Below are 110,613 nucleotides of genomic sequence, written 5' to 3'. Positions count from 1 at the left end.
CGACCACGCCGAGCACCTTGCCGCGCCCGATCGACAGCCGCAGGCCGCGCAGCGCCGCGACGGGCTGCGCGCCGAAAGTGGCCGTCAGCGTCACGCCGTCGAGCGCGAGGACGGGCTCGGCGGCTTCGGCGTCCGGCGCGGCGTCCGTTGCCGCCTCATCGTGATGAGGTGCGAGCATGGTCATTCCCCCCTGCCGCGCATGCGCGGATCGAGCGCGACGCGCAAGCCGTCGCCGAGCAGATTGCAGCCGAGCACCGTGACGACGATCGCCAGCATCGGAAACAGCAGCCCCGTCGGCGATTCGTGCATCGACACGCGCGCGTCGGCGATCATCACGCCCCACGCGGTCACGTTGGCGGGCACGCTCAGACCAATAAAACTCAGCAGCGCCTCGACAGTGATCGCGACGCCCATCTCAAGCGAGAACAACGTGATCATGAGCGGCAATGCCGCCGGCACGATTTCGCGCAGCATGATGCGCAGGTGCGAGAGATTGAGCAACTGCGCGGCCAGGACGTAATCACGCTGGCGCACGACCATCACCTCGGCGCGCACGACGCGGCAAAAGCGGGTCCAGTCGACGAGCACGATCGACAGGATCACGTTATCGATGCCCACGCCGAGGCTCACCATCAGCACGAGCGAGAGCACGACGGGCGGAAACGACATCCACAGGTCCACGAGATAGCTGACCGTGCGGTCGACCCAGCCGCCGAAGTAGCCGGCAAGGATCGCAAGCGCGCTGCCGACGAGCCCCGCGCCGAACGCCGCGATCACTGCGACCGTCAGCGCGACGCGGCTGCCGTACAGCAGACGGGACAGCACGTCGCGGCCCAGGCTGTCGGTGCCGAGCGGAAACGCGGCGTCGCCGCCTTCCATCCAGGCGGGTGGCGTCAGCATGTGCAGCAGGTCCTGGCCGAGCGGATCGTGCGGCGAGAGCCACGGCGCAAACACGGCGCAACACGCCACGCCGAGCACGATCGCGGCGCCGAGCCACAGGTTCAGCGAGCGCAGGCGGCGCCAGGCGTGCGCGGGACGCTTGCGCACGGCGGCCGACGGAGCGGCGGGCACGGCGGACGGACGGGTGCCCGCGGACGGCTCGGCGGACAGGGAATCGCGCGGCATGTCGGTCTCGATGTCGGGCTTGGACGAAAAGGACGATGTGGAGGTCGTATGGGTCGTGGACATGGGAACGGACTCGGGGCGCTCAGGCAACCTTGCGCAGGCGCGGATTCATGATCACGTACAGCGTGTCGACGATCGCATTGATGACGAGCATCAGCGCGCAGAACACGACCGCGATGCCCTGGATCAGCACGAGATCGTTGTTGCGCACGGCCTGCACCATCAGGTTGCCGACACCGGGAAACGAAAAAATCATCTCGACGAGCAGCGCGCCGCCGAGCAGGAAGCCGAACTGCACGCCGATCATCGTCAGCGCCGGCAACGCGGCGTTCTTCAGCATGTGGCGCCACAGGATGCGCCGTTCGGACAGCCCGCGCAGCCGCGCGACGCCGACATACGGCTCGTTGCGCTGATCGAGCAGGCTCGAGCGCAGCACGCGAATCACGAGCGGCGCAAAGCCGAACGCGAGCGCGAACGACGGCAGCACGAGATGGCTGGCCGTGCTCAGCCAATCGCGCCAGTCGCCCTTGAGCAGGAAATCGACGAGCAGGAAGCCGCTCAGATGCGGCATCGGGATGCCATCGCCGACGCGGCCCGAGAACGGCAGCACCGGCAGCCAGACGCCGAACAGCGCGATCAGCAGCAGCGCCCAGAGGAACGACGGCACCGACTGCATCAGCACCACGCCAAGGCCGACCGGGAATTCCGCGCGCCGCTCGACCACAGAGTACGCCAGCACGCCGCCCGGCACGCTGATGGCGAGCGAGAGCAGAAGCGCGGTCAGACACAGCTCGAGCGTGGCCGGCAGCGTCGAGCCGATCAGGGTTGCAACCGGCTGCTGGAACGAGATCGACGCGCCGAGATTGCCGTGCAGCGCGTTTGCGAGCCAGATCGCGAACTGCGCCGCGATCGGCTTGTCGAGGCCGAGCTGGTGGCGCAGCGCGGCGGCGTCGGCCGGCGTCGCGTTGGGAGGCAGCATCATCGCGAGCGGGTCGGCGGGGATCAGCCGCAGCACGACGAAGACGATCAGCGACAGCATCAGCAGCGTCGGAATCGCCGCCGCCAGCCGGCGCAACAGTACGGTGGACACGAGCCGCAACATCACCACGCTCCCGGAAGATTGGCGGACGAGGACCGGGCGACGGATTCGAGCACTTTGCCCGGATTCAGCAGCCCGGCGGGATCGAGCGCGCGCTTGATGGCACGCATTGTCTGAAGCGCGCCGGCGTCGCGCGTGTGGCCCAGCCACGGGCGCTTCTTGCTGCCGATGCCATGTTCGGCCGACACTGCGCCGCGCCAGGCGCGCGTGAGTTCGTAGACGGCAGCGTCGACCTCGTCGGAGAGATCGGGCGGCGCGTCGGCGAGATGGGCGATCACGTGGAGGTTGCCGTCGCCGAGATGGCCGTAGACGAGTGTCGTCATGTCAGGCCAGCGCGCGCGCAGCAGCGCCTCGCACGCGTCGGCCACCGCGCCGATGTCGGCGGTCGAAAAGCCGATGTCAAAGCCGATCAGCCCCGGCATGAGGACGGGAAACTCGGCCGGCGCGTCGCGCACCGCCCAGAAGCGGGCAGCATCGGCGTGCGAACTCGCGATGACGGCGTTTTCGACGACGCCTTCGGCAAGCATTTCGGCCAGTGTGTCTTCGAACCCTGCGGCGTCGCGAGGCGCGTCCGAGGCCGGGCTTTCGAGCAACACGTAATACGCGTGGCGCGTGTCGAGTGGCTTGCGCAGGCCGGCGACGCGTTCGAGCACGTAGTCGTAATAGCTCGGCCACATCACCTCAAACGCCGACACGCCGCCCGACAGATTTGCGCGCGCGTAGTGCAGCAGCCGCGTGACGGCCGCATAGTCGGGCAGCCCGCACCAGGCGGTCAGCAGACTGGCCGGGCGCGGCGCGAGCTTGAGCGTCGCGCGCGTGATAACGGCGAGCGTGCCCTCGCTGCCGACCAGCAACTGCTTGAGGTCATAGCCGCTGTTGTTCTTGATCATCTTGTGCATGTCGCCGATCACGGTGCCGTCCGCGAGCACGGCCTCGACGCCGAGCACCTGCTCGCGCGCCATGCCGTAGCGGATCACGCGGTTGCCACCCGCGTTCGTCGCGAGGTTGCCCCCGATCGTGCAGCTGCCGCGCGCGCCGAGATCGAGCGGGAACATCATGCCGGCGGCATCGGCGGCTTCCTGCACGCGCTGCAGGATCGCGCCCGCCTCCACGGTGATCGTGCCGGAGACGACGTCGACCTCCTCGATCGCATTCATCCTTTCGAGACTGAGCGCGACTTCGCCGCCCTGCAGGTTCGCGCCGCCGGCGAGCCCGGTGAGTCCGCCCTGAATGACGACGGGCTGGCCGAGCCGGTGGCACAACGCGAGCGCGCGCGAGACGTCGGCCGTCGAGCGCGGGCGGATCAGCGCGAGCGGCACGGCGCCCGGCGTACCGCTCCAGTCGCAGTAGCGGCGAGTGCCGAGCCCGGCGCCGAGCGTAACGAGATCGGAGCCGAGTGCGTCGAGCAGTTTCCCGACGCTCACGTGCGAATCGACGGACGGAGCTTCGGCCGGGATGGCCGGGCGAAATGCTTCGCTCATCGCTGGCTCCTATGCCCGCAGCGCGGCGACGGCGCGCTCGAAGCCGCCGCGCACCACGTCGATGTCGTTGGCCACGACCGCGAAGTCGAAGCCGTTGGCCAGCTGCGCGCAAGCATCGGCTTCGTCGCCGGTGAAGATACCGCACGGCAAGCCGTGTGCATGCGCGGCGGCCAGGATGCGAGAACAGTCGCGCTCGATGGCGCCGGGCGCGCCGTTGCGCGACAGCGCGAGATCGCCGGTGCCGACAAACAGATAGCCGAGCCCTTGCACCGCGGCGATCGCCTCCACCTGTTCGACGCCGGCCACCGTTTCGATCATCACGCCGATCGAGATGCGTTCGCCGTCGGCCTTCATTGCCGCGAGCCCGGCGAGCAGCGGCCGCACGCCGCCGCCCGAGCGCGCGCCGAACGGCGGATAGCGCCCATGCGCGACGGCACGGCGCGCCTCGTCGGCGCTTTCGACGAGCGGCACGAGCACCGACGCGGCACCGGCGTCGAGTGCCTCGGCGATGGCATGCGCCGAGTTCTCGGCAACGCGCACGACCACGGGCAACTGATACCGCACAAGCCCGATGGCGGCCTCCATCGCCCCACGGTCCCAGAGACCGTGCTGACGGTCGATCACCGCGAGGTCCGGGCGCGCGGCGGCGCCGATCTCGAACAGCGTCGCGCTGCCGACCGAAAACCAGGCACACGAAAGACGCCGCCCGGTGGCAAACAGTTCATGCAAGGTCTTGGGTTTTGGCGGATCGAAAACTTCGGGACGGTTTGGCATCGGATGGTGGCTGGGCGATGATCGACGTTTCTGGAAGCACGGCTGCAATTCGATTGTTACCGCGAAAAATTCTGAATTCAGAATATGGGGTTTCAAATTTAGCGTCAAGCGATTTTGCGAGCGCCGTCGGCGCCGCCGCGCGACAGCGGCCGCTCATGCGCGACGCCGCGCGCGTCAGGATGGCGTACGATCCTCGTCGCCCTCGCCTCCGTCCCGGCCCGATTCGAGCAGCGCGCGAATCAGGAACATTTCGGTCTCGTGCGTCGAGCAGATCTGCGCCCACGCGTCATCGCTCTGGTCCGCGAGCCGCCACGTGAACAGCGTGACGAGGGCCGTGCCGGGCGGATGTCCCAGCGCCGACCCATCGAGCACGCGCGCGGCATTGCGAAAACGCAGTCCCGACTCGGTCGCGGCCACGTCGTAATCGACGGCAAGACGCGCCGGGTCCACATGTAGACGCACCCAGGTCGGCAAACCGCTGAACACCGATTCGCCGACGAACGTGGTGTCGGCGACCTGCCGGCGGCGCCAGCTGCCGAGTGCCCAGCGGCCCTGCCGCTCGCCGTCCGCCATGAGCCGGAACGCGCGGGCGGCGTCGGTCCGTACGAGGATGCTGCTGCTATGACAATGCGCATCGATCACGAGGTTATCCTTTTCTGTCAGCGAGAAAAAAAAGCGGCTGCGCGACGACAGTTCGTGCAGCACACCGACCTTTTTTTCAACATTCTGAATTCAGATTATGATGGTCCAACTGTGGCGTCAAGCACGAAGATCGACGTCGCCCTCTCCCTGAAACGGAATGCGCCTCATGGACGTCTGCCTCTTTCTGATCGCCCCGCCCTGCACTTCGCCGGCCAGGGCCGCGACGACCGCCGACACCGCCGCCATCGCCGAGCACGCCGCGACGATGAGCGGGCTCAAACGCCTTGTCGTGCATACGCCACTGCCCGGCGGCGCACACGATCCGTATCTGCACGACGGCGCGCCGCCACGCTGCGCGCTGCAGCTTTATTTCGACGATCTCGGCAGGCTCGAAGACGCGTTGCGCGATGGCGGCGCCGCGCACCCGTTCGCCGACGCTGCGCGCTTTCCGGTGCTCGCCGATGCGCGGCTCACGCACCAGGCGATGGCGGTACGCCGCTTTCCGGTGCCGGAGCCGTCGGCGTCCGTCGACGGCGAACACTGCACCTATCTGGTGAGCTACGAGGGCCCGGCTGACGATTTCAACGCCTGGCTCGCGCACTATCTCGATCACCATCCGCCGATCATGGGGCGGTTCCCCGGCATTCGCGAAATCGAGATCTATACGCGCGTCGACTATCGCGGCACGCTGTCCGGCGTGCGCGCGCAGGCGATGCAACGCAACAAGGTGGTGTTCGATTCGCCGCAGGCGTTACAGGCCGCGCTGGCCTCACCCGTGCGCCACACGATGCGCGAGGATTTCGGGCGCTTTCCGCCGTTCGGCGGAACGACACTGCACTTCCCGATGTGCAGCGTCGCGCATGTGTTTTGACGCTCGGGCGACACCGCGCCCGGGGCGTGCTCAGGGCGCGGTGTCAGGCCGCGCGGCGCGCGACAGGCGATGGAAGCCCCGATCGAAGTAGATCAGGCCGTCGCCCTCGCCGCGCAGCGCGATCTGCTCGACCTCGACGAACACCACCGAATGCGAGCCGACTGCCTTCATCTCGACGATGCGTCCTTCGATGCTCGCGAGCGCATCGACGAGCACAGGCACGCCGAGCCGGCCCTCGTGCCACGATTGCGCGTCGAAGCGCGCGCTCATGGGCAGGCCCGTAAGCCCCGCGAAATGCCGCGCCAGCTCCTGCCGGTCGGCCGGCAGCACGTTGATGCAGATGGCGCCGTTGCCCGCCAGGATGTCGTGAAGCGGGCTCGAGCGGTTGATGCACGCGAGCATCGTCGGCGGCGAATCGGTCACCGAACAGACCGCGCTCGCGGTGATGCCGCATCGTCCGTGCGGGCCGCCCGTCGTGACGATGTTGACGGCCGCCGACAGATGCGCCATCGCGTCGCGAAACGCCGCGCGCCCGGGTGGAAGCATGACTGTCTCCATCGCTCACGGATAGGGCGTAATGGCGGGCGCAATGCCGGCGAAGATGGCGCCCGCGCCGTCGTAGGTCGCCTCGCCGAGAAAGCCGTGCTGCGTAACGACCATCGCATCGCGCACGAACTGTTGCAGGCGATTGCCGCGATAAATCGCGGCGATACCCCCGAGCCGGTAGGCAAGCTGCACCACATCCGCCGATACGTGCGCCGCGTGCGTCGCGCTGAGCCGCAGCAGGTTCGCCGCGGCGGGCGCAAGCGGATCGCCTGCGACGACCGTGTCCCACGCGCTTTCCGCTGCCTCGTAGAAGAACGCGCGCGCGCTGCGCCATTGCGCCTCGGCCTTGCCGAGCTCGATGCGGAAATACGCACGATCAGCCAGACGCGGCGCGCCCGTCGTCGTCTTCGTGCCGCCGGACATCTCGGCAAGCAGATCGAGCGCGGCGCGCGCGAGCCCCACGTTCACGGCCGCGTGCACCTCTGCCTGGTACGAGACGGCCGGATAGCGATAGAGCGGCTCGTCGACGAGCGCCCCGCCGCCGCGCACGAAAGTCCAGGCGTCCGCAACATACTGGCCGCGCAGACGCAGGTCGTGGCTGCCCGTGCCCTGCATGCCGACGACGTTCCAGTTATCGACGATCTCGACCTCGCTCGCCGGAAACACGGCCGTCAATGGCTTGCCCGCGTTCGGGCCGGGGCCGCCCGGTGGCGTGCCCCCGATGCCGACGCCGATCCAGTCCGCGCCTTTGCAACCGCTCGCGAAATGCCACTGGCCGCTCACGCGCCAGCCGCCCGGCTCGGGCGTTGCCGGCTGCAGCGGGTAGAGGCCGCCCGCGAACACCTGGTCCGGACCGTCAGCGTAGATGCGGCGCTGCGTTTCAAGCGGCAGCGCGGCCAGATAGACGTTCGCCGAGCCGAACGCCGCGACCCACGCAGCCGAACCGTCGGCGATTGCGATGCGCTCGAGCACGCGCAGGAACTCGTGCGGCGGCAGCGCGTCGCCGCCGAAGCGCTTCGGCGTGCTCGCGCGGAAAATGCGGGCGCGCTTCATCTTTGCGATCATGTCGCGTGGTACGTGCGACAGCGCGTCGAATTCGTCGCGACGCGCGGCAATCTCAGCAATCACGGTATCGAGGTCAAGCGCATCGCCCGTTGTTTCGGACATCGACGCATTCGTCTGGAATGCAGACGGTTCGGTGTCAATAAGATTCATCGATGAAGCTCCGTCGAGGGCCTGCCGGCCGGGGGCGGCCACGCATCGCAATGCGCGGCCGTGCATGGGCCTACGATAGGATTCGCCCTACGTCGCGTCAAATTCGCACCAATAATGCACACCATGAAGCACACGAATGGCGGTCTGCCCGATCTGAACCTGCTGCGCGTCTTTCTCGCGATCTGGGACCTGCGCAGCCTCACCGCCGCGGGCGAGCGGCTCGGCCTCACGCAGCCCGCCGTGAGCCACGCACTGCGCCGGCTGCGCGAGCAATTCGACGATCCCCTGTTCGTGCGCACGCCGCAGACCATGGTGCCGACGGAAGCGGCCGTGCGTCTGCACGGGCCGCTCGACGAGGCGTTCGGCATAATCACGCAGGCCGTGCAGGCGCACGGGCGCTTCGACGCGGCGAGCGCATCGCGCGTGTTTCGCGTGTCGATGTCGGACATGTCGGAGTTCTTTTTTTTGCCGCCGCTGCTGGCGGCGCTCGATCGCAGCGCGCCCGGCATCCGCTTCGAGATCGTGCCGCTACCGGCGGAATCGGTGGGCGCGGCGATGCGCGCGGGCGAGCTCGATCTCGCGCTCGGCTACGTGCCGGGGCTCGGTGACGGCTGCGTGAGCGACCACCTGTTCGACGACGAGCACGTGTGCCTGCTGCGCACGGGTCATCCGCTCGCGGCGCGCAAGGTGATGAAGGAGGATCTCGCGGGGCTTCGCTATGTATACGCGAGCACCGACGCGACCGGCCACCGCCTGATCGAGCAATGGCTCGCCGGCGCCGGGCTCGTGCGCGATATCGTGCTGCGTCTGCCGCATTTCACGGTGGCGCCCGAAATCGTCCGGCAGACGGATCTCGCGGTGATCTTTCCGCGCAGCATCGCTGAGCGTTTCAACCGGGCGCGCGCATTCCGGCTGCTGAAGCTGCCGTTCGACCTGCCGCCCATCGACGTGCGCGTCCACACGCACGCGCGCTTCGCAAGCGACGCAGGCATCCGCTGGTTGCGCACTACGTTGATCGAGATGTTCGCCGAGCGCGCGTGATGCTTCGCACACTCACGGCGCGAAGCATCGGCGAAGTAATACTTGTGTGAAGTCGCCGGGCTACTGGCGATAGCTCGTGTCGCTGCGGTCGAGCCGGCGAATCAGCGCGTCGAGCACCTGCTCCCCGGCGCCGAAACGCGGATCGAACTGAAGTGCGTCGCGCGTCGAACGCTCGCTGATGCGCGGATCGACACGCAGCGTGTGGCCGCGCATCGACTGCGTCGCTAGCTGGATCTCGCACGCGCGGTTAAGCGTCCAGATCAGAACGAACGCATGGCCGAGCGTCGTGCCGTGCGACAGAAGGCCGTGATTGCGCAGGATCATCAGCCGCTTGTCGCCGAGCGACGCGATCATCCGCGCCTTCTCGTCATCGTGGACCGTCGTGCCCTCAAAGGTGTGGTAGGTCACGCTGTCGTAGAGCTGCGACGAATAGATGTTGTTGTCCTCGAGGCCGTCCTCCATGCACGCAACGGCGACGCTCGCGGTTGTGTGGATGTGCATGACGCAATGCGCGTCAGGCACGTTCGCATGCACGGCGCTGTGGATCGTGAGGCCGGCTGGATTGACGGGCCACGGGCTGCCGTCGAGGATCCTCCCGGAAAAATCGATCTTCACGAGATTCGACGCCGTCACCTCGTCGTAAGCGAGTCCGAACGGGTTGATCAGCAACTGGTCGGCGGCGTCGGGTACGCGCAGCGTGATGTGGTTGAAGATCAGCTCGTGCCAGCCGAGCATGTAGAACACGCGGTATGTCGCCGCGAGCTTCACGCGCGCGTCCCATTCCGCCGTGCTGCAATCGCGCGCGCGGTCCTGCAATACATTCATGTGGACCTCCAGTCTAGTGCGGCAATGTGAGATTCTGTATTCACTTTACCATCAATTTAAATCGGGACATACGGGAAATTTGCGGATTTTTTCCTCGTTGACAATCCGTGCCACGACCAGTATCGTAATTCTGAATTCTATTTATTCGACGAATCGAATCATATGTGGCCGACATCGCGCATGTACCAAACGAGTCGGCGCATCGAGCGCGCCGTCACCATCGAAGACTTGCGGCGCTCGGCGCATCGGCGTCTGCCCGCGTTCGTCGCCGAGTACCTGGAAGGCGGCGCGGAAAACGAGGTCACGCTCGCGCGTAATCGCACCGCGTTCTCGCGGCGCACGCTGGCACCGTGCGCGCTCGTCGACGTGAGCGCCGTCGATCTGTCGACGACGCTGTTCGGCAAGCGCCTGCCGCTGCCCTTCGTCGTCGCGCCGACGGGCCTGAACGGCCTGCTCGCCGATCAAGGGGACCTGCAACTCGCGGCGGCCGCGGCGCGCGCCGGCATTCCGTTCGCGCAAAGCATGGTTTCGATGGCAACAATCGAAGCGGTCGCCCGGTGCCTCGATACGCCGCACTGGATGCAGCTCTACGTGCTACGCGAGCGTGCTTTCGCCGAACACCTGATCGAGCGCGCCCTCGCCGCGCAATGTGCGGCACTGGTGCTGACGGTGGACGGCCCCGTCTACGGCAACCGCGAATGGGACCGCCGCCATTACGCGCGTCCGGCCGTGCTCGACTGGCCGAGCCGGCTGGAGACGCTCGCGCATCCGCGCTGGATCGCGGACATCTGGCGACGCGGACGCGGGCCGCGCTTCGTCAACGTCGAGACGTACACGGGCACGCGCATGTCCGCGCCGCAGACCGCGCACTGGTTACGCGAACGCATGGACGCGTCGCTGCACTGGAGCGATCTCGCCTGGCTGCGCGCACGCTGGCCGCGCCCGTTGATCGTGAAAGGCCTGCTCGCTGCCGACGACGTGCGCCGCGCGATCGATGCGGGCGTGGACGGCGTCGTGCTGTCCAATCACGGTGGCCGTCAGCTCGATCTCGTCGGTTCGCCGCTCGATCTGCTGCCCCAGGTCGCGCGTTTCGCGAAGGGCCGCATCGCCTTGCTGATGGACAGCGGCATTCGCCGCGGCAGCGACGTCGCGCAGGCGCTGGCGCTCGGCGCCGACGCCGTGCTCGTCGGGCGCGCGGTACTATACGGGCTCGCAGCGGGCAGCGAGGCCGGCGCGGCGCGCGCGCTCGCGATTCTGGCGGACGAGCTCACGCGCACGCTCGCGCTGCTCGGCCGCCCCACGGTCGATGCGCTCGATGCTTCGATCTTCGCCGAGGGCATGCACACCGGCCCCGTCCCGGCGATGCGGCCATCCGCGCGCCCTGCGTGACGCGTACTTCACTTCTTCTTTCAGCGCTTTCGCACCGTCTGCGACGGCAGTTCGCCGAAGCGCTCGCGATAGCTCTGTGCAAAGCGGCCGAAATGCGTGAAGCCGCAATCGAGCGCGATATCCGCAATGCGCACGTGCGCGGCGGTGGCGCGGATCGTCTGCCGCGCGTGGTCGAGCCGCAATTGCCGCAGGTACTGGATCGGGCTCGTCTGCCGAAACCGCAGGAATCCTGCACATAGCGTGCGCACCGGCACGCCGACGGCGGCCGCGAGTTCCGCGAGCGACAGCGGCGTCGCGAGACGCGCAATCATCTCGTCTTCCGCGCGGCGGATGAACGCCGGCATCACAGCCTGGCGTACACGCGGCGCGGGCACGTCGAACGGACCTGCCGTCAGCAGGTTGATCAGCAGCGACTCCACATGCGCGCCGACCTTGGCATTCGCGCACGCGCTCGCGAGCAATTCCGGCGAACTGGCGACGAGCTTCAACTGCTGCTGCCAGGCGCGCATCGCGCCGCTCGTGAACTGGACGAGCCCAGCGTCCGACGCACCCACCAGGGCGTCGTCGCCGCCCAGCGCCTCTGGCTCGATGCGCAGCACCATCTGCTCGCAGCCCGGCGACAGGCGCGCGCTGAACGGCTCGCCCGGCGCGCGAATCACGCCCTGCCGCGCGTCGACGCGTACCGTGCGGCCGGCCGCGCAGACCTCGGCCTCGCCCGCCACGCAAAACATCATGAGGTAATAGCCGTCGACCGCGTCGACGTCGACGCGCATTCCGCTGCCGAAGCCGATCGTGCCGAGACCGATCCGGCCGATCTTCACGAAGTCCATGTGCGAGCGCCCGCCGCCGTCGCCGAACGGCGCAAGCGAATGAGGCTGCATGACGCGCGAGATCAGCTCGCGTGTCTCGTCGACATCTCTCGACTCGAACAGCCGGTGGCGGCGCAACGCCTTGGGACGGAATTCGGATTGGTTCATACGCGCGGAAAGCTGCCTGAAACGGATAACCGCCCGGTGTGTTCGCCGGAAACGGATAGCTCCGCTATTTTGCTTCTCCAAAAATAAGCATGTATTCCGTTGCCGGACGCCGACGCGCTCCAGCAACGGTCCCCTCAATACGGAGCAACAGGCACAAGCGGAGCAACAGCATGGACATCGCCGAAACCCCCATTCGATTCGCGTCCCCGGTCGATTCCGGCGAGGTCGTGTTTCCGCACGACGACGGCTCACGGGTCCCGTACAAGGTGTTCAGCTCGCAGGCGGTTTACGAGCGCGAGCAGGAGCGCATCTTCCGCGGCCCCACGTGGAATTTCGTCGCACTGGAAGCGGAGATTCCGAATCCGGGCGACTACAAGAGCACCTTTGTCGGCGACACGCCCGTGGTCGTCACGCGCACCGACGACGGCGCGCTCGCCGCGTGGGTCAACCGCTGCGCGCATCGCGGCGCCTCGGTGTGCCGCAAGGCGCGCGGTAATGCGAGTTCGCACACGTGCGTCTATCACCAATGGAGCTTCGACAGCAGCGGCAACCTGCTGGGTGTACCGTTCCGGCGAGGCCAGAAAGGCATGACGGGCATGCCCGGCGATTTCGATCCGAAGAATCACGGCCTGCGCAAGCTGCGCGTGGACAGCTATCGCGGCCTCGTGTTCGCGACCTTCAGCGATAGCGTTGCGCCGCTGCCCGACTATCTTGGCGAGCAGATGAAGCCGTGGATCGATCGCATCTTCTACAAGCCGGTCGAGTATCTCGGCTGCACGCGCCAATACTCGAAGTCGAACTGGAAACTCTACTTCGAGAACGTCAAGGACCCGTATCACGCGAGCATGCTTCATCTGTTCCATACGACATTCAACATCTTCCGCGTCGGTATGAAGGCGCGCTCGATTCCGGACGCAACGCACGGGCTGCACAGCATCATCACCGTGACGAAGACAGGCGAAGATAATTCGGATGCCTACAAACAGCAGAACATCCGCTCGTTCGACGAGGGCTTCAGGCTCGAGGACGACTCGATTCTCGGCCTAATTTCCGAGTATGACGAGGACACGACCAACCACATCCAGCCGATCTTCCCGCAGCTCGTAATACAGCAGATTCATAACACGCTCGTCGCGCGTCAGCTGTTGCCGAAAGGCCCGAACAACTTCGAACTGGTCTTCCACTTCTTCGGCTACGCAGACGACACGCCCGAGCTGCGCGCGCTGCGCATCAAGCAGGCCAACCTCGTCGGACCAGCTGGCTACATCTCGATGGAGGACACTGAGGCGACCGAGCTCGTGCAGCGCGGCACCGTGCGCGACGGCGACGCGACCTCGGTGATCGAAATGTCGCGCGGCAATCCGGACCAGCAGGACACAGTCATCACCGAAAGTCTGATCCGCCGCTTCTGGGTCGGCTACCAGCAACTGATGGGCTATTGAGCGGGAGAGAACCACATGGACGCGACGACGCTCTGGCTGGAACTGCACATGCTGCAAAACCAGTACATCTACAACCTGGACAACAACCGCCTCGAAGCGTGGCCGACGCTGTTCACCGAAGACTGCGTATACGAGATCGTGCCGAAGGAAAACGCCGATCTGGGTTTGCCCGTCGGGCTCATCCACTGCACGAACCAGCGGATGCTACGCGATCGCGTGGTGTCGCTGCGCAACGCCAACATCTACGACGAGCATACCTACCGCCACATGACTTCCGGGCTGACGGTGACCGGCGAGCACGACGGCGCTATCGAGACGGAAAGCAGCTATGTCGTCGTGCAGACGCGCTCGAACGGCGAATCGCACGTGTACCAGGCCGGCAAGTACTACGACCGCGTCGTGCGCACGCCGGACGGGCTGCGTTATGCGGCCAAGCGAGTCGTCTACGACACGTCGCGCGTGCAGACGCTGCTCGCGACGCCGATCTGAAGGAGGACACATGGAGCAGGCGACGGGAAACTGGCAAGCAATCGGCGCCCTCGACGATTTCACCGAAGGCGAGCCCGCCGCGGTGATCGCAGGCGACCGGCAGATCGCAATTTTTCGCATCGGCGACGAAGTGTTTGCGCTGAGCGATCTCTGCTCGCACGGGCACGCGCGGCTTTCGGACGGTTACGTCGAGGATGGCTGCGTCGAGTGCCCGCTGCACCAGGGGCTCTTCGACATCCGCACAGGCGCACCGCGCTGCGCGCCGGTGACCGAGGCGGTTCGCGCATTTCCGATCCGGATCGTCGACTCGCGGGTGGAGATCCATGTCGACTGAGCAGCATGTGATCGTCGGCGCCGGGCACGCGGCGAGGCGCGCGGCCGAAACGCTGCGCGCGCGCGACGCCGACGCGCGTATCGTGGTGATCGGCGCGGAACCGCATGCGCCGTACGACCGGCCCGTGTTGTCGAAAGACGCGCTGCTCGCCGACGACGGCGCGTGCAAGGCGTTCGTGCGCGAGCCAGGCTGGTACGCGGCGCAGCGCATCGAACTGCGGCTCGCGACCACCGTGACGGGTGTCGATCGCGCGCGCCGCAACGTGCGGTTGCACGACGGCTCGGAGATCCGCTACGACCGGCTGCTGCTCGCGACAGGCTCGCGCGTGCGAAAGTTCGACGCGCCCGTGCCGCTGCACTATCTGCGCACGCTCGACGACGCGCGCACGCTGCGCGCAGCACTCGCGCCGGGCAAGGTCGTTGCCGTGCTCGGCGGCGGCTTCATCGGACTCGAAGCCGCGGCGGCCGCGACCCAGGCCAACTGCCGCGTGACGGTGATCGAGCCGGCGCCGGCGCTGCTGCAACGGTCGCTACCGTCTGCGGCCGCGCGGTTCGTCGCGGCGCTACACCAGCGCCACGGCGTCGAGTTGCGGCTCGGCACGCGGCCCGTCGGCATCCGTCACGACGACGGTGGCCGCGCGATGATAGAAACCGACGACGGCGAAACGCTCACGGCGGACGTCGTCATTGCCGGCATCGGCGTGATCCCGAACGTCGAGCTTGCTCGCGATGCGGGCCTCGATGTGGACAATGGCATCGTCGTGGACGCCCAATGCCGCACCGCCGATCCGGCGATTTTCGCTGCGGGCGAAGTGACCGCGCATTTCAATCCGCTGCTGGCGCGGCGCGTGCGGATCGAGTCGTGGCAGGTAGCGGAGAACCAGCCGGTCATCGCCGCCGAAAACATGCTTGGCGGCAGCCGCGAGTACGCCGAAATGCCGTGGCTGTGGTCCGATCAATACGACTGCAATATCCAGACGCTCGGCGTCGTCGATGCGGCGCACCGGATCGTGACACGCGGCGACGCAGAGAGCGCGCCTTTCTGCATGATGGCGCTAGACGACGGCGGCCGTCTGCGCGGCGTCGTCGCAATCGACGCGGGAAGGGAAATCGGCGCGTGCAAGCGGCTGATCGCGGCGAGACACACGCTCGACCCGGCCGTCCTCGCGGATCCTACGATGCCGTTGCGATCGATGCTGTAGCGTGAAGGGCGCCGGCTGACGACACATGCAGCGACTCGCTATCTGCGCAGCAACGCTCCCAGCGACGTATCCGCTAGCCGGCTATCTTCAGGTTCTTCGGATACCGGCCGCCAGCCCGGATACCCACTCTCGCAGTAGCACGTCCCTATTGCCCGTCGTCCAATGGCGGCGAGCTGTTCCCGCGGTGCTGGTCTCCCGTCCCCAGCGCCCGCGCGAGCGCAGCACGCGCGGCCGCAAGTTCCAGTGCGAAGCGTTGCGCCGGCCGACGCGGTATGCGCAGGCGCCGGCATACGACCTCCTGGCTCGCGTGCCAGAGATACACCATGCGGAGCATGTCGCGATACCGGGGATGCAGGGTTTCCCACGCTTTCGTGATCCGTGCCGCATCGACCGGATCGTAGGCACCCCGCGCGGCGTTGCCCCAGTTCGCCAGACGCGGACCGAGCGGTCCTGAAGCAAGGTCCCGGCTCATGGCGCGCCTCCCGCTCCCCCTTCGCGAAAGCGTGCCGGCACACGATAGCGGGCGGGGTTCGCGAGAAACGCCTCGATATCGGTCAGCCGCCATCCGACCAGGCGACCGCCAAGCGCGATCGCCGGCGGAAACGTTCCGGCCTGCATACGACGGTAAATGGTCGAGCGCGACAACCCCGTGCGCGCCTCGACCTGTCGACGGCGCAGGATCCTGTCCGCGCTACTGTCCTCGATTGACATGACTTGCCCCCCAGGGGTCGTTCTGGCCTGCAGTGGCCAGAACATGAGGGAATTCAAGCAGCGGGTGACGCCAATACCCAAACCCGTCTTGTCGACGGGAAGCCCCGTCGGACAAAGCGAACGATCTACAGGCGAGCCAGAACATGGCTGCTTCGCACGGCTATGCCCATCTGCACCGGAACACTGGGCGCATGTCGAACTCCAGCTATCTGGCCGGTCTTCAACTATGTGCATACAGGGCAAACCTGACACAGACGTATTCACCAACAGCTCCAGGGCCCGGGTACAGACCGGATTGGACAGCGGCCACGCGCCAAGAACTGACTTACGTGCCGGAGTGAAACGGTCCGCGGACGTGATCGTGTCAGAGATATGCAACTGAGTTTACATAGTTGACAAAGGAGACATAGGAGATTGCAGTAGTCCCTGTCTCAGTCATCGACTGCGCGAGATGACCATGTCCACGACCCTTGAATTCATTGCCGACCACCTGCCGCGCGTCACGGCGGATGATGTTGTCCGTCGTTTCTCTGCAACCACCGAAATCCGCGATGCCCAGGCGTTTGCCGCCGAGCTGCAGGCGTTCGTCCATGAGCGCGTGCAGGTAGTGAAACTGCCCGCGACGCTGGAAGTACAAACGGTGGAGCAACGCCTGGCCGGCAAGGCAGCTGCGCTGCGCGTCGATACACGCTGGGTGCCGGGTGCAACCGACATCCAGCGCGGTCGCTCGGCCCGGCTGGAAGCCTTCAATCAGCCGCATAACCTGCCATTGCCCGAATTTGCACGGCTGGCGAACAAGGTGCGTCAGCAGATCTACAAGGACATTGATGCCCGCCGGTTGCTCGCACTGAACGTGGGGTGTCGTGGCCAGAGGCTGCCCGACTGGCAGCTCGACCCGGTGAAGCAGCAATTGACTCAGGTTGTACTGCAGAAGGTCGAGGGCATCGACAACTGGACGCTGTATCGCGCCCTGTCCGAGCCGCTCGAGGGTCTCGGTGGACGCACACCGCTCGAAGCCGTCACCGACCGGCCGATCGACGACGTGGTCAAAGCCGTGCTCAACGTCCTGGGCGTGCATGAGGCGGAGCGGGAATGAGTATCGGGTTGCCGTCGCTTGCCATCGACGCAGGTGAACTGCTCCAGCACGTGAGCCGCGTCGTCTACCGGGATAAACCGCTGTACTACGGCCGCGACGGCACCAACTGCTATGACGCCCCAAAACGGGACTGTGGCGTGCTTTACCTCGGACGCAACCTTCCTATGGCATTAATGGAATCCGTGTTTCACAAACACCGGCGGGACAGGGACACCAGGCGCTCGATCGCGCATGCAGAAGTCCGCAGCCGGCTGGTGCGTGCGGTTGGTGTGCTGGAGGAGCTGTCCCTGGCGGACCTGACGGCCGAAGGTGTAATGGCAGGCTACTTCGGCCTGAATCTTGAGCAACTGGCCAGCCGCGACTACACCTGCACGCAGCAGGTGTCCGACCAGGTGCATGCGCTGCGCGGAAGCGATGGACTCCCGCTGTTCGGTGGCGTGCTCTACCCATCGCGTAACAACTATCCCGCCGCCAGCATTGCCCTGTTCGAGCGCGCGAAGACTAGGATCAAGGTTATCGAGGACATCGACCTGGTTGACCATGTAGAGTGGCCCGATTTCGTCGCGAACTATCGAATCGGTATCGAGCCCGATCCCGGTCCAGCAGGTCCTGATGACGACGTGACCAGAACCAGAACGTGAGATGCCACGCATGGAACCACCAGGAAGCAGGCTGAAGCTTTCCGCAGTCGTACAAGGCCGCAGGTAGCGATCGCCAGAGGCAATGCCGCGACCCGGGACGTCCGTCACGGTCTCGCGAAAGCTCCTCCGTCGGAGATTTCTGGCGTCGCAGGCCACGTGACCTCGAGTGCCACGCTGTGCGCATTGAACGTATATGCGAATGCAGCCATTCCCTTGATTTCGCCTTCGGCCACGGATCCCCTCCTCACGCGGCGGGTTTCGCCGTGGCGCTCCCTGTCATCGGCGACGACAGCGTGGCCGGCAATTGCTTCGCCCAGCACATGGCGAAGAAACGCTACCGGTGCGTTGCCCTCATCAACGACAGTTCGCCCCACGGCCAGCCATTACCGGATTGCAGATGCAACACCATCGCCAGTCCGGAACCCAGCAATGGCCTCGACGTCTGGCCCGATCGGCCCCTACCGTATTGGTTCGACGTCGCGTTGATATTCACGCTCAATGCTGCAACCCGAAGGAAGGCAATCGCGACAGCTGTAAACATCGGGGTACAGTTACCGCCGCGCGGGCTCGCGGGCATCCAGGGCGAATCCGGTGCCTGCCAACGTACTGACCCGCTGGATCCTGCCGGCTAGAACTTCATCCGGATACCGGCGCCCAGGCTATTGCCAGACGAGACGCTGGTCATGGTGTCGTAGCGCCACGCGGCGTAGACGTCCGTGCGTTTCGAGAGCGGATAGTCATATCCGAGCACCACGGTCGACCAGCGGACATCCGTGCCCTGTGCAGGCTGCCTGAGCGTTCCCGCCCAGGACACCAGTATGCTGCCCGTGCCGATCTGCGCACTCGCTCCCACCTGAACGGTATCGTCGGTGAGCTCGTTGTTGTTGGTCACGCGCTCGTACTGGAGATAGAGCTTTACCGCCTGCAGGCGATACGCGGCGCCGACCAGCCACGCCGTCTGTTCCGTGGCGCCGTTCAGGAAAAGCGACGCCGTATGAAGGCTCTGGACTGCGGCCGTCGCAGAAAACGGCCCCGCAAAGTAGAGCACGTTCGCACTGTAGTTCGCCTGCCCGGCGTGACCTGCGACGCCCGCATTGCTGTACTGCAGGCTTCCCGTGAGCCCGCCAATCTCCGGCGTCTGGTAGACGATCGAGTCATCGATTGCCGTATCGCTCTGCACGGAAGCCGCACCCATCGCGGACCCCAGGAAAGTGTGGACCACGATGGGGGAAAAGACGAACGAGTTGCCGAACGGGTTGAACAGCAGCGTGGAGACGAAGAGCAGCGAATCATTACGCCCCAGTGTCAGCTGTCCAAACGGGCCGCTCAAACCGACGAACGCGCGGCGCCCGAAGAAGGATTGCCCGTAGTACGCTCCCGACTGTCCACTGTTGATCCGGTAAAAGCTCTCGAGCGTGAAGATCGCCTTCATGCCACCACCGAGGTCCTCGGCGCCCGACATGCCCCAGTATGATGTCGAAAGCCCACCCGAGCCTACCTGCCAGGTGTTGCCTGACGCGCCCGGTGTACGCACCACACCGGCAAATGCATCTGCCAGTCCGTAGAGCGACACCGACGACTGCGCGTGCGCTGCACCCGCCGTGATGCACAGCGACAGTGCTGCCACTCTCCTGCTCCATCTTCCCCGACTATCCCTGCACATGTTTATCTCCTTTGAACGCCTGTGAGTGTTCGTCTGTCCGTTTGCCGTGTGCCAGCCGGAAACCATGGCAGGGCACGGAACGGCGCGGTGTGATGCAATGCTTCAGCCGGGCTTCACGCGCGCGAGCGGCCTGCCGCGCTCGGCCAGGGCAATCGCGAGCAGCAGTTCGTCCGGTGCCGGTGAATCCGCCAGGCAGAGCGAGACCGTGTCGAAATGGTCGAAGCTCCACATGTCTGTGACGCTGTGCAGGGGAATATCGACGCAGGCACCCGCCAGCCCTCGCTTCGTGACGGACGGCATGATCGAGGACGCGCCCGGCAGACAGCTGCGAACCGCCTTGCCGAGTCGCGGGTGCAGCAGCGCCGCGCCCCACTCGAGCGGCACGCCAGTGCCCACGAGCGCCGCCTTCCCGTAACCCTGGATCTGCTCTCCCGGGCAACCGAGCGCATGCAGCGCGCGACCCGTGAGGATCAGGCCCAGATCAGCGCCCGTCGCATAGAGCGCCTCGAGGTCACCCGCGCCATCCGGGTCGATCGACTTCAGCACTGCAGCAGCGACCACCTGGCGATGCGCTGGTGTGACCGGTTCGCCAAGTTCCGCGCACCGTTCAACGAGATGGATCACCACCCTGGCAATCTGGACGTTCATGGCGCGATCTCCGTGTCACCGGGAAGCGGCAGATCCCCTTGCGGTGCAGGAAAATCCCCGCGCGCCAGTTCGTATGCGCGCGCTGCCCGCAGCACCAGGGCATCGCTGCCCCGACGCCCGATAATCTGCAGGCCGGTCGGCACATCCCCTGCGAATCCGCACGGCACCGATATGGCGGGCACGCCGGCCTGGTTGCACCACGCGGTCAGCAGCGGGGCATTGCGCAGATGGCCGGGCAAGCCGGGAACCGGCGGTGGCCCGCAATGAAACGTCGGCGTAACCAGCAGGTCGTAATGCTCAAAGAACGTTTCCATCGAGACGCCGAGCGCGTGACGCGCAAGCAGGGCATCGACGAACGTCGCGGTGTCGATCCGTGCCCCCACATCCGCAAGTGCCGTCAGGTCAGGATCCAGCAGCGTCCTGTCGGCGGCCTCCATATGCCGCACACGCTGGGCGAAGAACACCGACCACTGGACCGAATGGATACGTCCATCGCCGTAGTAATCCACCATCGGTGCGACGTCGGTCTGGATGACCGTCGCGCCGAGCATCCCGAATGTGTCCACTGCCCGGCCGACACGCTCTGCAATATCCGGGGCCACCGACACGCCGTCCGGGGCGGCGCGCCACGCGATCCGCAGGCCCGCGACGCCGTCGTCCAGCCCGGACGAATAGCCGGACGGCCTCCCTGTTCCCGGGAGCCAGTCGCTGTTCGCGCAGGTCATCGCATCGAGCATCAACGCGGCGTCGCGCACCGTTCGCGTGATCGGGCCAAGCGTGGACAGTGCTGTCCACGACGCCGCACTGCCCGCCGGCACCAGCGCGAACGTCGGCTTGAACCCGACCACGCCACTCCAGCAGGCCGGAATCCGGATCGACCCGCCCCCATCGGTCGCAAGCGACAGCGGTCCCATTCCCAGCGCAACCGCGACTGCGGACCCGCCGCTGCTGCCCCCGGGCGACAGACGCGTATCCCATGGATTGCGCGTTGCGCCCGTCAACGGACAGTCGGTGACGATCTTGTTGCCGAACTCGGACGTGGTTGTCTTGCCAAACGGTATGGCGCCGGCGCGCCGCAGCCGCGCCACGGCTGGCGCATCGGCACTTTCGCGGTCCGGCGAGGCCGTCCTTGACCCCTGCCGTGTCGGAAGACCGGCGACGGCGACGAGATCCTTGACCGATACCGGTACACCATCAAGCGGACCGCACGGCTCGTCGCGCATCCACCGCCGCTCGGCCTCACCGGCGGCCGACATCGCCCCTTCCTCGTCAAGGGCGCAGAATGCGTTGACCACCGGATCGAGCTTCGTGATCCGGTCCAGTACGGCACACATGACCTCCACCGGCGAGAGCGTGCGCTGCCGGAACCCGGCAACCAGCTGAGCCGCGCTCAACATGACAATTTCATTCATTATGTAGTCCTTATCTACTGACACGAACGTTTCCGCACGATGAATGGAGCGTGCCTATCCCTGACACACCGGGATGACGGGGCCAGTGGACTCGAGCATCGCAAAGCTGTTGTCGGCAAGTGCCTGGCCGATGCGTGTCTGGCAGAGCACATGACCGCCGTCGCGACTCACGCGGCTCTTTCCGCGGGGGAGTGCCACGGAGACGGCGGGTAGCGCGGCCCTGATGCGATCAGCGTCGACACTTCCTGCCGCCTTCACGGCCTCGGCGAAAAGACAAATGCCTGCGTACGTGTTCTCGCCATGCGGCAGCACCACCGCATAGCGGCCCAGCCGCGGATCGTGCGCACCGGCGTAACGGGCCGTATAACGCGTGAGGAACGCCTGGTTTTCCGGGTTGTCGATGCTCATGAAATACGACGACACGCCGATCGTGCCGGTCGAGGCCCCCGTGGTGGCAATCGAGAGGGATTCGTGTGCGATGTCCGTCACCAGCTGCGGCTTCATCGCAAATGACCGGTACTGCTTAACGAATGTCACCGGGTCGTCGCCGATGCTGTGCCATACGATCTGCGGCCCGGCGCTGGCGACCTGTTGCAGGACGGCGCCATAGTCACGTGTACCGAAGGGCAGCCAGTAGACACCGAGGAACTTCCCGCCATGGCGGGCCACCGCCGCCTGCAGTTGCGGAATCAACACCTTCCGGTTGCTGCCGATGTCGGAGACGACCGCACAGACGGACCGTCCACCGTCGCGCATGAGCCACGCAATGAGCGGCTCGATCCGCTGGCTTGCAGCGAGCCCCGTCGTGAACAGTTGCGGGTCGCACCGTCCTTCGTCGAAGTTCGGATAGACGATGAGCTTTCGCGACGGGCGCGCTGCCTGAAGGGCCGCCTCGCGCTCGGACGGAAGCACCATGCCCGTGATCATCGCCACGTCGTCACGCATGAAGAGCTGGCGCGCCTTCTCAAGCGTCACGGCCGTAGACATCTGCGTGTCCTCGACGCTCAGTTGCAGCGGCCGGCCAAGCAGACCACCGGCAGCATTGATTTCGTCCACTGCGAGCGCGGCACAGTTGCGGTTGGTCTGTCCCACACGCGTGAGCGGACCGCTAAGCGGCGCGAGCAGGCCAATCTTCAACGGCTCAGCCGCGCGCGCAAACCGGGGGACAGTTGATGCCGCAAGGGAAGCGGCCGCACCCATCAGCATGGTTCGGGAAAAGTCACGACGGTTCATGCGTATTCTCACTGAAGGTCACTGGATGTTTTCATGAGGGAAATCCGCGGCAAGCTCCGCGGCGGGAGAGAGATAGCGCGCGAGCGGGTGTTCATCCCTGACACCCGGTTGCGGTTCGACGGAACCGGCATGCACCAGGCGCCCATTACTGAGCACGATGCAGCGTTGCGCGCTCTGGAGGACGAGATCGAGGTTCTGTTCGACGAGGAGCACCGCCAGCTTCGCGCGGCGGCACAGGTCGGGAATCACCTCGCCGATACGTTCGACCAGGTTGGGCTGCACGCCGTCGGAGGGTTCGTCCAGCAGGAGCAGTTTCGGGCGCCCGCACAGGGCGCGTGAAATGGCAAGGACCTGCTGCTCGCCACCTGAAAGCGTGCCGCCCTGCTGCGACAGGCGCGACTTCAGCACCGGGAAGTAATCGAATACCTCGTCGAGGATGTCGGCGCCCCCCACAGTCTGCGTACCCATCAGCAGGTTCTCGCGCACGGTCAGCTTCGGAAAGATCCAGCGCCCCTGCGGCACCAGACCGATCCCCCGGCGCGCAATCTCATGTGTGCGCAGCCCCGTCAACGACTGCCCGAGGAAACCAACCTGCCCGCTCATGCGCGGCAGCAACCCCATGATGGCCTTCACCAGCGTGGTCTTGCCCGCACCGTTACAGCCGAGCACACCGACAACCTCGTTCGGCAGCACGTCGAGCGTGAGGTTGTGAACCACATCCACGTCACCGTATCCAGCGCACAGGTTTTCAATGTGCAGCATGTGTCGCTCCCCGTCCCAGATAGATGCGGCGGATCTGCTCGTCGGCTGCGATCTCCGCAAACGACCCGCGCCGAACCACCTCTCCCCGGTGCATCACCCACGTCTCGCACGCGAGAGACTGCACGAAGCCCAGATCGTGCTCGATGGCGAGTACCGCGCACCGCTCCCGCAGCCGGTGGATGAGGCGCACCAGCCGCTGCGCGTCCTTTGCAGAGAGGCCCGCCGCGGGTTCGTCGAGCAGCAGCAGTGCAGGCTGACACATGATCGCCATGCCGATTTCGAGCCACTGCCGCTCCCCATGCGGCAGATGCGACGCGAGTTCGTGCGCCTGCCCAGACAAACCCACTTCTTCCAGGACGGCGTCGGGATCAGGCATGCGGGTGGCCCGGTAAGCCGCGACGCCCAGGCCGGCCACCATCAGGTTGTCGCGCACGCTCATCGTGAGGAAGGTGTTGGTCCCCTGGAATTTGCGCACCACACCGCGCCGGCAGAACGCGTGCATCGGGCGGCCTGTCATCCGCTCACCATCGAGATACAGTTCACCGGAACCGGGGGTAATCGCCCCCGACAGCAGGCCGACGAGCGAACTCTTGCCGGCCCCGTTCGGACCAATCACGCACAGCAGGTCGCGTGGCGCGATACTGATGTCGACGCCGGCCACCGCCCTGATCCCGCCAAACGTGCGCGAAAGGCCGGTGCCCAGAAGGTACTGGCTCTCCATTACCGCTTCTCCTGTGCGTGACCCACGCGATGAATCGGTTGAACCGGTGGCCGGCCCCTTATCGCCCGACCTGCCCGGCGCGCAACCACCGCACATCCGCCCAGGCGCAGTCCGTTCGGCATGAACAGCACGCAGGCGAGAAACAGACCGCCGAGAATCAGGGGCCAGCCGTCCGTGCTGTAACTGGAGACGGCCTGCCTGAGCAGCGTCAGGGCGACCGCCGCGACGACGGGGCCACCAATTCTTCCCCGGCCACCGATGGCCACCCAGAGGATGACTTCGGTCGCAAGGAGCGGCGAGAACACGTCCGGGGCCACCACCCCTGAGCACGCCGCCATCAGCACACCCGCAACTGCGGCAAGCACCGCCGACGCGACGAAGACGAGCAGCAGGTGCAACGGCGTGTGATAGCCGCAAGCCTTTGCGCGCCATTCGTTGGTTGCGATCGCATTGAGCACCTTGCCGTAGTGGCTGCGACACACGAGCCAGATCAGGCCCGTCGCGGCGAGCAGTACGGCCGCCACGATGTACCAGGACGCCCGGGGACCGCTCAGGTCAAGAGCATGGCCGTCCACGCTAAACGACAGCCCCGGGATACCCAGGATGCCCGTGTCGCCCCCGGTAACCGACTGCCAGCTGACGGCGAGCTGCTGTGCGACGATCAGCACGGCAAGGCTGATGATGGCGAAGAAGTGGAGCCTCACCCCCGCGAAAAGCAGGAAATAGCCGATCAGGAGAGCGACAGCCGCAGCGCAGAGCACACCGACCGCCACGCCCGTCAAGGGTGCCTGTCCGAACTGGACGGTCACGACGGCAAATCCATAGGCGCCGAGGCCCAGGAACGTCGTGTGCCCGAGCGTCAGTACCCCGGCACGTCCCCAGAGGAGGTCATAGCTCAACGCGAGGATCCCCATCACCAGTGCATCGCGCACCGTCGCCAGCAACCAGGGACCGGCAACCAATGGCACGAGGGCCACCGCAGCCACGGCTGCGCTCCACATCAACAGGGGGGAAACATCCGTGGGGCCGAGGGCGGGCTGTGAGAACCAGAGCCGCAAGCATCCTGCTTGTTTTCGAGACATACGCTTTATCCTTTACCGAGAAGCTGATGGGCCGCGCTGAATCCCGGAATCAGCCCTTGCGGTCTGAACCGGATCACCACAATGGACAGAGCCAAAACCACCGCGGATGCGAGAGAGGGGTCGATGCGATAGCTCAGTAACGTCTCGGCGGTACCGATGACTGCGGCGCCCACGATGCTGCCGGCGATCGAGCCGATGCCGCCCAGTACGATCACGAAGAACGCCTTGGCGAGATAAGAAACGCCCAGATGCGATTCGACTGACACCATCGGCGCGACAAGTACACCCGCGAGCGAGGCTAGTGCCGCTCCACCACAGAAGGCGAAGCGGTTCAGACGCTGGGTGTCGATGCCCGCGGCCTCCGCCATCGCCGGGTGCTGGATCACCGCGCGCAACTGGGTACCAAAGCGCGTTCGCGCAAACAGCAGCCAGCATCCTGCCGTCACGGTCAGTGCAACGCCGATCACGAAGATCCGGTAGGCCGGATAGCTTCCGCCGGGAACTGGCACTGCCCCGCTGAACGGGGCATAGACGAGCATCGGTTGGGTGCCGAAGATGAGTTCCAGCACCTTCTGCAGGATGAGGCTGATCGCATAGGTCGCGAGGAGCGTGTCCAGCGGCCGGTCATAGAGCAGCCGGATGATGAAACGTTCGAGGCACCAGCCGAGGACAGCCCCGACAGCGGGCGCCACGACCAAAGCAAGCCAGAAAGCCTGCTTCCCGCCAACCGCCTGCGCAACGGCTAACCCGTACGCGCCGATCGTGACCCACTCCGCATGTGCGAGGTTCACGATGTCCATCATGCCGAAGACGATGGCGAGCCCAAGCGCCACCAGCATCAGAATGCTCACGTAACCCAGAATGTTAAGAATCGTCGTCATATAAGTAAGTCCCGCTGTCCACGTCTCCGAAGCGTTTGCTCTTTGCGTGCAATCAGCAAACGACCCGATTTCCAACACTGCCACTCCTTACGACCAAGAGTTCCTTAGCAAGGACACTAAGAAACTCTTAGTAAAAAAATCAAGCAATTCCCAGAGACTCCAAGGATGCCGGGTAAACACACGACATCCTCCATTTTTGCCAAGCGCCTGAAAGAGGCACGGGTCCGGTCGGGCCTGACCCAAGAACAGCTCGGCATTCACGCGGGAATCGACGAATTCTCCGCCAGTGCCCGCATCAACCAGTACGAAAGAGGCAAGCACCTGCCCCATCTCTTAATGGGGCAACGTCTGGCGAGAGCACTCCATGTCCCGACCTCTTTCCTCTACGAGGAGGATGATCTGCTTGCAGCTCTTCTCGTAACTGCGGCCCGGCTCACGCGGGGCAAGAAGAAGATCCTCCTCGCGAATGCCGAGATGCTGACCTTATCAGCATCGCCCAAGGTCAAGAACCCAAGCAATGTTTAGTCTTTAGACTAAGAATTACTTAGTAAAATCCTTGAGCGAATCCGGGACACTCCCCGGATGTCACGCGATACATCCACCCTTGATGCCGTTTTCCCTCGACGCCTGAAACAGGCGCGACTGCGCTCGGGCCTCACCCAGGAGCAGCTCGGCATCCAGGCGGGAATCGATGAATTCTCAGCCAGCACCCGCGTCAACCAGTACGAAAAGGGCAAACATACCCCTGCCATACAAACCAGTCAGCGTCTGGCGCGAGCACTACTCGTCCCCACGGGCTTCCTCTATGAGGACGACGATCACCTGGCGAGCCTGCTGGCAATCGCCGGCAGGCTCAGCAAGGAAAAGAAGAGAGCCCTCCTCGCCAGCGCAGAGAAACTGGCCCAAGAATAAACTAAGATTTCCTGAGTCTCTGGACCAACCGCAGACGACGCCATAACTAGAGCCCTGGTCCGATCGCCGCATTAACCTCAATTGACCAACAATCCATGCAAGGTGGTTCGTGCCACTCGACGTCCGTCAAACTTGCGTCACGTCTTGAGCCGACATTCCCGCTTCATTGACAGCTGACTCGGTTGGCGATTTGTGATCATAAAATTACACTCCCAGAATTTGGATGTCAATGCCGAAATTTCTCTCGTTCACCCCAATTTTTTCCACTCCCAGATCACACTTGACTTGGAGACGCGTCACATCTATGGTTATTTATGATGATTAATTTGGAGGTGGTATGAACGATGACATCTGCGATCTGACGGCACAGGAGCTTCATGAGCTTTATAAGACGGCCGAGATCTCCCCCGTCGAGGTGATGAAGGCAGTGCTTCTACGCACAGAGCAACTCGACCCTGCCGTGAATGCCTTCTGTCAGATATCTCCGGACGCGCTCGACGTGGCCCGCGCATCAGAGCGACGATGGCAAAGCAGGCGCTCTCTTGGCCCTCTTGATGGGGTGCCGGTCAGCGTCAAGGACAACGTCGCTGTCGCTGGCCTCACTACGCGATATGGTTCACGTGTCACGGACGAGACGCCATCACACGACGACAGCCCGTGTGTAGCGAGGCTTCGCGAGTCTGGCGCCATCTGCTTCGCCAAGACCACCCTGCCCGATTTCGCTCACAAGATCGTCACCGACAGTCCACTTACCGGCGTCACACGCAACCCGTGGGATACGGGCCGCACCCCAGGCGGCAGCAGCGGCGGAGCCGCCGCCGCAGTCTCGCTTGGCATGGCACCCGTCGCGATCGGCACCGACGGCGGCGGATCAATCCGGATTCCAGCCGCGTTCACGGGTACGTTTGGTTTCAAGCCGAGCTTCGGCCGCGTTCCACATGCACCACGCGGACCGTTTGGACTGCTAAGCCACGTCGGCCCCATAACCCGCTGCGTGGCAGATGCCGCCCGTGTCCTTACCGTCATCAGCCGCCCTGACAGCCGCGACTGGTACGCGTTGCCGTTCGACGGCAGCGACTATGAACTGGGGCTGAAGTGCAAGCCGACGCCGGGCGGTGTACGAATCGCATACAGTCCGTCTTTGGGACTCGCCGTTACGCCCGAAACCGCCGTCCACGACGCGGTCATGCGTGCGGCCGACACCTTCCGTGAACTCGGTGCCAAGGTGTGCCCGGAAGATCCCCCAGGTGTCGCTCGCTGTAACTCGATTCACGCCACCCTCTGGCCGGCCTGCTGCAGGCAACTCACCGAAGACATGGCTGACGGCGGAGCGGGGCTCGATCCGTCATTGCAGGCCTACTCTGACGCGGGCGCGGCAATATCGCGCCATGCACTGCTTGGCGCACTCATCGAGCGCGGAGAACTCGGCGCTGCGGTCAACGCGTTCTTCGAGCGGTACGACCTTGTCATCTGCCCGGTGTATCCGCGCGTGGCCATGCCGCTTGCGGAACTCCGCGCCAGCGACGAACTGTTTCCCCATTTCACGGCCTGGTGCAACCAGCTTGGCCTTCCTGCAGCAAGCGTCTACGCAGGCACGACTGCAAATGGTCTACCGGTCGGGATACAGATCGTTGGCGGCCGTTACGCCGATGCGCTTGTGCTCTGGGCAAGCCACATCCTCGAACTCTCCTTCGGACGAGCACCGCTGACCGACGTGGCACGCTCGCTTTCCACGTCCGTCCCCGGCCGCGCAACGCACTGAGGCCAGTTATTCGGCGGACATTGAACTACACGTCAACAGTTCGGGTGTCCGTCACTCACCACCCTTTCTGCCGGCGTACAGGCCCAAATCGGAATCCAGCACCAGCTTCTGCCGCAAGGCGGCATGCACCTTGCGCAATTGCACCTCGGCTTCCTCCATATGCGCCGCCATGAGCTGCTCCACTGCGCCGGCGTCGCGCCTTTTCGCGGCATCCAGGATTGCGCGGTGGGCAACGACGGTCTGCCGACCGAACGCCTGATAGTCCCGCTGGGTCACGTTACCCGCCACGATCACGAGACTATGCAGCATCTGGTTGATGATCTGGCATACGCAGCGAAGGAAGGCGTTCGGATTGGCCGCAGCCAACACGTCGTGAAAGTGGATATCCTCGTGGCGCTGGTCGAGCGTATGCTCATGGCTTGCCACAAACGGCTCACAGACCTCCACGCTGCGCTCCAACGCTTCGAGGTCGGCCTCCGTCAGATGCTCGACGGCCCCTGCAGCAAGCAGCGGTTCAAGCGCGCGCCGTACGGCATAAATATCCTCAAGGCTGATGCTCTCAAAAAACAGGTAGTTTTGCAGTGACTGGAATGCTCGGGCGAGCGGCACGCGCGTAATCGTTGCGCCCCCATCCGGCCCAGTACTCAGGCGCACAAGCCCCTGTACCTCCAGCGCCTTGAGAGCTTCCCGCATGGAACCTCGACTGACATTGAACATTTCCTGGAGCTCCGCCTCCTTGTTCAATCGCATGCCGGGGCGCACCTTTCCGTCGGTAATCCAGCTCTTGATGAGCTCAGCCACCTGATCTCCCCGCTTGGTCGTGCGAGGTCCCTTGTTGCCTGGTTGAAGCAACGGTTTTTTCTCTGTCGTCTGTTTGCGCGCTGCCATACGTCACACCCGTAGTTGCCCATCATCGTCTGTTCTGAACATCATTATCGGCCATCCGCCGCCGCGTGACCGCCATGATGGCGCCGCGAACGCCCACGATACAACATCCTCCTAATGTTCGGAGGTGACGACCCGCGCCCTGAAGCCTACGCTCATGGCCATACGACATGCAAACCTCTCCCACGGGTTCGCGTGAATATCGGTCGGGGGCGCAGGCGCGCTCATTGGGGAGACGCCTCATGGTGCGGCATGAACAGACGTTGCAGCGGGTTCACGGTATCGACGACATCGGTACTGCGCTCGCCGAGCGTGGACTCGATCTCGCACTGCTTCTCAGGCGGATGCGCGCTGTCGGCCCCGAATCGGACGCAACCGGTGAGATTGCCGACCCTCCTCCCTGGCGTCCAGATGATGTACCAGCCCTGAACATGAACCTCGTGCCCACCCGGTACGGCGGCTCTCCGGCCCTGCAGTCTCTCGTGGCGCAGGTGAGGTTGATGACCTGCCTCGGGGAAGCCGATGCAAGCCTCGCGCTGGCGTTGCCGGGCCCGGGGCTCGCCATGCCGCCGGTCGTTGCGCTCGCTTCCTCCGAACAACAGGCCCGGTTCTTCCAGCGGTTCCAGTCCGGCACGCCACGCTGGGGTGCCTTCGCGATCACAGAACCTGACTGTGGTTCCGATGCGACTGCCATGCGTACAACCGCGCGGAAAACTGCTCGCGGCTGGGTACTCAACGGCACCAAGTGCTTTATCACGAACGGTGCCCGCGCCGACTGTGTGATCACATTTGCAACGATCAACCGGCAGATGGGCCGCTACGGTATCCGTGCATTCCTGGTGGACTGCAATACACCAGGATTCACGGTGTCACGCATCGAGCGGATGGCCGGTCTGCGCGCGACGCAGCTTGCAGTCCTCTCCTACGCGGACTGCGAGGTACCCGACAATGCGCTTCTTGCCCGTGGCGACGAAAAACCACTTGATGACGCCTTCTCGGGTGCGCAGCGATCCTGGGATTACTTCCGGCCACTGCTTTCTGCCGTCATGGTTGGCACCTGCCGGCGGGTGCGCGCGGACCTCTCGGCCTGGCTCGACGTGGGCGGTGCGCCTGCCAACAGTCGCCAACACGTGGCAGGAGTGGAAGCAACCCTGCTCGACATCGACCGCCAGATTGCTGCAGCCTGGCTGCTCTGTCACCGCACGGCCTGGAAGACGGATCGCGGCATAGCTACGTCAATGGATTCATCCATGACCAAGGCGTTTGCCTCACGCGTGGCCGCACGGGTGACGCGCGCTGCCATGGACATCGCCGGTATCGACGGCATCGCCACCTATCCTTCCCTCGAGCAGGCATACCGGGACGCCAGGGCGTTCGACATCATGGAGGGCACCGGCGACCTGCAGCGACTCATGATCGCTCGAGCCGCGCAGCGATCGGCGTTACGTCCGTGGGACATCACCGAGCTGACTTCCTGCGACGCCAGCCCGCCTGACCCTTCACCTGACATCGCCAGCGCTCGCCAATCCGGGCAGGAGACACCCCATGACGCATGAGACGCACAGCCCCAGACGCGAAGAAATCGCAGCCACCATCCGGTCATGCCTGGTGTCGGCCATCGGCAGCACCGTGGCTGCAGACCTGATCGCAGACGACACCAACCTGTTCGACGTCGGTGTCGACTCCATGAACATGACAGACCTGCTGCTTCAGCTCGAGGAACGTTTCGGCTTCACGCTCGCGCCGGAGGACCTTTCTGCCGATCTGTTCATGCGTTTCAGCAACCTCGTCGACTTCGTGGAATCCCATGTCCAGCTCGACTGACCCCGTTCGCCAGCGGCCATACATTGTGGCTACGGCGCGGTACATCCCGCCGATGTGCGTGCGGTCCGACGCGGAATTACGGCCCCCGGCGACCGCACCGTCATCCGCGCGGGAAGCCGTCATGCGATCAGTCTATGCCGATACGCTGCGCTGGAGCCGCGAGCCAGGTCCTGGTCCCGGTCCCAACAACCATTCTCCGCAGCGTGTGCCTGCCGCGACGGCGGCACACGTCGCCTGCGAACCGGCCCTCCTGCTCTCGGAGATGGCATCGACGGTCGCCAGGGAAGCGATCCGGCGGGGTCCCGGCAAGGGCAACTCCACACTGGATCAGGTGATCGTCTGTGCGACCAGTTTTGAGCACGACCTCGCGCTCTCGTGTGCCGGTCGCCTGCACAGCGAACTGGGCGCGGCAGGTATGCCGTTCGCGATTGGACAGCTGCAGGGCGTGTCCTTCTTTCTTGCGCTGCAGATCGTGTCCGACATGATGGCCAGTGACGAGTGCATGCGCACTGCACTGATCGTCGGCGCTGAACGGTGGCGGCCGCCGTTCTCCCGACTGGCCGGATCGCCAGCAGCACTGGGCGACGGCGCCGCCGCCGTTGTGGTCAGGCAGCACGCGGGACCGGGGTGGCACGTGCTCAACGTCAACGTACACACGCCTTGTCTCCTCATCGCGCCACCCGATATGTACGTCGACGAAATGGTCGTAGTCGAAGTCATCGGACAGACGTGCGCGCGGGCCGGATTCAAGCCTGGGGCGATCGACTGGATCGTGCCTCCGCGCATCGACGCGGCGCTGGCAAGCAGGATCAGCGCGCAGGCCCGACTGTCAGGGCGTATGTGGTACCCGGAGCACGATGACACCGGATATCTGTGTGCCGCCGACGCGCCAGCACAGTTCGACGCCCTGCTGCAGGAAATTGTTCCGTCTGAGGGCCAGTGCATCCTGTTGTGGTCCGTCGGCCTTCAGGGCCAGGCCGCCTGTGCCATCCTCGAATACCGGGGAGACTAGCGATGCCGGTGCCAGCAACCCCCACTGCGCTGTCGCTCTCGGGTATCGCATTCAGCGTCCCGGCCCAGACGGTCGATGCAAACACCTGGGCCCGGCACTGCGGATTTACCGAGGCTCGCGCCAGCGCGCTGCTGCGCAACGGTGTGCAGCAATTCCACGACGCCGCAGCAACCTCACCGGTCGCACTCGCGTGCGAAGCGGTCTCCACCCTGCTCGAGCGTACCGGTGCATCACGGGCAAGCGTCGATGCCCTCATCTACACCCACACGATCCAGAGCAGCGTCATGGCACCGCCTGCCGGCACGGCAGCGTTCATCCAGTCCCGCATGGGACTGGACCGCGCACTCGCATTCTCGGTGATGCAACAGAACTGCGTCTCGCCGATGGCCGCCATCCGCGTGCTGCGCGTGCTCACCATCGCAGGTCGCCCGGTCCAGCGCGCGATCGTCGTCTGCGCGGACGTGATGGGTTCGGGCTGCGACCATCTGCGCGCCATTCAGGACCTCGCGCTACACAGCGACGGCGCATGCGCGCTCCTGCTGGAGCGCGACACCGACTGCAACTGCATCGTCGGGCTGCACTTTTATACGGACGGTCGCTACTTCCGCGGCACCGACGACGACCTGCAACCCGTGCCGGACGACCGTTACTACTGGTCGGCATTCACGACGATGCGCGCAGCACTGCGACAGGCCGGCGTCACCGGCAATGAACTCGTCCATGTCCTGCCGCACCACGTGAACCTGCCTGGCTGGTCGCGCCTCATGACCATGCTTTCCGTACCACAGGAGCGTCTCTTCACCGCGAATTTCGGACGTTTCGGCCATGTGTTCGGCGCCGATCCGTTCATCAATTTCCACACCGCGCCACGCGGGCAACCGGGCTCCTGTTCCATGCTGTTCTCCAGCGGACTTGCCGGCTGCTTTGGCGCAATGGTGATCCGCCACTGATCCTGAACCTGCTCGTCATCCGGCCATGAGAAATCTCCTTGATCTTGTCCAGTCGTCAACGCGCCGCACGCCCAATGCGCAATCGCTCGTCTGCGGCGATGTCCGACTCACCTACCGCCAGCTACTGCAGCACAGCCGCGCGTTCGGACAGGCCTTGTCTTCACTCGGCGTCGGGCCGGGCGAACGCGTCGCTATCTTTCTCGACAAGCGCGTGGAGACCGTCGTGTCGATGCTCGGCGCCTGTGCCGCAGGATGTGTTTTCGTTCCGGTGAATCCACTCCTGAAACCAGGCCAGGTGGCCCACGTGCTTCGCGACAGCGGCGCCAGATGTCTCGTGACCTCCGCTTTGCGCGCCCGTTCCCTGAGCACTGAGGGCGTTGCGCCGGTGGTCGACGTAATCCTCGTGGATGAACCAGACCCGACGCATTCTGATGTGACGGGCACAGTCAGGATCCACCGATGGCGAGACCTTTGCATCACCCGGCTCGATGACGACGCCATCCTGACTGCGACTGCCGCGTGCGTCGACACCGACCTTGCGGCCCTTCTCTATACCTCCGGCTCAACGGGATTACCAAAGGGCGTGATGCTCAGCCACCGGAACCTGCTCGAAGGCGCCTGGAGCGTCGCCGAGTATCTGCGGCACGATCCGTCGGACCGCATACTCGCCGTGCTACCGCTAAGCTTCGATGCAGGCATGAGCCAGCTGACCTCGGCGTGGTCGGCAGGCGCGACAGCGGTGCTGCTCAACTACCTTACGGCACACGATGCCGTCCTCGCGTGTGAGCGGGAACACATCACTGCGATCACGGGGGTCCCGCCATTGTGGATGCAGCTCACGAACGCAACCTGGCCAGACGCGGCCCGCAATAGACTGCGCTACTTCGCGAACACCGGGGGGCGCCTTCCACTGCCTGTACTGCAAAAGCTGAGGGCACTCTTTCCGCAGGCCACCCCCTTCCTGATGTACGGACTGACGGAGGCGTTCCGCTCGACGTTCCTCGACCCTGCCGAGGTTAGCCGTCGGCCCGACTCGATCGGCAAGGCAGTGCCCAACGCGCGCGTCCTGGTAGTCCATGAGGACGGTACGCCGTGCGCCCCCGGCGAACCTGGCGAGCTGGTACACGTGGGCGCGTGCGTCACACTCGGCTACTGGAACGATGCTGCGCGTACTGCACAACGCTACCGCCCTTCGCCCGAGGCAAAATCCGGTGGCGCGCCGCGTGACATGGCGGTATGGTCGGGTGATCTCGTGCGCTGCGACAGCGAAGGGTTTCTCTATTTCATCACCCGCAACGACGCCCAGATCAAGAGTTCCGGCTACCGGATCAGTCCGGAGGAAATCGAAGAGATGGTCCATGCTAGCGGCCTTGTCGTGGAAGCCGTTGCGCTGGGCGTCCCGGACGACCAGCTTGGCGAAGCAGTGGCGCTGCTCGTCGTCCTGGCCGGTAATTCAGACGTCGATGACCTTCGCGACTGGTGCATACAGCGCCTGCCGCGTTACATGGTTCCCCGCAATATCATTAGTTATCCATATATTCCACGCAACCCCAATGGTAAATTCGACAGGGCAGCGCTGCGTATGGAGATTGAGTCATCCGGCGTTGCGTCGTCCGGGCTCGCCCCGAACGCGCACGGTTCAGGGGAGAAGACATCATGAGCCTCACCTTCATCCGGCGCCCGCCAGGACTGCAGTTCAATGGTGTTGACGTGCGTCAGCTGGCCGACCGCGCCGGGCGTACACCCTTCTTCGCGTACGACCGCTCGGCGATTGACGCGCGTGTGCAGGAGTTGCGCAGCCTGCTGCCCGCCGGCATGCATCTTCACTACTCGATCAAGGCAAATCCGATGCCCGCCGTGATCCACTACCTGGCTGGACGCGTCGACGGGTTCGATGTCGCTTCCGCGCAGGAGATGGCGCTGGCGCTCGATGCCGGTGCCTCCCCAGCGGCGATCGGCTTTGCCGGGCCAGGCAAATCCCACGACGACTTGCGCCGCGCGGTCGCCAGCGGCGTCAGTGTTCACGTCGAGTCGGACACCCAGTTGCGCCTTGTGACAGCGCTCGGATGGGAGCTGGGTGTGCAGCCCAACGTGGCGATCCGCGTCAATCCCGATTTTCAGGTCGGACACAGCGGCATGCGCATGGGCGGCGCTGCGGCACCGTTCGGCGTGGACGTCGACCAGGTTCCGGCATTGCTGCGCGAACTCGAAACGCGGGAAATCGCGCTCGCCGGCTTCCACGTCTTCTGGGGCTCGCAGTGCCTGCATGCCGCAACCATCATCGAGGCCCAGCGCCAGAGTGCGGATCTCATCCTGCGCCTTGCAAGCGGTCTGCCCCGACCGCTGCGGTTCGTGAACCTTGGTGGCGGCTTTGGCGTCCCCTACTTTCCGGGCGAAACACCGCTCGACACGAAAGCTGTCTGCGACGCAATGCACGACTGGCTGCCACGGCTCTGCGACGGTCTGCCCGGAACGACGCCGATCCTTGAACTCGGGCGTTACCTCGTCGGGGAGGCCGGCATTTACGTGTGCCGCGTCATCGACCGGAAAATGTCGCGCGGCAGGACATTCATCATCACGGACGGCGGACTGCATCACCACCTGGCAGCTTCCGGCAACTTCGGCCAGATCCTGCGCCGGAATTTTCCGGTCGTAATCGGCAACCGTCCCGACGCCGTGGCACGTGCGCGATGTCACGTGGTCGGGTGCCTCTGCACACCGCTCGACCGTCTCGCGGACGACGTTGAACTTCCCGAAGCGCACATCGGGGATTTCGTGGTGGTGAAGCAGTCGGGTGCCTATGGTCGTTCGGCGAGTCCGGTGCATTTCCTCAGTCACCCCGAACCCGTCGAAATGCTCGTCTGACTCCATAACACCCGGAGAAACGTCATGCGATTCCATGAACCTGTGACCGCAGATCTCGCGCCAGTATCCTGGTCACTCCACGACGACCAGCGAAGAATGGTTGCGACCGCCAGCCAGTTTGCGCACGAGTGCCTCGAACCACTGCTGGGTGGCCCGCCAGACGCCGCACGGTGGGACGAAACAGTACGGCTCGCCGCTACGCTTGACCTCGCAACCATGATCCTGCCGGAACAGGCTGGCGGTATGGGTATGAGCCGGCACGACCTTGCACTGGTCATTGAACAGTTCTCAGCGGGCCCACTCGAGCGCGCTGCAGAACTGACACTCAGTAGCGCGGCACTGATGACGCTGCGCGAATACGGCGCACTCGACCTGCTACCCGATCGGGATATCCGGCACTTCCTTGACGGAACGACATCGATCGCACCCGGCATCCCTGACGTCGACGCGTCAGGTCTCTGGATATTGCGCCAGCACGTATCCTCACAGGCAATGATGGTCCGGATGGACGGCGACCGTCCACAACTCGTACTCGTCACGCTGCCTGCCAGGCAGAACCGCCCGCAGTCCACCCCGGTTGCCCTCGCGGGCTCGCTCTCGATCGAGCGATACGCCACCGGACTGACAGGCAATACACCGCTTCTGGTCGTGCCCGATGACGCGAGTCCCGACGGCAATCCGGTACGACAGTGGCTTGTCGACGTAGCCACCTACCTCGCTGCGCTGCTTTCGGGCGCCGTCCAGCAGGGCGTGAATTTCGCCCTGTCCTACAGCGCTTCGCGGCAGACGTTCCGCAGGCCGATCGCCGCCCATCAGCTCGTCGCTGCGCGGCTCGCCGACATGCTCATATCAGCCCACACCATCCACCTCTTTCTCCGGTCCATCGCAGCACAGGAAACGCAGGCGCAGATCGGGCCCGTACGGCTGATGGCCTGCCACGCTGCCACGGAGGCTCTCGACGTTGCGCGGGAGCTCGTGCAGCTTTGCGGCGGTCATGGCTACGTGCAGGGACTACCTCCGGCGGCACGCTTCCAGACGGTGCACTGGTTTGCGTTGCTGCTCATGAAGGTCGAGGCCGCGCTGCGCGCGTTCACCACGACTGCGTGACGCGTTCACCGGCAGAAGGTACGACATGAGCGACGACTGGAAGACACAGCCACCCACGCACCCGATGGAAGGATTCCGTCAAACGGACGTGGGGTCAAGCTCATGCTGGCTTCGTGAACCGGACAGCAATGATGTCAATGACATCGCGATATGGCTCGCCGATCCGGACATCAGCCGCTGGTTCGACTTCGGGCAGGGGCGCCAGACACTTCCCGTGCTCGCCGTGCAGCTCATGATGCAAACCGGCCGACATCGTCTCCGCGTCTTCGGTGCCACGGGCCACAAGCTCGCTGGCGGACTGGTTGCCGTCAGCGATCTGACACATTCGTTCGGCACGGGCTCGTTCTGGGTGCTGCGTGACAACCGGCGGCCCGCGTGTCAGAACATGACGTTTGTCGCCTCTACCATGCTCCTCCGCGAAGCGTTCGAAACCGACCGGTTGCATTGCATCACGGCATGGGCCGTGGACTGCAACATGCGCTCGCGGCACCTGCTCGAACGGATCGGATTTCGCACGATCGGCCTGCAGCGCGATTGCCACGTCATGCAGGGATCGCGTTTCGGGCGCGTCCTCTACGATCTGCTGCCAGGCGATCTCCCCAACGGCTCCGGTTCAGCCCGGGATGGCGCATGATCCCACCCGTCATCACCGCAGTCACAGCCTGGGTGCCAGACGCCATACCGCTGCCCCGATGGACGGCGATGGAGTCAGTACTTCGCGCGACCGGGCATTCCGGCTGGGATGCGTGGGTGAGGTCGTGGCATCCGGACTACGGGCACTGGCTCGAAGCGTGGCCAGGCGCGAAAACCAGTGGGTTTCTGCCTGTGCATCCCGATCTTCCATCGCGCGACCTTGCCCGCGCGGTGCCGGTCGAAACCGGAGCAGATCTGTCAGGACTTGCCGCCAAAGTGGCACACAGGATCTGTTCGGTACGTCGGCATGGCGCGCGTCCCGTCGACATCGTGATGTTCTGCCACAGCACTCCGGATGAGCACGTGTCGGCCACGGTTGCCGGGCGGCTGTGTGCCGAAGTCGGACCACCCTGCTTTGCATTTTCGGTTTCCCAGCAGCATGGCGCGTCGCCCTTCACCGCGTTGCGGCTTGCTAGCGACCTGCTCGTCGCTGAACCGGACGCCCACACGATACTGATCGTCGCAGCGGAAAAGTGGTATCCACCGTTTTCCAGAGTCTTCGGACCGTGCATCGTGCACGGTGACGCCGCAGGTGCCCTGCTCATTGAAAGAGCCGGCCAGGGAACAAACGGCCTGCAACTTCTCGATGTGGCGGTCCGCCACGTTCCCGTCAATATCGGGCGATGTACCGCAGGCATCCCGGATGCCTGGACGTTCACGTTGTTATCGATGATCGACTTTTTCCTCGCGCGACACGGCCTTCGTCACGGGGAAATTGACCAGATTGTCGGGCATCCGGGCGTACCGTCGCTCGCGGATGCTGTAGATGCGCACTTTGGCCGGCAAGACGCCAAAGTGCTGCATCAAGTCGCCATTCATCTCGGTGCGGCTGAATCCATTGTGCGACTGGCACAGACGCTCAGCCGCGTCGCCTTTCTTAGGACGCATCGCATGCTGCTCTGGGGCTATGGAATCAGTGGTTTTATCGGCACCGCGTTGCTGGAGGCGCGTCGCGCGCCCTTCCTCCATCACTTAGACGATGGGCGGTCCGTCTCATGATCCCCAATCTCGGCATACCGCACCTCGCCTTCCATCTTCCCCCACACATCGATAACGTCCAGCGCTGGGCCAAACGAACCCGGCAAAATATCACCACCGTGCAGAACCTCGAGCGGGCCGGGATGCGTTGCTACCGCAGTGCGAACGGGCAGACTGCAATTGCACTTGCCGCCAGCGCGATCCAGCGCCTTCTCATTGCCTCCGGTATCGCGCCTCGTGAAGTCGACTGCCTCATCTACGTACACACGCTTCAGGGCAGCATTGCGCCGCCGCCGCAGTCGCTACCCGGCCTGCTCTGTGACCGCTTCGGTTTCACCAACGCCGAAGCCTTCTCGTTCGCGCAGCAGCATTGCGCATCCGCCCTCGCCGCACTGCGCGTGATTCGTGCGATGTTCGTCAACCGCCCTCAAATGAAACGGGTCCTGCTTGTCGGCGCCGACGTCATGCCGCTGACATCCGAAAGATTAATGCAGGGCGAGGGCATTCTGGGTGACGGTGCGTTTGCCGCATTCGTCGAGCGCGGTGCCGCCGTCAACCGCCTGCTCTCGATCGCCACGCACGCCACGGGCACAGGCTGGAGGGGTGTGCTGGTCCATGACGAACCGGGGCAGGCTGCACAGCACTTCTTCACGGCGCGCAGTCTCATCCGGCAGATGATCCAGCAGGCGCATTTCACACCGAACGACATCCAGCGTGTCCTGCCACACCATCTGGATCTGCCTGCATGGCGCCGCCTGCTTGGTTCACTTCAGATCCCGCAGGACAGGTTGTTTGCCGCAAATTTTGCCCGAATCGGCCACGTCACCGTCAGCGACGCGTTCATCAATCTCGCCCAGTGTCGAGACCTGGTGCCGGGCAAGCCGCTTCTGCTCTTTGCACGGGGCGCCGGAGGATTTTTGGCAGCAGCGCTGCTGGTCCGCTGAACTCGCCGATATTGCTGCGCCGCGAATCTCTGGCTGACATGGATCTGACGCGCGCATTCTCGTTGGCAAACGCGACGACTGCCACGTCGCGAATTCGCCTGACAAAACGCGCAACGAACTGACAGAAGCGACGTGTACTGCACGGCATCCGCCCATACCGTCCAGCACGGGCGAGGCGCGCTTCGCGAACGCCACGGCCGTAAGCAGTGCACCGGCCCTCGTTGGCTCGAAAAGAAGGATACGAAGCGCTCGCTTCAACGCCTGGAGAGAACGTGTCCGCGTGCCGTTACCGCCCCCCCCAAGGCCAAGGTCGAGGCCGCGCGACGCGGACTACGATGCTCCGCAACCGCGATTACTCATCGCAGATGTTGATGCCGTATTGGGCTACCATTGCAGCCAACTATCTCCAGGCACAATATATTTTCCTATGGCGCAGGAAGACGCAGAACGAAAATGAAAGCCACTGCCGATGCACATGCACCCAGCAAAAAAACAGGCGGATATCCAACGTGGCCAGCAACCATACCGGCGAGCGGTCCGGCCAATCCCAATCCTATGTCCACGAAAGCAACGTATGCGCCCATTGCTGCGCCTCTGTTCTGAGGCGGCACATGACGGACGGCCTCTACGCCCAACGCAGGAAACGTCAGTGAGTAACCAGCGCCAAGAACGGAGCATCCAGCGAGCGCGATCGCGGGAAGAGGGGCAAGCCACAAAATGACCAACCCTGCCACCTGTAAGGGAATCGTGACGCGGGCAACACGTCGGCCGCCCAGTTGATCGGGCAATCCACCGAAGATCAGCCGCGCCGCAACGTAGGACGCACCAAACGACATCAGCCCGAGAGGTGCGCCCGTCCAATGATGCGCGGCATAGTCGAGACCGAGGAAGGCGAACATCGAGCCAAATCCGATCGTGCTCAAGGCAAGGCTCGCGCCATAAGGCCAGATCAGGCCAACAACCTTAAAGAAACCGAGGCGCCTCCCATGGTGCGGCGGAATCGGCTCAATCCCTTTCATCAATAAACAGGCGAGCAACGGTAAGACGGCGGCAGCCAGAGCCATCGCCCCGAATCCATCCCGTTTCAACAATTCCGAACCCAGCGGCGCACCGCCACCTATTGCACCGAACATTGCGATTCCGACCCAAACCATCGCCCGCCCCGTATAACGCGCCCCAACCGTACCAATGCACCAGGACAGAGCCCCGGTAATTAGCAGACTTTCACCGAGACCTAGAACAGCCCGTCCGACAAACAAAAGGAGCAATGCAATCTCGGGCGGGCATCCGGCCCACACCGAGGCCCCGTAAATCAGAGCCGCGAGGGAACATAGCAGCATCCCGATCAACACTGCGGGCCGAGAACCGCGTGTATCGGTCACAACACCACCGAAGTGGCGTGTCAACAAGGTTGCTATGGACTGAGACGCCATGACCCATCCGACGATCGCCGGCCCGAAGCCAAGACGGTCATGAACATGGACCGGCAGGACGGCGAGCGGCAGGCCAACTGTCAGATAACCAAGGAAAACCATCACAGCAAAAGGCAGCAAGCGACGCGTGGCTTCGCCACCGGAAACGGGTGCCATGTTTGCTGAAGTCTGTCTGCTCATCTGTTATTTGCTCCGCACACGCAAAGGGCAGCCACAATATTTCACGTGCTGTGGCTAGAAATGCGTCATCAATATTGAAAAATCTCGCGGTGATCGGCTGAAATCACGTCCTCGCCTCACTACGGCACTTCTGATCCTGTCTTTTGTTTGTGAAAATTCCAGAATGTCGTAGTCAAATTTGGATCGACGATCTGTGCTCTTTTCGAAGCGAGTTCGTCATGGGATGCTGTTCGTGGGAACTCGTATCGCAGATGCTGTCTGGAGCAGTCCGAGATAGGCCACCTCATTGATGACCGCCTCAAGTTCTACATCCGGAGCGAAAAGAGCGAAAAAAGCGGCGGTGCGAAATGAATGTGCACGTCCAACAACGTGGACATCAGGACGTCACGTAGAACTTTCGTGTGGATTGGCCATTCCTCACGGCTACGCTCCTCTCCCGCCAATTCTCTACCGTTGAACTTAAACACAGCGAAATTTCCTGCCCCGATGACGCCTCCCAGACCGATCCGAGATCGCGTCACCCACACCACGTCCTACGGCATTGCGCTAGCCCAGGGGCCGAGAGTCTTCCGCATGCCCTTCATCAGGAAGAACACGGCATCCAGCATCCGGTTCTCCCCAAACATCGCGAACATTACCGTTCACCAGTCGTACCGGATCACATAGTCGTCGCTTGCCGCCAACTATACGAAAGCCATGATATGCTGTGAATCGCACCAATAAGAACTTATAGTTGCGCCCGACGCCATGTATTACAGGGCTTTGACATGATCCCCACTTATGATCTCAATCTCCTGGCATCACTCGATATGCTGCTGACAGAAGTCAGCGTTAGCCGGGCGGCTGAACGTCTGGGCCTGAGCAACTCCGCGATGAGCCGTACCCTGAGCCGCATTCGTGAAATATTTGGCGATCCCATCCTGGTCCGCGCGGGTCGATCGCTGGTTCCCACACCTCGGGCGATTGAATTACGCGAAACTGTCCGCCATGTTCTCGAAAGTGCTGAAGCGCTCCGCATGGTCCCGCAGAAACCGGACCTTAAACAAATTGACCGTGTTTTCAGTATCCGCGCGAACGAAGGGTTTGTATTCCAATACGGAGGCAAGATGGTCGAAGCAGTCTCACGCGAAGCTCCAGGCGTGCGCGTAAGTTTCGTCATCAAAGCGGAGAAAAAACCCAATGCTCTTCGCGATGGACAGATCGATCTGGACATCGGCGTTTTAGGAGAGTCCGGCCCTGAAATCCGGACGCAAACGATCCAGCGTGACCGTTTCGTCGGTGTCATGCGAGTGGGTCACCCGCTGAACAGCCAGGAAACAATCTCTGCCAAAGATTATGCCGAAGCACACCACGTCAGTGTTTCCCGACGCGGCCTGTTCAGCGGCCCAATCGATAGAGCGCTGGAAACCGTTGGGTTAAAGCGTCACGTGAGTGTCGTTGTGACCAGTTTTCCATCCGCACTTTCAGTCGCCCGCACCACCGATCTGATTGCAAGCGTTCTCGAACGGCAGACCGTTGAAGCAAGGCGCGGCATGTACACCTTCCCTCTTCCCGTCAAGACGGAGGAAGTGAGGGTTTCGATGATGTGGCATCCACGTTCAGAGCATGACCCCGTGCATCGCTGGCTACGGGAGCATGTCCGGAAACTCTGTTCGGCCTGAAGGATCATCACCGATTCACATCCGTCCCGGCTCCCTTGCGACGCCCCACTCCGTGCAAGGATGCTACGCCCGAATTCGCGCATGGCTGATTCCTATATGATTCCAGCCCTGTTGTGTGTCTGGAGCGGGCTCGCCGGCGCGCGCCGCACCTTCTTCTTTCGCCTCACTACCAGTGAGGTGAAAGAGGCGCGAGTACTCAGGCTGCTCACGGATGCGGACTGTTTCGCGGATCTCGGGAACGAGATGCTGCCCGCTCTCCCGAATACCTCTTATCCACGACGGTTTTCATGTTTGAGGCTGCTCCGGAATCGGCGCCGCCTTGAACTAAAAATTTCCGGCTTCGTCTTTATGGTCGCTCAGCTTCGAATAGTGCAATAACGGCAGAGAAATCCAGAACACGGACAATGCCATTTACCCAAGATTTACAGAAGAAGCGGATCAGCTTTGCATGGACCTCAATAGTCACGCGCGGTCCACCGCATACAATGAATCATGAATGCGTTCGGGTGGGCGCATAGCATGCATCGCGGCCATAACCGCTGTCATCATCGGCGGGCAACCGCAGGTGGCCTTTGATAGCCCCGTCAATCCTGGAAGCGCGCACCGCATGGAACGCTCAGTCGTTGCGCGCGGGCCTGTGCCCATGCGGAGCCCGCTTTCCAGACCCCGTGGGGCACCGCCGGGATAGCGAACATGAAACACGTCTCTCGACGCCGTTCAAACGAGCGCCAGCACCTGTCGTCCGCCACGCCAGATGCCCTTCTGGCTGCCGGGCTGGTGCCGGCCATGTGCTTTGCATCAGCAACCGACATTCCTTCACTCGTCAAGTCTTTCGCGCATTCAGCGGGGAAACTAGGTTTTCCACACTACGTGATCAGTCGTGTCAGCCGAAGCCGTTCAACCTGTACCTGGAAAACGGCGCTCGAAGTGATCGGCTCACACTATCCGCAGGAGTGGGTACGCCACTACCAATATCGGGATTACGCATCCACAGACCCCGTTCATCGCGCTGCGTTCCTTCAATCGGCCCCCTACAGGTGGCACGACATCATCGGCATGAGCAAGGCTGAGCGTCATCTGCTCGAAGAAGCAGGAGAAGCCGGCCTATCGGCGGGACTCAGTGTCCCTGTCCATCAACCCGACGGAAGTATCCTGCTGTTCAACCTCTCGGGCCCCGTGCATTCCGTGAACAACGCGGCAAATTCCCGCATGGCATACCTGATCAGTGCGCAGTTTAACTTCGAACTTCATCGTCTCGCGCTGATCCGCTCAACCAGAGCAGCACACCTGCTTACACCGCGTCAGATCGAATGCCTGACGTGGGTTGCTCGCGGAAAAACCTCGGCCGAAATTGGCGAGATCCTCAGGTGCTCGCACTATACCGTTGACTTCCATATCAAGGAAGCGATGCAGGCTCTCAACATCTCCGGCAGGACAGCCGCCGCGGTGCATGCGACCGTGCAGGGCATTATCAAACCCTGAACCTTTTTTCGAATTCAACGCTACGACCTGCCCATCGCCGTCCAGGCGACGCGCGCCGGCGCGCGCCAGCATACACCCTCCCAAAGCTCTGAGTATCCGGGCCGCGGCCCCGCTGATAGCGTCGTGGCAACGGCTAACACCTGGGGAAGCCCATGTCATTCATCGTTGCCGGCAGACTTGATGCCCTACCATCGCCTGTTCGTGACCATCTTGGTAACTTTCGTCACAAGGTCTTCGTCCAGCGTCTACAGTGGAAGATACCCGGCGTGGCACATGACGCCACGAGCGAGTGGGATAAATTCGACGGCGGCAACACCGTTCATCTGGTAGCCATGTCCGACGACCACAGGGTCTGTGGGTGTGCGCGACTGATGTGCACCACTGGCCCCTATCTTCTACGAGACGCTTTTCCCCAGCTTGTTGAACCGGGCGGTTTGCCACCTTCATCACCGTCGATTTGGGAGATGTCGCGATTCGCAGGGTCAGGACTGCGTGACCGAACCGGCTCAAGCTCGGGCATGGGCCTTTTCCCCTACGTCATCGCGCTCGCCCAGTCGTTCGGCGCGACACGCGTGATCGGCGTCGTCACGCCGGCGGTTGCACGCCTGTACCGGCGTTTCGGACTCGATTTGCACAATATGGGCAATGTCGCCGCGTCAAAGCGCGCACATATCGTTGCGTGCTCAATCGATGTGGACGCCGCCCTGTTCAAAAGACTCCAGCGCGACCCTCAGGCACTTCTGTACGAAATCACCTGCTACGGACAACTGGGGCAACCCCTTGCCTGACATGTCAGATCATTTCCACCCATTCGAAGTGAGCGCCGCTTCTCGGCTGGACTCGCGCGATATGCACGTCAACCTCTCCGACAGCGCCCCCCGAGAACGACAGCGTGGGCGACTCACGCCTCGCATCAGCGCACCACTGAAGGCCGGTAACGGTGGCGGTTGTCGGCCTCTTTCACCCAGTCCGGCCTGATCGCCGAAGCGTAGGCCTGGCCGCTGCGAGAAGCTTCTCCATTCTGTTGCGCACTCAAGCCCAGGCGCTCGTCTATGGCGCGCGCGACGGTCGCCGACTTCGGAAGACGGTCGAGATCGCAATCCGTCCAGAACGTGCACATCGCGTCGAACAACACAGAAAGGATCGATGTCATGTAGGGCAGCTTCACTACGACCCACTCTGTCCGCTCGCCTGCAGGCCTGTCTGAACGCTCACCGAACCCGTTCACCGGCATCATGACCCGCAACGCATCGAGTTCGCGCTGCAGCCGGCTCTCAAACGAATAATGCACGGTCGCAGAATGTGCAAGCGCCTTACGTAGCTCGCAGAGTTGCCGGTCCTTCATTTCAACGCACCGTGTCAGCCGGCACACTTCGGCTTCGGCCAACTGCAAACGTTGATCGGGAGCGGCACTATCCGATCGCATGAGCGACGCACTCTCCGTAGTCGTGACTGTCCATGGATTGAGTTCCTTCATGATGCTCCCTGCCTCAAGTGCTCATGCCCGCATCTTGACGACTATGCCCTCTACATTGTCCGGTCCATGCGAAATGGGCTTTAAAGACTTCTTTACCGGTTCGTGGCAGCCTTCAATTGCGGCAGAGGGATCACGCTTCAGCCATATCTCTTTTTCGGTTTTCTCAGACGAAAGATCAACTGCGAGAAAGGGCAGGTTCGTTCCGTCGCCCGCAGGTGGCGACTGACGCGCACCGATTTCGCGAGGAGCACCAATCACTCGTTCGAAACACCCCTGCTCAAGCAGGCCCTCGTCTGCCGTGAGACCGGGAACGCACAGGTTGATGCCGTAAGGAGGAAAAGCTTCGCGCTTGCGTGATCGTGACCCTGAACACACAGACCCGGCCTAAACTCCGCCGGTCGCAATGATGCGCCCTATTTGGATCGTCACGGGTTCTGGTGGGTGGCAGGCGATCCCTAACAGGGACTATCGGCTCGGATATTCCAAGGTCGTCCGTAATGCGGATGCCTCGTGTCGTGAGTTAGACGTTCGTTGAATCAATTTTCTCTCTTCTTCGGAATGACGAAATGCTGATTGAAGAGCCGCTCGGACCCGCGCAATCCTTCTTCGGTAAAGATCACGGACTTCGTCTTGTTGACCGGGTCTTCGATGAAGCCTCGTTCGTAGAGCCGGTTCAGCACATCCCGGTCGAATCCCTTCCACGCGCGGTATCGGTCGTGCAGGGTCAGGTAGAGAAGTGCCAGGGCGACCTCATCGATTGCATCGGTATTGATATTCATGGTGCGTCTCCCGTGGCGTTTCGGACCCGCGCACAAAACCGTTTGAGGCTCGCCAGAATGTCATCGGCCGACTTGCTCCAGACAAACGGTTGCGGATGAGCGTTATGGACGTCCAGGTAATGACGGATCGCATCTTCGAGTTGACGTGTCGAGCGGTGCGTACCGCGTCGAAGGTATTTTTCAGCGCGGCGAACCAGCGTTCCACCTGGTTACGCCACGACGCGGAGGTGGGCGTGAAGTGAACATGGAAGCGAGGATGACGAGCGACCAGGCTTTGATCGCGGGCGTTTTGTGCGTACCGTAGTTGTCCATAACCAGATGGACATCCAGGTAAGACGGCACGGTGGCCTCGATGGTGCGGAGAAAGCGCAGGAATTCGCTGCTGCGATGGCGTCAATGTATCTCGCCGATCACTTCACCGGTAGCAATGTCCAGCGCCGCGAACAAGGTTGTCGTGCCGTGGCGCATGTAATCGTGGGTGCGTCGTTCAGGGTTGCCGGGTGCCAACGGCAACATGGGTTGCGTGCGGTCCAGCGCCTAAATCTGGCTCTTCTCGTCCACACACAGCACCATTGCCTTGAGCGGCGGGTCCAGGTAAAGCCCGACGATATCTCGCACCTTATCGACGAACATCGGATCGCTGGAGAGCTTGAACGTTTCCTGCCGTTGCGGCTGCAGGCCGAAAGCACGCCAGATCCGCGTGACTGCCGTCTGCGACAGCTTCATCTCACGAGCCATCGTGCGCGTGCTCCAGTGCGTCGCTCCGACAGGCACGGACTCAAGCGTTTTTGCGATGACTGCATCGACGCGCGCGTCATTGATCGTTCTCGGCGCCCCAGGCCGAGGTGCATCGAGCAGTCCGTCCAGACGGTGGATCACGAACCGCGCCCGCCACTTCGAAACCGTTTGCTGGGTGACCTGCTTTTGCTTGGGCCTACTCCGATGCGGCCACATCGCCGAAAACGAGTGCGCGCGCGCCGTCGTTCTCGACATGCGCGAGCATGTCATAGAGCGCCGCGCTATGACGCTCGTCTTCGAGGTTAGCGATATCGCCTGAATTCCTGTGTGGATGCCACGATGTCGTCTCAGCATAAGTTTCAAGGGTGGTTGTAGAGCGCCTGACCTGGGACGTGTTGGGCTCCGACATTTTCCAAAGCGGCAACGGTCGCGGCGTTGCCTTGCTGGACTGCGATTTGCAACGCGGTCCGGCCGAGTGTGTCGACATGCTCTAGATGCGCCCCGCGGGCAACAAGTTGCGGCACCAGGTCGACGCGTCCGAACAAGGCAGCGAAGGAAAGTGCCGTTTCGCCAGCTTTGTTGGCCTCGTCGATCGGGCAGCGCGTTTTGATCAGACGTTCGGCCAGCACCGTATCGCCCTTGAAGATGACGCCCATCAGTGCGGTGTTGCCGTGCTGGTCGCCAATGCACGCATTGGCACCCGCGCGCAGCAGATACTCCAGCGCATCCGGCTGATGCCGGTATGCCGCGAGTATCACTGCAGTATAGCCATCGCGCGTGGTCGCGTCGATCGGATAGCCTGCAGCGACGAGCGCCTGCAGAATATCGACGCGTCCTACGCGCGCCGCATCGAACCATTCATCGTCGTAGCGGCGCAGGTCCGGATGCGCGCCCGAAGTCTCAGCCACGGGCAGCACGGGCATCGGCGTCGATGCGCAACCCGCCGCGGCAGCAGCTGCGAAGGCTAGTGCAGCGACGCAGAGCGCACGCATCAGAATGGGTCGGAACGGCTTCATTGTGTCGATCCTCCGCTTGAATATGCGGAACAATTCAAGGTGTCGGAGGCAATCGTGCTGCCTCCGCTTTCTCTTTCAATTAGTTATCCGAAAGATTTGACGCAAGCATTTTCACGCGTGACAAGTTCGCGTGCGTCGCACTCACGAGACGAGTGCCGTAGTCGGCATCGGCTTTGTAAAAGTACGAGAGCATCGTGTACTTGTTCGTGTCATTGGTCACGTGGTTTAGGTCGGCGGAAAGCGCCGTCACCAGATCCTGCTTGTCCTGATCGGACAGCGTGCGGTAGTACTCACCCGCCTGCTGGAAGTCGAACGTCTTGTGGATCGTCATCTGCTGAGTCGTGCCGGAAAGTGGCGTCTGCACGTACTTGTAGCGTGGGTCCTGCGGGATCTCGCCGAGAGTGGAGGGCTCATAGTTCACCTCTCCTTTGCGCTCGCCGAAATTCATCTTGCCGTCCTGGTTGTTGTTCACAACCGGCACACGCGGTCGATTGATAGGCAGGCTGTTGAAGTTCGCGCCGAGGCGATACATCTGCGTATCCGCGTACGCAAACATCCGGCCTTGCAGCATGCGGTCCTCGGACGGCTCGATGCCCGGTACCATGCGCGAAGGTGCAAACGCCGATTCCTCAGTGGTATCGAAGTAGTTATCCGGCACGCGGTTGAGCGTCATGGTGCCGATCTTGCGTTCGGGCACGTTGCTCCAGATCTTCGTGTCGTCGAGCGCATCATAGTCGAACTTGTTCAGATCCTGCGGATTCAGTACCTGAATATACAGGTCCCACTTCGGATCGTCACCCGTTCTCAGCGCGTGGTACAGATCGTTCGTCATCAGGTTCCAGTCGGCACCAATCGAATTGGGGATATCCTGCGGGCGAATACCATGCACGCCCTGCTCGCTCTTGAAGTGGAACTTCACATAGTGCACCTGGCCCTGCGCATTGACGAGCTTGAACGCGTGCACGCCAAAGCCGTCCATGTGGCGATACGAATCCGGCATGCCTTCGTCGGTGTACAGATGCGTGAGCATGTTCGTCGCTTCAGGCGTGTGCGCGAAGAAATCGAACGCGAGGTTCGCATCCTGCACGCCTGTCACGGCGCTCGGTTTGTTCGCATGGACGAAGTCCGGAAACTTGATCGCATCGCGGATAAAGAAAATCGGCCAGTTGATGCCCACGAGGTCCCAATTCCCTTGGGTCGTATAGAACTTGATTGCGAAGCCACGCGGGTCACGCGCCTGTTCCGGCGAGCCGCGATAGCCCATCACCGTCGAAAAGCGAACAAAAACTGGCGTTTTCGTGCCTGGCTTGAACACCTGAGCGATCGACAGGTCGCTGATATCTGCGGTGCTCACGAAGTCGCCGAAAGCGCCGGTGCCGCGCGCGTGCACAACACGCTCGGGAATGCGCTCGCGATCGAAACGCTGCAGTTTCTCGATCAGGTGCGAGTCTTGCAGCATATCTGGGCCTTCTGGTCCGGCGGTCTGCGAGTTCTCGTTGTCTCCAACCGGTGATCCGTTATCGCGCGTCATATCGGCCGCATAGGGTGACGACATCATTACGGCGCAGCCTGCGGCCACGAGACTCTTCGCGATTCGCTTCGCTTTTTCTGACATTTCGGTTGCTCTCCAGCGTAAATGTTTGACTACCTAAAACGCCGGTCAATTAAACGAAAAGGATCAGTTATCGTCCAATTGAAAATTGAAATTAACGTGATAGCCTCTCAAATATCCAAATTGACAGCGGATTATGGTGTTATGCGAACCGGATACATTTCACACGACCAAGCAACTGATTTATTTGCATATTCCCGTTATCACCTCGAATAATTCTTGAAAAATTATTTCAGAGCGAGAGTCGTTTACACAAACGACCTATAACAAACGGAATTCTGACAAATTAAATTTCGGATAAATTTGGAAAATAATGTCAATTTCGAATTTTTACTATATAATTTCGATTTGCCTACACTTCACGTATTTGATTGATGGGCATAGTCTGCCTGCCACGTCACGTCGCATGCCGAGATTTCTCACCTAGTCTTGTAGGGTCAAGAACTGGCGCGCGCACGTTAGACTCCGGTGGCAGTTTCACTGCTTTCGCAGTGGGCCTCAGTCCGGCTGCCCTGGCCACGTTTCCAGCTCCCGCCTCATCGAACGCAGCGGGCCGTTTTCCGGCACTACGCTCTCCTGTTTGCTTCATGTCAACGTTTACGGGACCTATCATGCCTGGGACGCTTTCGACGCTGTCTGGTAGCGAACCTTGTAGCCATTGAATAGCTTCAGTTCGCCATACAACCACCGCTTACTCCACGTCTTCCAGCCGAAGCCATGTTGTTGCCGGGATCGCTGCATGTGGCGCCTGATCTTCTTTTCCACCCAGTCTTTCACGAAGCTGAAGCACTCACTGGAATTTCCAATAGCGAAGTAGTTCGCCCAGCCACGTAGCACCGGGTTGATCAATTCGACAACCCGACCCACTGGCTGTGACTGATATCGCCTGAACACATCCTTGAGCTTTCGCAGTAACGCCGTTCGCTTCTTCAGCTTGGGCGTGCACTGCGGTCGCCCGGTCTCGGAGGTGAAACTACAGACGGCCGGAGTTCCTTCGAGACAGTAGCGGCGCCGAATCGATGCGTCAGAAAGCAGCCCGATCTTCACCGCAGGCGCAGACCACTCTCCATCAAATCGGTCAGAAAAGCCCGGCCTGCCTCACGTCCCGCACCGGCGGCAGCGACACCTTCGCGCGCCTGGCGCCGCGGCGACGCGCCAAACGACGCACATGGGCGACGAGCTCGGCCTTCACCCCGCCGATGATGAGGACCAGCGCATACAATCGTGTGCCGTCGGGGCCGGGCTCCGGGCGTACCCGCAGCGAGGCGCGCAGGGCGAGGCGCCGCGCCCGATCCATCAATTGGGCGCGGCTCATGCCCGGCCAGCAGGCGGCCATGAAGGCTGCGACGGACGGCGGGAGACTTTCGGGTGCGCAGTCGGCGGGCAGCGCGAGGGCAACGAGTTCGAGGCGGTCGGCCATGCGGGGAAACGTTCTTGTCTGGCTCGCGCCGGTCGGGCGCGCGTCGCCTCCATCCTGGCGGAAACCGGCCCGCGCCGCAACGCGCACGCCCGCATGGCCGGATGTCCCGATTCTCTCCGCACTGCGGAGAGAATCCTGCCGCGGCCGGCGCGCGCCCTCTGCTCCCGCCGTCTCCCGACGCTAAACCGCTGACGCGGTAGAGGAGGTACGCCAGGCCCAGCGATCTGCCCTGGCGAAGGATGTCGCGCAGCACCCTGGTGACCGCGGCGGCGGCGTTGCGGTTTCTGTACACCGTCACGCTCAGACGCCACGTCATTGTCGACAGCATCATCATGTCGAGCAAACCGGCCACACTGCCAGTGATCCTGGACCGCGAAGAGGTCTCCCGGTTCTTCGAAGCGATTCCCAGCCTGAAGTATCGTGCGGTCCTGATGGCAGCTTACGCCGGCGGCCTGCGGATTTCGGAAGTAACCCGCCTGAAGGTCGGCGACATAGACAGTCAGCGAGTGGTCATTCGCGTCCAGCAGGGCAAGGGCGGAGTCGACCGGTATGTCATGCTCTCACCGAGACTGCTCGAGATCCTGCGTGTTCACCCCCTCATCTGCTGCGTCAGCGACACATCAAACAAACGGACCTTCGATCTCGGGATCTTCTTCGCGGCGTCGCGCCAATAGGGACGACATGCGGGATGACGCGATGCTATCGGAGTGCAATACGCAGTTGGCCGCAGCCTTGACGCAGTACCGGGTCTGGTGCACGACGATGAGGACACGCGGTGCATGTTCCCAAAACATGCCTGCCCGCCTGGATCAAACGTGTGCTTCGACTGGTGCGGACGAATCGGTTGTCGTCTGGTATTACGATTCTCAGGAGAAAGGGCGCCTGCGTCACACTTCACTTTGGAGGAATTCAATATGTGCGCTGATCGCGTCCCTGATGCTTTCCAGCGTAACAACACCTGTCAGGAGCGGGTGTCCCACGGGGTCGTGAATTCTCATTTGCAGTCGGAGATGATGCGCTGCCGATTCGCATGATCTGGCGGCACGAGCGAATTGTCCACGCGCAAGTCGCTTGCGGATCACATCGACCGCCCGCCTGGTGGACTGGCCTTGGAGGTGCAGGGACGCCAGCTTGAGAACGCAGTCGCCGATCGTCCACGTCGCGAGCAGATTACCCAGATCATCTTCCGCAATTTTTCGTGACCGGGTGTCAGCAAGCGTAAGCGCGCGTGACATCCGGTCCGCGGTACGACTGAGCCACTCGCTTGCAGTCCACTTGTATGGTTCTCGCGCTATCCCTGTCAGATCCCGTCGAACCGCGCGATGCATTCTGCGACGGTTGGCCAACGGGTTATACGGAAAGACGAGCATGAAGACCATCGCACCGAATGAGATTGCGAGCAACGTTGAAAGCGCGCCATTCAGAAATGCCGCATCACCGATTCTGGAAGTGTTATTTAGCGCAGTGAAATTCCAGAAGAAGATCGAAAATGCACTGCCAATTGCTGCCGTGGATGGATAGCGCATGGCGACACCCGCCGTGATCGTGAAAACGGCTACAACGAGACACAGGGGGATGAAATCTGAAATTGCCGGGAATAGCGCGAAATTGCAAACCGCGGCAACGATTGCCGCCAGAGCTGAGCCCTTGAGGAAGCCAAGCGCCCCGTGTACCGAATTTGTTCGCGTGGAAAACAGGGCACACACGACGGCGACGGTCGCCACAAATGCGGCACCTGATGGCCAGGCGCTCAACATCCAGAAAGTCGACGCTGCGATCATCGCAATGAACGCTCGCAACCCGTTCTGTACCGCAAGAATGGCATCATTGTGGTAAGCGTAACGGACGATGAATCGGGGCGGAGACGGTTCGTCAATGAGCGCCTTGCGTTCACCCGCCTCCTTAAACGCCGTCAATAAAACGTGGATCCTGTCAAGAAGTAAAAGCCGCGACGTCACCGATGCAGATGACGATCTGGTCGCCGTTAGAAGAGCCTGTTCGATTCGATGAATAAGGGACTCGTACTCACTTGATGGGACATTCCGCTGCTCGATCATTGCAGCGGCTTCTTCAATCAGCGGCTCCGGGGAGTAAGGGTGACGTTTGCGGTGCTCCTCGATGGTTTGAGCTGCGGCACTGGCGGTCAGTACCGCGAGAGTAGCGGTGCGCAGATGGCCGGTAACCTGACGGGCTTCAGACGATTCACTTGAGGCATATTCTGCCGCGTTATCGAGGCCAAGAGCATCGGAAAACAGACGATGAACGGCGTCTCTTGTTGGCTCCCGTCGCAGTGTGCGTGTGGCAACGTCACCAGCCCGCCGGATATAGCTGAACAGTCTGGCGCGCAGATCGGGCAGAGCTGTATCGCGTACGAATATGGTTGTGAGCGCCGCCTCCGTGAGAATGCCCACTGCAATGTAAAGAAAGCGCGCAATGGCAATGTCGAAAGCCTGTCTGGGATCTGCGGCGGCCCCCATGGAGATGATTGCTGCCGTGTAGCCGGCCAGTACAGCAGCATACGCGCGAAAATTCCGCAGAAACGTTGCTGCACTGGTACATAAGCCCACCCACATGGCCAGTGCCAGCAGGAGGAGTTCGGGTGTCTGTGCAAAGGCCGAGATCAGGGCAAGGGCAACGACTGCTCCGATAGCGGTGCCGGAGATCCGGTACTGGCTTTTGGATATGCCCATTCCCCGACTGGCCTGCGCGACGATCCAGACGGTGGTCGCCGCCCATACGGGTTCGTCCAGATTCATCTCGAATGCGATGTAAAGCGCGATCAGGGAAGCGGCTGTTGTACGGACTGCGAAGGCGAAGGCGCCGGGAGCCGGCGCCGGGAATGCCACCTTGAGCCTGGTCAGTATGACCGTGAGCCTGCGCGTCAGGAGTATCAGGGGTTCCATGCCGCGATCATACGTTCGCGTAAACCCTGAGATAATCGTACGCCGGCGCGAGTGTTTGTTTTACTAGGTAGGATAATTGCGTGATACCCAGAATTATGGTGGAAAATAACTATAACTACGTATTTTCTGATGGAATTTACTCAAATGGACCTTGAAAGTATCCAGATATTTCTTCGGGTTGTCGAGCGCGGGAGTTTCACGGGCGCGGCTTCGCAGCTCGGATTAACGCTTAGCAGGACAAGCCGCAAGATAAAACTGCTTGAGGATGATTTGGGGGTGCAACTATTGCATCGAACCACCCGCCGGGTTTCGGTAACGGAGGCAGGGCACGATTTTTACGAACGTTGCCTGCGTGCGGAGGGCATCCTGCAGGAGGCCGAGCGCTCGGTCCGCGCCCTGAAGACTGAACCCGAGGGCACGCTGCGTATCCTGGTCCCGTATGCGATCGGGTTGATTGAGCTGGAGCCGCTGCTCGCCGAATTTCGAAGCCGGTACCCCAAGGTCCAACTCGTGCTGATCTATAACAATAGCCCCCTGGACCTGATTGAACACGGGATTGACGTTGCGTTGCGCACCGGACCACTGCCTGAGTCAGGGTATGTTGCACGTCCCCTTGGGTGGTCGCGCGCGAAGCTTGCCGCGAGTCCAGGGTACCTTGATCGGGCGGGAAGACCGTTGTCGCCACTAGATCTGACACGGCATGACATTCTGTTTGTTGGCAGGGAGATTCCTGGCCTGACGTTGCAACTGAGCAGTAGCGCCGGAGAGGCTGTCGAAATTCCGGTCAAGCCCGTATTGATCACGAATGAGTCGGTCACGGTTCTGCGTCAGGCAGTGAGTGGCGGCGGAATCGCGCTTGTCTCCACACACATCATGTCCGGTCGACTTTCAAATGATGAGCTGGAGATCGTGCTTCCGGACTGGCATCGAACACACGATCTCGAGCTTAATGCGTTGTATGCGCGTCGCGCGACGCTTGATCACAAGGTCCGCGTGTTTATCGACTTCCTGGGGGAGGTTTTCGCCGCGTGGCAAGTAATCTCCTGAGCACTGAAACGGTGTCGTGCTCGCAGTTCTGAAAGGAAGGGCCACGCCACGACGCAGGCGTAGTATTGGTTAGTGAACAGATTTTCGCTACAGTTCGGAGCATCGGAATTCCGACTCCAGCCACTGCATAAACAGCTCCACGGCACGCCGAGCGTTTGTGCGTTTAGCGCAGACAGCGTAGTACCGTTGACCATCGCGAAGCTCTTGGTCCCACAATTTCTTGAGCGCCCCCTCGGCCAACGAATCCGATGCCAATGTAAGCCGCGTCAGACAGAGCCCGACGCCACCTTTGGCCGCCTCGAGCATTGGCGCAGAATCGTTGAAGCGGATTACCGGGCTTGCCTCGAGATCAGGCGTCAGGTTCCCCCTTTCCTGCCGCTTCTGCCAGTAATCCCGTTCGATGTTTCTCAGCAGCAACCCCTCCTTGAGTGCGTCAGACGGCCTTATTTTTTCGTAGTGCTGAGCGAGATCGGGAGCGCAAACCGCACCGACGCTGTCGTCGCTGATCGCAAGCGTGCGATACCCATCCCATAAGCCACCTCCGAGTCGAATGGAGATATCCACCCCGGAAGACTCCAGGTCTGCAAAGTAACGGTGAACGTCAAGCCTGAGATCAATCCACGGATTCGACTTCACAAAGCCACCGATTCTCCTGCAAAGCACGCAGTCGGCAAAGCTTCGTGCTACGGAAACGACCAGCGTCTCCCTTCCAGCGCTGACCGATAGGTGCCGCACACCCGTCCCGAGCGTATCGAATGCTCGCTGGGAGTAGTCATACAGCAGATCGCCCTCCTGGGTGAATGACAGACCACGGGGACCACGTTTGAACAGCACGACACCCAGATGTTCCTCAAGCGCCTTCACCTGCCGACCCGACGCGCTCTAAGTCATGTGGAGTTCTTCGGCGGCCCGAAGGAAATTCATATGTTTCGCAACGGTATTGAACACCAGGAGCGCCTTGATAGAAGGCCGTGTTCGCAAAAGATCGGTATTCGCTGAGGTCATAGCTGCCGAATATTTTTCTCAATGGTGGCGACACGAAAAGTTCGTGACCATACGGCCATGTCCCCGATTTATATAGGGCCAGATTAAATCACGGAAGACCCAGGCGCGTTGGACCTTCGTACGACGGCGGATACCGTCCAGAGAGGCATGCACTTCGTTGGCGCTTCAGGCCTCCCGGCCTTCACGTCGCCGCCCAGGTCCTCGCTGCCGCGCATGCCGTAGAACGACGTGATCTGCCCACTGTTGAGCATGCCGACGGTCGACGACGGATCGCCGCTCGCCTTAACGTTTCCAATCGCGCTATCGAGCAGCCCGTAAAGCTGAAGCGCCTCCGGTCTGACCGCCATTCCACATGGTAATGGCTGTTATTGCTGCTGGCGACCTTCTCCAAAGGCGCACTCCGTCCGATCATTTGCTCACCGTAACTCAACTCCTTAACCGCGATGAGCATCTTCCTGAAACACACGATCGACGACGCGCCCGAAGCATCCAAAGCCCTTCTTGATGGCACGAAAAAAGCGTTCGGCTTCGTGCCCAACCTGCAGTCGTACATGGCCGAAGCGCCGGAACTGCTGGCCGGTTACTCGGCGCTGTGGGACCTGTTTTCGAAAAGCACGCTGACACCACACGAGCAGCAGGTCGTCTATCTGACCTCGAACTTCGAGAACGACTGCCATTAGTGCATGGCGGGCCACAGCACACTCGCGAAGATGATCCACATGGACGAAGGCGTGATTGCCGCACTGCGCGCCGGCACGCCGCTGCCCGATGCGAAGCTCGAAGCACTGCATCGCTTCACGACGCTCGTTGTCCGCGAGCGCGGATTCGTGCCGGACGTTGAGGTCGACGCGTTCTTCGCTGCCGGCTACACGCGCCGCAACGTGCTCGAAGTGATTTTTGGCGTCGCGACCAAGGTCATGAGCAACTACACAAACCACATCGTGCACTCGCCGTATGACGCGTTCATGCAGGGCAACGAGTGGACGAAGCCGCAGGCAGTTTCGGCATAACAGTAACGAACGACGGAGAAACCATCATGTCCCTGCAGCAAAAACTCGATGCATTCAAGGCGGACTTCAAGTCCGGCAAACCACCGTTCAATGCGCCGCCGGAGATCCACCCTGTCATGGAACGCGCCACGGCCGAACTTGTCGCGAGCGGCCAGGCGGGCCGCGCGATCAAGGCCGGAGACCGCGCGCCGCAATTCAGTCTGAACGATCAGAACGGCCGCCCGGTCTCGTCCGCGGACCTGCTCACGCAAGGACCGCTCGTCGTCACGTTCTATCGCGGCGTGTGGTGTCCGTACTGCAACATCGAGTTGCAGGCGCTGAACGAGGTGCTGCTGCAGATTCGTGCGCTGGGTGCGAACGTCGTCGCGATCTCGCCGCAGACGCCGGTCAACAGCCGCAAGTCGGTACGCGATAACAGCCTCAACTTTCTGGTACTGAGCGACGAAAAAGGCGAAACCGGCGCGGCGTTCGGCCTGCGTTTCACGCTGCCCGATTATCTGGTCGCGCTCTACCAGAAGCTGAATAACGACCTGCCCGCGTTCAACAACGATCCGTCGTGGACACTGCCGATGCCAGCGCGCTACGTGATCAGTCAGGACGGCGTCGCGCTGTACTCGGAGGTCAACCCCGACTACACGCATCGCCCTGATCCGGCCGACATGATCCCGGTGCTCGAGAAGGCCGCAGGCCGCGCTTGACACAACCCTCTCCCTTGTACCGCCCCGAGGCGACACACCAGGGCGGTGATTTTCTTGTGACACTCCGCAGATGACTCAACTCATTCAGCGTACCTTCCTGATCACCGGCGCGACCAAAGGCATTGGCCTCGCACTCAGCAAGCGGCTCGTGAGCGCCGGTCACCGGGTCGTCGGCCTCGCACGCAGCGATGCCGACTTCCCCGGCGAACTCGTGAGCGTCGATCTCAGCGACCGCGCTGCAACGGACGCCGTATTGCAGGAGCTGACGCGCCGCTTCGCCTTCGACGGCGTCGTCAACAACGTCGGTCTCGTGAAGCCGCAGCGCATCGGCCATGTCGACCTCGGTTCGCTGGACGACGTGTTCGCGGTCAATCTGCATCCGGCCGTGCAGACCGTGCAGGCGTTGCTGCCCGGCATGCGTTCGCGCCGCCGGGGCCGCGTCGTCAACATCTCCAGCCTGACGATTCTCGGCATGACCGGGCGCACCGCCTATGCGGCCGCGAAGGCGGCGCTCGTCAGCTTCGCGCGTTCGTGGGCGCTGGAACTCGCGGATACCGGCATCACGGTCAACGCGGTCGCGCCGGGACCGACCGAAACCGAACTGTTCCGCGCGAACAACCAGCCCGGCAGCGAAAGCGAACGGCGTTACCTCTCCGCCGTGCTGGTGGGTCGCTTTGTCAAACCCGACGAGATCGCGGCGACCATCGCGTTCCTGCTCTCGGACGACGCGGGCTTCATGACCGGACAGACGCTGTACGTGGACGGTGGCGCATCAATTGGCAAGCTAGGCTTCTGATGCGAGCCCCGGCGCAGCGGCGCCCGCCGTTGCACCTAATACTTCCTCGACGAACGCAACGAACGCGCGCGCCTTCGACGTCGGCATGCGTCCGGCCGGAAAAACCGCCCACAGATCGACGGGCGGCAAGCTCCAATCCGTGAGCACCGCCTGCACGGTGCCGTCGCCTAGTTCGGGCGAGAACATCCATTCCGACGCGATCGCGAGGCCCAGGTGACCGAGTACGGCCGTGCGCATACCTTCGGCAGCGCTCACGCGCACACGGCCGGACACCACGACGGCGACTTCGGTGCTGTTCTGGCTGAACGCCCACGATTCCCCGCCGCCGCGTAGCGAGTAGACGATGGCCTGATGATGGCTCAGTTCGGCCGGCGTGCCGGGCACGCCCGTCTGCGCGAAATAATCCGGTGTACCCACCACGAGACGGCGACTCTGCGAGATATGGCGTGCGGCCATCGATGAATCGTCGAGGGAGCCCATTCTCAGCGCGACGTCCACGCCCTCCTCGAGCAGGTCGATCGAGCGGTCGTCGAGGATGACATCGAGTTCGAGCTTCGGGTGGCGGTCGAGAAAAATCTTGAGCGCGGGCAGCACGTGCAGCCGGGAAAATGTCACTGCAGCGCTGACGCGCAGACGGCCCGACAAACCCGCGGACGATTCATGCACGGCCTGTTCCGCATGGTCGGCCTCCTCGATCGAGAGGCGCGCATGTTCGTAAAAGCGCTGTCCGGCGTCCGTCGGCGTCAGACCACGCGTCGAACGCAACAGCAGCCGCGCGCCCAGATGATCTTCAAGCTGCGCGACGGATTTCGATACCGCGGGCTGCCCTAGTGCCAGACGCCGCGCAGCGGCCGAGAACGACCCCGCCTCGACTACCGCGACGAACGTTTCCATTGCTGCCATCCGGTCCATGCAATCCCCTGCTCCGTTCTGTTGTTCGACGGGCGGCCCGACGACGCGAAAGAGAAAACAACCGTACCGGCAATCGTGCACGGTACGGCCGACGCGGAACACTCGCTGGCAACCGGGCGCAACCCACTGCAATCAGACCGTCTCCGGTTGATGGAAACCGTAGTCGGTATAGCCTCGCGCGTTGCCACCGTAGAACGTTGTCCGGTCGTAGCGATTCAGCGGTGCGCCCGAGCACAGCCGTTCCGGTGGGTCGGGGTTCGAGATGAACAGCCGCCCCAAAGCGACAAGATCGACGCCGCCCGCGTCGACGGCCGGCCGCGCACTTTCCGCAGTGAACCCGCCGGCTGCGACGATTGCGCCAGTGTACATGCGGCGGATATCGGCGATCGAAACGGCGGATGCGGCGGCCTAGGTATCCTCGTTGCCGCGAATCAAAGGCATCCGACGTCACCGCGTCACCTGACCGCCTACGCCGAACTGCGAGGTCGTGCCGGTCCCGGGCCCCTGGCGACATTCACCAGCATGTTCGTCGCCAGATCCGGGCTTTCGAACCCGCAAGATGGTTTGCTGATTGCTCCACTCATGCCGTCCATTCCGCCGCAGCCCCGCTTCAGCCGATGAACTTCGATCTCTCCGACCTTCGCGCCTTCGTCGCTTCCGCCGATCCCGGTAGTGTCCGCGCCGCCGCAGACACGCTCAACCTGTCGCCATTGGCGCTGTCGCGACGCGTCGAAAAACTCGAAGACGCGCTCGGCGTGCGGCTGTTCGAGCGCCCCACGCGCAAGATGGAACTGACCGTCGCGGGCCGCTCGTTCGTCGAAAAAGCGCGCCACGTGCTGAGCGAACCCGAAAGTTGCTGTTCGGCTTGGAGGACCTCGGCCATCGCATGTCCGGCCTCGTGGCGATCGCGTGCGTGCCATCAGCGGTCAGCTTCTTTCTGCCAGGCACGGTGCGCACGTATCACGAGCTGTATCCGGGCCTCCGCGTGCGCCTGATCGACGAAACGTCGTCGGTGGTGTTTCTCGCGGTCGCGCGCGGCGAGGCCGATTTCGGGCTCACCTGCCCCGGCACCCAGGAACCCGACATCGAGTTCACGCCGATCCTTTTCCGCAACACGGCGGCGGCCCGCATGACGCACTCCGGCCGGGCGATGTACGGCTGAACATCGACACGTTCTGCGCGAATTTGAGCCCAGGCAAGGAAAGTGCGGAGCATGCACACCTGACACCGCAGGACCGCCTGGCCAAGGAACCGAGGCGTCGACCGCGCCATCCGCAATGACGGTGTAAACGCCGACGTTGCTGCGCCATCCGCAGGGCATTTCTGCATTATCTGGCCAGCAGCCGCCCGATCCCACTCTCCGGCAAGCCCACACGCGGCTTGGCCGGCGGCTTCGCGAAGCTGCCGGCCGTCGGCTGGATCGGTTTCAGTCTGGCGAGCGTCTCCGCCTGGCACACCGCGCTCGACACACCATCGACAACCGGTACCGACAGTTCGCCCGCCACGCCGCGTGCGAGCCCCGCGAGCGGCGCGCCCGCGAGAATCAACACGTCCGCGCCGTCCTGTTCGACCGCCTCCCGGCTCAGTTCGACGAGACGCGCGCCGTGATCCTGCTGCACCGTCGACGGATCGCGCAGCGGGCGGTCCAGATGGCGGATGCCCGCGAGCCGGCCGAGCATGCCGTAGCGATCGACGCATTCGCGATACCACGCGGTGATGCGCCGCGAAATCGCGATAATACCGATGCGCTGGCCCATCTGCCCGGCCGTCATCAAGGCGGCCTCGGTCATGCCGACCACCGGCACGTCGAGCACCTCGCGCAGTTCCAGCAGCCCCGGATCGCCGAATGCGGCCACCATCAGCGCGTCGTAGCGGCCATACCGCTCGCCCGCGATGGTCGCGGCAGCATACGCGCCGAGCAGCGCCTCGAAACGCGTCTCGATGTACGCGACCCCGCTCGCCGCGGTCGCCATTTCGATATGCGTGTCGGCGTGCGCGACGCGACATGCTTCCGCTTCGATCAGCGTGGTGACACCGGGCGTGATGTTCGGATTGACGATCAGCAGGTTCATGGCGTTCACTGATTAGCCGAAGATCGCGGACAGATCGACTTCCGCGTCTTCGGGCAGCGACAGATCCAGCGTCGCTTCGATATGGTCGAGATGACCGACGGCCGCGGCGATCGCCGCGTCCAGATCACCCTTCTGCATCAGTTCGATGATTTCGGTGTGTTCGTGATTCGGACACGCGGGTACGTTCGGCGAGTCGAACAGCAGGATGATGAGACACGTCAGCGACGCGAGTTCGCGCATCAGCCTCGTGAGCGGCGGGCTCGCCACCATCTCGGCGATCAGCAGATGAAATTCTCCCGATAGCCGGATCACCGCGTGCTTGTCGCCTTTGTCGCGCGCCGCACGTTCTTTCGCGACGTGAGCGTGCAGTCGGCGGAAATCGTCGGGATTGGCGCGAACGACCAGCGTGCGGATCAGCGCCGGCTCCAGGATGCGCCGCGCCTCGAAAATGTGCCGCGCGTCCTGCACCGAAGGACTCGCGACGAACGCGCCGCGGTTCGGAATGGTCGTGACGATGCCTTCATGCGTGAGCCGCGCGAGCACCTTGCGGATGCGCGTGCGATTGGTCTTGAACACGCTGGCGAGCTTTTCTTCGACAAGCCTGGTTCCCGGAACTAGCCGGTGCTCCATGACGGCGGTCAGGATCCGCTCGTAAATCGGATCGGCGTGATCGTCGACGCCGAGGATCTGGCGGGTGCTGCGCGTTTTACGCGCGCGCGAAGTCTCTTTCTCGGTCAACACGCTCGATGTCCTTGCCAACCTCAGTTTGTACCAATGCAATTCTAGATTGTCACAAAACAAAATGGAATTGTCCGAATCCGCACCAACGACGTTCGCGAGCACCGTCGCGGCGCGGCGTCGCTTGGCCGGCGCACAAGATGAGTGCCGGGAGCGGCCGCGCTCGCCATCCGGCCCGGTGGGCTGAGGCTCGGCCACCTGCGGCCTGCTACGCTGCGAAGCGCCCCGGCATCGGCGCTCATGCGTTCACAAGCCGGAACCGTGCCTGCCGGAACCGAGCTATTGGCACAGCAGTTGCTTTTTTTTGTCACAAACTCAAATCATTTTGTGACAATACGGAGCCTCTTCGATGCGATTTGTCCGCCCGTCTCTCGCCGCTCTGAAGCGCGCCGCCCGCGCGCTCGTCGCGCCCCTCATGGTGGCCGCCGCGCTCGCGCCGGCCGCCGGTCACGCCAAGGATGCCGAACCCGTCAATCTAGGCTATGCGAAGTGCGCGCACTGCACGCCATTGTCGCTGACGCCGCAATACGCCACGGGCGTCAAGCTCTCGGCGATCTCCTTCAACACCGGCAATGACGTGCTGACCGCGCTGCTGTCCAAGAGCATCGACGTCGCGCAGGTCACCTATCTGCACTACGTGACTGCGCTCGACAAGGGCTTCAAGGTGGTCGCGATCTCCGGCCAGATCAACGGCGGCTCGCAGATCCTGATCGCCAACAATCTGCCGGTGCAACCGGGCGACTGGGACGGCCTGAAAAAGCTGATCATGCAGTACAAGAAGGACGGCAAGCCGTTCCGCGTCGCCGCTTCGCGCGGCAACGCGCAGGACATTCACATGCGCGGCGCGTTCCTCACGCACGGCATCGACATCAACAAGGACGTGCAGTTCGTCAACATCCCGAACCCGTCCGATCACGTGCAGGCGCTGCGTCGCGGCGAGGTCGAACTGATCACGTCGGTCGAGCCGTTCGCCACGCAGATCCGCGACGTGAAGGCGGCGAAGTTCTTCGCATTGCCGTACGACCAGGCGGCCGGCAAGCTGACCAACCTGATCGTCACGCGGCCGGATGTGATCGAGGACAACCCGCAGGGCGTGCTCGAAACGGTGCGCGCGATCGTCAAGGTCGACGATCTGATGGCGTCGAACAAGCCACTATTCATCGACACGATCCAGAAGGTGACGGGCCTCGACAAAACCATCGCCGCGGGTGCCGTCGACAATCTCGATCCGGACTACAGGATGTATCGCACGTCGGCGGTCGCGATCGCGAAGATGATGCACGACCTGAAGTACGTGAACTCGGACGTCAGCGACGCGGTTCAGAAGAATCTCGACTACAGCTTCCTCGAGAAGGTGACTGGCAAGCCGAAGACGCAGCTCGGCTACTGATCGGGAATCCACAATGGCGTCCCTGTCCTCGTCACGTCTTTACCGGCGCATTGAGCGCGGCATCGTGCCGGTGCTGCTGCTCGCCGGCTGGGAGGCGTTCTCGCGCTCGGGCATCCTGCCGGCGGCGCTGCTGCCCGCGCCGTCGCAGGTGCTGATCGCGTGGGCCGACTGGATCTTCTCCACCGACGGCAACACGCAGACCTATTCCGGCCACTGGCTGTTCGACATCGCCGCGAGTTCCGGCCGCGTGTTCGCGGGCTTCGGCATCGCCACGGTGCTGGGGGTGGCGATCGGCATGGCGATCGGCTGGTCGCGCGCGATCGAATCGCTGGTCGAGCCGACCTTGCAGACGTTGCGCCCGATTCCGCCGGTGTCGTGGATCCCGCTCGCGATCATCTGGTTCGGCATCGCCAACAAACCGGCGATTTTCCTCGTGTTCATGGGCTCGTTCTTTCCGGTGCTGCTGTCCACCATCCACGGTGTCAAGACCTGTGACCGCAATCTGCTGCGCGCCGGCGCGATGACCGGCGGCACGCCGAAGATGCTGTTGCGGCACATCGTGTTTCCGGCCGCGCTGCCGAGCATCTTCTCCGGCCTGCGCATCGCGATCGGTTCGGCGTGGATGCTGACCGTGACCGCCGAGATGGTCGCGGTGAAAAGCGGCGTCGGTTACGTGCTGTGGGATTCGTATTACTTCCTGCGCTACGACATCGTGATCGCGTCGATGGTCAGCATCGGGCTGCTCGGCTACGTCAGCGACTGGGCGATCAAGCAGGCCGCCGCGCGCATGCTGCGCTGGCAGCGCGGTTCCACTCTGCAGGCACGGGAAGGTTAGACAATGGCACTCATCACCATCGACGGCGTGTCGCGCACGTTCGAAGACAGCAAGCGCAAGCAGACCGTGATCGCGCTCGACAACGTGAGCCTGAAAGTCGAGCGCAACGAATTCCTGTGCCTGCTCGGCCCGAGCGGCTGTGGCAAGTCGACCCTGCTGAACATGATCGCCGGCTTCGACAAGCCGTCGGCGGGCACCGTCAGCGTCGGCGGATCGGTGGTCACGCAGCCGGGCGCCGATCGCGGCGTCGTGTTCCAGCAGGCCAATCTGATGCCGTGGCTACCGGTCTGGGAAAACGTCGCGTTCCATCTGAAGATGCGCGGCATCGCGAAAGCAGAACGGCGTGAGCGCGCGCAACGCTACATCGCGATGGTCGGGCTGAAGGGCTTCGAGAATCACTTTCCGAGCGAACTCTCCGGCGGCATGAACCAGCGCGTGGGCATCGCCCGGGCGTTGCTGATGAATCCCGAAGTGATCCTGATGGACGAGCCGTTCGGCGCGCTCGACGAGCAGACGAAGATGGACATGCACACCGAACTGATCCGCATCTGGCGCGAGAGCCGCAGCACGATCGTGTTCGTCACGCACGGCATCGACGAATCGCTCGCGCTTGGCACGCACGTCGCGGTGATGTCGGCACGGCCGGGGCGCATCCGCGAACTGATCCCGATCGATCTCGAGCGTCCGCGCGACCCGACCGGCGCCGCCTTCAACGACTACAAGCGCCACATCCTGGCGCTGCTGCGCCCGGAAACGGTGACGGAGACCGCCTGACATGACGGTGCTCGTCACTGGCAGCAGCGGTTTCGTCGGGCTCGCGCTCGCCGAGCATCTGCTCGCGCGCGGCGGCACCGTCATCGGCTTCGACCTCCATGCGCCGCGCGAGTCCGCCCGCCGCGCGTTCGCCGCGCTGCCGGGCCGCATCGTGCCGCTGACCGGCGACGTGCGCGACGCCGACGCGCTCGAAGCGGCGATGCGCGCGCACCGGCCGTCCCAACTCGTCACGCTCGCGGCGATCACCGCCGACGCAGCGCGCGAGCACGCGATGCCGCAGACGATCTTCGAAGTCAACGTGGGCGGCGTGCTGGCCGCGCTGCACGCCGCGTCGCGCAGCGGCGGCATCGGCCGCGTGGTGCACGTCAGCTCGGGCTCGGTGTACGGCGCGAGCGGCCGCGACCCTGCGCGCCGGCTCCTTGAGGACAGGACGCCGCTCGCGCCAGAAGGCCTCTACGGCATCTCCAAGCGAGCCGCCGAAGACGCGTCCCGGCGGCTCGCCGCGCTGCACGGCATGGCGCTGACGATCGGCCGGCTCGGCACCTGTTTCGGTCCGTGGGAAGCGGACAGCGGCGTGCGCGACACACTGAGCGCGCCCTTGCAGGTGCTCGAACGCGCGCGCCGCGGCGAAACCGCGATCCTGCCGCGTGCGCACCGCCGCGACTGGCTGTACGTGCGCGACGCCGTCGCGGCGATCGTCGCCCTGCTCGATACGCCGACGCTCGCGCACGACCTTTACAACCTCGCTGCCGGTTGCGCGTGGAGCGTCGCCGACTGGTGCGAGCGGCTCGCCGCGCGCGATCCGCGTTTCACGTGGCGCATCGCGTCGCCGGACGACACGCCGAACATCGACTACTACGCCCCGTACGATCGCGCGCCAATGGACATCGCGCGCCTCGTCGCCGATACGTTCTTCGTGCCACGCTTCGATCTCGCGCGCGCCGAAGCCGATTTCCACCGCTGGCTCGATGACCCGACATGACGACGACGCCCGCTCCCTACCCTGCCGCGAGCCTCGCGATGGACGTCAAGGTCTGCATCGTGACCGGCGCCGCATCCGGCATCGGCCGCGCGATCGCGCGCCAGCTCGCGGCCGACGGCGCGCGCGTGGTGATCGCCGACGTGACCGAGGCGGTGATCGAAGGCGGCGAGCCGACCGCGACGCTAATTGAGCGCGACGACGGCCACGCGCACGCGATTGCCACCGACTTTTTCACAGTCGCTTTCTTTGTTGTCGCCGCCCGCTTCTTTGAGGCAGCCGCCCCAGCCACGACTTTGCCGGACTGAGGCGACTTGCGGCTTTCTGCGATGCAGCGGGGAGTCCGGACCGTGTGGCAAAGCCCAAGGCTCGACTCGAACGTGCTCCCCCAGCAAAACAGAGACTACTTGGCGAACAGCTGGCTCATATCCTTGAACGCTTTGAATTCAAGGGCATTACCGCACGGATCGAGCAGGAACATGGTGGCCTGTTCGCCAACTTCGCCCTTGAAGCGGATGTACGGATCGATAACGAACTTCGTGCCGAAACCTTTGAGACGCTCGGCCAGCGCTTCCCACTCTTCCCACTTCAACACGATGCCGAAATGCGGAACCGGCACATCGTGACCATCGACAGGATTACTGTTCAGCTTTTCCGGACCCGGCGTCCTGGGTTGCTCGTGAATCACCAGTTGATGACCGTAAAAGTCGAAATCGACCCATTGCGTGCTGGAACGGCCCTCAGCCAGACCGAACACTTCGCCATAAAAATGGCGGGCTTTCGGAAGGTCGTAAACAGGAATAGCGAGGTGAAAGGGGGAGAGACTCATTATTAACTCCGAGCGCAGACGCTGCTTTGAAGTGGTGAAAATGCTTTTTACGGGATGATAAACCGACGCAGCGCCATCGTTGGACCAAGCCATCCCCGCATCGACGAGATCATTCTAAAAAAGCAGACTGAAAAATAAAATCAATATATATTAATGTATTCCTCAAACAGAATTTATGAATGATTCGCGAACTGAAGACGCTCATTGCTGTGGCCCGCGAAGGCACGTTTGCCGCGGCGGGAAACCGCATCGGACTGACCCAGGCTGCCGTCAGCGCACAGATACAGCGGCTGGAGGCTGAACTCGGTTTTGCGCTGTTCGATCGCAACGGACGCTCCGCACAACTCAACAAGAACGGCGAGCGCATCCTGGCCCAGGCTCAGGAAGTCCTGCGTCTTTACGCGGAGCTTGGCACACCACCGTCCGGAGCCTCGGCGCAAGTGCTGGTGACGATCGGCGCGATCGCATCGTTGCAGCGTTCGCTGTTGCCGGACGCGCTGGCGCGCTTCCACAGGGAGCGCCCTGACTGCCGGACCCGCGTGATTCCGGGGCTGTCGATGGAACTCGTCAATCGGGTCGACACGGGTGAACTCGACATGGCAGCCGTGATCCGCCCGCCGTTTTCCCTGCAAAGCGACCTGCGCTGGACCACGCTCGCGCTCGAGCCCTTCCGTCTGCTCGTGCCACGCGAGGTGCGGGAAGACGACTGGCGGAAAATCATCGCGACGCGGCCGTTTATCCGCTATGACCGCACGTCGTTCGGCGGGCGTCAGGTGGACCGTTTCTTGCGCGCCATGCACTTCTCGCCGCGCGAAGTCTGCGAAGTGGATGAACTCGACGCGATCGTGCGCCTCGTCGCCAACCGGCTGGGCGTGGCGCTGGTGCCGGAAGTCGCGACGCATCGGCGCTGGCCGGCTGCCGTGCGCGCGATCGACCTTGGCGATCACACCTTCCATCGCGATGTCGGGCTCGTGCAGCGTGCCCGCGGCGCGATGAGCGAGCCGGCGCAACTGCTCTCGCGCTTTCTGACCCTGGCCGCGGGCATCGCGACGGACGAAATCTGACTCTTCCATGGCTGGCCGTCGCTTTCAGATGAGCCGCAGGTCTTCCGTCAACTGGTCGCAAAGCAGCATGTAACCGGGCGCATGCGTGATGCAGATGGGCGGCCGCGCCGACATCACGGCTGCTTGCGGCGTCACACCGCAGCCCCAGAACACGGGCACTTCACCCGCTTCGATTACTGTTGGTTCGCCTTCATCGGGCGTATTCACATCCGCGATACCGATCGCCGAAGGATCGCCGATATGCACGGGCGCGCCATGTGCGCCCGGCAGCTTTGCGCAGATTTCAGTCGCGATGGCCGCCTGCTCCGGCGAGTAAGGCCGCATCGACACGATCATCGGCCCGCTGAAAGCGCCCACCGGCTGCGTCATCAGCGATGTGCGGTACATGGGCACAACCTTCTCTTCATCGACATGCCGCACGGCGAGTCCCGCCTGTTGCAGCGCAAATTCGAACGACAGCGAACAGCCGATCACAAAGCCCACAAAGTCGTCTTGCCACAGATTGGAAATGTCAGTGACTTCTCGCTCCAGCACGCCGACCTTCCAGACGCGATAACGCGGCAGATCGGTGCGCAGGTCGATATCGTCGCCGAGCATCGGTACCAGGCTGCTACCCGGTTCCGTCATGCCGATCAGTGGACACGGCGTGGTGTTGGCCCGACAGTAGCGTTTGAAATCGTCTGCCCAGTCGCGCGGCAGCACGACCAGATTTCCCTGTCCGTAGCCCGGTGCCATACCGCTCGTGTTGCCACTATAGCCAGCGCGAATGCGCAAGCGGTCCTCGCGCGCGGTACGTGGCGCGACGTGTTGATTCCGGGCGCCATCGGCCAGCACGGCGTTGTCCATTTGCGGATCTCCTGTCGTGTTTCTTGATGTCGAATGACTCACGCGAGCGTTTCGTCTGCGGTTTCGCGCAACTGGGTGAGCGTCAGCAGCCCCACCACAGCCGCGCCGACCAGCAGGAACGCCGGACTGAGCAGATTGCCCGTTGCGCCGATCGCAGCCGTCGCGATGTAGGGCGTCACGCCACCGCCCAGGATCGTGCCGAAATTGAAGCTGAACGCCATGCCCGTGTAGCGCACGCGGGTCGGAAACTGCTCGGCATAGGTCGGATAGCCAACCGATTGCACGATAGGCATCGGCAGCGCCACCACCAGCAGTGCGACGAACGCGAGCACGGGATTGTGGTGATTCATCAACAGCATCATCGGAATGACCAGCGCCGCATAGGCCACAAAGCCGATAGCCAGCACCTTGCGGCGGCCGATGCGGTCCGACAGGCCGCCCCACAACGGCATCAGCGTGGCCATCAGAATGCTCACCAGCGACATCGCCCAGTACACGCTCGTCTTGTCATACTCCAGATACGTGATCAGGTAGATGCTCATGAAAACAAATCCGACCCAGTAGCCGGCGTTCTGTCCAAACGAGATCAGGAAGACCTTCAGCATCGAGCCACGGTACTTTGAAAACACTTCCGAAAGCGGCGCCTTGGCGGGTTTTTCCGATTCCAGAGCGCGTCGGAAGGCCGCGGATTCTTCAATACTGCGCCGCATGTAAGCGGAGAGCAGCACGAGCGGTAACGCGCTCAGGAACGGAATCCGCCAGCCCCAATCATGCAACTGTGCGCTGCTGACCAGACCCGTAGTGAGGCCGCAGACGGCCGCCGCGAGCGCACCACCGATCGCAACGCCCACCGGCGTCGCCGCGCCGTAGAAACCACGCTTGCCGCGAGGCGCACACTCGGCGACATAAGCCGCCGAGCCCGTCACTTCCGCGCCGGAGAAAAACCCCTGTGCTAGCCGCACGAACAACAGCGCGAACGGCGCGACAACACCTGCAACGGATGCCACCGGCAGCAGGCCGACGGCAGCTGTCGCGATGCCCATGCCGATCACGGTGGTCAACAACACCGAACGGCGACCGACCTTGTCGCCCAGGCGCCCAAGCACGATCCCGCCAATCGGCCGCATCAGGAATGCGCTGCCGAAAATAGCCAGAATGGACAGCAGTGCAGCCGTCGGTTCATCGCTCGGAAAGAACAGTGGCCCGATGATCGCGGCCATATAGCCATACACACCGAACTCGTAGTATTCGATGGCAGTACCCGCCGCTGCCGCGAAGGCAGCTTTGCGCGCCAGTCTGGCGGAAGGCACTTCGGCAACGGAAGCGTGGGCGGTAAGAGGTGCCGGCGTAGCGTTAGACATGTCAGCGATCCAGAGAGTAAGAACTGCCATTTCGCGAGCCGCCAAGCCCGCCATGTAGTTAGGTTAACTTACTAACCAATAATTTTTTTAGGCAACGATGAAGGTCGCCACGGTCTGGCCTTCTTCCACCACATCGCCCTCGGCAGCGTGATAAACATCAATATGACCAGCCATCTGTGCTTCGAACGGAATTTCCATCTTCATCGATTCGAGCACGAACAACTCCGCACCGGCCGATACCACTTCGCCAGACTGCGCGATGATTTTCCAGAGGGTGCCCGTGGCGTCGGCAGTCAGGGGAGTCGAGTTTTGGGTCATGACGTAAATCCGTTCTTAAATTGACTGTTGCGGCGCACGGATGGTGACGCCGCCGTCACGCAGCGCTGCGCTGATCTGTGCTGCGAACTGTGCAGCGCCCGGCTGGTCGCCGTGAATGCATAGCGTGTCGGGCGCCACGTCAATCCATCCACCGTTCACGGACTTGACCTGGCGGCGTTCGACCATCGACATCACCTGTTCGACTGCGATGGCGACGTCGGTGATCATCGCTTGCGGATGACCGCGTGGCGTCAGCGAGCCGTCGTCCTGATAGGTACGATCGGCGAATACTTCCTCCGCACAGCGCAAATCCGCTTCCCGTGCAGCCTCGACAAGTTGCGAGCCCGACAGGCCATAAAAAATCAGCGAGCGGTCGACGTCGCGCACGGCCGCACATAGCGCTGCCGCCATGTCGCGGTTACGCGCCGCCATGTTGTACAGCGCGCCGTGTGCCTTGACATGAGCAAGACGGCCGCCGCGCGCTTCGGCGAAAGCCTTGACTGCGCCAATCTGATAGACCGTGATGTCGTAAATCTCGTCGGCGTCCAGATGCATCGCACGCCGTCCGAAACCGAGCAGATCGTTGAAGCCCGGATGCGCACCGATCGCCACGCCTGCCTTTAGCGCGACATCGACAGTGCGCGAGATCGTGCGTGGATCGCCCGCATGAAAGCCGCAAGCGATATTGGCAGACGTCACATGACGCAATACGTCGAGATCGGCGCCCATCTGATATACGCCAAAGCTCTCGCCCATGTCGCTGTTGAAGTCGATCGACGGCATCTCAACTGACCTCCATCGCGGCGAACGTATCTTCCTGCGACAGCAACAGGCGCTGCGCAGTATCGAGATCGATTACGCTGAAGCGGATGACCTCTCCGGGCATCTTCTGTGCGAGACGCGGCAGATCGACCGCGCAAACCTGCGCGATCTTCGGGTATCCGCCCGTGGTCTGACGGTCCGCCATCAGCACGATGGGGTTGCCGTCGGGTGGTACCTGAATCGTGCCGAAGGCGACGGCTTCGGAGTCCATTTGCCTTGGCTCGGTCAGCGCGAGTGTTGCGCCTTCGATCCGAAAGCCCATCCGGTCGGACTGTGGCGTGAGCTTGAACTCGGTTTCCTGAAAGGCGCGCCTCGCGTCCTCGCTGAAAAAGCGCCATTCTCGGCCTGCTGTCACGCGAATCAGGGCGTTTGCACCTTGCTGTACAGCTCCATCGAAAGAACGCAGCCGGCGTGGTGTGCGTTGTGCAGCGCCCGCTTCGACGCGCGGCTCGCCAATCGCGATGACGTCGCCCTTGGCAAGCGGTCTGCCAGAAAAGCCGCCGTAGCCGCCGCGTGCAAACAGGCTGACGCTATGCATGACGGGCGTCGCCACGAATCCGCCACGGACCGCGAGATAGGCTCGCACGCCCGCACGGCGCTTGCCGAACGCGAGTTCACTGCCCGCCTTTACACTGACCGGCTGCGACAGCAGACATGGCTCGCCATCGAGTTTCGCGTCGAGGTCCCCTCCTGTAATCGCAATGACGGCATCCGCCTGAAAACGCAACGTCGGTCCCATCAACGTGATTTCGAGCGTCGCGTAAGAACGCGGATTGCCGACCAGCGCGTTGGCAATCCGATGCGCACGTTCGTCCATGATGCCGTTCACGGGCACACCATACTGCTGGAAGCCGGTTCGCCCCAGATCCTGAAGCGTCGTCAGCGCGCCGGATTTGATCACTTCGATACTCATGGCGTGACTCCCACGTGTTCATTCAGCGCGTCGAATTCTGCTGCCGTGATGGACACGAAGCGGACCTGATCGCCGGCGCGCAACAGGCACGGTTCAGCGCGAGCGGGATCGAACATCTGCAAAGGCGTTCGGCCGATCAGGTTCCAGCCACCAGGCAGCGTGACGGGGTAGATCACGCTCTGGCAGTTCGCCAGCCCGATCGAGCCCGGCGGCACTGCTGTGCGTGGCGTCGCGCGGCGCGGGATTGCGAGCGCGCTGTCCAGCATGCCGATATAAGGATGACCGGGCGCAAAGCCGATCATCATCACGTCGGCCAGTGTGGCGCGGTGCAGACGGACCACCTCGGCTGCACTCAGCCCACATTTATCTGCCACCTCGTCGAGATCCGGGCCCTGTTCGCCGCCATAGCAAACGGGGATCTCGATCACGCGCGGCGCGCTTTCACTGCCCGTCGCTGCATCGGCGAGCAATGCCTTCAGGCGTTCTTCGACAATGCGATGCGGCAGCACGTCCGTTCGATCACGCTCCACGAGATGCGGCGCATAGTGCACGCCCAGCGTGGTCATCGCGGGTACGATGTCCCGCACATACGGCAGGTTTTCGCTGGCAACACGAGCTGCGAAAACGCGCGTGAGCCGGTTGGCCGCACTGCGATCGGCCACGTGAATCTCAACGATCACCAGCGATTCGCCCGAATGAGCCACCTGCCAGGTGGGCGCGACGTGTTGGGCTTCCGGACGTGTCATCAGGGTCGCTGCGCTCATACCGCAACTCCAGCCGAGACTGCGCTCGACGCCGCGAGCAGTTGCGCACTTTCCCGCTGGACGAATCCCGTATCGACATTGCCTGCCACGAAGCCAGGATGGGCAATCAGCGCCGACAGAAACGCGACGTTGTGCCGGATACCTTCGATCCGCGTTACCGCGAGCGCGTTGGCCATCGCGGTAAGCGCCGATTGCCGGTCCGTACTCGAAGCAATCAGCTTGGCGATCATCGGATCGTAGAACAGCAAAATCGCGTCGCCTGCGCGGATACCTGTGTCGATCCGCATGCAGTCCAGCCCGACCGGCAGCGTCAGCGCTTCGATCTTGCCCGGCGACGAAAGGAAGTTCTTTGCGGGATTCTCTGCGTACAGCCGGCATTCGATCGCCGCACCCCGCCGCTGGATGGCGTCCTGTTCGACGCGCTCCATGCTGCCAGCCGCGAGGAGAATCTGCGCCTGCACCAGATCCCAGCCAGTGACCGCCTGCGTCACGCCATGCTCGACCTGAATGCGCGTGTTCATCTCCAGAAAGAAGAACTCGTTGGTGTCGGCATCGACGACGAATTTCACCGTGCCCGCGCCGCTATAGCGCTGGCTGGCCGTCAATGCGACAGCCGCCGCCGACATACGTTCGAGCACAGCCGCTGGCAGATGCGGCACGGGACTTTCTTCGACGATCTTCTGAAAACGGCGCTGCACCGAACATTCGCGTTCAAACAGATGAACGGCCCTGCCGTCGCCATAACCGAACACCTGAATCTCGATGTGCCGCGCACGCGGCACGAAGCGTTCGAGATACACGCCGGGATCGCCGAATGCTTTCGCAGCGAGTTGCTGCGTCGTTGTTACAGTCGCGTGCAGCGTGTCCATCGTGTCCACGCGCTTCATGCCGATGCCGCCGCCACCGCCCGATGCCTTGACGAGCAAAGGAAACCCGACGCGCGCCGCTTCGCTTTCGAGCTGCCAGAGATCGTCAGGTGCGAAGCGCACGCTTCCGGGTAACACGGGGACGCCACATGCTTCGGCGATGTTCCGTGCACGGTTCTTGTCGCCCATGTTTTCGATCGATTCGACCGACGGTCCGATCCACTTCATGCCGCGCGCCTGTGCGGCACGGGCAAAGGCGGTGTTCTCGGACAGGAACCCATAGCCGGGATGCACGCCATCCGCGCCATGCTGTGCGCCCGCATCCAGCACGGCCTGCATGTCGAGATAGCTCTTGATTGCGGGCGAAGGACCAATCGCAACAGCGACGTCTGCCATGGCGCAATGTTTCGCCCCCGCATCGGCGTCCGAATAGACGGCGATGGCTTCAATTCCGAGGCCATGCGCCGCGTCGATGATGCGGCAGGCGATCTCGCCACGGTTGGCGACAAGAATTCGTTTCATAGTAGTCACGTTGTTCCGCCCCGCAAATCCGATACGCTTTGATCTGCGGAATATTGTGGGCATGGGGTGCTCGCAGAAATCCTGCTTTGATCTGCGTCAATGTCTCGTCTGTTAAAGCGAGTCTAATTCGCCATAAAAACAGTAAAAGCTATAAATTTTTGGACTTGGCACAAATAAAATCTATCGATCTGCCGAGCGAAAACGGAAGATCAGTGCGAGGACGAAATGCATACTGGAGGCCCTGTTGAGACTTGAGTGGGTTATGCCGCATGCGGGTTGATTGAAGTGAAGTCGAGCTTGCCGGCGATCAGGAACAGCACGGTAACCGCGCGCGTCGCTCAACGGCCTGAAACAGGCCGCTGAGAGCTCCCAGGAAGCCGTTTGTCTGACGCGTCTGGGTCCACGCGACGATGCCGTCGAAGTGCTTGCGGATCATGCGTGCAACCTCCTTCATGGGTTCGACCCTGGAGCGCATCACGTTGGTGCACCACTGCTTGAGCATCGCGGAGACGACGTTGATCTGCCTGCGATTGAGAATGTCGCGCAATTGCTCGCGATAGAGCCAGGCCCGGGCGGTGCGCCTGGTCGTGACATTGGCAACGAGCGCGTCCAGATCGGCACGCTGGGCCACGCTCAGCCGGTCACGGTCCTTGAGCAGTGCCCAGCGCAGGCCCTTGAGGTCCGGGTCGGTCTTCTGCTCGAGCCGCCGCGTCTTGTCCAGGGCGAACGACGCCCGGGCGACGACATGGAACTTGCCGAAGGTGATGCGGGCGTTAGGCAGGTGCTCGCTGACGCCCTTGATGAAGGCCGGCGACATGTCGATGCTGACCGAGGTGATCTGCCCGGGCGTGGCGCTGCGTGCTTGCAGATGGGCGGCGAACTGCTCGATGGTGGCGGCGTCCCGGCCCTCAGTAACGAACACAACCTTGCGTTGTTCGGCATCGGCCACGAGCGTCAGATAGTTGTACCCGCGCTTGCAGGCAGTCTCATCGATGGCAGCGCTCGCCACATCGGACAGATCGATCCCGGCCAAAGCCAGTTCGACGTAGCGCTTGCAGATCGCGTGCACGCGGTGCCACGACTCGCCGGTGGTGCGGGCCACCGCGGCAAAAGGCATCTTCTGGGCGAGCGTGAGCACCATCGCCTCGAGCAGCAGCGTGGAGCCGCTGAGCTTGCCGGCCCAACTGGGCTCGATGAGCGCGATGCGGCGATCGGGCAGCCTCACGCGCGGCGTGGGCACATCGAGATAGCAGTCATGCTGGAAGAAGTTCAGGTGCCGGTAGCGCTTGACGACAGTGCACGCACGGGATGCGCGCCAGCCACTTCCGGATACGGAAAGCGAGCACCAGCAGTGAAGTCGATCTGAATCGTCAGCCGTTTGGCGGCCGCGTCGAAATCAACGCCGCTCACAAACCACGGATCACTCACGCCCAATGCGGCTTCAAACAACTGGCTATGCATGACTTCCCTTCGTCTTGTTATGCAAAAAAACCGGAAGATACCACCCACTCGGAATTCAACAGAGGCACAAAAATAAACGTCCTGCAGCACCGCTAAGGACCGCTCAGCCGACGGTCGTTAGATGGGGGATTTTGAAGTGACCATACCTGGGGGGGATTTTGAATGATCGCTGGGGCTTACGATGTCGAACTCCTGAAGGTCTTGCTGGCCGAGGCCCGTAGTCTGCTTGCCGAACGCGATGTCGAGATTGAGCAGCTCAAGGCCCAGATCAACAAGCTCCGGCGTATGCAGTTCGGTCGCAAGTCCGAGCAGCTGCAACGGCCAATAGAGACGCTCGAGACTCAACTTGAGGATCTGGCGGCCGGGTGCGGCGTAGCGGATGTGCAGCGTGCGCAGGCCCGTGGTACAAATGCGTCCTCCCCGAACGCAACGACGGACGAAGCGGCTTCGAAGCAAGCGCTTCCCCCACATCTGCCTCGCGAGGATCATGTAGTCCTGTGGCACAACAATCTGGATGGGAGACGCGCGACAATCAGCTTGAGAATGTGGCGGCAGGAATGATGATGCCGATGTTGATTGACGCTGGCCAGCGTTTATTGATTGACGCGCGGTTTTGATTGACGCTGGCGAGCGGGTGTCGCGCGACAATCAAGATGAGGGCATCAGTCGTTGAGGATGACTATGTAGTCAGCCCTGCGTAAGGTATACGAGGCAAGCGCAGCAAGACGCTGGAGGCAGATCATGATTTAGCGAACTCCCAGAACCGATATTGATCTGAAGGGTTTTCTGGGAGTTTGTGAGGCCACGCTGATGAGCACGCCGGACTTTTTCCGTAGCCGTCTGGACACGATAATCGACCTTCTCCATCCGCTTGCCGTGTTGGCCACACGCATGCCGTGGGCATCGATCGAAGCGACGCTCACGCCGATGTTCGAACGCCGTGCTCGTGAAGGCCATGAGCTGGAAGGCAAGGATCTGTTCGGCACGACGGCGGTACTGGCTGGCAGCGGGCAGAGCGCGGCAGGCCGAGCTCGGTTGCCGATCCGCTTGATGGCGGGGCTGCTGTACCTGAAGCACGCGTACAACGAGGGCGACGAGTCGGTGTGCGAGCGCTGTGCTCAAGACGTGTACTTCCAGTTTTTCTGCGGCGAAGAGAATTTTCAGGCGCGCATGCCCTGCGATCCGACCAACCTTGTGCGCTTTCGGCAGGCATTGGGGGAAGCCGGCGTTGAGGAGTTGCTGGCGACGACGATTGCTGCTGCGACGCAAATGAAGGCGACCACACCGACCGAATTCGAGCGTGTGATCGTCGATAGCACGGTTCAGGAGAAGGCCATCGCCTATCCGACCGACAGCCGGTTGCTCGAGGTGGCAAGGACCAGGCTGGTGCGTTTGGCGCAGCGTGCGAGGCTGGCGCTGAAGCAAACGTATGAACGCGAAGGTAAGCGGCTACGCCGCCGCGCCGGCGGTTACGCGCACGCCAGGCAGTTCAAACAGCTTCGGCGCGTGCCCAAACGTCAGCGCACGGCGCTGGGACGAGTGCTGCGCGACATCGAACGCAAGATGTCCAATCTGTCGCACGACCGGCAAACGTCGTTGCGAGTTTGGCTAGAACGGGCGTGGCGCATCTGCCGTCAGTGCCCGAAGGACAAGAACAAGCTCTATGCATTGCACGCGCCCCGAGGTCGAATGCATCGGGAAGGGCAAAGCGCGACAACCGTATGGGTTTGGTGTCAAGGTTAGCCTGGCGATCGCTGAGCGGCACGGACTGATCGCCGGCACACGCGCGTTTGCGCGTAACCCATACGACGGCCACGTCCTGGCCGAACAATTGGAGCAGATCTCGATCCTGCTGCAAAAGGCGCAAGGCGCGCCGCGCGTGAAGACGGTGCTAACGGATCTGGGCTATCGCGGCGTGGATGCACCAGTTGCACCGGTGCAACTGGTGTAACTGGTGCATCGAGGCAAGAGCAAGACGCTTTTGAGCAAGCAACGGCTCTGGCTCAAACGCCGGCAGGCCATCGAACCGATCATCGGGCACGTGAAGCACGATCACGGCATGCGCCGCTGCTGGCTCAAGGGCCAAACGGGCGACGCCGCGCATGCCGTGCTATGCGCGGCCGGCTACAACCGGCGTTGGCTGCTGTGCGTTTGGGCTTGATGCCTTTTTATGTGCTTGCCGCTTTGCCCGTCGCCAGCAACGTCCTCGGCCAATCACATGCCCCTCGGATCCACTTCACCCTATGAGCCCAGCGCTGGCGTCAAATACCCCTTCGCTGATCGTGTTGAATATTGCATGGCCGATCAATTAGTTCGGTATGTTTAGAACTTGTGCGTGATGCCCGCGAGCACGGCGAGCTGATTCGGCGTGGACGATGCCGAAAGCCCGTTGATATTGGCCACGGCTGCTTGGCCGCTCGAATCCGTGCCCGACGCGTGCTGGTACAAGCCGATCAGATATACCTGGGTGCGCTTCGAAAGAATATAGGTCGCGCCCAGATCGCCCTGCTGATAATTCACGCGATTCACGCCGTAACCGTGCGTATAGTCGTACGCGGCGCCCAGCAATAGAGAAGGCGTGACGAGATAGCGCAAATTGAGTTCAGCGTTATGAAATTTCGCCGCGCCGCTATAGCGGTGCGTATTGAGACTCTCGAACGCGCCGAGATCGCGGAACTGCGTGTTCGTGTACACGGCGCCGAGCGTGGCCGCGCCAATGCGATAGTTGCCGCCCAACGCCACAATCTGTTCGCTACCCGCCGACGCGTAGCCCGAATACACATGGCTCGAGGCCATGTTGCTCGCGGTCGCGCTCGACGTGGAGTTATTGCCGAAGTATGAGAAGTTCGGATCTTCCACGTGCACATAGGCCGCGCCGAGCGTGAGCGGCCCATTGGTGTAGCCCGCGCCCATCGACCAGATTGCATTGCGGCTGAACTGCCCGGCCACGCCGCCAAAGCTGTAGAGGCCGCTCACGCGCAGGCCGTTCCAGGTCGGCGTGGTGTACTTGACCGAACTGTTCGAGCGATAGTCGTTATTGGTGTTGTCGAGGTCGCCCGGATGGCCGCCCAGGTAGGTTGCCCATTGTGCGCCCGCGATCAGCGGCGTGACGAAATCCACCACGGCGTCGTATTGCCGGCCGAGCGTGAGCGTGCCCACCTGCTTAGACGTGAGGCCCATATACGCCTGACGGCCGAACAGATCGCCGCCCTGCTGGAAGCCGCCCGTGCTCGACGAATAGCCGTTTTCGAGCAGGAACAGCGCGCCCAGCCCGTTGCCGAGATCTTCGTAGCCGCGCAAACCCCAGCGATTGCCGAGCACGTTGCTGCTGTTCATTTCCACCTGATGCTTGCCGCCCGCGTTGTTCGCGTAGACGAGCGCGGTGTCGATGGTGCCGTAGAGCGTCACGCTCGATTGCGCGTGCGCCGCGCCGCACAACATGGCGATGGCGGCGACAACCGTGGTGGCAGCAGCGCTGGCGTGGGCGCGAAAAGGCGGCTTCCTCATTGCTTTCCTCGTTATATTTGGCATTCCGATTCATCCGCGCCGCCGCGAAAGCGAGCGGCGAAGGCGGCGAGCAGGCGAATCGGCAAGTGCCGGGGGCTGGTCGATGCGAGAGTGTTGCGATTCCGGGGCAAGCCGGTCCAACAAGAAAAAAATTTCGCGCTGAAAAGATTTTGCTATCGATGGCGACGTCGCTTTCCGGTGCAGCGATCAATTTGACAAAAAAACCAACGCGTTATGATGCGGGCTCGCCGTGTCTTTCGCCCTTGCCCGTATCATGAACATTCGCTTTCTCGAAACCTTTATCTGGCTGGCGCGCCTGCAAAATTTTCGCCTCACCGCGGAAAAGCTCCATACGACGCAGGCCGCGGTGTCGAGCCGCATCGCCTCGCTCGAGGAAAGCTTCGATGTGCGCCTGTTCGACCGCAATTCGCGCTCGGCCACACTCACGCCCGCGGGGCGCAAGATGCTCGCGTACGCCGAGCGCATCGTCAATCTGGGCGAGGAAATGCGCCGCGAGGTGGAAGACGCGAGCGGCGACGGCGGGCTGATCCGCATCGGCGTGGTCGAGTCGATCGTGCATAGCTGGTTTCCCGCGCTCATGGCGCGCGCGCGCGAGCGTTTTCCGCACCTGGAAGTGGAGGTGACGAGCGACACCACGATCCATCTCGCGCAACTGCTGCGCGCCGACGCCGTGGACCTGATCCTGCAAACGCACGCGCTCAACGACCGCGAGTTCGCCGATCAACCGCTTTGCGAATTTCCCATGCGCTGGGTCGCGAGCCCGTCGCTGGGCTTGTCGGGGCAGGCCGTCGATCTCGAATGCCTCGCCGAGTTTCCCGTCATCAGCTTTCCGCGTCATTCGGGGCCGCATATCGCGCTGGAGCGCGAATTCGCGCGCGCGGTGGAGCGGCCGGTGCGCATCAACTGCATCAGTTCGGTGGCGGCGATGATCCGGCTCGTGGCGGACGGCTTCGGCGTGACCGTGCTGCCGCCCGCGATCATCCAGCGCGAGTTGCGCGAAGGCGCGCTCGAAGTGCTCGACGTGGAAAGCGGCTTCGTGCCGCTGCCGCTGGTGGCGAGCTACCGGCTGCAAAGTCATCCGATGGCCGCGCGCGTGGCCGAACTGGCCGCCGAGCAGGCGCGCGCGTTCGTGCTCGCTTTGGGGCCGGATCTGGACGGGGCCTCGGCGGACGCGCTCGCGGCCGGCATCGACACAACGCTTTCGCCCACGCGCGCCGGCAAATCCGCGAGCGAGGCCGTGAAGCAGCCGCCGCGCCAAACTGCACCCCACATCACTGAAACAGAAACCGGAACGCGTACCGAAATGCGCGCCGGAACGCCCGCCAAACCGCGCTCCCCGCGCGCCAACCGTAAGCGATAAGAAAACCCTTTCACTGCGTATTTTTTTTCTTGTTGGACCGAAACGCCCCGCTCTCGCCACACTGCGCTGACCGATTCAACGCCTTGCGCAGGAAGACCCGATGAGCACCACTCCGCACACCCAGCCCGGCCAGCTTTGCATCTGGACCGACACCGACCCGCAAGCCGAAGCCGACTTCAACACGTGGTACGACCGCGAGCACATGCAGGAACGCGTGGGCATTCGCGGCTTTCGCTTCGCGCGCCGCTTTCTCGCCAATGATGGCGCGGCACGCCGCTATCTCGCGCTCTACGTCACCGAATCGCTCGACGTGTTTCGCAGCGACGCCTACCACCAGGCGTTCACGCAACAAACCGACTGGTCGCTGCGCAACTTCGCGCGCATGAGCGACACGCAGCGTCGCGTGGGCGAACTCGCGTTCGAAGCGGGCGAAGGCGAAGGCGCGCACGTGGCGATTTTCGTCGCTTCGCCGGCCGCGCTCGCCGCCGCCCCGTGGCGCGATCTCGCCGATGAAGCCACGCACGCCGCCGGCATGCACGCCGTGCGCGTGTTCCGCACCGACGGCACGCTGTCCGCGCCCTTGTCCACCGGCGGCGCCGGCAACACCGCCGCGCGCACCGCGCAGGAAGACGCCATGGTGTTCGTCGAAGGCAGTTTGAACGACGCCGCGCGCGCCGCCGCGCAACACCTCGCGCAAGCCTGCGACGTCGCGCCGGATTCGGTGCGCAGCTTCGACATGCTCTGGCGCCTTTCGGCCTGACGCGCCCGGGCCGTCCAACGCCATTCACCCCACGCTAACGCCACACGCAACGCGGCCCGCCCCATGACCACGGAGAACCCGATGAACTCTCTCGCACAAGAAGCCCCGACGGCGCGCCACCTGCGCGCCGGACGCGGCCGCCTCGCGACCGCCAGCATGATCGGCACGTCGCTCGAATGGTATGACTTCACCGTCTACAACACGCTGGCGGCACTCGTCTTCAATCACCTGTTCTTTCCGTCCGTCGATCCGCTCGCGGGCACGCTGCTGGCGTTTTCGACCTACGCGGTCGGCTATGTCTCGCGGCCGCTCGGCGGCTTCATCTTCGGCAATCTCGGCGACCGCGTGGGCCGTCGCGCGGTGCTCATGCTCACGCTCGTGCTCATGGGCCTCACCACCGCGCTCATGGGCGTGCTGCCCACCTATGCCACCGCCGGCATTCTGAGCCCGATGCTGCTCGTGGCACTGCGCTTCGTGCAGGGCATCGCGCTCGGTGGTGAGTGGGCGGGCGCGGTGCTGCTCGCGGTCGAACACGGCGACCAGAAAAAGCGCGGCCTCAACGCCTCTTGGGCGCAGGTCGGGCCGTCGTTCGGCACGCTGCTGGGCACGGGCTTTATCGCACTGATCACGCTCGCGGTGTCGTCGGAAGACTTCCTCGCGTGGGGCTGGCGCGTGCCGTTCCTCGCGAGCCTGCTGCTGGTCGGCTTCGGCTTGTGGGTGCGCCGCAGCGTGGGCGAAACCCCCGCGTTCGAAAAGCTCAACGAAGCGCACGCCACAGCCAAGGTGCCGGTGCTCGAAGTGTTCCAGCAACACTGGCGGCGTCTGATCGTGGCGGGCGGTGCGCGTATCGGTTCGGACGTGCTCTACGCGCTGCTCGTGGTGTTCACGCTCACCTACGTGACCACGGTGCTCGATCTCTCGCGTTCGCTCGCGCTGACCGCCGTGCTCGCGGGCACCGCCTGCAACGCCGCGACGGTGCCGCTGTTCGGCGCGCTCTCCGACCGCTTCGGTCGTCGTCCCGTGTATCTCGGCGGGGTGCTCGCGGCGATCGTCTGGGCATTCGGCTTCTTCATGCTGATGAACACCTCGCAGCCCGCGCTGATCGTGATCGCCGTGATGATCGGCCTCGTGATTCATGCGGTGATGTACGGCCCGCAAGCCGCCTTCGTGACCGAACAGTTCCCGACGCGCGTGCGCTACGCCGGTTCCTCGCTGGCCTATACGCTCGCAGGCATCCTGGGCGGCGGCTTCGCACCGCTCATCATCGTCGCGCTGTTCCGCGCCTCGCATGGCACGACGGCCGTGTCGCTCTACGTAACGGGCGCGCTGATCGCCACCGGCATCGCGCTGCTGGCCGCCCGCGAAACCGCGAAGCGCCCGCTGCAAGACTGATTCCGCACTTTCGCCCGGCGTGCATGAGCTTTCGCGCGCGCCGGGCTCGCTCCATCTTCCTCGAATTCCCCCAATCATGACGACGCTTTCCTTCAACGTCCTCCCGGCCGATGGCGCGGCCACGCCGCTCACGCTCGACATCGACACACTCGTGATCGCCGGATGGGCCGGCCGCGACGCTCACGCGATCCAGCATCACATAGACGAACTCGCGGCTCTCGGCGTCGCGCCGCCATCGAGCACGCCGCTCTTCTACCGCGTAAGCGCAGAGCAGTTGAGCCAGGCCGAAACCGTCGACGTGCTCGGCACACACACCAGCGGCGAGATCGAATGCGTGCTGTTCGCTAGCCCGCTGGGCACGCTGCTCACGATCGGCTCCGATCACACCGACCGCAAGGCCGAGGCGTATGGCGTCGCCGTGTCGAAGCAGGTTTGCCCGAAGCCACTCGGCCGCGACGCGTGGCGCTACGAAGACGTAGCCCATCACTGGGACCAATTGACGATGCTCGCGACGCTCGTCACCGCGAACGGCGAGACGCGCACGTATCAGAGCGGCGCCGTGGACGGCCTGCTGTCACCCCCCGATCTCTGGCAACGCTACACCGAAAACGGCACGTTGCCGCCGGGCAGCGCAATGTACAGCGGCACGCTTGCGGTACAAGGCGCGATGGCGGCGATGGAATCCGGCGACGCGTTCGAGCTCGAATTGCACGACCCCGTGCTGAACCGCAGCCTGCGCGCGCGCTATGCGATTCGTGCGCTGCCGGTTGTGGCTTGACGTATCGCCGGATTCGCGCTTGACTCGATTGATCTCTTGATTCGTTCCCGGACGCGGCAACCTTCTGCCCGTTTCCTTTTTCGCTATCGCACAATGCCTGCATGGCACGCACTTCACGCACCAAACGCCATGTCATTCGCCCCCGCTACGCCACTTACGCAACTTGCCGCCGACCTCGGCACGGGCCGCACGACCAGCCGCGCGCTTGTCGATGCCGCGCTCGACCGCATCGCCGCTGAAGGTGGCAACGGCGGCCACGCTTTCGTTTCCGTCGATGCCGAACGCGCCCGGCGCGAAGCCGATGCTCAGGACGCGCTGCGCCGCGCAGGCGTCAGGCTCTCGCCACTCGCGGGCGTGCCGGTCTCGATCAAGGATCTCTTTGATGTCGCGGGCGAGCGCACGCGCGCCGGCTCGCGCGTGTTCAACAACGTCGCGCCCGCGACGCAAGACGCCGAAGCCGTCGCGCGCCTGCGCCGTGCGGGCGCGGTGCTTCTCGGTCGCACCAACATGAGCGAGTTTGCGTTTTCGGGGCTCGGTTTGAATCCGTGGTACGGCACGCCGCGTTCGCCGTGGAGTGATGGTGAGCACGGTAACGCACGCGTGGCGGGCGGCTCATCGTCAGGAGCGGCGGCGTCGGTAGCATTCGGCATGGCGGCGGCGGGGCTTGGCAGCGACACGGGCGGCTCGCTGCGCATTCCCGCCGCGTTCTGCGGTCTCACAGGCTTCAAGCCCACCGCGCGGCGCGTGCCGACCCACGGCGCGTTCCCGCTTTCAACAACGCTCGATTCGATCGGCGCGATCGCTCCGAGCGTGGCGTGCTGCGCGATGGTGGATCGCGTGCTCGCGAGCTTGCCCGTGGACGCGCAAACCGCGGCAACGAGCGCGGCCGCGCCCGCCGGTTTGCGTCTCGCAGTGCTCACGAACTACGTGACCGAAGGCATGGACGCGAGCGTAAGCAAAGCATGGGAAGCCGCGCTCGACCGTCTTTCGCGCGCGGGCGTGCACCTTACGCAGTTACGACTGCCGCAACTCGACACGCTGCCGTCGATCAATCACTTCGGCTTCTCGCCGATCGAAGCGTACGCGACGCATCGCGGCCACCTGCCCGGGTACGCGGACCGTTATGACCCGCGCGTGCTGGCGCGCATCCGCATCGGCGAAACGGCGCTGGCCACCGACTATATCGATTTGATCGCGGCACGCGCCACCGCGATCGCGCGAGCCCGCGCGGCGCTCGACGGTTTCGACGGCTTCCTCATGCCGACCGTGCCAATCGTGCCGCCCGCCATCGCCGCGCTCGAAGCCGACGCGGCGCATTTCGCCGCCACCAATGCGCTGGTGCTGCGCAATCCTTCGACGGTCAATTTCCTCGACGGCTGTGCGGTCTCGCTGCCGTGCACGCCGCGCGGCGCGGCTCCCGTGGGCTTGAGCGTGTGCAGACTCGACGGTAACGACACGCAATTGCTGAGCGTGGCGGCAGTGATCGAGGCGGTGTTGCCGGGCGCTTGAAACAGCGCTCCAGGGTCTTCGAAGACTGCGTGTAAACATGGCGGGTTCCGCCGAAACCTCGCACCTTTACCCAAGACCACACTCGCTTCAGGACACCGCCATACCGGCCACCACCTGCCCGGCGACCTTAGTTGCCGCCAAGCCTCGAGTGATGATGGTAATCCCAAGCGTAGTGGCGCTTTTGAAGCATCAGCTGGCAGCGCCGCCAAATCAACCCCCGTGCCACAAGGGTCGAGCTGGACGCTGTAACAGCCATCGCGCGTCATGACAATGCCTTTGAAAGGCAGAAGCGTTAGCCTGGAGCGATGTTCCGCCTGAATCAGCGCAGGAGCGGTTCGCTCGGCATCAATAACGTCGGACAAGTCAAGAAACGCGCTGTCGACCATCGCCGCGTGGTCATGTTTATGATGATGGCCGTGATCGTGGTTATGAGCGCCGTGCCCCCGATGCGCCCGTAGCGGGCCGTCCAGCGGAACAGTCAGAAGTTCCAGCACCGCTTCAGCCGGTAGCGAGGCCTTGGCCGATGTCAGGATGGGTACATGAGGCGACAACCTGCGAATCGTCGCTTCGGCGTCCACGATCTGCCGGGCAGTCGAGAGATCGGTATTCGTGACCACCATTAAAGATGCCTGTTCGACCTGGCGGCGGCACTCCTCGTGTGTCGCTACCTGTGCCCGGCCGCTGCGCGCGTCGAGCATCGTCACGGTTCCGGCAAGGCGATAGCGCTCCGCGAGCAGCGGCTGATTCACCCGCCTGTCGAGGATCGGCCCGGGGTCGGCCACGCCCGTCGTCTCGATCGGCACTCAGGAGATCAGCGGAATTTCACGGCTCAATTGCTGCCAGAAGAGGCATTCGAGTGTCGCGGCCAGGTCTTCGCCCGCTGTGCAGCAGGCGCAGCCGTTTTCGAAATAGCCCTTCTCGACCGCTGGAATGACGGCGGATACTCACGACTGGCCGTGAAGGCCCTTGGCGGCAGCGTCCCCTGCCGTCGTAGAAAAACGTCCCGAAACCGGCAGGGAATGCCTTCATATCGCCAAGCCGCGGTACAGCGCCGCTTCAGTCTAGCCAGGGGGAACTTCAGTAACGAGTGTGCAATTTCGCCAGGTAATTTAGTGGAACAGTTGCACCGATCACCAAGACCATGCCAAGAAGCGGCGTCTGCGATAAATGTTCCCTGGCGACCATGAATCCGCCAGTTGTTTCGCCCAGAGTGATTCCGAGATTGAAAGCCGAGATATTGAGACTGGATGCAAAATCAATTGCGCGAGGCGTAAATGCTTCCGCTGTCGAGAGCATGGCTGCCTGACACGCCGGTGACATCCCAAACGCGAGCCCTCCCCAAACGAACAACATACATGCGAGTGGCACGGAGGAGTGGACAAATAACGCGATGGCCGCAAGCGATACCGCCAAAAGTGCAAAGATGCCCTTGAGCGTATTAAACCACCCAATACGGGCCGCCGCTGCCCCGCCAATCGAATTGCCAAATAGAGTCGCCAGTCCGAAAACGACGAGCATCAGGTTTGCGCCAGTAGTTGTGAAACCGGCCACATTTACCAGTATCGGGGTGATAAACGAAAATGGAGCGAAGCTCGCGCCAAAGCCAAGAATCGTAACCGCCATCATCGTAAGGATTGCAGGATTCCGGATTGTCATCAGCTGACTCGCGACACTTGTTGGCCTGGATGTCGACACCGAAGGGAGCCACTTTGCGATTGCAAGTGCCGAGATGAACGCGACGGCCGCGATCAGGAGGAACGGTAATCTCCAACCGAACAAATTACCCACATAAGTCCCCAGAGGCACACCCACCACCATTGCCAGCGTGTGACCTGCGAACATCATGGCGATTGCGCGACTGGCCTGCCCAGGTTTGGCCAGCCTCGCCGCGACCGAAGCACCGATTGCGAAAAAACTGCCATGTGCGACCGCCGTGAGAACACGGGCGACAAGCAATGTTTCAATGTCATGCGACAACGCTGCACCGACATTCCCCGCGAGAAATACAAGCACTAACCCAATGAGTAGCGGCTTCCGGTCGTACCGCGAAGTCAGCAGGACTGTGATCGGCGTTCCAATTGCCAATGCGAATGCGTAGATTCCAATAAGGCTACCTGCCCGCGCCAACGAAACGTGGAGATCAAGCGAAATTGCGGGCAGTACACCGACGACGATGAACTCTGCCGCGCCAATTGCAAACGCTGTAATAGCCAGTGAAGCGACGGACCATTGAGTCTGATTGCGATCAGCGGTCATTTACGCCCCGCGGCGCTCAAGGCGATTTGATTGTCGATGCTGGGCGTCGCCCCAGACACGCCGACAGCCCCGATCACATGCGCCGTGTTGTCATAGATAACAACGCCACCGCCAAAGCCGATCAGGCCACCATTTGTGAATTGCAGAGTGTACGCCATGCCATCAGGGTGCATTACCTTGCCAATTTCATCCGTGTCCAATCTGAACAAGGACGCGGTGTGAGCCTTTTTGAAAGCCACATCGATGGCCCCCGGGATCACATCAGCCATACGGCGAAATGCACACAGGAGACCATTCTTGTCTACAACGCTGACACAGATAGTTGCGTCCAGATTAGCCGCCGCCTTAAAGGCGCGGCCAATGACTTCATCAGCTATATCTTCAAGGAACAATTTTTCTGTCTCATCCAGGTAACTGTTTCGCGCCCACTTGTCACTGACCCGTGGGCGCGCACTTTGAACCACGTTGGCGAAAACCTTAATGGTCAGGAAATGACGCCATCGAGCACGTAAAAGCTGCCGTCGAGTTTGGTGTAGAAGGTCTTGGTCGTCTTCGCTTCGAAGTTATCGCAGTGCACGATGGTGGACTTGTCGTCTTCCTGCCACCAAAGCAGAAAGTTGCCATCCGGCAATGCCTGCCAGCTAAACGGCACGGTCATTTTCGCCCCCGCCATTTCGCCAGCCAGAAACTCCGCGGTGACGTGCTTTCCGTCTTCCGAGTAAATGTTTTTGAAGACCAGGTCTCCGCCGTAATTGACGGTGAACTCTTGACCAGCATAAGGAAACACATTCGTCATCTTGCACTCCAGGTTATTACATAAAGCTTTCGAAAATGGCAATTGCCATCCCGTAGCAATGTAATACATCGGGTAAGATGGAATAAATGGCCTCTGGCTCCTTTCATACCGGACGTTGGTGTCCGGAATTCATCGGCCTCGGAGAACTGATGGATAATTTCGCGGGACTCGTCGCCTTCGTCAAATCGGCGGAAACGTGCAGTTTTGTTGACGCCGGGCGAATACTCGGCATTTCCGCCTCTGCTGTCGGGAAGAGTGTTTCACGCCTTGAAGAACGCCTGGGAACCAGGCTGTTTCAGCGGAATACGCGAAACATGAAGCTCACTGCCGAGGGCGCTCTGTTCTTGCAGCGATGCCAGCGGATCATTTCGGAAATGTCTGCGGCTGAGGAAGAACTGTCTGACATCAAGGGGGAACCAAGGGGACTACTGAGAGTAAGCCTGCCATCAGTCGGGACATTGCTTCACTCGGTTCTGGAGGAATTCATGGTCGAGTTCCCCAATATCGAGTTGGAAGTTGATTTTTCCGATCGAAAGGTAGACCTGATTGACGAAGCTTTTGATGCGGTTGTCCGCATTGGAAATGTGGACGACAGCAGATTGGTAAGTCGTCAAATTTTCTCTTTCCAGAGATATCTGGTGGCATCTCCGGAATATTTGACCCGATCAGGTATTCCGGACAAACCATCGGACCTGTTGCAGCATAGCTGCCTGCTCTATAAGTTTCCGAATACCGGGAAGATCGAGCCGTGGCCTGTCGATGGCTGGAATAGCCTGATTCTGCAAAACCTGCGATCGCCCATGAGCTGCAACGCCATCGAGACGCTCGCCTTCCTCGCGGCGCGAGGAAGGGGAATCGCTTGCCTTCCGGACTTCTGTGTTCGCGACTCTCTTGAATCCGGGCGACTGCAAAGGGTGCTGGGCGCTGAAGACACGCAACCACGTGCCTTGACAGTTCTTTGGCCGTCGAGCAAGTACGTCGTACCAAAGCTACGCGCGTTTATAGATTTCTTGAGTGCGCATTCGTTTGTAAGCACCTCATGACGGCCGCTCTCCGCTTTGCGATGAAGGAAAATAATTTGGTTTCCACCAAATATTTGAACTGAACCCCGATAGTCGCGATGGTGATGCCCATGAGCAGGGGGTTAGTACAGGTTCCAGCATTTCCCCATCGAACCCTCAATCACTGTTGGAGAAAAACCCTGCTGGTCACTATCGAGACGAAATCGATCACCGCGCGAATCGGCGGCGAATGCCTGAGATCGGCATGTACAACCAACCAGATTTCGCGAGAAAACGATTCCCCATCGAACGGTAAGCGTTGCAGATCAGGATCGCTGTCACCGATGAACACTGGCAACCCGGCCACGCCGACTCCCGTTCGGGCCGCCACCTGCTGCGTCGTGATGTCGCTCACTTCGCAAACGATAGGGCGACCTTGAGCAATCGACTGAAGCCACTTCTGATGCGGCATTTCGGCGAATTGCGCCTCATAGCCAATGAATGCCCAATCGGCGGGTGTCGACGCGTGCGCATATCTGTGGCTCGCATATACCCCGAACGTCATCTCACCAAGCTTGCGCGTGACGTTTTGTGGTTCCTCGGGGCGAATGAGGCGTACCGCAAGATCCGCTTCGCGACGTCCAAGCGAGACTCGCTGCGCCTGACTGGCCATCGACAACCGAATGCCCGGGTGTAATCGAGCGAATTCATGAAGATGATTCGCGAAGAAGTTGTTCGCGAGCACCGGCGGCACGCTGAGGGTCACCACGCCGTGCATCGGCATGTGTTCCGCGAGCGCGAGGCGCTCAATCGCAAACGCGTGCTCCTCCATTTGCTCAGCGAATTCGAGAATCTGCCTGCCTGCCGACGTCAGTCTGCACGCGCGTGGCAGCCTGTCGATCACGCGCAACTTCAACTCGGCTTCGAGCGCGCTAATGCGACGACTCACGGTCGCATGATCGACAGTAAGTCGTCTTGCCGCTGCCGAGAGACTACCGGTTTGTGCGACGGCAATGAAGCAGCGAAGGTTTTCCCAATCGAACATCGGTGCATTTTCTCCGGGTTGCTGTGCGATTTTGCTGAATATTCGCACAGACCGCGATCCTCTACGCTTCGATCTTCGGAATTCGGAGGACTGTCGATGTCGACGCCATCCAAACATCACTCGACGCTGGTTCAAGTAGCGGCATGCCTCGGCTTCGTCGCCGTTCTGGTTGACGTCAGTGTCGTCAACGTCGCGCTCGATGCTTTTCGGACTGCTTTTGGCGCAGATGTCACGGACCTGCAATGGGTCGTCAACGCGTATGCGCTCGTCTTCGCGTCGTTGCTGCTTATCGCGGGCGCGCTGGGCGACCGGCTTGGTGCAAAGCATGTGTTTATCGCAGGCTACGCGATATTCACGCTGTCATCGATCGGCTGCGGCTTGACGCAATCCATGCAGGCGTTGATTGCCTGGCGTCTCGTCCAAGGGGTAGGCGCTGCGCTGCTGGTGCCGAATTCGCTGGCTGTTCTGCGCCTGGCGTTCCAGGACACGACGGCACGCAGCCGCGCGATTGGCTGGTGGGGCGCGGGCGGCGGTATCGCTTTAGCCGCAGGACCGCTTGTGGGCGGGCTGCTTGTCGCTGCGATCGGCTGGCGCAGCATTTTTCTGATCAATGTCCCCGTTGGGGCCGCAGGCATCTGGTTGACCTGGAGATTCGCGCCTCATACGAACGCACAACATGGCAGGAGTCTGGATGTTCCCGGGCAACTCACCGGCGCGTTCGCGCTGGCGGCGCTCACTTTCGCATCAACCGAACTCAGCGCGCTGGGCTGGCGCAATCCGATCATCCTCGGCACCTTCGCGCTGTGCATCGGGCTGAGTATCGCGTTCATTCGATTGGAAGTGCGCAACCCGGCCGCGATGCTGCCGGCCGCGTTGTGGCAGGACCGGATCGTCCGCAGCGCGACGGTTATCGGCATGATTGCGAACCTGGTTTTTTATGGCATCGTCTTCACGTTGAGCCTGCTCTTTCAGTCCGTCTGGCACATGACGCCGGTGCGCTCGGGAGTCGCACTCCTGCCGATGATGGGTGTTCTGATGATGATGAACATCGTTGCCGGGCGACTGGCGAGTCGGCTCGGTGCGCGTGCGTTGGCGACGGTCGGATTGTTGATTTCCGCAGCCGGTTATCTCGCGATGTGGCCAGCGATCGCAGCCCAATCTTTCTGGCTGCTTGCAGTGCCGATGCTGCTCGCAGGAAGTGGCATCGCCCTTACGATTCCCACCATTACCGCTGCGACACTCACCGTCGTGAGTAGCGCACAGTCGGGTATCGCGTCGGGATTGTTAAACGCCGCCCGTCAGATCGGCGGCGTGATGGGTGTTGCGATATTCGGCTACTTCGTTCGGCAGACAGGGGCGATGTCGTTTATCCATGGGATGGAGCGCGCATTGATCGCTTCGGTACTGCTTTTGGTGGTCGGCGCCGCAACGGCCTGGCGAAATTTAGGCTATCTAGCGCCTCCAGATATAAGACGAAATGGCCGCTCACCGTAGCGCGCAAACTGGAAAATGTCCGCCTGAACGCGAGGCGCTACGCCGTCATGCCGCTTCGGCCATCTCCAGCCTGTTGGTCAGCGCGTCGCGGATGAGCGCGACCGGCCGCACGAGACGCCCCGGCAGCGCCCCGTGCACGAGCCACACATTCAGGCCCGAGCGAAAGTCGGTCGCGTCGATGATCTGCAACTGGTCGCGCAGCGAGCTGCGCGCGAGTGCCTGCGGCGCGGCGAGCCCGATGCCCATGCCGCGTGCGACCAGCGAAAGCTGCAGTTCCGAGCCGAAGGCCTCGACCGCGACGTTGAACGGCAGACCCGCCATGCCCATGGCGCGGCTGAGCGCCGAGCGCATTCCGCAGCCGTCCTGGTTCAGCACCCACGGATGGTGTGCAAGCGCGGCAAGCGTGGTGGGCTCATCGGGCAAACCAAACGAGCGCGCCGCGACAACGAGGGTCGGCGTGTAACCGAGCTGGGTCGCGACCACGCCCTCCGGGGGCATCACCGCGGCGGGCAGCAGGATCACGGCCGCATCGAGTCGTGCGCGCTCGACCTCGTCGAGAAGCCCAGGCGACCAGCCCGCCCTCACACGCAGCGTCAGTTTGGGAAACTCGCTTCGCAGTTGATCGACGGGCTGTTCCAGCGCCAGTTCCGAGAGAAACGGCGGCACGCCGAGCTTGAGTTCGCCGACCGGCTCCCTCTGCGGCGAGGCGACCGACATCAGGTCATCGAGCGCACGCAGGACCGAGCGCGCGAGGCCGTACACCTCGTTGCCCGCGGCAGTGGGCTTGAGGGGCTTGCTCTGGCGGTCCAGAAGCTCGATGCCGAGCGTCGTCTCCAGGTTCTGCACGCGGCGCGTGAGGCCCGGCTGCGTAAGGAACAGCCGCTCCGACGCCCGCACGAGCGAGCCGCTTTCGACCACCGCCACGAAGGCTTCCAGATCCCGGGTGTTCACAATAACTCCGCATAAAGATTATCGCGATAATTCAATTGTCGCATAACGTAACGCTCCCTACGATACCGGAACTTGCCACGTTGCGGAGCCCATCGATGGAGCACCCTGCTGAAACCTGTAAGCACGTGATGGCGCGCGAATCCGCCCACGAGAGCCACGCCAATCACGCCAATCACGCCACGCTTACGCTGCCGATGACGGTGTTCTTCGCCGCCGCCGTCGGCGTGATCGTCGTCAATCTGTCTGCGGCCCAGCCGCTTGCCGGACTCGTGAGCCATTCGCTGCGGTTGCGCCCGGAATTCGTCGGTGCGGTCGCCATGCTGCCGCAGCTCGGCTACGCGGCCGGTCTGCTGCTGCTCGTTCCGCTGTGCGATCTGCTCGAGAACCGGCGGCTGATTTTCCGCACGCTGCTTGCGTGTTCCGTCTTTCTGGCCGTCGCGGCGCTGGCGCGCTCGGGCGCGCTCTTTCTCGCCGCGGCGTTCCTCGCGGGTGCGACCTCCAGCGTCATCCAGATGCTCGTGCCGATGGCCGCCTCGATGGCGCCCGCAAGCCAGCGCGGGCGGGCCGTCGGCAACGTGATGAGCGGCCTGATGCTGGGCATTCTGCTGTCACGGCCGCTCGCGAGCCTGATTGCGGGAACGCTGGGCTGGCGCGCGTTCTACAGCATCGAAGCGGTGGCCGACGCCCTGCTCGCGGTGGTCCTCTTTCTGCGTACGCCGCGCCGCATTCCGAGCGTGACTGCGCGCTACGCCGATCTGCTTTATTCGCTCTGGACATTGCTGCGCACCGAGCGCGTGCTGCGGCGCAGCGCCTTCCTTGCGGCGCTTGCACTGGGAGCCTTCTCTGCGTTTTGGACCGCGATCGCCTTGCTGCTTTCCCAGCCGCCGTTTTCGCTCGGCATGAACGGCATGGCCGCGTTTGCGCTGGCGGGCGCGAGCGGCGCGATCGTCACGCCGCTCGCGGGCCGGCTGGGCGATCATGGCGCGGGACGCGCGGTGCAGTACGCCGCACACACGACGATGCTCGGCGCGGTCGTGCTGCTGGGCGTGGCGGGCGCGGGCTGGGGCGGCTTCCCGCCCGCCGCGCACCCCGCGCTGGCGCTCGGCCTGCTCGTGGTGGGCGCGGCGGCGCTCGATGCGGGCGTCATCGCCGACCAGACGCTCGGACGGCGCGCAATCAACCTGCTCAACCCCGCCGCGCGCGGCCGGCTCAACGCAATTTTCGTGGGGACGTTTTTCATCGGCGGCGCGGCCGGTGCGCTCATGGCCGGCGCGGCGTGGGCCTCGGCGCACTGGAGCGGCGTTTGCCTCGTTGCCCTCGGCTTCACGGTTGCGGTCATCGCGCTCGGCTTCGTTTATCGCGCATCGCCGGCCTCTGGCCGCTAGCGCGCCGTCCGGCGAATCCATGAAAAAGCCGCGGCTGATTCATTCAGCCGCGGCTTTCCTGTATCCGTACTGCCTGCACTGCCAATCGCGTATCGAACGATATGGAACTACGCGAAACTACGCGCAACGCAACCGAAGCGCGCCCGGCTTCCCGGTCAACCCGTCATGCGCACCCCAATGCGCTCACGTCTGCTGATCCGACCCATCCGCGGGCTGCGCGGAATTGTCGTCGGCGGGCTTTTCGTCTTCCTTCTTCTCGACTAGCTGCTCGACTTCCTTGGCGCCCTCGAAACCGGCAACCGCGGCGGCTGCCTTGGTCAGAAAGCCTGCGTTCGGATCGAGCTTTTCGGCGCCTTCCACTGCGGCAACCGCACCGGCAATTTCGCCCACCTTGTCCAGAATGCCCATTTCATCCCTCCAGTTGAAACCCGCTCCAGGCTGACGAGGCGATGTCTCGCCTCCCGTGCGCCGCACCTTCCATCCAGCGAGCGCGCCGCCTCATTGTGTGCCTGCTCGATGGCCGCATCAATCACTAACTCATTAATCTGACAATGATTAACGATGTTACATACGAAGGTAATATTGCGATGCGTCAATTGTTTAACTATAGTGAATGTGTCTCCTCCATGTCTCCATTGGCATGGTTCAGGCCCGCATTCGCTGCGGGCTTTTCTTTTTACAGCCATGCATTCTCCCCCGGACGCCAGATCGCCCCTGGCCTGCGGACCGTGGCCAGGCTCGCGCTGTCCGCTGGCATAATCGTCCTTCTGCCGTTTTCCGGCCCTCTTTGATCTCGCCGCTGCAATGAATCTGCATACCTGGTGGCTGTTCCTCGTCACCGTCTTCGTCGTCTGCGCCATCCCCGGTCCCAACATGCTGCTCATCATGTCGCACGGCGCGCAGTACGGACTGCGCCGCGCGAGCGCGACCATGGCCGGCTGCCTTTGCGCACTGGTTCTGATGCTGGCCGTTTCGGCGGCCGGGCTCGGCGTGTTCCTGCAGGCGTGGCCGACGATGTTCAACGCGCTGCGCTTCATCGGCGCTGCGTACCTCGTGTACCTGGGCATCAAGGCGTGGCGCGCGCCCGTGCCCGAGGCCGCCGCCGGCGTCGCCGGGCGTGCGGCCGCGCGACCCGTGCGCTCGCCGCTCGCGCTCTATCGCAACGGCTTTTTCGTCGGCGGCAGCAACCCGAAGGCGATCCTTTTCGCGGCAGCGCTCCTGCCGCAGTTCATCGACGCGACCCGACCGGTGCTCCCGCAGTTCGGCGTGCTCGTTGCTACCTTCGCCGTGTGCGAAGTGAGCTGGTATCTCGTCTATGCGGGTTTCGGCACGCGTATCGGCGCCACGCTCAAGAGCCACCGCGTGGCAAAGGCGTTTAACCGCGTGACGGGCGGGGTGTTCGTCGGTTTCGGCGCGATGATGGCCTTGCTGCGGCAGTAAGGCTGGCCGGGCGGCGTGATGGCCAGCGCGCGGCGAGCTTGCGCGCCCACCGTGCTTCTTCTACGCTTTTTTTGATCCTCTTCCCGCTTCGGGCCTGCAATGAAGTCCCATCGGCATACCATTTTCACGGCGCTGCTCGCGGCTGCCCTCTTCGGCATTACCACACCGCTCGCCAAGACGCTGCTCGGCAACGTGTCGCCGTTCATGCTCGCCGGCCTTTTCTATCTCGGCAGCGGCACGGGGCTCGGGATCGTACTGGTGTTACGCCGCCTCCCGGCGCGCCGCGGCAACCCGGCCGCCGCGCAAGAGAGCGCACACGACCCGCTGCGCCTCGCCGAACTGCCATGGCTTGCCGGCGCGATCGCCGCGGGCGGCGTGGCGGCGCCCGCCCTGCTCATGCTCGGCCTGAACACCACGCCCGCCGCCACCGGCGCGCTGCTGCTGAACCTCGAAGGCGTTCTGACGGCGCTCATTGCCTGGGCCTGCTTTCGCGAAAACTTCGATGCGCAAATCGCGCTAGGCATGCTGGCGATCGTGGCGGGCGGCGTGCTGCTCTCGTGGCCCGGCGCGCATGCCGGCGCGGTGTCCGGCATCGCGCCCGGCGCGCTGCTCGTCGCGCTCGCGTGCCTGTGCTGGGCCATCGACAACAATCTCACGCGCAAGGTCTCGACCAACGACGCGATGGTCGTGGCCTGCACCAAGGGGCTCGTGGCCGGGCCGGTGAATATCGGCATTGCTCTCGCCGCGGGCGCGCACTGGCCCGCCTGGCAGGCAGTCAGCGGCGCCATGACCGTGGGCCTCGCGGGCTACGGCGTGAGCCTCGTGCTCTTCGTCATCTCGCTGCGCCATCTCGGCACGGCGCGCACCGGCGCCTACTTCTCCGTGGCGCCGCTCTTCGGCGTGGCGCTTTCACTGCTGCTGTGGCCGGAGCGCCCGGCGCCCGCTTTCTGGCTCGCGCTCGCGCTGATGGCGTTCGGCGTGTGGCTGCACGTGCGCGAGCGGCATGACCACGCGCACACGCATGAGCCGCTCGAACACACCCACGTCCACCGGCACGACGAACACCATCAGCACGAGCACGATTTCGCGTGGGACGGCGCGGAGCCGCACACGCATGCGCACCGTCACGCGCCGATCACGCATAGCCACGCGCACTACCCCGACGTGCACCATCGGCACGCGCATTGAGGGGTACCAGTCGCAGCGGCTGCCTTCGCAAATGACGTCAAGATTTCCCAGGATCGCCGCGCGTTGCGCGCGCACGATGCACTCGTCACACATCACGAAAGAGGCAAGTGCGATGGCTACCGTGTACCGGGACATCCCCCTTGAAGCCGCAGCGCAGGAGGTCTGGGCCGCGCTGCGCGATCCCGCCAACGTCGACCGCGTGTTCGCCGGCGTGCTGACCGCCGCGCGCATGGAAAACGACGTTCGATGGGTGACGTTCGCCGACGGCACCGTTATCGAGGAACGCGTGATCGGCGTCGACGACACGCACATGCGCCTCGCCTACACCGTGGGCGGCGGACGTTTCGAGCATCATCACGCGACGCTTCAGGTGATGCCGGATTCAACCGATTCGCCCCAACGCTGCCGAGTGGTCTGGATCAGCGACTTCAAGCCCGACGAGCGGATCCAGATGGTCGAGCCGCTCACGGATGCGGGCTGCGCGGCGCTCAGACGCAATCCCGCCCGGCGATGAGAGTCGCCGCCCGGAGGTAATTGTCTGAAAAGACGAGGCAGGCACATTCGGGCTTCCGGGCCACATGCCTTGGAGACCCATCCGACACTAATAGGAAGAAACTAAAATTCAGCAGAATCAATGGCTTGCGGTGTCGGCCATTCGCTAACCAGCTGAAATATTTAGCCCTTTTGAGGGGACTTCTGCCTGCTTTCGTCAAGAATTGGTCAAGGCCCACTCGCTTCAAAATTCTGCTGCCTAAGCTCTGCTGGACACTATCGTACCCCACATTAAGCGATGGCATCCAGACGGCGTAGGTGCGCTGGAAACGCGCTGGCACCGGCAAGTCGGGCGGTGCTCGTATGATTTACTTTAACCTTACCGATGAGGAAATCGTGTTGCTCGTGGCGGTGTATGCCAAGGCCGGGCGTGAGAACATGCTCCCCAAGGACATCAGAAAGGTGCTGTGATGGACATCGAGAAGATTGTCAAAGCTGATGCTGGCGAGTCGCTGTCCGATCTGCGCCAGGCGCCTGAAGAAGCCAAAGCGCGAGTAGGCCGTGTGACGACGCGCGAGCAGATGCTGGTGCGTCGAGCGCGCGAAGCGTCCGGTATGACCCAACCGGCATTCGCTGAGCGAATCAGCACGCCAGTTGCGACGTTGCGCGACAGGGGCGTTTTGCTCCCTTCCGAGCAGTGTTATGTCTGTTGCGCCTGATTATCAGGCACGCCGGATTGACGGCCGAGCTTGCTGCATAGACTTGCCTCGCCACTGGGCATCGCTTGATCTTTTGATGAACCATTATGCGACTATGCAACAGTGATGTGCCAGGTAGCAAAGCTGCAGGACTGCGGGCATAGTCGAGCCACCGAGAACGAGGCGTGATGTACCAATGCCTGTGCAATCAAAAACTGAATCAAGGGACGACCCACGAATCGCGGAGAACCCGTGCCGCCTGACGCTCGCCAGTGCGTTGGCGCAGCGGGAGAGAGCGAGCGCCTCCACCGGCTCGCGCATTCTTGTCGGCGCATTCGAGCTTGAGGTGGTGGACATCGGTCCTTTTAACGATGAATACGGAAACGTTGTGACCTTTCTTGCGCACCCAACTCTCCGGGCTGCGCCCTCGCCCTGTATCGGCAACATCCTCAAGACGGCTTGGGGCACTTGCAGAGTCGTTGGCTGACTGCTGAGCTCGGACGACAGCCAGACACTGGCTGCCGCCAATACTTCATCAGTATGAGCGAGCCCGAACGGCCACCGTGTACGCGTGTTCAGCGGGGGCGCCACCGACGCTGGCGTGGAGCGAGACCAACATGACGCCGCAGGTCGACGTGATGCCGGTGCTGCTGATCATCTTTCTCTTGACGGTGCCGATCATGCAGCACGCGGTCAAGATCGACCTGCCGCACGCGAGCAGCCAGCACGAGGACGCCAAGCCCACGCATGTCGAGGTGTCGGTCCGCGCGCACGGTACCGTGTTATGGGGCGACCAGGTAGTGGACGACGCAGCGCCGCGCGTGAAGATCGCCGACGCGGCGCAGGCGAACCCGCAGCCCGAACTGCATCTGCGGGTCGACCGGACGGTGGCCTATGAACACGCCGACCTGATGTCGGAAGCGCAGGCAACGGGTTTAAGTAGGATCGGTTTTGTGACGGACCCGGCAAGTGGCAGCGTAGCCGCCGAGTATTGACGCTTGAAATCTGAACGAGCTCCAGCAGAAAGCTGACGATTCATGTCGATCATTACATCCGTCGCGGAATTACTGGCAAGAAACGATACCGCCACGTTGAGAACCGTGACAGCATCGTAAGGTTGGCCGGACAAGAGGCGTCACGGGGACAACCACGTGCCGTGCCGATTATTCAGAGTGCCTGATATGCTCTAGTAGCCGCTGGTCTGATTTTCCTGGATGAAGAGGCGGAGCACCGCCAGTACCCGCTCGACCATGCGTTCCACCTGGAGGGCCCGGCCAATATCATTCCAGTAGCGCATCAGGAGAACGCGCTGCCCTTCCACGCCGCCGATCCAGTCCAGTTCTTCGACGTTACCAGACCAGATAAGCAAACGGACACTACGCGGCATGATCTGGAGTGCCGACGCAACAGGCTGGCCGCGTAGCACTTCCCTGATCGTCGACTCGCACCACGCGCGATGTGCGGATACAGGATCCGCGATCCGCAGGACAGCGATGCCGGGTGTGTCGCCGCATCGCCCCACCAGCGCCCCGACTGCTTCTGACGGAATACGATCGTCGACGACGACACAGATGCCCGTCGTACCGGTCCCCTTCAGGATCCAGTCGCAGGGCGCCTGGGTGCGGTCGGCGCCACTCATCGCCCGCTCCGTTCGCGCCGGCGTCCGGTCAGCACAAACGCCAGGCTGCCGACGATCAGCGCAAAACCGGCCAGCAAGCCCGTAGTCAGCGCTTCGCCGAGCAGCGCGACCGATCCGACGAGTCCCGTGACCGGCACGCCGAGTGTCGCCAGCGACATCGTGACGGGTGGAATGCGCCGGCCGACTTCCGCCGAAATGACGAAACAGATGCATGTGGCTAGCGGCCCGATAAATCCGACGAGCATCGCCAGGGGAGCGGTCCAGTGAATCGACGGCGCCCCTTCGAACAGCGACGCGGCCAGCACGAGCGGCACACTGGCGAACAGCATCTGCCATGGCGCCAACGCGAGCGGCGGCGAACGCCAGCAATGGTGACGTACGTGGACGATCACCACAGCCCTGCAGAGGGCGGCCGCGACAAGCATCAGGTCGCCCCCGCCCCGCTGCTCGCCCGTTCCGCGCGACGAGAGAAGCACCCGCAGGTCCGGCACGCAGATGATCGCGATTCCCGACACGCCCATACCCACCGCGAGCAACTGGCGGCCCGAAATCCGGCCCGGCAGAAAGAACGATCCGAGCGTCACCCAGAGCGGTGTCGTGTACGCGAGCAGCGCAGCGTGCCCAGCTCCTACGTGTCGCATCGCGAGCGCGCCGAGTGCCGTGAACGCGGACATCTGCAACGCACCGACGCTGATGACGATCGGCAGGTCAGCCCTGGGCGGCAAACGCACTTCACCCTTCATCCAGAGGAAGACAAAGAGGAAGACCGCGGCGCTGAGGAAACGCAGCGCGGCCATCCAGAGCGGTGGAATAAACTGAAGGCAATACTTCATCGCCGGCCAGCTAAAACCCCAGAGCAGCATCATCGCGACGAGGGAGAGCAAATCTGCGCGGCCGATCCCCGAATCGAAGCGCACCGGCACTGCCGCAACGGATGGATTTTTCATGGTTTGTTCGACGAGAATTCCCACCGCATGCAGGTGCCCGCGCACGAAACCCCGGGGCCGCCTGCTGGCCCCGCGAGCAGGCGTGTCAGCCGTTGCGGAACAGGAAGCTGTACGCGTTCAGCGCAGGCACGCCACCGAGATGCGCATACAGGACTTTCGAGCCCTCCGGAAACTCGCCGTTGCGCACCATCTGGATCATTCCGTCCATCGACTTGCCCTCGTACACCGGGTCCGTCAGCACGCCTTCGAGCCGTGCACACAGGCGGATCGCGTCGAGCGTGCCTTCGTTTGGCAGCCCGTATTCCGGACCACCGAAACGCGTATCGAGAATCACATCGTCGCGCGTAATGTCCTGCCCCAACTCCACCAGTCCGGCCGTGTGCTTCGCAATGCGGGTAATCTGCTCGTGCGTCTGCTCAGGCTTCGCTGACGCGTCGATGCCGATCACGCGCCGTGCACGCCCGTCCGCGGCAAAGCCAACGACCATGCCCGCCTGCGTGCTGCCTGTCACCGAGCACACGACGATGTAGTCGAACTTGAAGCCCAGTTCAGCCTCCTGCTGACGCACTTCCTCCGCGAAGCCGACGAAGCCGAGGCCACCATACGGATGCTCGGAGCACCCCGCCGGAATCGGGAACGGCTTGCCGCCCGCCTCGCGCACGCTGTCCATCGCGTCCTGCCAGCTCTTGCGGATACCGATGTCGAAACCGTCGGCCACGAGCCGCACGTCGGCACCCATCATCCGCGACAGCTGAATGTTGCCGACCCGGTCGTACACGGCGTCCGAATAGTTGACCCAGTTCTCCTGCACCAGCACGCACTTCATCCCGAGATGCGCAGCGACGGCTGCCACCTGGCGCGTCTGGTTCGACTGGATGCCGCCGATCGACACAAGCGTGTCGCAGCCCTGCGCGAGCGCCTCGGGAATCAGGTATTCGAGCTTGCGGGTCTTGTTACCCCCGAACGCAAGCCCACTGTTGCAATCCTCGCGCTTCGCGTACAGCTCGACCTTGCCGCCGAGATGCGCGCTCAGGCGTTTCAGGGGCTGGATAGGTGTGGGGCCGAAAGTCAGTGGATAGCGCGGAAAGCGTTGCAGGTTCATGGTGAAGATTCCTCATCGATGGATGACCGGACGCCGTCGAACAACGTCGCAGCGCGTGATGAGAATCGTAGGGAATCCCGCCGCCGACCGGGTTGCAAAAAAAATTCGTCGAGCCTAACTTTGTGGCACCCACTCCGCTTTTCTGCCCACCGGAATTTCTTCAAGCCACGTTGATACGCAATGAAAATAATCCCTCCCCGCGCAGTCCCGCCGCAGCCGGACATCCAGACCGACCGCGTTGATCGCGCCATCCTGCGACAGCTGCAACGCGATGCATCGATCACGAACGTCGCGCTCGCGGCAAAGGTCAACCTGAGCGCGCCGGCTTGCCTGAGACGCGTCGAGCGGCTGAAGGAGACGGGCCTGATCCGCTCCACGGTAGCCTTGCTCGATCCGAGGAAGCTGGACGCGGGCATGCTGGTGCTGATCGGTGTGATGCTCGACCGCTCGACGCCGGAATCGTTCACCGAATTCGAAAAAGCCGCGCAGAAGGTGCCCGGCTGTATGGAATGTCACGTTGTGACCGGGGAGTTCGACTACTTCATGCTGATTCGCACGCGCGACAGCGACAGCTTCAACCGACTGCACGCGGAAAAGCTGCTCTACCTGCCCGGCGTGCGGCAGATCCGGACGTTCATCGTGCTGCGTGAAATCCTGTCCACGACCGAGTTGCCCATCTGAGCGGTTGCGCTCCGCGCGCGGCCACGCGTCGTGTCATAGCCGGGCGCAGAGGAAGTCCAGAAAAATCTGCACGACTTTCGGCAGTGTGCGGCCGACCAGCGTCTGCACCTCGATGTACCGTTCGCCCAGCCCGCGATCCCGGATCGGCACCGCGACCAGTTCGCCGCGCGCGGCCCGATGCCGGATCGTCACTTCGGCCGCGATCGACACCGTGTCCGTCAATGCCGCGAGGTTGTGCAGCGGCTCGGCATAGTTGCTGACGACAGCCGGTTCGAAAGCGAGTCGCTGCTGGCTGGCCGCAATATCGAAGAGTTGCCGTATCGTCGTATTCGTATCAGGCAGCGCAAGCGGGTACCCGCACAGTTGCGCGAGGCTCACCCGCCCGAAACGGGCGAGCGGATGTCCGCTACGCATCACAGCCATCACCGGCGCACGGCTGCGATGCGCGACCCTGATGTCGGTGTGCGTGGTACGACTGAAGACGAGGCCGATATCCACATCCCCTTCGCGCACGCGCCGCGTGACCTCCGACGGCGCGCTGACCGCGAGGCTGAAGTGGATGCCCGGATAATCGGCGCGAAAGGCTGCCATCACGTGCGGCAGAAACTCGATCGCCCCGCCATCCGACGAGGCGAGCCGGACCTTGCCGCGCCGCACACCGTGCAGCGCCTCGATGTCCTGCACGATGCGGTCCGCTTCGAGTGCGACGCGCGACGCATACGCCGCCAGCATTTCCCCCGCTGCGGTCGCGACCATGCCGCGCGACCGGCGCTCGAACAGCGCTGTGTCCAGCGCGCTTTCGAGTCCCGCGATCTGGCGGCTGATCGCGGAGCCGGCCACGTTCAGCCGCTCCGACGATACGCTGATCGAGCCGGTACGAACGACATCGAGAAAGTAACGCAGCGCCGTTTCCTGCAGGTGATGCTGTTTCATGTCCGCTCCACGGGACCGGAAGCGCACCGCCGGCGCCACGAATGAATTGCCGTTTCGGCAACGCAAGATTATTTATTCGATCATAGTCGCAACAAAATTCCCCGGATAGTCTCGACACCAGCCTGCCAAGTTCAACAGTGAAGTCCTGTCACGGGGAACCCATCCATGAACCTTCACGCTGGTCGAATCCGGAATGCCGTCCGCTTCATCGCCGGCTCATCCGTTGCCCTGTCGTCGCTGTTGTGCGCAACGCATGCATTCGCGGACAAGGCGCACGACACCCTGGTCTATGCATCGGACAGCGAAGTCGAGAACGTATCCGCCTATCAGAACAACCTGCGTGAAGGGGTGATCCTCGCGCACCTCATCTGGGATAACCTGATCTACGAGGACCCCGCGACCGGCCAGTTCAAACCGGAACTGGCCACCGCATGGAAATGGGAATCGCCGACCTCGCTGCTGCTCGATCTGCGCCATGACGTCAAATTCCAGAACGGCGACCCGTTCACCGCCGCTGATGTTGCGTTCACGTTCAACTACATGACCGCACCGGACTCGAAAGTCATCACACGGCAGAACGTAGACTGGATCAAGGGGGCACAGAAGGTCAGTGACTACCAGGTACGCATCCAGCTGAAAGCGCCGTTTCCAGCCGCGCTCGAATACCTCGCCGGACCGTTGCCGATCTACCCTGAAGCGTACTTCCGCAAGGTTGGTCCGGAAGGTTTCAGCAAGGCGCCGGTCGGCACCGGCCCGTATCGCGTCACGTCGATCCAGCCTGGTGTCGGGGTAACGCTCGTTAAGAATTCGAACTACTTCAGCGGCAGCCCCCTCGGCCAGCCGAAGATAGGCACGATCCGCTTCGTCGTGATCCCGGACCCGGAAACGCGCGCCGCACAACTGATGACCGGCGCCGTGGACTGGATCTGGCGAGTACCAGCCGACCAGGCGCAATCGCTGAAAGCGACGCCGAACCTGACGGTCGCCGGCGGCGAGACGATGCGTATCGGCTTCCTGACGATGGACGACCAGGGCACGTCGGCGCCCAATTCGCCGTTCAGGGACGTGCGCGTGCGGCAAGCTGTCAACTATGCGGTCAATCGCGCGGCACTCGCGAACGACCTCGTGCGCGGCGGCAGCCAGCCTATCTATGCGCCGTGCTTCCACACGCAGTTCGGCTGCGATGCGAGCGTCGCGCTCAGGTACGGCTACGACCCGGCGAAGGCGCGGGAACTGCTGAAGGAAGCCGGCTACCCCAATGGCTTCGAGACGGACCTTTACGCATATCGCGAGCGCGACTACGCGGAAGCGATCATTGGCGACCTGCGCAAGGTCGGCATCGTCGCGCACCTGCATTACCTCCAGTATGCGGCGCTGCGCACCGCGTATCGCGCTGGCAAGACGCCGATGACGTTCCAGGCGTGGGGTTCGTATTCCGTCAACGACGCCTCTGCATCGCTGGGCGCGTTCTTCAAGGGCGGCCCCGACGACACCGCGAAAGATCCGGCCGTGATGAAGGACATCGGCATCGCCGATGCCTCGAACGACCCCACCGAGCGCAAGGCCCACTACGCAGCCGCGTTGAAACGCATCAGCGAACAGGCGTACTGGGCGCCGCTGTTCTCGTACTCGACCAACTACGCATTCACGTCGGACCTGAACTTCCAGCCGTGGCCCGACGAGCTGCCGCGCTTTTATCAGGCCAGCTGGAAGTAACCGACGTCACGGAGCCGAGCATGCTCGTCTACATCGCCCGCCGCCTTGCGCTTGCGCTCGCGGTCGCCTTCACCGTGTCACTCGTCAGTTTTGCGCTGCTGCACCTGTCCGGCGACCTCGCCACGTCGATCGCCGGCCCCGAGGCGTCCGCGCAGCAGGTCGAGGAAATTCGCACGCAGTACGGACTCGACCGGCCGCTGCCGGCACAGTACGTGGACTGGCTCTGGCATGCCGTACATCTTGATTTCGGCCGCTCGTTCTTCTTCCAGGACACGGTGATGGACCTGATCGGCCAGCGCCTGCCGGTCACGCTGAAACTCGGCGCAGTGTCGCTTGCGCTGGCCGTGGCGGTCGCGATTCCGCTCGGCGTGCTGGCTGCGATCTTCCGCGACACGTGGATCGACCGGCTGTCGCTGTTCGTGGCAGTCATCGGCCAGGCGATGCCGAGCTTCTGGTTTGGCCTCGCGCTGATCCTCGTATTCTCGGTCTGGCTGCGCTGGCTGCCGGTCGCGGGCAACACGCACTGGCAGAACTTCGTGCTGCCCGCGATCGCGCTCGGCTACTACGCGACGCCGTCGATGATGCGGCTCACGCGCGCCGGCATGCTCGACGTGCTCGGCGCTGACTACATCCGCACCGCGCGCGCGAAGGGGCTGTCCCCAGCGCGCGTGATCTTGCGCCATGCGTTACGCAACGCGCTGATTCCCGTGGTCGCGCTCGCGGCCGTCGAGCTGGGCTTCATGCTCGGCGGCTCGGTCGTCATCGAGTCGGTGTTTTCGCTACAGGGGCTCGGCCAGCTCGCCTGGGACGCCATCGGACGCAGCGACTTTCCGGTCGTGCAGGCAGTGGTCCTGCTGATCGCGATGTTCTACATCGGCCTGACCTTTCTCGCCGACGTGGCGAACGCCGCGCTCGATCCGCGCCTGCGTGCCGGCTAACCCGAGGACCGCCATGACGACAGGACTCTCTTCCCCGCGCGGCGACGCCGCCTCACTCGACCTGCGCGTGCCGGCGCCTGCCTGGCATCGTGCGCTGCGGCGCGTGGTCGGTCATCGCGGCCTCGCGCTCGGCGCGGCGCTGCTCGGCGCGATCGTGCTCGCCGCGCTGCTCGCACCATGGCTCGCGCCCCACGACCCTTATGCACAGGATCTCGGCAGCCGTCTGATTCCGCCCATATGGCACGCGAACGGCAGTTGGGACCACCCGCTCGGTACTGACAAGCTCGGGCGCGACTACCTGAGCCGGCTGCTATACGGTGCGCGCGTGTCGCTTCTGATCGGTTTTGCGGCCGCCGCGCTGTCCGGCCTGATCGGCACGACGCTCGGCGTGGTTGCCGGCTACTTTGGCGGCCACACGGACAGCGCAATCAGCTACGTGCTGACGACGCGCCTCGCAATGCCAGTGATCCTCGTCGCGCTCGCGCTGTCGTCGTTGATCGGCACCTCGCTGAAAACCGTGATCCTGCTGCTCGGCTTCCTGATCTGGGACCGCTTCGCGGTCGTGTCGCGCTCGGTCACGCAGCAACTGCGCGACGCGGAATTCATCGCGGCGGCAAAAGCCATCGGCGCCTCGACGCCGTACATCATGCTGCGCGAGCTGCTGCCGAACATCGCGAACGCGCTGATCGTCGTGCTGACGCTGGAAATGGCCCACGCGATCCTGCTCGAAGCCGCGCTGTCGTTTCTCGGGCTCGGCGTCCCGCCGCCACTGCCGTCGTGGGGGCTGATGATCTCCGAGGGCAAGACGTACATGTTCTTCCAGCCGTGGGTCATTGTGATTCCGGGGGTCGCGCTTGCGGTGCTCGTGCTCGCGATCAATCTGGTGGGCGACGGCCTGCGCGACCTGAACGCGCCCGATGGCCGTAACGGTGGGAGCCTGCGATGAGCGCACTGCTCGAGGTGGAACATTTGCAGGTGGAACTGCCCACGCCGAACGGCCCGCTGCGCGCAGTGCGCGGCATCGACCTCGAGATCGCGCGTGGCGAAATGCTGTGCCTCGTCGGCGAATCCGGCTGCGGCAAGTCCATGACGTCGCTCGCGCTGATGGGACTGCTGCCCCGCCGGGCGAAGCGTACCGCGCAGCGGCTGCGGCTCGACGGCCGTGATCTGTCCGCGCTGAATGACCGCGACATGGCGAAGCTGCGCGGCAACCGTATCGCGATGATCTTCCAGGAGCCGATGACCTCGCTGAACCCGTCGCATACGATCGGCCGCCAGCTCGTCGAGGCGCTGCGCCAGCATCGCAGCGTGACGCGCGCGCAGGCGCGCGACCGCGCGGTCTATCTGCTGGAGCGCACCGGCATGACAAACGCCGCGCAGCGGCTCGGCCAGTATCCGCACCAGTTGTCGGGCGGACTGCGGCAGCGCGTGATGATCGCGATGGCACTGATGTGCGAACCCGACCTGATCGTCGCCGACGAGCCGACGACCGCACTCGATGTGACGATCCAGGCGCAGATACTGCGCATGCTGCGCGAGCTGCAGCAGGAGTTCGGCACCGCCGTGCTGTTCGTCACGCACGACCTCGGTGTCGTCGCACGCATCGCCGACCGCGTCGCCGTGATGTACGCCGGCCAGCTCGTCGAGACCGCGCCGGTCGGCACGTTGTTCGCCCAGCCCGCGCATCCCTATACGCGCGGACTGCTCGGCTGCATCCCGGTACGCGGCCGGCAGCGGCCCGGCACACACCTGACCGCGATTCCAGGCGTCGTGCCGTCGCTGCTCGGCGAGTTGTCGGGCTGCGCGTTCGCGAACCGCTGCGCGCATGCGAGCGACGCGTGCGCGCGAACACCGCCCTACCCAGAACTCGAAGCCGGGCATCGGGTGCGTTGCGTACTCGCGGCCGGCCAGCCGGCCGCGACGGTGGAGGTGCCGTGATGCGCGACGACATCGCCCTCGAACTGGTCTCGCTTGCACGCACGTTCACGCTGCGGCGCGGGCTGTTCGGCCCCGCCGCGGAACTGCGCGCGGTGGACGACGTATCGTTGCGGCTATATCGCGGCGAGACGCTCGGTCTGGTCGGCGAATCGGGCTGCGGCAAGAGCACGCTCGCGAAGATGCTGCTCGGCCTGCTCGACCCCACCGGTGGCCACGTGCTGATCGGCGGAAGGGAAATCGATCCGCGCGAACGGCGCGCGATGGCGCGCCGCATCCAGCCGATCTTCCAGGACCCGTACTCGTCGCTGAACCCGCGCAAGACGGTCGCGCAGATCGTCGCGCTGCCGCTGAAACTGCACGGCAAAGGCAGCGCCGCCAGCCAGCAGACCGAAGTCCGCCGGATGCTGGATCTCGTCGGCATGCCCACACGCACGCACGACCAGCTTCCAGGCCAGCTCTCCGGCGGCCAGCGCCAGCGCGTGGCGATCGCGCGCGCACTGATCCTTCGCCCGGAGATCCTGATCTGCGACGAGCCAACCTCCGCGCTGGACGTATCGGTGCAGGCGCAGATCCTGAACCTGCTGCTCGACCTGAAGACGGAGTTCGGCCTCAGCTATCTGTTCATCAGCCACAATCTCGGCGTGGTCGAGCACCTTGCCGACCGTGTCGCAGTGATGTACCGCGGACAGATCGTCGAACTCGCGGATCGCGAGACGCTCTTCGAGCGTCCCGCTCACCCGTACACACGCCGGCTGCTGGCGTCGGCCCTCACGCCGGAGCCCGGCCTAGGGCTTCCCGAGTTTGCGCCCCCTCCCGTCACGAACTGAACCGACCACGACCCGACCGAGGACTGACTTCATGAGCCGCGAGCAAGCCATTGCGTATGCCACCGGATATTTCGACGACGGCAGTTTCCTGCAGGTGCTGGGCGAGCGCGTCGCGCACCGCACCGAGAGCCAGGCGAGCGACAGCCTGCCCGCCCTGCAGGCCTATCTGGACGGGAACCTGATTCCCGCGTTCGAAGCGCTGGGATTCACCTGCCGCTGCGTGCCGAACCCGGTGCCAGAACGCGGCCCGTTCCTGCTCGCCGAACGGATCGAGGACCCGTCGGCGCTCACGCTGCTGACGTACGGACACGGCGATGTCGTGCACGGCTACGATGCACAGTGGCAGCCAGGCCTTGTGCCGTGGACGCTGACCGTCGATGGCGATCGCTGGTATGGCCGGGGTACCGCTGACAACAAGGGGCAGCACACGATCAATCTCGCCGCACTCGCGCAGGTGCTGCGCGCGCGCGGCGGCAGGCTCGGCTACAACGTGAAGGCGATCGTCGAGATGGGCGAGGAAGCCGGCTCGCCCGGCCTCGCTGAAATGTGCGCGGCGAACCGCGACGCGCTTCGCGCCGACCTGTTCATCGCGTCCGACGGGCCGCGCGTGAGCGCCGCGCGCCCGACGCTCTTCATGGGCTCGCGCGGCAGCGCGAACTTCACGCTGTCGGTGAAGCTGCGCAACGGCGCCCATCATTCCGGCAACTGGGGTGGCCTGCTGCGCAGCCCCGGCATCCGGCTCGTGCACGCGCTGGCGTCGATCGTCGATGAGCGCGGACAGATTCGCGTCGCCGGCCTGCGTCCGCCGGCGATTCCGCCGGCCGTGCGTGCCGCGCTCGCGTCGCTGTCAGTCGGCGGCGGCC

At 63.1% G+C, this 110,613-nt stretch carries 115 protein-coding genes and 8 pseudogenes (2 of these 123 running past the window's edge); 65 read left to right on the top strand and 58 right to left on the bottom strand.

Annotated elements, in window-relative coordinates; all coding sequences use genetic code 11:
- From C7411_RS18885 to C7411_RS18860, 6 genes are all read right to left on the bottom strand, one after another.
- Window positions 1-178, bottom strand: the beginning of a protein-coding gene (locus tag C7411_RS18885; protein WP_110385784.1) for a dipeptide ABC transporter ATP-binding protein. The gene continues 1,736 nt to the left of window position 1, outside the view; only the first 178 of its 1,914 coding nucleotides appear in the window; its start codon is at window positions 176-178; the stop codon falls past the left edge of the window.
- A gap of 2 nt (window positions 179-180) precedes the next feature.
- A complete protein-coding gene (locus tag C7411_RS18880; protein WP_243413232.1) occupies window positions 181-1,188 on the bottom strand; it encodes an ABC transporter permease in 1,008 nt (335 codons plus the stop codon).
- Window positions 1,189-1,207: 19 nt separating this feature from the next.
- Window positions 1,208-2,227 carry an ABC transporter permease gene (locus tag C7411_RS18875; RefSeq protein ID WP_110385633.1) on the bottom strand — a complete coding sequence of 340 codons (1,020 nt, stop codon included), beginning with the start codon at window positions 2,225-2,227 and terminating at the stop codon, window positions 1,208-1,210.
- Window positions 2,227-3,705, bottom strand: a complete 1,479-nt coding sequence (locus tag C7411_RS18870) for an FAD-binding oxidoreductase (protein WP_110385634.1) — start codon at window positions 3,703-3,705, stop codon at window positions 2,227-2,229. The genes C7411_RS18875 and C7411_RS18870 overlap by 1 nt, the downstream gene beginning before the upstream one ends.
- 9 nt (window positions 3,706-3,714) lie before the next feature.
- Window positions 3,715-4,479 (bottom strand): HpcH/HpaI aldolase family protein, encoded by a 765-nt coding sequence (locus C7411_RS18865; protein WP_110385635.1) that lies wholly within the window; start codon window positions 4,477-4,479, stop codon window positions 3,715-3,717.
- 174 nt (window positions 4,480-4,653) lie between these two features.
- Window positions 4,654-5,184 (bottom strand): hypothetical protein, encoded by a 531-nt coding sequence (locus tag C7411_RS18860; RefSeq protein ID WP_243413231.1) that lies wholly within the window; start codon window positions 5,182-5,184, stop codon window positions 4,654-4,656.
- Window positions 5,185-5,287: 103 nt separating this feature from the next.
- On the opposite strand from C7411_RS18860, the gene C7411_RS18855 reads away from it, so the two are divergent.
- Window positions 5,288-5,992, top strand: a complete 705-nt coding sequence (locus C7411_RS18855; protein ID WP_110385786.1) for an EthD family reductase — start codon at window positions 5,288-5,290, stop codon at window positions 5,990-5,992.
- A gap of 30 nt (window positions 5,993-6,022) precedes the next feature.
- Here C7411_RS18855 and hpaC read toward each other — a convergent pair whose 3' ends face one another.
- Window positions 6,023-6,538, bottom strand: coding sequence for a 4-hydroxyphenylacetate 3-monooxygenase, reductase component (gene hpaC, locus C7411_RS18850; RefSeq protein WP_243413230.1), 516 nt, complete (start codon window positions 6,536-6,538; stop codon window positions 6,023-6,025).
- 15 nt (window positions 6,539-6,553) lie between these two features.
- Entirely contained in the window at window positions 6,554-7,705 is a 1,152-nt protein-coding gene (locus C7411_RS18845) for an acyl-CoA dehydrogenase family protein (RefSeq protein ID WP_243413238.1), read from the bottom strand.
- Between the two features lie 171 nt (window positions 7,706-7,876).
- Between C7411_RS18845 and C7411_RS18840 the strand changes: the two genes are divergently transcribed.
- Window positions 7,877-8,794 (top strand): LysR family transcriptional regulator, encoded by a 918-nt coding sequence (locus tag C7411_RS18840; protein ID WP_110385638.1) that lies wholly within the window; start codon window positions 7,877-7,879, stop codon window positions 8,792-8,794.
- Between the two features lie 60 nt (window positions 8,795-8,854).
- Here C7411_RS18840 and C7411_RS18835 read toward each other — a convergent pair whose 3' ends face one another.
- Window positions 8,855-9,619, bottom strand: a complete 765-nt coding sequence (locus C7411_RS18835) for a class II aldolase/adducin family protein (protein WP_110385639.1) — start codon at window positions 9,617-9,619, stop codon at window positions 8,855-8,857.
- 180 nt (window positions 9,620-9,799) lie between these two features.
- Here C7411_RS18835 and C7411_RS18830 point away from each other — a divergent pair, with 180 nt between their 5' ends.
- A complete protein-coding gene (locus tag C7411_RS18830) occupies window positions 9,800-11,008 on the top strand; it encodes an alpha-hydroxy acid oxidase (RefSeq protein WP_110385787.1) in 1,209 nt (402 codons plus the stop codon).
- A 20-nt stretch (window positions 11,009-11,028) separates the two neighbouring features.
- On the opposite strand, the gene andR is transcribed toward C7411_RS18830, so the two are convergent.
- Window positions 11,029-11,985 (bottom strand): anthranilate 1,2-dioxygenase regulatory protein AndR, encoded by a 957-nt coding sequence (gene andR, locus C7411_RS18825; protein ID WP_110385640.1) that lies wholly within the window; start codon window positions 11,983-11,985, stop codon window positions 11,029-11,031.
- A 170-nt stretch (window positions 11,986-12,155) separates the two neighbouring features.
- Between andR and andAc the strand changes: the two genes are divergently transcribed.
- Genes andAc through andAa form a run of 4 tightly spaced genes read left to right on the top strand, consistent with a single transcriptional unit; the run spans window position 12,156 to window position 15,451 of the window.
- Window positions 12,156-13,427 carry an anthranilate 1,2-dioxygenase large subunit AndAc gene (gene andAc / locus C7411_RS18820; RefSeq protein WP_110385641.1) on the top strand — a complete coding sequence of 424 codons (1,272 nt, stop codon included), beginning with the start codon at window positions 12,156-12,158 and terminating at the stop codon, window positions 13,425-13,427.
- A gap of 15 nt (window positions 13,428-13,442) precedes the next feature.
- Window positions 13,443-13,916, top strand: a complete 474-nt coding sequence (gene andAd, locus C7411_RS18815) for an anthranilate 1,2-dioxygenase small subunit AndAd (protein ID WP_110385642.1) — start codon at window positions 13,443-13,445, stop codon at window positions 13,914-13,916.
- A 10-nt stretch (window positions 13,917-13,926) separates the two neighbouring features.
- A complete protein-coding gene (gene andAb / locus C7411_RS18810; protein WP_110385643.1) occupies window positions 13,927-14,250 on the top strand; it encodes an anthranilate 1,2-dioxygenase ferredoxin subunit AndAb in 324 nt (107 codons plus the stop codon).
- Window positions 14,240-15,451, top strand: coding sequence for an anthranilate 1,2-dioxygenase system ferredoxin--NAD(+) reductase (andAa, locus tag C7411_RS18805; RefSeq protein ID WP_110385644.1), 1,212 nt, complete (start codon window positions 14,240-14,242; stop codon window positions 15,449-15,451). The genes andAb and andAa overlap by 11 nt, the downstream gene beginning before the upstream one ends.
- Before the next feature lie 145 nt (window positions 15,452-15,596).
- Here the strand turns inward: andAa and C7411_RS18800 are convergent, their stop codons facing one another.
- Window positions 15,597-15,923 carry a hypothetical protein gene (locus C7411_RS18800; protein WP_110385645.1) on the bottom strand — a complete coding sequence of 109 codons (327 nt, stop codon included), beginning with the start codon at window positions 15,921-15,923 and terminating at the stop codon, window positions 15,597-15,599.
- Complete coding sequence (locus C7411_RS18795; RefSeq protein ID WP_110385788.1) at window positions 15,920-16,162, bottom strand: helix-turn-helix transcriptional regulator; 243 nt, start codon at window positions 16,160-16,162, stop codon at window positions 15,920-15,922. The genes C7411_RS18800 and C7411_RS18795 overlap by 4 nt, the downstream gene beginning before the upstream one ends.
- Window positions 16,163-16,619: 457 nt before the next feature.
- On the opposite strand from C7411_RS18795, the gene C7411_RS18790 reads away from it, so the two are divergent.
- From C7411_RS18790 to C7411_RS18780, 3 genes are all read left to right on the top strand, one after another.
- Window positions 16,620-17,258, top strand: a complete 639-nt coding sequence (locus C7411_RS18790) for an integrase (RefSeq protein ID WP_110385789.1) — start codon at window positions 16,620-16,622, stop codon at window positions 17,256-17,258.
- Window positions 17,255-17,899: an RES family NAD+ phosphorylase gene (locus tag C7411_RS18785; RefSeq protein ID WP_110385646.1), complete on the top strand. Its 645-nt coding sequence runs from the start codon at window positions 17,255-17,257 to the stop codon at window positions 17,897-17,899. Before C7411_RS18790 ends, C7411_RS18785 begins: the two co-directional genes overlap by 4 nt.
- Window positions 17,900-18,075: 176 nt before the next feature.
- Entirely contained in the window at window positions 18,076-18,531 is a 456-nt protein-coding gene (locus tag C7411_RS18780; RefSeq protein ID WP_133253679.1) for a hypothetical protein, read from the top strand.
- Here the strand turns inward: C7411_RS18780 and C7411_RS18775 are convergent.
- The 8 genes from C7411_RS18775 to urtB all read right to left on the bottom strand — a co-directional run bounded on the left by C7411_RS18775 (window position 18,528) and on the right by urtB (window position 26,301).
- Entirely contained in the window at window positions 18,528-19,562 is a 1,035-nt protein-coding gene (locus tag C7411_RS18775; protein ID WP_110385648.1) for a porin, read from the bottom strand. The two genes, C7411_RS18780 and C7411_RS18775, sit on opposite strands and share 4 nt — an antisense overlap.
- Before the next feature lie 102 nt (window positions 19,563-19,664).
- On the bottom strand, window positions 19,665-20,210 hold the full coding sequence (locus C7411_RS18770) for an amino acid synthesis family protein (RefSeq protein WP_110385649.1): 546 nt from the start codon (window positions 20,208-20,210) through the stop codon (window positions 19,665-19,667).
- The gene (locus tag C7411_RS18765) at window positions 20,207-21,622 is read right to left on the bottom strand and encodes an amidase family protein (RefSeq protein WP_110385650.1); all 1,416 of its coding nucleotides are present in this window, start codon (window positions 21,620-21,622) and stop codon (window positions 20,207-20,209) included. Before C7411_RS18765 ends, C7411_RS18770 begins: the two co-directional genes overlap by 4 nt.
- Before the next feature lie 54 nt (window positions 21,623-21,676).
- Window positions 21,677-22,855: an ABC transporter substrate-binding protein gene (locus C7411_RS18760; protein ID WP_110385651.1), complete on the bottom strand. Its 1,179-nt coding sequence runs from the start codon at window positions 22,853-22,855 to the stop codon at window positions 21,677-21,679.
- Between the two features lie 18 nt (window positions 22,856-22,873).
- Window positions 22,874-23,617: an ABC transporter ATP-binding protein gene (locus C7411_RS18755; RefSeq protein WP_110385652.1), complete on the bottom strand. Its 744-nt coding sequence runs from the start codon at window positions 23,615-23,617 to the stop codon at window positions 22,874-22,876.
- The gene (locus C7411_RS18750; protein ID WP_110385653.1) at window positions 23,604-24,338 is read right to left on the bottom strand and encodes an ABC transporter ATP-binding protein; all 735 of its coding nucleotides are present in this window, start codon (window positions 24,336-24,338) and stop codon (window positions 23,604-23,606) included. The genes C7411_RS18755 and C7411_RS18750 overlap by 14 nt, the downstream gene beginning before the upstream one ends.
- Window positions 24,338-25,420 carry a branched-chain amino acid ABC transporter permease gene (locus C7411_RS18745; RefSeq protein WP_110385654.1) on the bottom strand — a complete coding sequence of 361 codons (1,083 nt, stop codon included), beginning with the start codon at window positions 25,418-25,420 and terminating at the stop codon, window positions 24,338-24,340. Before C7411_RS18745 ends, C7411_RS18750 begins: the two co-directional genes overlap by 1 nt.
- A 5-nt stretch (window positions 25,421-25,425) precedes the next feature.
- Window positions 25,426-26,301: an urea ABC transporter permease subunit UrtB gene (gene urtB, locus C7411_RS18740; RefSeq protein WP_110385655.1), complete on the bottom strand. Its 876-nt coding sequence runs from the start codon at window positions 26,299-26,301 to the stop codon at window positions 25,426-25,428.
- 165 nt (window positions 26,302-26,466) lie between these two features.
- On the opposite strand from urtB, the gene C7411_RS18735 reads away from it, so the two are divergent.
- From C7411_RS18735 to C7411_RS18725, 3 genes are all read left to right on the top strand, one after another.
- Window positions 26,467-26,826, top strand: a complete 360-nt coding sequence (locus tag C7411_RS18735) for a helix-turn-helix transcriptional regulator (RefSeq protein WP_110385656.1) — start codon at window positions 26,467-26,469, stop codon at window positions 26,824-26,826.
- A gap of 57 nt (window positions 26,827-26,883) precedes the next feature.
- Window positions 26,884-27,213, top strand: a complete 330-nt coding sequence (locus C7411_RS18730; protein ID WP_110385657.1) for a helix-turn-helix domain-containing protein — start codon at window positions 26,884-26,886, stop codon at window positions 27,211-27,213.
- A 337-nt stretch (window positions 27,214-27,550) separates the two neighbouring features.
- Window positions 27,551-28,975 (top strand): amidase family protein, encoded by a 1,425-nt coding sequence (locus tag C7411_RS18725; protein WP_110385658.1) that lies wholly within the window; start codon window positions 27,551-27,553, stop codon window positions 28,973-28,975.
- 51 nt (window positions 28,976-29,026) lie between these two features.
- Here the strand turns inward: C7411_RS18725 and C7411_RS18720 are convergent, their stop codons facing one another.
- Window positions 29,027-29,863: a FadR/GntR family transcriptional regulator gene (locus C7411_RS18720; RefSeq protein ID WP_110385659.1), complete on the bottom strand. Its 837-nt coding sequence runs from the start codon at window positions 29,861-29,863 to the stop codon at window positions 29,027-29,029.
- Window positions 29,864-30,102: 239 nt separating this feature from the next.
- On the opposite strand from C7411_RS18720, the gene C7411_RS18715 reads away from it, so the two are divergent.
- The 10 genes from C7411_RS18715 to C7411_RS18670 all read left to right on the top strand — a co-directional run bounded on the left by C7411_RS18715 (window position 30,103) and on the right by C7411_RS18670 (window position 40,233).
- A complete protein-coding gene (locus C7411_RS18715; RefSeq protein ID WP_110385660.1) occupies window positions 30,103-31,416 on the top strand; it encodes an acyl-CoA dehydrogenase family protein in 1,314 nt (437 codons plus the stop codon).
- Window positions 31,406-31,684 (top strand): acyl carrier protein, encoded by a 279-nt coding sequence (locus tag C7411_RS18710; protein WP_110385661.1) that lies wholly within the window; start codon window positions 31,406-31,408, stop codon window positions 31,682-31,684. Before C7411_RS18715 ends, C7411_RS18710 begins: the two co-directional genes overlap by 11 nt.
- 121 nt (window positions 31,685-31,805) lie before the next feature.
- Window positions 31,806-32,696: a 3-oxoacyl-ACP synthase gene (locus C7411_RS18705; protein WP_243413229.1), complete on the top strand. Its 891-nt coding sequence runs from the start codon at window positions 31,806-31,808 to the stop codon at window positions 32,694-32,696.
- A 2-nt stretch (window positions 32,697-32,698) separates the two neighbouring features.
- Window positions 32,699-33,646 (top strand): ketoacyl-ACP synthase III family protein, encoded by a 948-nt coding sequence (locus C7411_RS18700; RefSeq protein WP_110385663.1) that lies wholly within the window; start codon window positions 32,699-32,701, stop codon window positions 33,644-33,646.
- Between the two features lie 25 nt (window positions 33,647-33,671).
- Entirely contained in the window at window positions 33,672-35,306 is a 1,635-nt protein-coding gene (locus C7411_RS18695) for an acyl-CoA ligase (AMP-forming), exosortase A system-associated (protein ID WP_110385664.1), read from the top strand.
- Window positions 35,303-36,511: a pyridoxal-dependent decarboxylase, exosortase A system-associated gene (locus C7411_RS18690; protein WP_110385665.1), complete on the top strand. Its 1,209-nt coding sequence runs from the start codon at window positions 35,303-35,305 to the stop codon at window positions 36,509-36,511. The genes C7411_RS18695 and C7411_RS18690 overlap by 4 nt, the downstream gene beginning before the upstream one ends.
- Window positions 36,512-36,535: 24 nt before the next feature.
- Entirely contained in the window at window positions 36,536-37,618 is a 1,083-nt protein-coding gene (locus C7411_RS18685; RefSeq protein WP_110385666.1) for an acyl-CoA dehydrogenase family protein, read from the top strand.
- Between the two features lie 25 nt (window positions 37,619-37,643).
- Entirely contained in the window at window positions 37,644-38,252 is a 609-nt protein-coding gene (locus C7411_RS18680) for a GNAT family N-acetyltransferase (RefSeq protein ID WP_110385667.1), read from the top strand.
- Window positions 38,249-39,310: a beta-ketoacyl-[acyl-carrier-protein] synthase family protein gene (locus tag C7411_RS18675; protein ID WP_110385668.1), complete on the top strand. Its 1,062-nt coding sequence runs from the start codon at window positions 38,249-38,251 to the stop codon at window positions 39,308-39,310. The genes C7411_RS18680 and C7411_RS18675 overlap by 4 nt, the downstream gene beginning before the upstream one ends.
- Window positions 39,307-40,233, top strand: a complete 927-nt coding sequence (locus C7411_RS18670; RefSeq protein WP_110385669.1) for a 3-oxoacyl-[acyl-carrier-protein] synthase III C-terminal domain-containing protein — start codon at window positions 39,307-39,309, stop codon at window positions 40,231-40,233. Before C7411_RS18675 ends, C7411_RS18670 begins: the two co-directional genes overlap by 4 nt.
- Window positions 40,234-40,658: 425 nt before the next feature.
- Here the strand turns inward: C7411_RS18670 and C7411_RS18665 are convergent, their stop codons facing one another.
- A complete protein-coding gene (locus C7411_RS18665; RefSeq protein WP_110385670.1) occupies window positions 40,659-41,846 on the bottom strand; it encodes an MFS transporter in 1,188 nt (395 codons plus the stop codon).
- 767 nt (window positions 41,847-42,613) lie between these two features.
- On the opposite strand from C7411_RS18665, the gene C7411_RS18660 reads away from it, so the two are divergent.
- The 3 genes from C7411_RS18660 (at window position 42,614) to C7411_RS18645 (ending at window position 45,777) form a co-directional block, all read left to right on the top strand.
- Window positions 42,614-43,507, top strand: a complete 894-nt coding sequence (locus C7411_RS18660; protein WP_110385671.1) for a LysR family transcriptional regulator — start codon at window positions 42,614-42,616, stop codon at window positions 43,505-43,507.
- A 693-nt stretch (window positions 43,508-44,200) separates the two neighbouring features.
- Window positions 44,201-44,989: a helix-turn-helix transcriptional regulator gene (locus C7411_RS18650; RefSeq protein ID WP_110385673.1), complete on the top strand. Its 789-nt coding sequence runs from the start codon at window positions 44,201-44,203 to the stop codon at window positions 44,987-44,989.
- A 152-nt stretch (window positions 44,990-45,141) separates the two neighbouring features.
- Window positions 45,142-45,777, top strand: coding sequence for an acyl-homoserine-lactone synthase (locus tag C7411_RS18645; RefSeq protein ID WP_110385674.1), 636 nt, complete (start codon window positions 45,142-45,144; stop codon window positions 45,775-45,777).
- 125 nt (window positions 45,778-45,902) lie between these two features.
- Here the strand turns inward: C7411_RS18645 and C7411_RS18640 are convergent, their stop codons facing one another.
- From C7411_RS18640 to C7411_RS18610, 7 genes and pseudogenes are all read right to left on the bottom strand, one after another.
- The gene (locus C7411_RS18640; RefSeq protein ID WP_110385675.1) at window positions 45,903-46,466 is read right to left on the bottom strand and encodes a hypothetical protein; all 564 of its coding nucleotides are present in this window, start codon (window positions 46,464-46,466) and stop codon (window positions 45,903-45,905) included.
- 536 nt (window positions 46,467-47,002) lie between these two features.
- Window positions 47,003-47,245, bottom strand: coding sequence for a DUF6429 family protein (locus C7411_RS18635; RefSeq protein ID WP_110385676.1), 243 nt, complete (start codon window positions 47,243-47,245; stop codon window positions 47,003-47,005).
- Window positions 47,242-48,193: pseudogene (locus C7411_RS18630) on the bottom strand (IS630 family transposase); the annotation flags it as partial. The gene C7411_RS18635 and the pseudogene C7411_RS18630, both read right to left, overlap by 4 nt.
- Before the next feature lie 149 nt (window positions 48,194-48,342).
- Entirely contained in the window at window positions 48,343-48,999 is a 657-nt protein-coding gene (locus tag C7411_RS18625; protein WP_110385677.1) for an ankyrin repeat domain-containing protein, read from the bottom strand.
- Window positions 49,000-49,078: 79 nt separating this feature from the next.
- On the bottom strand, window positions 49,079-50,557 hold the full coding sequence (locus tag C7411_RS18620) for a catalase (RefSeq protein ID WP_373682611.1): 1,479 nt from the start codon (window positions 50,555-50,557) through the stop codon (window positions 49,079-49,081).
- Between the two features lie 663 nt (window positions 50,558-51,220).
- Entirely contained in the window at window positions 51,221-51,658 is a 438-nt protein-coding gene (locus C7411_RS18615; protein ID WP_110385679.1) for a group II intron maturase-specific domain-containing protein, read from the bottom strand.
- Between the two features lie 31 nt (window positions 51,659-51,689).
- On the bottom strand, window positions 51,690-52,031 hold the full coding sequence (locus C7411_RS18610) for a hypothetical protein (RefSeq protein WP_110385680.1): 342 nt from the start codon (window positions 52,029-52,031) through the stop codon (window positions 51,690-51,692).
- A gap of 239 nt (window positions 52,032-52,270) precedes the next feature.
- Between C7411_RS18610 and C7411_RS18605 the strand changes: the two genes are divergently transcribed.
- Window positions 52,271-52,705 carry a tyrosine-type recombinase/integrase gene (locus C7411_RS18605; protein ID WP_110385681.1) on the top strand — a complete coding sequence of 145 codons (435 nt, stop codon included), beginning with the start codon at window positions 52,271-52,273 and terminating at the stop codon, window positions 52,703-52,705.
- A 213-nt stretch (window positions 52,706-52,918) separates the two neighbouring features.
- Here the strand turns inward: C7411_RS18605 and C7411_RS18600 are convergent, their stop codons facing one another.
- Window positions 52,919-54,934 (bottom strand): FUSC family protein, encoded by a 2,016-nt coding sequence (locus tag C7411_RS18600; protein ID WP_110385682.1) that lies wholly within the window; start codon window positions 54,932-54,934, stop codon window positions 52,919-52,921.
- Window positions 54,935-55,078: 144 nt separating this feature from the next.
- Here C7411_RS18600 and C7411_RS18595 point away from each other — a divergent pair, with 144 nt between their 5' ends.
- Window positions 55,079-55,981, top strand: a complete 903-nt coding sequence (locus C7411_RS18595) for a LysR family transcriptional regulator (RefSeq protein ID WP_110385683.1) — start codon at window positions 55,079-55,081, stop codon at window positions 55,979-55,981.
- 87 nt (window positions 55,982-56,068) lie between these two features.
- Here C7411_RS18595 and C7411_RS18590 read toward each other — a convergent pair whose 3' ends face one another.
- From C7411_RS18590 to C7411_RS18585, 3 genes and pseudogenes are all read right to left on the bottom strand, one after another.
- A complete protein-coding gene (locus C7411_RS18590; protein ID WP_341476964.1) occupies window positions 56,069-56,716 on the bottom strand; it encodes a LysR substrate-binding domain-containing protein in 648 nt (215 codons plus the stop codon).
- A gap of 63 nt (window positions 56,717-56,779) precedes the next feature.
- Window positions 56,780-56,848: pseudogene (locus C7411_RS38775) on the bottom strand (hypothetical protein); the annotation flags it as partial.
- Window positions 56,849-57,069: 221 nt separating this feature from the next.
- Entirely contained in the window at window positions 57,070-57,333 is a 264-nt protein-coding gene (locus tag C7411_RS18585; RefSeq protein WP_110385685.1) for a hypothetical protein, read from the bottom strand.
- Between the two features lie 96 nt (window positions 57,334-57,429).
- Between C7411_RS18585 and C7411_RS38280 the strand changes: the two genes are divergently transcribed.
- The 4 genes from C7411_RS38280 (at window position 57,430) to C7411_RS18570 (ending at window position 59,490) form a co-directional block, all read left to right on the top strand.
- Entirely contained in the window at window positions 57,430-57,666 is a 237-nt protein-coding gene (locus C7411_RS38280) for a carboxymuconolactone decarboxylase family protein (protein WP_243413227.1), read from the top strand.
- Between the two features lie 3 nt (window positions 57,667-57,669).
- Window positions 57,670-57,996 (top strand): carboxymuconolactone decarboxylase family protein, encoded by a 327-nt coding sequence (locus tag C7411_RS38275; protein WP_243413226.1) that lies wholly within the window; start codon window positions 57,670-57,672, stop codon window positions 57,994-57,996.
- A 26-nt stretch (window positions 57,997-58,022) separates the two neighbouring features.
- The gene (locus tag C7411_RS18575) at window positions 58,023-58,694 is read left to right on the top strand and encodes a peroxiredoxin-like family protein (protein ID WP_110385686.1); all 672 of its coding nucleotides are present in this window, start codon (window positions 58,023-58,025) and stop codon (window positions 58,692-58,694) included.
- A 70-nt stretch (window positions 58,695-58,764) separates the two neighbouring features.
- A complete protein-coding gene (locus C7411_RS18570) occupies window positions 58,765-59,490 on the top strand; it encodes an SDR family oxidoreductase (RefSeq protein ID WP_110385687.1) in 726 nt (241 codons plus the stop codon).
- On the opposite strand, the gene C7411_RS18565 is transcribed toward C7411_RS18570, so the two are convergent.
- Both C7411_RS18565 and C7411_RS18560 read right to left on the bottom strand, forming a co-directional pair.
- A complete protein-coding gene (locus C7411_RS18565) occupies window positions 59,479-60,402 on the bottom strand; it encodes a LysR family transcriptional regulator (RefSeq protein WP_110385688.1) in 924 nt (307 codons plus the stop codon). The genes C7411_RS18570 and C7411_RS18565 overlap by 12 nt on opposite strands.
- Before the next feature lie 132 nt (window positions 60,403-60,534).
- Window positions 60,535-60,771 carry a hypothetical protein gene (locus C7411_RS18560; protein ID WP_110385689.1) on the bottom strand — a complete coding sequence of 79 codons (237 nt, stop codon included), beginning with the start codon at window positions 60,769-60,771 and terminating at the stop codon, window positions 60,535-60,537.
- A 248-nt stretch (window positions 60,772-61,019) separates the two neighbouring features.
- Here C7411_RS18560 and C7411_RS38980 point away from each other — a divergent pair.
- A pseudogene (locus C7411_RS38980) lies at window positions 61,020-61,507 on the top strand (LysR family transcriptional regulator); the annotation flags it as partial.
- Window positions 61,505-61,665: pseudogene (locus C7411_RS38975) on the top strand (ISNCY family transposase); the annotation flags it as partial. The pseudogenes C7411_RS38980 and C7411_RS38975, both read left to right, overlap by 3 nt.
- A gap of 65 nt (window positions 61,666-61,730) precedes the next feature.
- On the opposite strand, the gene C7411_RS18550 reads toward C7411_RS38975, so the two are convergent.
- Together C7411_RS18550 and C7411_RS18545 are read right to left on the bottom strand one after the other, a co-directional pair.
- A complete protein-coding gene (locus C7411_RS18550) occupies window positions 61,731-62,474 on the bottom strand; it encodes an aspartate/glutamate racemase family protein (protein WP_110385690.1) in 744 nt (247 codons plus the stop codon).
- Between the two features lie 12 nt (window positions 62,475-62,486).
- Window positions 62,487-63,215, bottom strand: a complete 729-nt coding sequence (locus C7411_RS18545) for a GntR family transcriptional regulator (RefSeq protein ID WP_110385691.1) — start codon at window positions 63,213-63,215, stop codon at window positions 62,487-62,489.
- 346 nt (window positions 63,216-63,561) lie between these two features.
- On the opposite strand from C7411_RS18545, the gene C7411_RS18540 reads away from it, so the two are divergent.
- The 5 genes from C7411_RS18540 to C7411_RS38265 are packed head-to-tail and all read left to right on the top strand — an operon-like array spanning window position 63,562 to window position 67,498.
- Complete coding sequence (locus C7411_RS18540; protein ID WP_110385692.1) at window positions 63,562-64,602, top strand: ABC transporter substrate-binding protein; 1,041 nt, start codon at window positions 63,562-63,564, stop codon at window positions 64,600-64,602.
- 13 nt (window positions 64,603-64,615) lie between these two features.
- Complete coding sequence (locus C7411_RS18535) at window positions 64,616-65,437, top strand: ABC transporter permease (RefSeq protein ID WP_110385693.1); 822 nt, start codon at window positions 64,616-64,618, stop codon at window positions 65,435-65,437.
- A gap of 3 nt (window positions 65,438-65,440) precedes the next feature.
- Window positions 65,441-66,211, top strand: a complete 771-nt coding sequence (locus C7411_RS18530; RefSeq protein WP_110385694.1) for an ABC transporter ATP-binding protein — start codon at window positions 65,441-65,443, stop codon at window positions 66,209-66,211.
- Window position 66,212: 1 nt separating this feature from the next.
- Window positions 66,213-67,193, top strand: a complete 981-nt coding sequence (locus C7411_RS18525; protein WP_110385695.1) for an NAD-dependent epimerase/dehydratase family protein — start codon at window positions 66,213-66,215, stop codon at window positions 67,191-67,193.
- Between the two features lie 38 nt (window positions 67,194-67,231).
- Window positions 67,232-67,498 (top strand): SDR family NAD(P)-dependent oxidoreductase, encoded by a 267-nt coding sequence (locus C7411_RS38265; protein WP_110385790.1) that lies wholly within the window; start codon window positions 67,232-67,234, stop codon window positions 67,496-67,498.
- Between the two features lie 95 nt (window positions 67,499-67,593).
- On the opposite strand, the gene C7411_RS18515 is transcribed toward C7411_RS38265, so the two are convergent.
- Window positions 67,594-68,019: a VOC family protein gene (locus tag C7411_RS18515; RefSeq protein WP_110385696.1), complete on the bottom strand. Its 426-nt coding sequence runs from the start codon at window positions 68,017-68,019 to the stop codon at window positions 67,594-67,596.
- 179 nt (window positions 68,020-68,198) lie between these two features.
- Here C7411_RS18515 and C7411_RS18510 point away from each other — a divergent pair, with 179 nt between their 5' ends.
- Window positions 68,199-69,083, top strand: a complete 885-nt coding sequence (locus C7411_RS18510; protein WP_110385697.1) for a LysR family transcriptional regulator — start codon at window positions 68,199-68,201, stop codon at window positions 69,081-69,083.
- A gap of 24 nt (window positions 69,084-69,107) precedes the next feature.
- Here the strand turns inward: C7411_RS18510 and C7411_RS18505 are convergent, their stop codons facing one another.
- The 8 genes and pseudogenes from C7411_RS18505 to C7411_RS18470 form a co-directional block, all read right to left on the bottom strand.
- Window positions 69,108-69,929 carry a putative hydro-lyase gene (locus C7411_RS18505; RefSeq protein ID WP_110385698.1) on the bottom strand — a complete coding sequence of 274 codons (822 nt, stop codon included), beginning with the start codon at window positions 69,927-69,929 and terminating at the stop codon, window positions 69,108-69,110.
- A 38-nt stretch (window positions 69,930-69,967) separates the two neighbouring features.
- Window positions 69,968-71,344, bottom strand: coding sequence for an MFS transporter (locus C7411_RS18500; protein ID WP_243413224.1), 1,377 nt, complete (start codon window positions 71,342-71,344; stop codon window positions 69,968-69,970).
- A 33-nt stretch (window positions 71,345-71,377) separates the two neighbouring features.
- Window positions 71,378-71,608, bottom strand: coding sequence for an acyl-CoA carboxylase biotin carboxyl carrier protein subunit (locus C7411_RS18495; RefSeq protein ID WP_110385700.1), 231 nt, complete (start codon window positions 71,606-71,608; stop codon window positions 71,378-71,380).
- Window positions 71,609-71,623: 15 nt separating this feature from the next.
- Window positions 71,624-72,391, bottom strand: coding sequence for a LamB/YcsF family protein (locus C7411_RS18490; RefSeq protein WP_110385701.1), 768 nt, complete (start codon window positions 72,389-72,391; stop codon window positions 71,624-71,626).
- A 1-nt stretch (window position 72,392) separates the two neighbouring features.
- On the bottom strand, window positions 72,393-73,343 hold the full coding sequence (locus tag C7411_RS18485; protein ID WP_110385702.1) for a 5-oxoprolinase subunit C family protein: 951 nt from the start codon (window positions 73,341-73,343) through the stop codon (window positions 72,393-72,395).
- Window positions 73,340-74,107: a 5-oxoprolinase subunit PxpB gene (gene pxpB, locus C7411_RS18480; protein WP_243413223.1), complete on the bottom strand. Its 768-nt coding sequence runs from the start codon at window positions 74,105-74,107 to the stop codon at window positions 73,340-73,342. The genes C7411_RS18485 and pxpB overlap by 4 nt, the downstream gene beginning before the upstream one ends.
- A complete protein-coding gene (locus C7411_RS18475) occupies window positions 74,104-75,495 on the bottom strand; it encodes an acetyl-CoA carboxylase biotin carboxylase subunit (RefSeq protein ID WP_110385703.1) in 1,392 nt (463 codons plus the stop codon). The genes pxpB and C7411_RS18475 overlap by 4 nt, the downstream gene beginning before the upstream one ends.
- 260 nt (window positions 75,496-75,755) lie before the next feature.
- Window positions 75,756-76,956: pseudogene (locus tag C7411_RS18470) on the bottom strand (ISL3 family transposase).
- 162 nt (window positions 76,957-77,118) lie between these two features.
- Between C7411_RS18470 and C7411_RS18465 the strand changes: the two are divergent.
- Both C7411_RS18465 and C7411_RS37850 read left to right on the top strand, forming a co-directional pair.
- Window positions 77,119-77,451: pseudogene (locus tag C7411_RS18465) on the top strand (transposase domain-containing protein); the annotation flags it as partial.
- 315 nt (window positions 77,452-77,766) lie between these two features.
- Window positions 77,767-79,102, top strand: a pseudogene (locus tag C7411_RS37850) (IS5 family transposase); the annotation flags it as partial.
- A gap of 176 nt (window positions 79,103-79,278) precedes the next feature.
- Here the strand turns inward: C7411_RS37850 and C7411_RS18455 are convergent.
- Window positions 79,279-80,463: a porin gene (locus tag C7411_RS18455; RefSeq protein WP_165822841.1), complete on the bottom strand. Its 1,185-nt coding sequence runs from the start codon at window positions 80,461-80,463 to the stop codon at window positions 79,279-79,281.
- Between C7411_RS18455 and C7411_RS37575 the strand changes: the two genes are divergently transcribed.
- The 7 genes from C7411_RS37575 (at window position 80,463) to C7411_RS37570 (ending at window position 86,741) form a co-directional block, all read left to right on the top strand.
- The gene (locus tag C7411_RS37575; RefSeq protein WP_165822840.1) at window positions 80,463-80,741 is read left to right on the top strand and encodes a hypothetical protein; all 279 of its coding nucleotides are present in this window, start codon (window positions 80,463-80,465) and stop codon (window positions 80,739-80,741) included. The genes C7411_RS18455 and C7411_RS37575 overlap by 1 nt on opposite strands.
- Window positions 80,738-81,844 carry a LysR family transcriptional regulator gene (locus tag C7411_RS18450; RefSeq protein WP_110385705.1) on the top strand — a complete coding sequence of 369 codons (1,107 nt, stop codon included), beginning with the start codon at window positions 80,738-80,740 and terminating at the stop codon, window positions 81,842-81,844. The genes C7411_RS37575 and C7411_RS18450 overlap by 4 nt, the downstream gene beginning before the upstream one ends.
- 100 nt (window positions 81,845-81,944) lie before the next feature.
- On the top strand, window positions 81,945-82,604 hold the full coding sequence (locus C7411_RS18445; protein ID WP_110385706.1) for a DUF4286 family protein: 660 nt from the start codon (window positions 81,945-81,947) through the stop codon (window positions 82,602-82,604).
- Window positions 82,605-82,685: 81 nt separating this feature from the next.
- On the top strand, window positions 82,686-83,996 hold the full coding sequence (locus C7411_RS18440; RefSeq protein ID WP_110385792.1) for an MFS transporter: 1,311 nt from the start codon (window positions 82,686-82,688) through the stop codon (window positions 83,994-83,996).
- A gap of 76 nt (window positions 83,997-84,072) precedes the next feature.
- On the top strand, window positions 84,073-84,774 hold the full coding sequence (locus tag C7411_RS18435) for a DUF2848 domain-containing protein (RefSeq protein WP_110385707.1): 702 nt from the start codon (window positions 84,073-84,075) through the stop codon (window positions 84,772-84,774).
- A 129-nt stretch (window positions 84,775-84,903) separates the two neighbouring features.
- The gene (locus tag C7411_RS18430) at window positions 84,904-86,283 is read left to right on the top strand and encodes an amidase (protein ID WP_110385708.1); all 1,380 of its coding nucleotides are present in this window, start codon (window positions 84,904-84,906) and stop codon (window positions 86,281-86,283) included.
- Window positions 86,284-86,588: 305 nt separating this feature from the next.
- Window positions 86,589-86,741 (top strand): hypothetical protein, encoded by a 153-nt coding sequence (locus C7411_RS37570; RefSeq protein WP_165822837.1) that lies wholly within the window; start codon window positions 86,589-86,591, stop codon window positions 86,739-86,741.
- 81 nt (window positions 86,742-86,822) lie between these two features.
- Here C7411_RS37570 and C7411_RS38970 read toward each other — a convergent pair.
- The 4 genes and pseudogenes from C7411_RS38970 to C7411_RS18410 form a co-directional block, all read right to left on the bottom strand.
- Window positions 86,823-87,086, bottom strand: a pseudogene (locus C7411_RS38970) (GTP-binding protein); the annotation flags it as partial.
- Between the two features lie 274 nt (window positions 87,087-87,360).
- Window positions 87,361-88,539: an MFS transporter gene (locus C7411_RS18420; protein WP_110385710.1), complete on the bottom strand. Its 1,179-nt coding sequence runs from the start codon at window positions 88,537-88,539 to the stop codon at window positions 87,361-87,363.
- Complete coding sequence (locus tag C7411_RS18415) at window positions 88,536-89,003, bottom strand: GlcG/HbpS family heme-binding protein (protein WP_207786550.1); 468 nt, start codon at window positions 89,001-89,003, stop codon at window positions 88,536-88,538. Before C7411_RS18415 ends, C7411_RS18420 begins: the two co-directional genes overlap by 4 nt.
- Window positions 89,004-89,023: 20 nt before the next feature.
- Window positions 89,024-89,335, bottom strand: coding sequence for a MoaF-related domain-containing protein (locus C7411_RS18410; RefSeq protein ID WP_110385712.1), 312 nt, complete (start codon window positions 89,333-89,335; stop codon window positions 89,024-89,026).
- A gap of 149 nt (window positions 89,336-89,484) precedes the next feature.
- Here C7411_RS18410 and C7411_RS18405 point away from each other — a divergent pair, with 149 nt between their 5' ends.
- On the top strand, window positions 89,485-90,378 hold the full coding sequence (locus C7411_RS18405) for a LysR family transcriptional regulator (protein ID WP_110385793.1): 894 nt from the start codon (window positions 89,485-89,487) through the stop codon (window positions 90,376-90,378).
- Window positions 90,379-90,517: 139 nt separating this feature from the next.
- Here C7411_RS18405 and C7411_RS18400 read toward each other — a convergent pair whose 3' ends face one another.
- A complete protein-coding gene (locus C7411_RS18400; protein ID WP_110385713.1) occupies window positions 90,518-91,381 on the bottom strand; it encodes a LysR family transcriptional regulator in 864 nt (287 codons plus the stop codon).
- Window positions 91,382-91,477: 96 nt separating this feature from the next.
- Here C7411_RS18400 and C7411_RS18395 point away from each other — a divergent pair, with 96 nt between their 5' ends.
- Window positions 91,478-92,875: an MFS transporter gene (locus C7411_RS18395; protein WP_110385714.1), complete on the top strand. Its 1,398-nt coding sequence runs from the start codon at window positions 91,478-91,480 to the stop codon at window positions 92,873-92,875.
- 45 nt (window positions 92,876-92,920) lie between these two features.
- Here the strand turns inward: C7411_RS18395 and C7411_RS18390 are convergent, their stop codons facing one another.
- Entirely contained in the window at window positions 92,921-93,826 is a 906-nt protein-coding gene (locus C7411_RS18390) for a LysR family transcriptional regulator (protein ID WP_110385715.1), read from the bottom strand.
- 95 nt (window positions 93,827-93,921) lie between these two features.
- On the opposite strand from C7411_RS18390, the gene C7411_RS18385 reads away from it, so the two are divergent.
- Window positions 93,922-95,211, top strand: a complete 1,290-nt coding sequence (locus C7411_RS18385) for an MFS transporter (protein WP_110385716.1) — start codon at window positions 93,922-93,924, stop codon at window positions 95,209-95,211.
- A gap of 183 nt (window positions 95,212-95,394) precedes the next feature.
- On the opposite strand, the gene C7411_RS18380 is transcribed toward C7411_RS18385, so the two are convergent.
- Window positions 95,395-95,619, bottom strand: a complete 225-nt coding sequence (locus tag C7411_RS18380; RefSeq protein ID WP_110385717.1) for a hypothetical protein — start codon at window positions 95,617-95,619, stop codon at window positions 95,395-95,397.
- A gap of 396 nt (window positions 95,620-96,015) precedes the next feature.
- Here C7411_RS18380 and C7411_RS18375 point away from each other — a divergent pair, with 396 nt between their 5' ends.
- The 6 genes from C7411_RS18375 to C7411_RS18350 all read left to right on the top strand — a co-directional run bounded on the left by C7411_RS18375 (window position 96,016) and on the right by C7411_RS18350 (window position 100,024).
- Window positions 96,016-96,651 carry a LysE family translocator gene (locus C7411_RS18375; RefSeq protein ID WP_110385718.1) on the top strand — a complete coding sequence of 212 codons (636 nt, stop codon included), beginning with the start codon at window positions 96,016-96,018 and terminating at the stop codon, window positions 96,649-96,651.
- A gap of 99 nt (window positions 96,652-96,750) precedes the next feature.
- On the top strand, window positions 96,751-97,839 hold the full coding sequence (locus C7411_RS18370) for a DMT family transporter (RefSeq protein ID WP_110385719.1): 1,089 nt from the start codon (window positions 96,751-96,753) through the stop codon (window positions 97,837-97,839).
- Window positions 97,766-98,353, top strand: coding sequence for an SRPBCC family protein (locus C7411_RS18365; protein WP_243413222.1), 588 nt, complete (start codon window positions 97,766-97,768; stop codon window positions 98,351-98,353). Before C7411_RS18370 ends, C7411_RS18365 begins: the two co-directional genes overlap by 74 nt.
- 296 nt (window positions 98,354-98,649) lie before the next feature.
- The gene (locus C7411_RS37565; RefSeq protein WP_165822836.1) at window positions 98,650-98,802 is read left to right on the top strand and encodes a hypothetical protein; all 153 of its coding nucleotides are present in this window, start codon (window positions 98,650-98,652) and stop codon (window positions 98,800-98,802) included.
- Window positions 98,802-99,050, top strand: coding sequence for a helix-turn-helix domain-containing protein (locus C7411_RS18360; RefSeq protein ID WP_243413221.1), 249 nt, complete (start codon window positions 98,802-98,804; stop codon window positions 99,048-99,050). Before C7411_RS37565 ends, C7411_RS18360 begins: the two co-directional genes overlap by 1 nt.
- A gap of 596 nt (window positions 99,051-99,646) precedes the next feature.
- A complete protein-coding gene (locus tag C7411_RS18350; RefSeq protein ID WP_110385722.1) occupies window positions 99,647-100,024 on the top strand; it encodes an ExbD/TolR family protein in 378 nt (125 codons plus the stop codon).
- Window positions 100,025-100,215: 191 nt separating this feature from the next.
- Here C7411_RS18350 and C7411_RS18345 read toward each other — a convergent pair whose 3' ends face one another.
- From C7411_RS18345 to C7411_RS18335, 3 genes are all read right to left on the bottom strand, one after another.
- Entirely contained in the window at window positions 100,216-100,668 is a 453-nt protein-coding gene (locus tag C7411_RS18345) for a hypothetical protein (RefSeq protein WP_110385723.1), read from the bottom strand.
- Window positions 100,665-101,639 carry a DMT family transporter gene (locus tag C7411_RS18340; RefSeq protein WP_207786549.1) on the bottom strand — a complete coding sequence of 325 codons (975 nt, stop codon included), beginning with the start codon at window positions 101,637-101,639 and terminating at the stop codon, window positions 100,665-100,667. Before C7411_RS18340 ends, C7411_RS18345 begins: the two co-directional genes overlap by 4 nt.
- Before the next feature lie 61 nt (window positions 101,640-101,700).
- A complete protein-coding gene (locus C7411_RS18335) occupies window positions 101,701-102,717 on the bottom strand; it encodes a 1-aminocyclopropane-1-carboxylate deaminase (RefSeq protein ID WP_110385724.1) in 1,017 nt (338 codons plus the stop codon).
- A 180-nt stretch (window positions 102,718-102,897) separates the two neighbouring features.
- Between C7411_RS18335 and C7411_RS18330 the strand changes: the two genes are divergently transcribed.
- Complete coding sequence (locus tag C7411_RS18330) at window positions 102,898-103,398, top strand: Lrp/AsnC family transcriptional regulator (RefSeq protein ID WP_110385725.1); 501 nt, start codon at window positions 102,898-102,900, stop codon at window positions 103,396-103,398.
- A 33-nt stretch (window positions 103,399-103,431) separates the two neighbouring features.
- Here C7411_RS18330 and C7411_RS18325 read toward each other — a convergent pair whose 3' ends face one another.
- Entirely contained in the window at window positions 103,432-104,331 is a 900-nt protein-coding gene (locus C7411_RS18325; protein WP_110385726.1) for a LysR substrate-binding domain-containing protein, read from the bottom strand.
- A gap of 165 nt (window positions 104,332-104,496) precedes the next feature.
- On the opposite strand from C7411_RS18325, the gene C7411_RS18320 reads away from it, so the two are divergent.
- The 6 genes in view from C7411_RS18320 to C7411_RS18295 are tightly spaced (at most 31 nt apart) and all read left to right on the top strand, a layout consistent with a single transcriptional unit that may run on beyond the window.
- Window positions 104,497-106,047: an ABC transporter substrate-binding protein gene (locus C7411_RS18320; RefSeq protein ID WP_110385727.1), complete on the top strand. Its 1,551-nt coding sequence runs from the start codon at window positions 104,497-104,499 to the stop codon at window positions 106,045-106,047.
- Between the two features lie 20 nt (window positions 106,048-106,067).
- A complete protein-coding gene (locus tag C7411_RS18315) occupies window positions 106,068-106,985 on the top strand; it encodes an ABC transporter permease (RefSeq protein WP_110385728.1) in 918 nt (305 codons plus the stop codon).
- Window positions 106,986-106,998: 13 nt separating this feature from the next.
- Window positions 106,999-107,931 (top strand): ABC transporter permease, encoded by a 933-nt coding sequence (locus C7411_RS18310; protein ID WP_110385729.1) that lies wholly within the window; start codon window positions 106,999-107,001, stop codon window positions 107,929-107,931.
- A complete protein-coding gene (locus tag C7411_RS18305; RefSeq protein ID WP_110385730.1) occupies window positions 107,928-108,923 on the top strand; it encodes an ABC transporter ATP-binding protein in 996 nt (331 codons plus the stop codon). The genes C7411_RS18310 and C7411_RS18305 overlap by 4 nt, the downstream gene beginning before the upstream one ends.
- Entirely contained in the window at window positions 108,923-109,750 is an 828-nt protein-coding gene (locus C7411_RS18300) for an ATP-binding cassette domain-containing protein (protein WP_110385731.1), read from the top strand. Before C7411_RS18305 ends, C7411_RS18300 begins: the two co-directional genes overlap by 1 nt.
- A 31-nt stretch (window positions 109,751-109,781) precedes the next feature.
- Window positions 109,782-110,613 carry the 5' portion of a M20 family metallopeptidase gene (locus C7411_RS18295; RefSeq protein WP_110385732.1) on the top strand. 578 nt of this gene lie beyond the right edge of the window, so 832 of the gene's 1,410 nt are visible here — the first part of the coding sequence; the start codon lies at window positions 109,782-109,784; its stop codon lies beyond the right edge, outside the window.

Source organism: Paraburkholderia silvatlantica, assembly GCF_003096715.1.
Classification (GTDB): domain Bacteria; phylum Pseudomonadota; class Gammaproteobacteria; order Burkholderiales; family Burkholderiaceae; genus Paraburkholderia; species Paraburkholderia silvatlantica.
This window is presented reverse-complemented; position numbering and strand designations above follow the sequence as displayed.

Excerpts from the sequence above, each read along its gene's own strand:
- C7411_RS18880 (WP_243413232.1), bottom strand. The coding sequence starts at position 1,188 with ATGTCCACGACCCATACGACCTCCACATCGTCCTTTTCGTCCAAGCCC.
- C7411_RS18875 (WP_110385633.1), bottom strand. The coding sequence starts at position 2,227 with ATGTTGCGGCTCGTGTCCACCGTACTGTTGCGCCGGCTGGCGGCGGCG.
- C7411_RS18870 (WP_110385634.1), bottom strand. The coding sequence starts at position 3,705 with ATGAGCGAAGCATTTCGCCCGGCCATCCCGGCCGAAGCTCCGTCCGTC.
- C7411_RS18865 (WP_110385635.1), bottom strand. The coding sequence starts at position 4,479 with ATGCCAAACCGTCCCGAAGTTTTCGATCCGCCAAAACCCAAGACCTTG.
- C7411_RS18855 (WP_110385786.1), top strand. The coding sequence starts at position 5,288 with ATGGACGTCTGCCTCTTTCTGATCGCCCCGCCCTGCACTTCGCCGGCC.
- hpaC (WP_243413230.1), bottom strand. The coding sequence starts at position 6,538 with ATGCTTCCACCCGGGCGCGCGGCGTTTCGCGACGCGATGGCGCATCTG.
- C7411_RS18845 (WP_243413238.1), bottom strand. The coding sequence starts at position 7,705 with ATGTCCGAAACAACGGGCGATGCGCTTGACCTCGATACCGTGATTGCT.
- C7411_RS18840 (WP_110385638.1), top strand. The coding sequence starts at position 7,877 with ATGAAGCACACGAATGGCGGTCTGCCCGATCTGAACCTGCTGCGCGTC.
- C7411_RS18835 (WP_110385639.1), bottom strand. The coding sequence starts at position 9,619 with ATGAATGTATTGCAGGACCGCGCGCGCGATTGCAGCACGGCGGAATGG.
- C7411_RS18830 (WP_110385787.1), top strand. The coding sequence starts at position 9,800 with ATGTACCAAACGAGTCGGCGCATCGAGCGCGCCGTCACCATCGAAGAC.
- andR (WP_110385640.1), bottom strand. The coding sequence starts at position 11,985 with ATGAACCAATCCGAATTCCGTCCCAAGGCGTTGCGCCGCCACCGGCTG.
- andAc (WP_110385641.1), top strand. The coding sequence starts at position 12,156 with ATGGACATCGCCGAAACCCCCATTCGATTCGCGTCCCCGGTCGATTCC.
- andAd (WP_110385642.1), top strand. The coding sequence starts at position 13,443 with ATGGACGCGACGACGCTCTGGCTGGAACTGCACATGCTGCAAAACCAG.
- andAb (WP_110385643.1), top strand. The coding sequence starts at position 13,927 with ATGGAGCAGGCGACGGGAAACTGGCAAGCAATCGGCGCCCTCGACGAT.
- andAa (WP_110385644.1), top strand. The coding sequence starts at position 14,240 with ATGTCGACTGAGCAGCATGTGATCGTCGGCGCCGGGCACGCGGCGAGG.
- C7411_RS18800 (WP_110385645.1), bottom strand. The coding sequence starts at position 15,923 with ATGAGCCGGGACCTTGCTTCAGGACCGCTCGGTCCGCGTCTGGCGAAC.
- C7411_RS18795 (WP_110385788.1), bottom strand. The coding sequence starts at position 16,162 with ATGTCAATCGAGGACAGTAGCGCGGACAGGATCCTGCGCCGTCGACAG.
- C7411_RS18790 (WP_110385789.1), top strand. The coding sequence starts at position 16,620 with ATGTCCACGACCCTTGAATTCATTGCCGACCACCTGCCGCGCGTCACG.
- C7411_RS18785 (WP_110385646.1), top strand. The coding sequence starts at position 17,255 with ATGAGTATCGGGTTGCCGTCGCTTGCCATCGACGCAGGTGAACTGCTC.
- C7411_RS18775 (WP_110385648.1), bottom strand. The coding sequence starts at position 19,562 with ATGTGCAGGGATAGTCGGGGAAGATGGAGCAGGAGAGTGGCAGCACTG.
- C7411_RS18770 (WP_110385649.1), bottom strand. The coding sequence starts at position 20,210 with ATGAACGTCCAGATTGCCAGGGTGGTGATCCATCTCGTTGAACGGTGC.
- C7411_RS18765 (WP_110385650.1), bottom strand. The coding sequence starts at position 21,622 with ATGAATGAAATTGTCATGTTGAGCGCGGCTCAGCTGGTTGCCGGGTTC.
- C7411_RS18760 (WP_110385651.1), bottom strand. The coding sequence starts at position 22,855 with ATGAACCGTCGTGACTTTTCCCGAACCATGCTGATGGGTGCGGCCGCT.
- C7411_RS18755 (WP_110385652.1), bottom strand. The coding sequence starts at position 23,617 with ATGCTGCACATTGAAAACCTGTGCGCTGGATACGGTGACGTGGATGTG.
- C7411_RS18750 (WP_110385653.1), bottom strand. The coding sequence starts at position 24,338 with ATGGAGAGCCAGTACCTTCTGGGCACCGGCCTTTCGCGCACGTTTGGC.
- C7411_RS18745 (WP_110385654.1), bottom strand. The coding sequence starts at position 25,420 with ATGTCTCGAAAACAAGCAGGATGCTTGCGGCTCTGGTTCTCACAGCCC.
- urtB (WP_110385655.1), bottom strand. The coding sequence starts at position 26,301 with ATGACGACGATTCTTAACATTCTGGGTTACGTGAGCATTCTGATGCTG.
- C7411_RS18735 (WP_110385656.1), top strand. The coding sequence starts at position 26,467 with ATGCCGGGTAAACACACGACATCCTCCATTTTTGCCAAGCGCCTGAAA.
- C7411_RS18730 (WP_110385657.1), top strand. The coding sequence starts at position 26,884 with ATGTCACGCGATACATCCACCCTTGATGCCGTTTTCCCTCGACGCCTG.
- C7411_RS18725 (WP_110385658.1), top strand. The coding sequence starts at position 27,551 with ATGAACGATGACATCTGCGATCTGACGGCACAGGAGCTTCATGAGCTT.
- C7411_RS18720 (WP_110385659.1), bottom strand. The coding sequence starts at position 29,863 with ATGGCAGCGCGCAAACAGACGACAGAGAAAAAACCGTTGCTTCAACCA.
- C7411_RS18715 (WP_110385660.1), top strand. The coding sequence starts at position 30,103 with ATGGTGCGGCATGAACAGACGTTGCAGCGGGTTCACGGTATCGACGAC.
- C7411_RS18710 (WP_110385661.1), top strand. The coding sequence starts at position 31,406 with ATGACGCATGAGACGCACAGCCCCAGACGCGAAGAAATCGCAGCCACC.
- C7411_RS18705 (WP_243413229.1), top strand. The coding sequence starts at position 31,806 with ATGCGATCAGTCTATGCCGATACGCTGCGCTGGAGCCGCGAGCCAGGT.
- C7411_RS18700 (WP_110385663.1), top strand. The coding sequence starts at position 32,699 with ATGCCGGTGCCAGCAACCCCCACTGCGCTGTCGCTCTCGGGTATCGCA.
- C7411_RS18695 (WP_110385664.1), top strand. The coding sequence starts at position 33,672 with ATGAGAAATCTCCTTGATCTTGTCCAGTCGTCAACGCGCCGCACGCCC.
- C7411_RS18690 (WP_110385665.1), top strand. The coding sequence starts at position 35,303 with ATGAGCCTCACCTTCATCCGGCGCCCGCCAGGACTGCAGTTCAATGGT.
- C7411_RS18685 (WP_110385666.1), top strand. The coding sequence starts at position 36,536 with ATGCGATTCCATGAACCTGTGACCGCAGATCTCGCGCCAGTATCCTGG.
- C7411_RS18680 (WP_110385667.1), top strand. The coding sequence starts at position 37,644 with ATGAGCGACGACTGGAAGACACAGCCACCCACGCACCCGATGGAAGGA.
- C7411_RS18675 (WP_110385668.1), top strand. The coding sequence starts at position 38,249 with ATGATCCCACCCGTCATCACCGCAGTCACAGCCTGGGTGCCAGACGCC.
- C7411_RS18670 (WP_110385669.1), top strand. The coding sequence starts at position 39,307 with ATGATCCCCAATCTCGGCATACCGCACCTCGCCTTCCATCTTCCCCCA.
- C7411_RS18665 (WP_110385670.1), bottom strand. The coding sequence starts at position 41,846 with ATGAGCAGACAGACTTCAGCAAACATGGCACCCGTTTCCGGTGGCGAA.
- C7411_RS18660 (WP_110385671.1), top strand. The coding sequence starts at position 42,614 with ATGATCCCCACTTATGATCTCAATCTCCTGGCATCACTCGATATGCTG.
- C7411_RS18650 (WP_110385673.1), top strand. The coding sequence starts at position 44,201 with ATGAAACACGTCTCTCGACGCCGTTCAAACGAGCGCCAGCACCTGTCG.
- C7411_RS18645 (WP_110385674.1), top strand. The coding sequence starts at position 45,142 with ATGTCATTCATCGTTGCCGGCAGACTTGATGCCCTACCATCGCCTGTT.
- C7411_RS18640 (WP_110385675.1), bottom strand. The coding sequence starts at position 46,466 with ATGAAGGAACTCAATCCATGGACAGTCACGACTACGGAGAGTGCGTCG.
- C7411_RS18635 (WP_110385676.1), bottom strand. The coding sequence starts at position 47,245 with ATGAATATCAATACCGATGCAATCGATGAGGTCGCCCTGGCACTTCTC.
- C7411_RS18625 (WP_110385677.1), bottom strand. The coding sequence starts at position 48,999 with ATGAAGCCGTTCCGACCCATTCTGATGCGTGCGCTCTGCGTCGCTGCA.
- C7411_RS18620 (WP_373682611.1), bottom strand. The coding sequence starts at position 50,557 with ATGATGTCGTCACCCTATGCGGCCGATATGACGCGCGATAACGGATCA.
- C7411_RS18610 (WP_110385680.1), bottom strand. The coding sequence starts at position 52,031 with ATGGCCGACCGCCTCGAACTCGTTGCCCTCGCGCTGCCCGCCGACTGC.
- C7411_RS18605 (WP_110385681.1), top strand. The coding sequence starts at position 52,271 with ATGTCGCGCAGCACCCTGGTGACCGCGGCGGCGGCGTTGCGGTTTCTG.
- C7411_RS18600 (WP_110385682.1), bottom strand. The coding sequence starts at position 54,934 with ATGGAACCCCTGATACTCCTGACGCGCAGGCTCACGGTCATACTGACC.
- C7411_RS18595 (WP_110385683.1), top strand. The coding sequence starts at position 55,079 with ATGGACCTTGAAAGTATCCAGATATTTCTTCGGGTTGTCGAGCGCGGG.
- C7411_RS18585 (WP_110385685.1), bottom strand. The coding sequence starts at position 57,333 with ATGGCGGTCAGACCGGAGGCGCTTCAGCTTTACGGGCTGCTCGATAGC.
- C7411_RS38280 (WP_243413227.1), top strand. The coding sequence starts at position 57,430 with ATGAGCATCTTCCTGAAACACACGATCGACGACGCGCCCGAAGCATCC.
- C7411_RS38275 (WP_243413226.1), top strand. The coding sequence starts at position 57,670 with ATGGCGGGCCACAGCACACTCGCGAAGATGATCCACATGGACGAAGGC.
- C7411_RS18575 (WP_110385686.1), top strand. The coding sequence starts at position 58,023 with ATGTCCCTGCAGCAAAAACTCGATGCATTCAAGGCGGACTTCAAGTCC.
- C7411_RS18570 (WP_110385687.1), top strand. The coding sequence starts at position 58,765 with ATGACTCAACTCATTCAGCGTACCTTCCTGATCACCGGCGCGACCAAA.
- C7411_RS18565 (WP_110385688.1), bottom strand. The coding sequence starts at position 60,402 with ATGGACCGGATGGCAGCAATGGAAACGTTCGTCGCGGTAGTCGAGGCG.
- C7411_RS18560 (WP_110385689.1), bottom strand. The coding sequence starts at position 60,771 with ATGTACACTGGCGCAATCGTCGCAGCCGGCGGGTTCACTGCGGAAAGT.
- C7411_RS18550 (WP_110385690.1), bottom strand. The coding sequence starts at position 62,474 with ATGAACCTGCTGATCGTCAATCCGAACATCACGCCCGGTGTCACCACG.
- C7411_RS18540 (WP_110385692.1), top strand. The coding sequence starts at position 63,562 with ATGCGATTTGTCCGCCCGTCTCTCGCCGCTCTGAAGCGCGCCGCCCGC.
- C7411_RS18535 (WP_110385693.1), top strand. The coding sequence starts at position 64,616 with ATGGCGTCCCTGTCCTCGTCACGTCTTTACCGGCGCATTGAGCGCGGC.
- C7411_RS18530 (WP_110385694.1), top strand. The coding sequence starts at position 65,441 with ATGGCACTCATCACCATCGACGGCGTGTCGCGCACGTTCGAAGACAGC.
- C7411_RS18525 (WP_110385695.1), top strand. The coding sequence starts at position 66,213 with ATGACGGTGCTCGTCACTGGCAGCAGCGGTTTCGTCGGGCTCGCGCTC.
- C7411_RS38265 (WP_110385790.1), top strand. The coding sequence starts at position 67,232 with ATGGACGTCAAGGTCTGCATCGTGACCGGCGCCGCATCCGGCATCGGC.
- C7411_RS18515 (WP_110385696.1), bottom strand. The coding sequence starts at position 68,019 with ATGAGTCTCTCCCCCTTTCACCTCGCTATTCCTGTTTACGACCTTCCG.
- C7411_RS18510 (WP_110385697.1), top strand. The coding sequence starts at position 68,199 with ATGATTCGCGAACTGAAGACGCTCATTGCTGTGGCCCGCGAAGGCACG.
- C7411_RS18505 (WP_110385698.1), bottom strand. The coding sequence starts at position 69,929 with ATGGACAACGCCGTGCTGGCCGATGGCGCCCGGAATCAACACGTCGCG.
- C7411_RS18500 (WP_243413224.1), bottom strand. The coding sequence starts at position 71,344 with ATGGCGGGCTTGGCGGCTCGCGAAATGGCAGTTCTTACTCTCTGGATC.
- C7411_RS18495 (WP_110385700.1), bottom strand. The coding sequence starts at position 71,608 with ATGACCCAAAACTCGACTCCCCTGACTGCCGACGCCACGGGCACCCTC.
- C7411_RS18490 (WP_110385701.1), bottom strand. The coding sequence starts at position 72,391 with ATGCCGTCGATCGACTTCAACAGCGACATGGGCGAGAGCTTTGGCGTA.
- C7411_RS18485 (WP_110385702.1), bottom strand. The coding sequence starts at position 73,343 with ATGAGTATCGAAGTGATCAAATCCGGCGCGCTGACGACGCTTCAGGAT.
- pxpB (WP_243413223.1), bottom strand. The coding sequence starts at position 74,107 with ATGAGCGCAGCGACCCTGATGACACGTCCGGAAGCCCAACACGTCGCG.
- C7411_RS18475 (WP_110385703.1), bottom strand. The coding sequence starts at position 75,495 with ATGAAACGAATTCTTGTCGCCAACCGTGGCGAGATCGCCTGCCGCATC.
- C7411_RS18455 (WP_165822841.1), bottom strand. The coding sequence starts at position 80,463 with ATGAGGAAGCCGCCTTTTCGCGCCCACGCCAGCGCTGCTGCCACCACG.
- C7411_RS18450 (WP_110385705.1), top strand. The coding sequence starts at position 80,738 with ATGAACATTCGCTTTCTCGAAACCTTTATCTGGCTGGCGCGCCTGCAA.
- C7411_RS18445 (WP_110385706.1), top strand. The coding sequence starts at position 81,945 with ATGAGCACCACTCCGCACACCCAGCCCGGCCAGCTTTGCATCTGGACC.
- C7411_RS18440 (WP_110385792.1), top strand. The coding sequence starts at position 82,686 with ATGAACTCTCTCGCACAAGAAGCCCCGACGGCGCGCCACCTGCGCGCC.
- C7411_RS18435 (WP_110385707.1), top strand. The coding sequence starts at position 84,073 with ATGACGACGCTTTCCTTCAACGTCCTCCCGGCCGATGGCGCGGCCACG.
- C7411_RS18430 (WP_110385708.1), top strand. The coding sequence starts at position 84,904 with ATGTCATTCGCCCCCGCTACGCCACTTACGCAACTTGCCGCCGACCTC.
- C7411_RS37570 (WP_165822837.1), top strand. The coding sequence starts at position 86,589 with ATGTTCCGCCTGAATCAGCGCAGGAGCGGTTCGCTCGGCATCAATAAC.
- C7411_RS18420 (WP_110385710.1), bottom strand. The coding sequence starts at position 88,539 with ATGACCGCTGATCGCAATCAGACTCAATGGTCCGTCGCTTCACTGGCT.
- C7411_RS18410 (WP_110385712.1), bottom strand. The coding sequence starts at position 89,335 with ATGACGAATGTGTTTCCTTATGCTGGTCAAGAGTTCACCGTCAATTAC.
- C7411_RS18405 (WP_110385793.1), top strand. The coding sequence starts at position 89,485 with ATGGATAATTTCGCGGGACTCGTCGCCTTCGTCAAATCGGCGGAAACG.
- C7411_RS18400 (WP_110385713.1), bottom strand. The coding sequence starts at position 91,381 with ATGTTCGATTGGGAAAACCTTCGCTGCTTCATTGCCGTCGCACAAACC.
- C7411_RS18395 (WP_110385714.1), top strand. The coding sequence starts at position 91,478 with ATGTCGACGCCATCCAAACATCACTCGACGCTGGTTCAAGTAGCGGCA.
- C7411_RS18385 (WP_110385716.1), top strand. The coding sequence starts at position 93,922 with ATGGAGCACCCTGCTGAAACCTGTAAGCACGTGATGGCGCGCGAATCC.
- C7411_RS18380 (WP_110385717.1), bottom strand. The coding sequence starts at position 95,619 with ATGGGCATTCTGGACAAGGTGGGCGAAATTGCCGGTGCGGTTGCCGCA.
- C7411_RS18375 (WP_110385718.1), top strand. The coding sequence starts at position 96,016 with ATGAATCTGCATACCTGGTGGCTGTTCCTCGTCACCGTCTTCGTCGTC.
- C7411_RS18370 (WP_110385719.1), top strand. The coding sequence starts at position 96,751 with ATGAAGTCCCATCGGCATACCATTTTCACGGCGCTGCTCGCGGCTGCC.
- C7411_RS18365 (WP_243413222.1), top strand. The coding sequence starts at position 97,766 with ATGCGCACCGTCACGCGCCGATCACGCATAGCCACGCGCACTACCCCG.
- C7411_RS18360 (WP_243413221.1), top strand. The coding sequence starts at position 98,802 with ATGGACATCGAGAAGATTGTCAAAGCTGATGCTGGCGAGTCGCTGTCC.
- C7411_RS18350 (WP_110385722.1), top strand. The coding sequence starts at position 99,647 with ATGACGCCGCAGGTCGACGTGATGCCGGTGCTGCTGATCATCTTTCTC.
- C7411_RS18345 (WP_110385723.1), bottom strand. The coding sequence starts at position 100,668 with ATGAGTGGCGCCGACCGCACCCAGGCGCCCTGCGACTGGATCCTGAAG.
- C7411_RS18335 (WP_110385724.1), bottom strand. The coding sequence starts at position 102,717 with ATGAACCTGCAACGCTTTCCGCGCTATCCACTGACTTTCGGCCCCACA.
- C7411_RS18330 (WP_110385725.1), top strand. The coding sequence starts at position 102,898 with ATGAAAATAATCCCTCCCCGCGCAGTCCCGCCGCAGCCGGACATCCAG.
- C7411_RS18325 (WP_110385726.1), bottom strand. The coding sequence starts at position 104,331 with ATGAAACAGCATCACCTGCAGGAAACGGCGCTGCGTTACTTTCTCGAT.
- C7411_RS18320 (WP_110385727.1), top strand. The coding sequence starts at position 104,497 with ATGAACCTTCACGCTGGTCGAATCCGGAATGCCGTCCGCTTCATCGCC.
- C7411_RS18315 (WP_110385728.1), top strand. The coding sequence starts at position 106,068 with ATGCTCGTCTACATCGCCCGCCGCCTTGCGCTTGCGCTCGCGGTCGCC.
- C7411_RS18310 (WP_110385729.1), top strand. The coding sequence starts at position 106,999 with ATGACGACAGGACTCTCTTCCCCGCGCGGCGACGCCGCCTCACTCGAC.
- C7411_RS18305 (WP_110385730.1), top strand. The coding sequence starts at position 107,928 with ATGAGCGCACTGCTCGAGGTGGAACATTTGCAGGTGGAACTGCCCACG.
- C7411_RS18300 (WP_110385731.1), top strand. The coding sequence starts at position 108,923 with ATGCGCGACGACATCGCCCTCGAACTGGTCTCGCTTGCACGCACGTTC.